The following is a 115,343-nucleotide window of genomic DNA, read 5'->3' as shown; positions in this document are numbered from 1 at the left end:
AGGTGATCAGGCGGAGTTCGGGGCGGTTCACCGGCCCGTACGCCCGGTCGGTGGGGAACTCCGTCTTGGTCACGTCCTCCGTCCGGTCGACGGTGAAGGTCGTGGTGACGCCGGTCGGGGACGCGACCTCGATCTGGTCGCCGGCCCGCAGCGCGCGCAGGCGGTAGAACACGGCCGGCCCGCTGGTCGAGTCGTAGTGGCCGACGAGGACGGACGGGCCGAGAGCTCCCGGCGCCGGGCCCTTGTCGTACCAGCCGACGTCCTGCCACTTCTTCGGGACCTCCAGGGTGCCGTCGGCGTTCAGGCCGAGCCGGACGATCGGTGCATCCAGCCCGATGACCGGGATCCGCAGCCGCGTCGGGTCGGTCACCACGACGGGCGGCAGTGACGGCACGGGGGTCGCACCGGAACCGCCGGGCACGGCCGGAGCTCCCGTTTTGCCCGCCGCGGTGCCCAGGTCGCTGATGGCGACCCGCTCGGTGTCGGATGGCGGGTCGGAGCCGACGTCCGCCAGGCGGAACCCGCTTCCGACGATCAGCACCACGCCCGCCACCAGCAGGAGACGGGAGAACGTCATCCGTGCCGGCTGCGGTCCTGCCGTTCCACGTCTCACGGCGCTCTCCCGTCCTCCGGGCGGCTCCCGGCACGGCAGCCAGGAACTACGCAACGTGAGGTTATCGGCACGCTGAGGATGCGGGCTGTAATCGCTCGCGGCGGCGCGCGGGAGTGCGGGGGCGGGCTGGCCGCATCGACGCAGGGTGGGCGATGGGCTCACGGGGCGTGGCTCGGGTCATGTCCCGCAATGGAAGGCCACACTGTCCGCCGCTCGGCCGCTGTCCGCCCGGAGCTGTCGCACCACGCCGTCTCGCTGCGTCCCATCCGGACGACTCCTCGTTATGGTGTCACTCGCAGTGACCAAGCCATAACCATGCGTGAGAGAGGGGACCAGATGAAGAAGGGAATGGGACGGAGCGCCGCGCTTCTCGCCATGTCGAGCGCGGCCTCCGTCATCCTCACCTTCGGGCCGGGCCTGACGGCCGCGCACGCCGACCTCTTCGATGACAAGGGTCGGTGTGACGACAGGAAGTCCGAGGACTGGTTCGGCGGCGACAAGGACGACAAGGACGGCGAGCACAGGGACGACAAGGACGACAAGGTCGCCCGGGCCGCCATCGACGACAAGGACAGGGTCGACGACAAGGACAGGGTCGACGACAAGGACAAGGTCGACGAGCGCAAGGACGACGACTGGTTCGCCGACAAGGACAAGGACAGGGACTGCCCGGTCGGTGGAGTCATCGCGGGCGGCGGCGTCGGCGTCGGCGTCGGTGGCGGTGGCGGTGCTCCGGCCGGTGGCGTCGGTGCTGGTGGCGGCGGCGTCGCCGGGGACAGCTCCCCGCTGCTGCCGATCGCAGGGGCCGGCCTCGGTGCCCTCCTGATCGGCGCGGGGATGCGTCGCCGCGGTCACGGATCCGTCTGATCGGTTCTCCCCCAGGGAAGAGCACGTGGGTCGGCCGGTGTGGGTCCCACACCGGCCGGTCTCGCGTGCGTCCTGGTGTCCCGGAGACCTGGTGTCCCGGACCTGGTGTCCCGGCGTGGGCGCCGGGTACGGTGCCCCGGCGGCCGTCGACGATCAGCGGTGCGGTAAAGTCGGGTGTCCCGGAAGTGCTTCTCCGCGGGTCTGGTTCCGGCCAGGCGCGGGCAGGTGCGGCGGGGGCGCACCGCACCCGGTGTCACACCGGGAGGCGGCCCGGCCCCGGCGGGACGCCGGATCTCCGGTAGGGTAATGTTGGGTAGTACGGGACGTGGCGCAGCTTGGTAGCGCACCAGACTGGGGGTCTGGGGGTCGCAGGTTCAAATCCTGTCGTCCCGACAGGAGGAAAGCCCTCTCTGCCATTCGTGGCAGCGGGGGCTTTTGCTTTTCCGTAGCATCGTTCACGGCTGCAGCGTTCCCGTGTTGTCGGGCCTGCGGTGGTGCGTCACCGCRTCGAAACCGTGGTCCCCGCTGCCGGAGTTCGTGGCCGGATCGCGCCCGACCAGCTCGGGTGTGCCAGTCGACCGCCCGGACATCCCGGACATCCCGAGTGTCCTGGGTCGGTCGGGCCAGGGATCCACCCGTTCGCTGGTCCATCCCGGGCTGCATCCCGGATGCTCCGGGGTGCCCCTGTGCGGCGCGGGTGACACTCCACCAAGGTTGGTGCGGGATGTGTGCGTTGCCCACGCATTCTGTTTCGGGCGCATTGCCGGGCTGCGGCGCGCCGGTGTTCCGGCGCCACCGCCCGGCGCTGCGCGGGACCGTTCGGCGATCGCCGTGGGCGGCCTCGGCGGCCCGGAGCAGCGCGATGCCGGCGGGCCCCGGGCCGGCTGAATTCCTATACCAGGCAGGCGTCGGTGCCGCCCCCCGGGGTGCATGGGCGATCGTCGGCGGCCGTGTGCCTGCGGGCTTGATTCGACGGAAAGTAAGCAGGCATTTCCACATGGTGATCACACCGCAGGGTGGGTGATTGTTGTGAGGGGGGTGATTGTCGGACATGTGCCGAAGTCCACTATCTTCAGCTTCGGCACCTGTGTGCAGAGCTATTCGAGAGTGCCGAGCACTGTCCGATGTATGTAAAGCGTCGAGCCGATGCGCCGTGTCCCGTCCCCGGCTCGACTTCCCCTCCGAGACAGGTGGGGCGGGACAAGGGCCGTCAGCGGTCCCGGTGGGCAGGTGGTCGCCCCCCGGTCGGCTGGATGACGGACCCGGTTCCACCGGCCAAGCCCCGGGCCGGCGGGACGGCGCGCTGCTGTATCCGGCAGCGTGTGTTGCAGGCGCCGGAGAGAGAAGGACACGCGTTGCCCCGTCGCGGAATTGCCTGGCTGCCCGAGGACTGGGACCAGTTCGTCAAGGGGCGGTCGCGCTCCTCGAACGTCCGATCCGGCACCGGCTCCCGGCGGGGTGCCTCCCACCCGCCGCGGCGGGCCGCGACGATCGCCGCGTTCACCACCGGAACGCTCGCCGCCTCCACCGCCGCGTTCGCCGCGACAGTGCCGTCCACCCCGGAGGCCCCGGCGTCCCTGGAGCCGGGCGCGACCCAGACCGCCTCCGTGCTCCCCGGTCAGGGCGGCGGCGCCGCCGACTCGCCGGAGGCGACGGCGGCGGCCGTGGCAGCACCGCTCGCGGGTGCCATCGCCGCCCCTGACCCGATCTTCACCCGGGTGGCGCTGTCCGCGGACAACTCCACCGTCGCGCCGAACGCGCCGGTCGTCCTCACCGTGCGGGCCCAGGAGGCCAGCGGTGCCCCGCTGGGCAACCAGCAGGTCCGCATCGTCGTGGTGAACGGGCCGAAGTGGCAGACGTCCACCGCGCTGACCACCGACGCAGGCGGCCAGGCCCAGGTCACCGCGCGCCTGTTGAGTACCACCACGATCACCGCGGTGTTCGACGGCACGAGCGCTCTGCGGCCCTCGGTGGCCAGCTCCGCCACGATCACCATCAAGGCGCCGGTGGCGCCGCGCCCGGCGATCAGCCAGGCGATCCCCTCGGTGATCCCGGGTAGCTCCATCGGGGAGAAGGCTGTCTACCTGGCCTCGCTGCAGAAGGGCAAGCCGTACGTGTGGGGTGCGGAGGGGCCCTACTCGTTCGACTGCTCGGGCCTGGTGCAGTACGTCTTCAAGCAGCTCGGGCGCTCGCTGCCACGTACGGCGCAGGGGCAGTACAACGTGTCGACGCACGTCCCGCAGTCCGGGAAGCGGCCCGGCGACCTGATCTTCTACGGCACCGAGGGCAACATCTACCACGTGGGCATCTACGCCGGGAACGGCTACATGTGGGCCGCGCCGCAGACCGGCGGCGTCGTCTCGCTGCGCCCCATCTACAGCTCCACCTACAAGGTCGGCCGCATCATGTGACCGGCGGCGGCCCGCTGCCGCCGCCTCCGCGGTGCCCGTCCTGCCCGGCACACGATGACCCTGCCTGCGCTTATCCGCTAGCGTCTGGGGGACGACCCGCGTCCGCCAGGTCGGCGCGCGAGCCGCTGGGGACTGCCAGCCCTGTGGCGCCTGCCGGCGCCAGCGGCTGTCACGGCTGTCCGCGCGTGGCCGGGTCGGGGAGGAGGCACTCGGCGTGACGGCGGCTACGCAGGCCTCCGACCGGATCTGGACCATTCCGAACCTGCTGTCCGGCCTGCGCCTGCTGGGCGTCCCGCTGTTCCTGTGGCTGGCCCTCGGGCCGGAGGCGGACGGCGCCGCCCTCGGGGTGCTCGCGTTCGCCGGGGTCAGCGACTACCTGGACGGCAAGCTCGCCCGGGTCCTGAACCAGACCAGCCGCCTCGGGGTGGTGCTCGACCCGCTGGCGGACCGGCTCTACATCCTCGCGACGATCATCGCGCTTACTCTGCGTGACATCGTCCCGCTGTGGTTCGCGCTGGTGCTCGTCGCCCGGGACGCCGTCCTGCTGGGGCTGGTGCCGATCCTGCGCCGCCTCCACGTCGGCACCACGCTGCCCGTGCACTATCTGGGCAAGGCGGCCACCTTCAACCTGCTGTACGCCTTCCCGCTGCTGCTGCTGTCCGCCGGCGACTCCTGGCTGGCGACGGCAGCCCGTCCTGTCGGGTGGGCGTTCGCCATCTGGGGTACCGCCCTGTACTGGTGGTCCGGTCTCCTGTACTTCGAACAGGCCCGCCGGCTGGCCGTGGAACAGCGCGCCCGGCCACCCGCCTCCGGATCAGCCGGATCGGCCGGATCAGCCGGATCAGCCGGATCAGCCGGATCAGCCGGATCAGCCGGATCGGCCGGATCAGCCGGATCGGCCGGATCAGCCGGATCGGCCGGGCCGGCCTCCGGACCGGTGCCCGGGAAGATCGGGAGGTAAGCCTTGAGAGCCGTCGTCATGGCGGGCGGCGAGGGCACCCGGCTGCGGCCGCTGACCGCGAACCTGCCGAAGCCGCTGCTGCCCGTCGTCAACCGCCCGATCATGGAGCATGTCCTGCGGCTGCTCAAGCGGCACGGGTTCGACGAGACCGTCGTGACGGTCCAGTTCCTGGCCGCCATGATCCGGAACTACTTCGGGTCGGGCGACGAGCTGGGCATGCACCTGTCGTACGCCACGGAGACCACCCCGCTGGGCACCGCGGGCAGTGTGAAGAACGCCGAGGACGCGCTGCGGCACGAGCGGTTCCTGGTGATCAGCGGTGACGCGCTGACCGACATCGACCTCACCGCGCTCGTCGCCTACCACCGGGCCCGCGGGGCGCTGGTCACCGTCGCGCTGCGGTCGGTGCCCGACCCGCTGGAGTTCGGCATCGTCATCGCCGGCGAGGACGGGCGGATCTCCCGCTTCCTGGAGAAGCCGACCTGGGGGCAGGTGTTCTCCGACACGGTGAACACCGGCATCTACGTGATGGAGCCCGAGGTGCTCGCGCACGTCCCGGCCGGGGAGGCCGTCGACTGGTCCGGCGACGTCTTCCCCCGTCTGGTCGCCGCCGGTGCCCCGGTCTACGGCTACGTCGCCGGCGGCTACTGGGAGGACGTCGGCACCATCACCAGCTTCCAGCGGGCGCAGGCGGACGTCCTGAACCGGCAGGTGGACGTCGAGATCGGCGGGTTCGAGGTGTCCCCGGGCGTGTGGATCGGCGAGGACGCGGACGTCCATCCCGACGCCATCCTCAAGGGGCCGCTGGTCGTCGGGGACTACAGCAAGGTCGAGGCCGGCGCCGAGCTGCGGGAGTTCACCGTGCTCGGCAGCAACGTCGTCGTGAAGCGGGGGGCGTTCCTGCACCGTGCGGTCGTCCAGGACAACGCGCTGATCGGCCCGCGGGCGAACCTGCGCGGCTGCGTGATCGGCAAGAGCACCGACGTGCTGCGCGCCGCGCGCATCGAGGAGGGTGCGGTCATCGGGGACGAGTGCGTCATCCAGGAGGAGGCGTTCGTCTCGCACGACGTGAAGGTCTACCCCTTCAAGACGATCGAGGCCGGGGCCGTCGTCAACACCAGCGTGATCTGGGAGTCGCGGGGGCAGCGCTCGCTGTTCGGGCCGCGCGGGGTATCAGGCCTGGTCAACGCCGAGATCACCCCGGAGCTGGTGGTGCGCCTGGCCAGCGCCTACGCCACCACCCTGAAAAAGGGCACCACGGTCACCACGGCTCGCGACGGCTCGCGTGCCGCCCGCGCTCTCAAACGGGCCGTGATCAGCGCGCTCACCGCGGGCGCGATCAACGTGCGGGACCTGGAGGTCGCCCCGCTGCCGGTGGCGCGCTTCGACGTGCGGACCTCCGACGCCGCCGGCGGCATCATGCTGCGCTCCAAGCCCGGCGACGCGGAGCGCATCGACATCGTCTTCCTCGACGCGGACGGCCATGACCTCTCCCCGGCCGCGCAGCGCAAGCTCGACCGGGTCTTCACCCGCCAGGAGTTCCGCCGCGCGTTCCCCGGCGAGATCGGCGACCTGCGCTTCCCCGCCCGCACGGCCGACGTCTACACCCAGGATCTGCTCGACCGGGTCGACACCAGCGGCCTGGCCGAGGCCGACCTCAAGGTGGTCGTCGACCCGTCCGGGGGAGCGGCGTCGCTGCTGCTTCCCACTCTGCTCGGCCGGCTCGGGGTGGACGTGCTGACCGTCAACGGCCGCCTGGACGAGACCTACCCCGAACCCGGCGCCGCCCAGGAACGCCGGGCCCTGGACCGCCTGGGCGCGCTGGTGGCCAGCTCACGGGCAGCCTTCGGGGTGCGCTTCGACCACATCGGTGAGCGGATCACCATCGTCGACGAGCGCGGCGACCTGATCAGTGACGAGCGGGCGCTGCTGGTCATGCTCGACCTCGTCGCCGCGGAGAACCGCGGATCGACGGTCGCCGTCCCGGTCGCGACCACCCGGGTCGCCGACCAGGTCAGCCGGTTCCACGGGCTGACGCTGCGGCGTATCCCGATGTCCGGCGCCGGGCTTTCCAAGATCGTGGAGAACGAGCGGGTGGTGTTCGCCGCGGACGGGCGGGGCGGCTTCGTCGTCCCCGAGTTCGCGCCGGTGATCGACGGGCTGGCCGTGTTCGTCCGCCTCGTCGCGCTGGTCGCACGCACCCGCCTCACCCTCAGCGCGATCGACGCCCGGATCCCGCCGGTCGCCATGGTCCGAACCTCGGTGCCCACCCCCTGGGCCGAGAAGGGCATGGTCATGCGGCGCGTCGTCGAATCGGTCGACAGCGGCTCCGGGGCGCGGGTGGACACCACGGACGGGGTCCGCATCGTCAGCCTCGACGGCTCCTGGGTGCTCGTGCTGCCCGACCCGTCCGAGGCCGTCACCCATCTGTGGGCCGAGGCGGCCGACCTGGACGACGCCGAGGCCCTCATCCGCCGGTGGAGCGCTGTGGTGGCCACGGCGCCGCCGGTGGACGCCCCCACCGGCCAGGCCTGACCGGTGGTGACCGCGTTGCCGGCCGACGCCCCCGACGGTCGGACCTGAGCGGCGCGGACCTGAGCGGCGCGGACACGGGCGTGAACGTCCCGCCCAGGTCCGGGGCAGGAGCACGCCCCGACCGGCGCGGCACGGGGGRAACCCCCGGCCTTCAGGCCGGAGAGGACGTCAAGATGCCAGGTGTGCACGTACGGACACGGACACGGACCCACCCGCCGGCACCGTCCCCCGCGCCGCCGGTCGAGGACCGGCTGGTGACCCGCGGACAGCCGCGGCCGCCGTCGACCCCTGATCCGCCGGAGCCGACCCGCGGGCAGGATGCCTCGCCTCTCGGGCAGGTGACCGCGACGGCGCTCGACCCCGCCTACGCGCGCGTGGCCGACCGGGCGGCCGACCGGCCGGCCGCGTGGGGGCCGGCCTCTCACCGGAGTGTGCCGCGCCGTCTGCTTCTCCCCCTCGTGCTGCTGCTCATGGGCCTGCTCACAGCGGTGACGCTGCAGGCGGCAGCGCAGTCGGCGCCAGCCCGGGAGCGACTGCGGGACCGGCTGGGCGCCGTCTACGAAACCCGGTCGGAGCAGCGGGACGACCTCGCCGGTGGGGTGCGCGAGCAACGTTCCGTCACCGCCGACATGCTCACCCGACGGCGCCTGGCGGATGAGACCTGGGCCGCCGCGACGGAGCAGATCGGCACTCTTGCGGCCCCGGCCGGGCTGGCGCCGGCCCGGGGTCCGGGGGTCCGGGTGACGCTGGTCGATCCGCCGACCGGCCCGGCGTCCGATGCGGGGAACCCGCGCCCGCTCGCGCAGGGCCCGAACAGCCGGCTCGCCGACCACGACCTGGCCGACATGGTGAACCTGCTGTGGAGCGTGGGGGCCGAGGCGGTCGCGGTCAACGGGGTCCGGCTCACCGCACTGAGCGCGGTCCGGGCCGCCGGCGACGCGATCCTGGTCGGCCTGAGCCCGGTCGAGGCCCCCTACGTGATCGAGGCGATCGGTGCCCCTGGCACGATCGTGGCCCGAGTGGCCTCCGCGTCGGTCACCGTCCGGTTGCGCACCCGGGTGGGCGCTCCGCCGGACGCGGTCACCGTCGCGCGGCTCGACGAGGTGACGGTCCCGGCGGCGCCGGGCACCGACCTCCGATACGCCCGAGGGAGTGGATCATGACCCGTGAAGGCGCGATCACCGGACTGCTGGCACTCGTCGTCGGCGTCGTCGCCGGGCTGCTGGCCGCCCCGCGGCCGCCCGCCTGGCTCGACCCGTACCTCCCGGTGGCGGTGATGGCCGCGGTCGACGCGGCGGTCGGCGGGCTGCGAGCCGCGTTGGAGCGGGTCTTCTCCGACCGGGTCTTCGTGGTGTCCTTCCTGTCGGACGTCGCCCTCGCGGTCGCCCTGGTCGCACTGGGCGACGGCCTCGGGGTCGGTGGCGCGATGTCGACGGCAGTGGTCGTCGTTCTCGGGATCAGGATCTTCACCAACGCGAGCGCGGTCCGACGATCGCTGCTGAAGTCTTGACAGCCAACCACGAGGTCGCCGTCGGCGACGGCGCGGAGGGAGCAGCGCCTGTCGCGGAGGCGACTGTCGGCAACGCGACGCAGAGCGGCGGCGGTCTGGCGGGTCCGGCGTTGCGGATCGTCAGTGTCCTGCTGCTCGCGGGGCTGGGATTCGGTCTGGCCGTGATGGTCAGATCCGCCGACCCGGCCGACCGTCTCGGCAGGCTGCGACCGGACGAGCTCGCCGCCGAACTGGAGAACCTCTCCGTCGACGGGCAGCGCCTGCAGGACGAGGCCGGCGGCCTGCGTGCGACCCAGTCGGCGATCGCGGACGGCGCGCGCGGCGACGCCGACATCGACCGGGCCCGACAGGAGGCCGACGCACTCGCCGTGCTGGCCGGGACCAGCCCGGCGACCGGCCCGGGCGTCACCCTGACGATCAACGACCCGCGGGGCACCGTCGAGGCGTGGATCCTCGTGGACGCGCTGCAGGAGCTGCGGGACGCCGGGGCCGAGGCCATCGAGCTGTCGGGCGTGCGGGTGGTGGCCTCGACCTACATCGTCGACGCGCCGGGCGGGGGCATGACCGTCGACGGCGGCCAGGTCGCCGCGCCGTATGTCATGCGGGCCATCGGGGATGCGCATACGCTCGCGCAGGCGATGCGGATTCCTGGCGGGGTGCTCGATACGGTAGCTACCCGGGACGGCGCGCAGGCCGAGGTCGCGAACTCCGAGCGGATCGAGATCAGGGCCCTGCGCACCGTACCGAGCCCTCGTTTCGCCCGTCCTGCGGACTGATCGACAGCCCCGTGCGGACGGGTCGGGGGCGTCGGGCCGTCGGCGGGCCGACGTGTCCGCGACAGGCCGGTGCCGGTGTCCGGTACCAGTGCAGCACCACGACCGCAGGAGGCGATTGCGCTGTATCCCGAGGACCTGAAGTACACCCGCGAGCACGAGTGGGCCCGGGCCGAGGGGACCACGGTGCGGGTCGGTATCACCGCGTATGCCCAGGGGGCACTCGGTGACATCGTCTTCGTCTCGCTGCCGGAGGTCGGGGCGCCGGTCGCGGCCGGCGAGCCGTGTGGCGAGGTGGAGTCGACCAAGAGCGTCTCCGACATCTACGCCCCCGTCTCGGGCACGGTCGCGGCGCGCAACGAGGCCCTCGTCGCGGCGCCGGAGCTGGTGAACTCCGATCCGTACGGCGAGGGCTGGCTGGTCGAGGTGACTGTCGCCGAACCATCCGTGCTCGACGGGCTGCTGGACGCCACCCAGTACGGCGAGTATGTCAAGGAGCAGTAGCACACCGCGATGACCGGCTGGCGGCGGGAGGTCTCGGCGGGCCAGGCCTCGGCGGGCCACGCCGAGGCCACGTCTGACCGTTTCTGGGGCTGCGAGGCGGGCTCCGGTGCCCGTCCGGGGGCGGGGTGACGGTCGGCTGTCCGTCACCCGAAAATCTCCCTGCCGGACGATCCGTGTACGGACTGTGGTTGCCGGAGCATTCTTGGTGACGTGCAGTGTGCGTGGCTGTCGCACTTCAGGGTGGAGTGCAGGTTTGTCTGTTATGTCGTCGGGCGCTCCGTGTCAAGGCGGGGATGCTCGCCGCGTGCGTCCGGTGACGCCACGCCGAACAATCGCCCGCCGCACCCTTTTCACGACGGTGCTCCTGATGCACTAGCCTCGGAGTGCGCCGTGACGGCCGCGGCCGCGGATGCTGCCGCGTTCGGTCGTCTGCGTGGGGTGATGTCCCGGATGCGTCGGGTCAACCCCTGTCGGGCACCATTCCCGCTGCCGTGAGGGCGGCGGACCGAGCGGCCGGCCACCCGCATGCGGGCGTCCGGCAGGAAGCGGACGAGACTGTGTTCTGCACGAGGTGCGGCCAGCAGAACCCGTCCGACGCGCTGTACTGCGCGCGGTGCGGGTCGCCTCTGGTGCGTCCGGGCGAGCCCGTGGCGCCGGAGCGCCCCGCGGAGCAGACCTCCACGCTGAATCTCGCCGCCGCGCTCTCCGGGATCGAGGGCGACCACGTCGACGAGTCGACCGAGCGTGACGCCGTCGCCGCGGTCGACGCGCTGCCGCCCGGGTCGGCGCTGCTGGTGGTCAAGCGCGGCCCGAACGCGGGCAGCCGGTTCCTGCTGGACGCTGATCTCACCACGGTAGGTCGCCATCCGGAGAGCGACATCTTCCTCGACGACGTGACCGTCTCGCGGCGGCATGCAGAGTTCCACCGCTCGCCGTACACCAAGGGCTTCTCCGTCCGCGATGTCGGCAGCCTCAACGGCACCTACCTGAACCGCGAGCGGATCGACTCGGCCGAGCTCACCGGCGGGGACGAGGTCCAGATCGGAAAGTTTCGCCTCGTCTTCCTGACGGGGGCGACCTATGGGGGGGTCGGAGCACGGTGAACGGGGCCACGGGGCGGTGAGCGGCGGTAGCGGCGCCGCGGCGGAGTCGATGYGGCCGGCCGCTTCCGCGGGTGACGCCCGGTCGGCCGCCGGCCGGCGGGGCACGCCCGCGCGGGCGGGGGACGCCGCGAAGACGCTGAACATCGGCGAGGTGCTGGACCGGCTGCGCGCCGAGTATCCCGACATCACCCTGTCGAAGATCCGGTATCTCGAGTCGGAGGGGCTCGTCGAGCCGGCCCGCACGAGCGCCAACTACCGCAAGTACTCGCTGGATGACGTCCTGCGGCTGCGGCACGTCCTGCACGCGCAGCGGGAGCGCTATCTCCCGCTGCGGGTGATCAAGGAGGAGCTCGCCGCGCTGGACCGGGGGGAGACCCAGCTGCCGAGGACGGGTCCCCGGGCGGTGCCGGACCGGCCGGCGGGGCGTGGCCTGGACTCGCTGCTGGGGGCCGAGCGGATCCGGATCTCCCGCCGGGAGCTGCTGGCCGCGAGTGGGCTGGACGACGACGTGCTGGCGGAGCTGGAGAGCAACGGGCTCGTCGGGCCGATCGCGGGCGGCGGGTACTACGATGCCGACGCGCTGCTGGTGGCCCGTACCGTGGCCCTGCTGGCGGCCCACGGGGTCCAGGTCCGGCACCTGCGGGCGGCCCGGGCCGCGGCCGACCGTGAGGCCGGTCTCATCGAGGCGGCGGTGGCCCCGCTGCGGTCGGGGCGCCTCGGTGAGTCCGACGGCCGGGCCGCGGAGACCGTCGACGAGCTCGCCACGCTGCTGGTGCGCATGCACGCAGCGCTGCTGCGTACCCGGCTTGCCGCCGTTCGCTCGGGGTAGTGCACGGGTATCCACTACCCAAATGGTGCGATCATCCACGGAAAGTGAGAACCGACGGGCACGCTGACGCGGGGCGGTAGCGGGGATACTGTCTCCTCGTGGGGTTTTCTGGCTCCGGTCACAGCGTTCCGCCCTGCCCCACCTGCGCTAGGAGGTAGATCGGTGCATCGGCTGGACATCGTCGGCGTGCGTGTCGAGCTTCCGTCGAAGCAGCCGATCGTCCTGCTCAAGGAGGTGGGCGGGGAACGGTACCTGCCGATCTGGATCGGGGCGGTCGAGGCTACGGCGATCGCCTTTGCCCAGGAGGGCATCACGACCGCCCGGCCGATGACGCATGACCTGATGAGGGACGTGCTGCGGGCCCTRCAGACGGAGCTGACCCAGGTCACCATCACCGACCTGCAGGACGGCGTCTTCTTCSCGACCCTGGTGTTCGGCAACGGCGTGGAGGTCTCGGCCCGTCCCTCGGACGCGATCGCGCTGGCCATGCGGATGGGTGCGCCCGTGTACGGCGTGGAGGCGGTGCTCGCCGAGGCCGGCATCACTGTCCCCGAGGAGCAGGAGCAGGAACAGGAGAGCGAGCTGGAGAAGTTCCGGGAGTTCCTGGACACCATCTCGCCGGAGGACTTCAACACGCCGGGTTCGTGATCCGGGGGCCGGTGCCGGGGGCGGTGCCACGCTCTCCGGCGCAGCGGGCCCGCGTACCACGTAGGCGGCGCCGCGGGGCCGGGTCGGCAGGTCTGGCATGACCGACCCGGAGGCATGGGCGTGGCTGTGGGCCCGACACGCCGTCCGACCTGAGGCGATTCGTCCGGGTGAAACCGGACTCGACCAGCTGTCACCAGCATGTCCGCTGGACTACGGACACGCCGCCTTGGATCATTGAAGGGGCGATGCCCTGACCCTTACGGTCGGGCGAACCATCGCCGGGCCTGGCGGGGAGCAGGGGCTGTCCACCGCGGCGGGGGCGGTCGCGGTCGTGTCGCAGTGCTGCGGCGGCGCGTCCGTGGTGATGGGGTGGCGGTGGTGGTGCGACGGCGGTGATGTGTGCGACGTYGTCGGCGGGCGGGCCGTGAGGCTCCCGGACTGTCCGGAGGATGGGACTGGTGAAGAGTGGCACCTCGATGGGGGCAGCCGCGCGGGTGGCGCCGGACGATGAGGATCAGCACTGGGAGGATGACGAGCGGGCGACCATGATCGAGCAGGGTCAGCTCTTCGGAGACGAGATCCCGCAGCCGCCGGGCGACGACGTCGGCTACCGGGGGCCGACCGCCTGTGCCGCCGCCGGCATCACCTACCGCCAGCTCGACTACTGGGCCCGCACCGGCCTGGTGGTCCCGAGCGTGCGGGGGGCCAGCGGGTCCGGGAGCCAGCGGCTTTACTCCTTCCGTGACGTGCTGGTCCTGCGGGTCGTCCGCAAGCTGCTCGAAGCCGGCGTGTCGCTGCAGAACATCCGGGCCGCGGTGGAGCACCTGCGTACGCGTGGGGTGGCCGACCTGGCGCACCTGACGCTGATCAGTGACGGCTCGACGGTCTACGAGTGCACTTCGGACGACGAGGTCATCGATCTGGTCCGGGGCGGCCAGGGCGTCTTCGCGATCGCGGTCGGGCGGGCCCTGGAGGACATGCGCGGCCAGCTCGCCGAGCTGCCCTGCGAGCGGCCCGGCCAGYCGCCCGCGGCCCACCCGGGAGACGAGCTGGCGCACCGCCGGCGGCGCCGCAGCTCCGCCTGAGAGGGCCCGGCGGCTCGGCCTGAGCGGGCTCGGCCGCCGGCCGCCGCCCAGGCGGCGGCCGGCGGCGAAAAACCGTTGGGGATCTGTCGGTGCGCTGTCGTACTGTGCGCGGGTGACCGATCAGACAGCGATCCTCGTCGAGGGCCTCCGCAAGAGCTACGGCCGGCACACGGCACTGGCCGGGCTCGACCTGAGCGTCCGCGCGGGCAGCGTCCACGGTGTCCTCGGCCCCAACGGCGCGGGTAAGACGACCGCGGTCCGCATCCTGTCGACCCTGCTCTCGGCCGACGGCGGGCGGGCGGAGGTCCTGGGGGTGGACGTGCTGCGCCATCCGGACAGGGTGCGCCCGCGCATCGGCCTGACCGGCCAGTACGCCGCGGTCGACGAGAGGCTGACCGGTCAGGAGAACCTGGAGATGTTCGGCCGGCTCTACCGGCTGCCGTCGCGGGTCGCCCGGGCCAGGGCAGCCGAGCTGCTGGAGCGCTTCGCTCTCACCGAGGCCGCCGGCCGGCAGGCGAAGACCTACTCGGGCGGTATGCGCCGGCGCCTCGACCTCGCGGCGAGCCTGATCATGGCCCCGGCGGTGCTCTTTCTCGACGAGCCGACCACGGGGCTGGACCCGCGCAGCCGCCAGGAGATGTGGCGGGTGATCGCCGACCTCGTCCGCGAGGGCACCACGGTGCTCCTCACCACCCAGTACCTGGAGGAGGCCGACCACCTCGCCGACCGGGTCTCCGTCATCGACGGGGGCCGGGTCATCGCCGAGGGCACGACCGACGACCTCAAGCGCCAGATCGGCGGTGACCGGCTGGAGATCGTCCTCGCCGAGGGCGACGACACGGCGGCGGCCGCGGAGGTACTCACCCGGCTCGGCAGCGGCACGGCCACCGTCTCCGTCGAGGACTGGCGGGTGAGTGCGCCGGTCGCCGGCGCCTCGGTGCTCGCCGAGGTGGTGCGCTCCTTCGACGAGCTGGGCCTGACCATCGTGGACGTCGGGCTGCACCGGCCGTCCCTCGACGACGTGTTCATGACCCTGACGGGCCAGGGCGCGACCTCCGGCGATGTCGGCTCCACGGCCGGGGTGCCGGCCGGGGCCGCGCCCGAGGGGTCCGGTCCGGGAAGGAAGGGGCCACCCGCCCCGCCCGGTCAGCGGTCCGGTGGCGACGAGCAGGATCTGGTGAAGGCATGAGCGCTCTCGACCTGACCCCGGTGGCCGGCCGCGGCCGCCTGTTCTGGCAGGTGGCCGACGCCTGGGTGATGTGCCGGCGCAACCTGATCCAGACCTGGCGGGTGCCCGAGCTGCTGGTGTTCGCCACCATCCAGCCGATTCTGTTCGTCCTGCTGTTCACCTACGTGTTCGGCGGCGCGATCAACGTCGGCCCGGGGGTGGACTACGTCGACTTCCTCATGCCCGGCGTCTTCGTGCAGACGGTGGTCTTCGGCGCGATGCTCACCGGCATCGGCCTCGCCAACGACCGGGAGGCCGGGCTGGTCGACCGGTTCCGCTCGCTGCCGATGAGCCGTTCGGCGCTGCTCACCGGCCGCACCCTGACGGACCTGGTCCGCAACGCCTTCATCATGCTGGTCATGCTGCTGGTCGGCCTGGCGGTCGGCTTCCGGTTCGGTGACACCAACGTCCTCGCCGTCCTGGCCGGGTTCGGCCTGATGCTCGCCTTCGCCTACGCCTTCTCCTGGGTCTCGGCGGTGGTCGGGATGTCGGTGAGCGGCGTGGAGGCCGCCCAGTCGGGCGGGATGATCTGGGTCTTCCCGCTCGTGTTCGCGAGTTCCGCGTTCGCCCCGGTCGGTTCCATGCCTGGCTGGCTGCAGGCGTTCGCGAAGTACCAGCCGGTCACCACCACGGTCGACGCGGTGCGTGCCCTGTTCCTGGGCGGGCCGGTCGCCGAGGACCTGCTGGTCTCCCTCGCCTGGTGCGTGGGGATCCTCGCGGTCGCCGGTCCGCTCGCCGTACGCGCCTACCGTCGGGGCACCGCCCGCTGATCCACCGGCGGGCCGGGTCAGGTGCGCCCCTCCTCGTTCTGGGCGTTGCCCAGTGTGGGCTCGTAGGCGAGCCAGTCCGCGCGCAGGACGGGCCATCCGTCGGCGCGCAGCAGCTCCACGACCGCCGGGTCGTCGTCGACCACGACGGCGACCCGGCGGCGCGCTCCCATCCGGCGCAGCTCCGAGCGCTTGAAGATCCGCGCTGGCTGGCGGTCGTCGTCCGGGCGCATCCGCACCTCGCCGACGGGCAGGCCCTGCTCCCGCAGCCAGCGCACCGTCGCGGGGCGGGAGCGCTCCGGGCGCCCGGTCAGCCAGATCACATCGTGGTCGCGGGCGAGCGTGCGGACCAGCTCGACCCCCTCGGCCAGTGGCGGGTCGATGTCGGCGGCGGCGAAGAACGCATCCCAGTCGCCCGGGTGGACCCGCAGGAACCGCAGCCGGTGCCGGACGTCGGCCACCACCCCGTCGACGTCGATGACGGCCAGCGGCCGCTCGCCCGGCTCAGCGGCGGCCGCCGCGCCCGGGTCGGCCGTGCCGGGGAGCCTCGGTGCGTCGACCGGTGCGTCGACCGGTGCATCGGCCGGTTTGTCGGCCGGTGCGTCGACCGGCTCCCGGGGGCCAGCCAGCCCGTCCGGCGCCGTTCCCGGCTCCGTCGCCGGCCCCGAGCCCAGGTCGGACATGCGCCCCGGATCCGCCACTTCTGCGCCTCCCGTACGGCATTCGCCTCGATGGTCCTCCGCGGGGCCATTGAACACGCGCGACACCCTGGATACGGCGGCGGTCTCCCGACGGGCATCCGGTACGTTCCAGTTCGCCGCGGGTGTTCGGCGTGGATATCGGCCGGAGCGCCCGGGGACATCCCCGTGGTCGCCTGTGCCGCCTGCGGTGAAACGCCCCGATGCGACGGAACGGTAGCTAGCGTGGTGTTCCGGTGACCGGTCGCGGGTACGGGGTGCGCGTGCCGTGATCGTTGGCCGTGATGGGTGGGTTGTCGCGAGGAGGTCGTGGTGTCGGGCACACGGCGAGCGCGCCTGCTCGTCTCCGGCATCTCGGAGAGCCTGGAGGCGGCGCTCGCGCTGGCCGACCGGCTCGACGAGCAGGCGGGCCGGATCGAGACCGGCGAGGTGCCGCTCGCGGCCCCCCGCATCATCGACGCGGAGGAGACCGACCAGGCCGCTGATCTCGTCGGGGATGTGGAGGGCGTCGGCCTGGCCCTGAGCGAGGCGGGCGCGCTCGCCCGCCGGCAGGCCCCGGCGTTCGCCGGCGCCGGCTGGGAGGCGCCCGCGTGGGCGAACGCACCCTCCGACGGCTCTGCAGACCCCCCGATCGGGCCAGACGGGCGTCCCGGGCTGTGGCGGGTCGGGCGCATTCTGGTGCCGCCGGTGGGGCGTGGGGGCGTCCCGGTGGAGGTACCGCTGGCGCTTCCCCTGCTCGACGCGGGGAACCTCCAGATCGAGACCACCCGGGCGCGGCGCGGTGAGGCGGTGGGCCTCGTCCGCAGTCTGCTCACCCGGATCCTCGCGAGTGCCCCTCCGGGCGCGGTGCGGGTGACGGTCTACGACCCGCACGAGCTGGGTGCCGGGCTGGCCGCCTTCGCCCCGCTGCGCCTGCGCGGCGTGGTCGGGCCGACGCTGACCAGCCGGGCGCGCCTCGAACTCGCCCTCGCCGAGCTGTCCGGTGAGGTCGGCCGGATCACGGTCGACCGCCTCGCCGGCCGTTTCGACTCCCTGCGTGAGCGGGAGGACGCCGGCCTGCCCCGCTCGGAGCCGTGGCGGCTGCTCGTCCTGCTGGGCTGGCCATCGCTGCCGGACGAGGCCGCCCGTGCCCTCGACGCGGTGGCCTCGCAGGGCCCGTCCTGCGGCGTCCACGTCATCGCGGTGATCGAGCCCGGCGCGGGTGCGGGCGGCGCAGGCACCGGGGGCGGCGCCGGCGGTCCTGGAGCCATCGGTGCCGGCGGATGGGCCGGTACGGAGACGGCCGGGGGAGCAGCGGGAGCCGGCGGCGGCTGGGGCGCCGGCGGTGGGGCCGGGCGCGTCTGGGGCGTGCTGCCCCGCGCGGAGACCATCACCGCGGCGGAGCTGCTCGGCGTGGCGGCGGACCCCGTCGCCGGCAGCACGGCACCAGCGAGCTGGCGGACGTCCATGTCGGGCACGCTCGGCTGTGTGCTCGACGACCCGCCGCCACCGCCGCTCGTCTCGGCGGTCACGAACCGGGTCGCCGCCGGGGTGGCGCGGGCCGCGGCCAGTGCTCCGGACCTGGGCGGCCTGCTGCCCGCGGGCCTGTGGGAGTACGAGAGCTCCGCGGGGATCTCCGTCCCGGTGGCGCACGGCGCCGACGGGCCGGTCGTGCTGACCTTCGACGACGACACCGTGCACGGCCTCGTCGGTGGCCAGGCCGGCGCGGGCAAGTCGACCCTGCTGCTCGACATCGTCTACGGGCTGGCCGCCCGCTACGGGCCGGACCAGCTTCGCTTCCACCTCCTCGACTTCAAGGAGGGCCTGGAGTTCGCCCAGTTCGCCCAGCGGCCGGGGGACCCCTTCTTCCTGCCGCAGGCGGACACCGTCGGCATCGAGAGCGACCGCGAGTTCGGTGTGGCCGTGCTGCGCGCGGCCCGGGACGAGATGCAGCGGCGCTCCGTGACGATGCGCGCGGTCGGCGCGCGGGACCTGCGCGGGCTGCGCGCCGCGGACCGCAGTTCCGCCTGGCCGCGGATCATGATCGTGATCGACGAGTTCCAGGTCATGCTCACCCCGCTCGACACGGTCGCCCGGGAGGCCGTCTCGCTGCTGGAGGTGCTGGCACGGCAGGGCCGGGCCTACGGCATCCACCTGCTGCTGGCCAGCCAGACCCTGTCCGGTATCGACGCGCTGGACGCGACGGCCGGCAAGCGCGGATCGATCTTCGGTCAGTTCGCGCTGCGGGTCGCGCTGCGGACATCCATCTCGGAGTCGCGGGTGCTGCTGTCGACGGCGAACGAGGCCGCGGGTGCACTGTCCGGGGTCGGCGAGGCGATCGTGAACCGGCGCAACGGCCATCCGATCGGCAACGAGCACGTCCGGGTCGCCTACCCCGACCCCCGGGTGGTCGCCGGGCTGCGGGACCAGGTCAGCGCGCTGGTCAGCCGGGCCGTTCCGGCGATGCGCCCGCCGCGGGTGTTCGTCGGGCACGCACCGGCGGTCCTCGCCGACAACCCGGCGTTCCAGGCGCTGGCCGGCTGGCCGGTCCCGGCGTCCGGCGATCCCGGGGCGCACGGAGCCGTCGGCCTGCGCGGCGCGCCCGACGAGTTCGGTGCCGCCGGCGGGCACGAGGTGCCCGGGGCCGCGGGAGATCCGCTCGCGTTCGTCGGCGTGCCGCTGGACCTGGCGCCGCCGGCGGTCGGGGTGCGCCTCGCCCGGCTGCCGGGGCGGCACCTGGCGGTGCTCGGCCCGCTGCGGCGGGAGGCCGTCGGCATGCTGCAGGCGGCCGCGGTGTCCGTGGGGGCGCAGACGGCCGGCGGCGGCCTCGCCGTGGACGTCGTCGCCGCCGACCCCGCCACCGTGTCCGCGGCCGAGGCGATGGCCGAGGCGCTGCGCCTCGCCGGTCATCCCACCTACGTCACGGACGTCACCGGCCTGCGTGCTGTGCTGGCGTCGGCCGCGGCGGAGATCCGCGCACGGGAGGAGGCGGCGCTCGCCGGGCAGGCCGGTGCCGCCACGGCGATGCGCCTCGTTGTCGTCTTCGCGGTGGACGCGGGACGGGCCGGGCTGGAGGCCCGGGACGAGGCGTCCCGCCGGTCAGGGCTCGACGACCTGCGGACGGTGACCCGCCGCGGCCCGGCGGTCGGTGTGCATCTGCTCGGCTGGTGGCGCGCCCCGTCCCGACTCGTGGACGATCTCGGTCCCGGCCACCGGGACGACATCGCGGCCTGGGTGGCCACCGGCCTGCCCGGGGGGGACCTGTTCGGCCTGGCGGGGCACCGGCCGGTGACGGCCGGGACGACGCCGAACCGGGCTGTGCTGTTCGACCGGCACGTCCAGGCCGATCCGCGCACGGTGGTCCCGTTCGCACCACTCGCCGCCGGATCGGCTGCCGACAATGGTGTGGCGGTCTGAGGCCGCATGGCGGGAGGACAACGACATGAGGGCGGTGGCGTGACGGCCGATGGCCGGTGGAAGGACGGCCTGCTGGCCGAGTCGGATCCACGGGCCGGGGAGTCGTCCGGTGCCGGTCTCGCCGAGCTGCCGGGTGGGCCGGTCAGCACCGGGTCGATGGTCACCGGGTCGATGGCTGCCGGGCAGGCGCAGGCGCAGGGGCAGGCCGGCGGGTACGGGCCGCCGGCGGGGGCGTTCGGGGCTGCCGAGCACCCGATGGTCGCCGCGAACCGGTACCGGGAGCTCATGGGGACGTCCGACGCGATGCAGGCCCAGCTCGCCGAGCGGCTGAGCGCGCGGCAGGAGAGCGCCGACGTCGTCGCCCGGCGGCATCGGGCGGCGGCGGAGGACATCCGGTCCCGGGTCGCCACCGTGTGGTCGCAGGTCGGCGGCGCGCTGGCGCCGCACGGTCTCGACGGGCTGGACCAGCTGCGTCCCCGCGACGGCGGCGAACCTGACGTCGAGGCGGTCTACCAGCGGTACGCCGGTGACCTGGACGGCCTGAACCGCGGCCGGGTGGGCCGTTCCGCCGTCGCCCTGCCCGGGGAGACGGGCCGTGGCGGGAAGCGCTCCGGCGGGCCGGATCTGTCCGAGTCGGGCTCCGGCCGGAAGGTCCTGGGCCGGCAGGGCTCGGGTGCGGGACGCGGTGAGCGGACCGCCGCCGGGCCGCGGGGGCGGGACACCCGCCGCCGGGCCCCGGCGCCCGGCGGCGGCCTGGTCGGCCCCGACGGGCTGGTCGACCCGGAGCGGGCGAAGAAGCTCGCCTACCGGCTGTGCCTGGAGGTGATGACCCGGTCCGCGGAGCTGCGCGCGGTGAGCCGGGGCGGTACCTCGCTCTCGGGCGGGATCGTCACCGCCCTGGCCTGCGCGCTCGCCGCGGCTCTCACGGTGGCGGCCCGGGTGTTCATGGAGGCGCCCGCGCTGCCCTGCCTGGCCGCGGCCGGCGGGCTGGGTGCCGTCGCGGTGGTCGCCGGCGGGGAGTCGTCCGCCACGGCCGCCGTGCGGTCCGGACTGCTCGCGGCGGCGTCGGCGGCGGCGGCCGTACTGGCGACCTTCCGTTTTGTTCCGATCGAGCCGGCGGGGACAATCGGGTCACTGGCCTGCCTGGCGCTGGCCCTGCGGTTCGGGCTCGGCTTCGGTGCGGCCAGTGATTCCTCCCGATCCGCCGGTCAGGGAGGAACCGGGCGTCGCTGAGCTGCCGGGAACGGCATGCGGCGTCCGGACGACAGCGGCGGACGGGGCCTGGGCGCGGGCCGGTCATACCACCCGCGTCGCTGACGGAACGGAGTGCAGGTGGCAGGAACGATCGCCGACGTCAAGGCGCAGCTCGACGAGGCGTTCCGGCGCACGGAGGATGTGACCGGTCAGCTCGAGGGCGCCCTCAACATGATCGAGGAGGCTCAGGCGATGGTCGTCGCGGCCACCGACGGCAGCGAGCACCTCRCCATCGAGCAGCTCACCAGCGCACTCGTCGAGACGCGGGACAGCCTGGAGAACGCGCTGGCCGCGCTCGGCTCCGCCGTCCAGGAGGTCAAGGTCTACCGCGACGGTCTGTGAGCGGGGCCAGCGCGGGGTGGCGTGGAACACACCGTGTCGTCGGGCACATCCCGGGCGGGGCCGGAGCAGAGGCACCTCACTGCCCGCGCGCCCGCCCGGACGCTCCCGCGGATTGCCTGACCAGACGTACCAGCCGCGTACCGGTCCGGATCGCCCGGCGGGTGCGCAGGGAGTTCCCACACTGGTTGTGTGGAGGTGGTAACCGGCCGGGCTTCGGGGTAACAACCTTCCTGCCGCATGGCAACGCGGTGCATCCGGTAGCGAGGCTCACTACAGTCCGGATTGTCCCGTGCGCCCGGCGCCGACCGCCCGGCGGCTCCGGCCGGAAGCACGTCCCTGCGCCGGCCGTCTGCCTGTCGGCGCTGCCGGGCACCATGACGACCAGGAGGGCTCCTTCCGCCGTGTCGGACATCGACCTGCTCGATCTCCCACTGGTTCTGCTGTCCAACCGAGGTCCTGTCAGCTTCGATCGCGACACCGCCGGCCGAACCGTCACCCGCGGCGCCGGCGGCCTTGTGTCCGCACTGTCCGGTCTGGCCGAGCACCTGGATGACGCCGTCTGGGTCTGTGGCGCCGCGACCCCCGAGGATGCAGCCGTCGCCGGCGAGAACGACGGCGGCTCGATCCTCGTCCAGACCCAGCCGTCGCCACACGTGGTCGACGGGAAGCCAGACGGCCCGTCCATCCGGGTGCGGCTGGTGGTCACCGACCCGGCCGCCTACGCCGACTTCTACAGCGTCTGGTCCAACCCGATCCTCTGGTTCATCCAGCACGGCCTGTACGGGCGGTCACTGACGCCGGTGCTGACCCGCGCCGACCACGACGCGTTCGAGAACGGCTACGCGGCCGTCAACCGGGCCTACGCCGACGCCGTCGCGGACGAGGTCCGCTCCCGCGGCGGCAAGGCCCTGGTCCTGCTGCAGGACTACCACTTCTACCTGGTCGCCGAGCACGTCCGCGAACAGTGCCCGGACGTCGTCCTCACCCACTTCGTGCACATCCCGTGGCCCGGCCCGGACGAGTGGCGCATCCTGCCGGGTGACATCCGGGAGCGCCTTCTGCGTGGTCTTCTCGGCAGCGACGTCGTCGGCTTCCACACCCGCCGCTACGCCCGCAACTTCGTGCTGTGCGCCGGGGAGCTGCTCGGCCTGCCCATCAACCTCGACGAGCTGACCGTCCAGGTGAACGACCGGACGGTGCGTGCCCGCTACTACCCGATCTCCGTCGACCCGGCGGCGCTCGACGCCACCCTCGCCAGCGAGGAGGTGGCCGCCCACGTCGCGATGCTGCGTTACGTCTTCCTCGACGACGACCGCCAGCTCGTGCTGCGGGTCGATCGCACCGACCCGAGCAAGAACGTCGTCCGCGGCTTCCTGGCGTTCGGGACGCTGCTCGACCAGCACCCCGAACTGGTCGGAAAGGTGAGCTTTCTCGCGCTGCTGCAGCCGAGCCGGACGGATGTCCCCGAGTACGCCGACTACATCGCGCTGATCGGCGCCGTCGTCGCGGAGATCAACGCCAGGCACACCAAGGAGGGGCGGCAGCCCATCGACCTGCGGATGGTCGAGGACTTCGCGCTCGCCGTGGCGGCCTACTCCATCTGCGACGTCCTGATGGTCAACGCGATCGCCGACGGGATGAACCTGGTGGCCAAGGAGGTCGCGGTCGTCAACCGGCGCGGCGGGGTCCTGGCCCTGTCGGAGATGGCCGGCGCGCACGAGGAGCTGGGCGAGTTCGCGGTCACGCTGCATCCGTTCGACGTCCAGCAGATGGCCGACGCGCTGTACGCGGCGCTCGCGATGCCGATGGACGAGCGGCACCGCCGGCTGGCCGCTGCCGCCGAGCAGGTCCGCACGCACGACGTCCGCCGCTGGCTCGACGAGCAGCTGGCCGATCTGAGTCACCTGGCGGGTTTCTCCTGAGTCGTGCCCCGGCGGGTACGCTCGGCGGGAGGTCGGGTGTGGATGCCATGCCATGGTCGAGACAGGAGTGGACGTGTCGGATACCGGTCATGTGAAGGCCAACGCTGGGTCCTGGGCCGCGGTGTACATCCTCATCGCGGGTTTCGTCCTGGGGACCCTCGCGCTGATTCTCGGCTCTGTGCCGCTGTGGATCGGGACGGCCGTGGCGCTTGTCGTCGGTACCGGCCTGGGCGTGGCCTCCAGGATCATGGAGCAGGCCTACTAGGCCGCCAGGCGACTGTTCCGGCTGGTACGGCCAGGTCTGCTCCGCGGCCTGGCCCGTCGGTCGCTTCGTGCCCCGTGCCACCGGCGCGGGGCACGTCCCCTGTCACGCCCTGCCACGCCACGGGTGACGCCGAGCGCCGCCGGGCGGGTGGCCTGGCGGCCAGGTGCCGGTGATCAGGCGTCGGTCGCCTGTTCCGGCGTGCCCGCGGCCTCCCGCAGCAGGCGCGGGGTGACGAAGTCGGCCAACCGGGTGGTGGCCGGTCCCAGCTCGCTCCAGCGCGGCACCGAAAGATCGTGGACGGACAGCGCCGCCGTCGGGAACGTCGGCACCCGGTGCCGCTCGGACGGGTTCAGCAGGCCCACCACGAGCGTGTGCAGGCCCGGGTTGTGGCCGACGAGCAGCACGGAGGGCACGCCGTCGTCGATCTGGCGCAGCCGCGCCAGCAGGTCGTTCGCCTCAGCCAGGTAGAGCTGGTCCTCCACGAGGACGGGGACGCCGCTCGGCAGCGCGTGCGCGAGATGCGCGACCGTCTGGCGGGTACGGGTCGCGGCGGAGCAGAGCACCAGGTCGGGCTCGATCCCGGAGGCCACGAGGTGGGCGGCGACCACCGTGATCTGGCGTCGGCCCTTCGGCGAGAGTGGCCGCTCCTCGTCCCGAAGGTCGGGCCCGGCGGGCGGGTCGGCCTGGGCGTGTCGGAGCACCAGCAGCCGGGGGATACGCCTCACCGCACCGGACACGTCGTCCTTCCCGCCCTTCGCACGTCGGGGTGTCGCCACACGCGTCGCGACGACTCGCAGACTGCCGACAGGGGGACGCCCTCGTCAATGCCCCTGGCCGCGCCACCACCGATCGGTGGTGGTGGCCGAGGAGTCGGGCATTTCGGTCGGTTCGGTGGAAGGCCTCAGGCGTGAACTCGGCGTCCGGCCCGCCTTGCGCCGGACGACCGCGGCCCGGCCACCCCTCGAAGGCGATGGCCGGGCCATGTGCGCGTGGTGCCCGGGTGTGATCCGGCGTCAGCTCGCGACGGAGATCGACAGCAGCACGCGGTCAGCCGCAGCGAGCGCGTCATCCGCGTTCAGCCGGCCGCGGGGGACCAGCGAGGCGCGCTGGTCCGATGTCAACCCGCCCCAGACGCCGTGCTCCTCCTGGCGGAAGATGGCGGTGGCCAGACACGCCCGCTGCACGGGACAGTCCGAACAGATCTTGCGCGCACGGGTCTCCGCGGCGGCCCGGGCCTTGGTGTTGCGGCCGTCCGGCGGGAAGAAGGCGTCGGGGTCGCCGTCGCGGCAGGCGGCATCCTGCCGCCAGTAGACGGGCCAACCCTCGCCGAACGGCTGCGGGGGCAGGTCGCGACCCGGAAGGACGGGTACCCCGGCGCTCATCGCACCCCTCCCGGGTGAACGGAGTCGGACGGCGACAGGGACATGGGTGCGGCGGGGCTACCGACCGGTAGCATGCCGGGCTCACTGGGCATACCGTCTCCTGCTGACGTTGCAAAGGCGGACAGGTGCGCTGCGGACAGGCAATGCCCGGCATCGCGCCGCACGCCGGGCGGGTGGGCCTACCAGCACAAGTCGAGAGCCCCCAGGTGTTTCGTCGCGGTGCGGCCGGGGGCTGCTGGCGCTCCGCTCGGAAACGATCCCGTCTCGTCTCGTTAACCGAGGAACGTAGACGTCTCTCGACCGGATAGCAAGGGTTCCGAAACGCCTACGTCCGGATCTCTCTCTGGTGGCCTGATCTGCCGCCCTGCGGGGTGGCAGACCTCACCCTCTCAGGTCAATGGCAACCATGTAACTGGTTTGGTCCGCCGTGTGCGCAAGGTCTCTCGAACCCGAAAAGATGCTGCTGTACAGGCCTTTTGTACAGAAAGCAAGATCTTTTTCGGGGGGTGGGGGAGGGGTGTGTCGGGCATTTGAGGTGCCTTGTTCGGGCAGTTCGGAGCGCCGAGGGAGCCTGGTTGCCGGCAGGTAAAGGCACGTCGAACCCCGGCGGGTGGACCAGGCCGGAGGTCCGCAAGGACCGAAATGTGCCGAGGACCACACGAGGGTCCGCGCCGCCTCCACCGTCCGCGGACGAGTCGCGGCGGGACGCCCAGGTCGCTCCGCGGGCTCAGTCCGGTGCTGTCGGCAGGCCGGCGGTGGGCAGGCCGGCGGCCGCCCAGGCGTGGAACCCGCCGATCACGTCGGTCGCGCCGGTGAGGCCCAGGTCGTGCAGTGCGGCCGCGGCGAGGCTGGAGGTGTAGCCCTCCGAGCAGATGATCACCGGGATGACGTGGTCGCCGGTTGCGAACGGTGCGCGGGCCTCGCTCGTCGGGTCAAGCCGCCATTCGAGCACATTGCGCTCGATGACCACCGCCGCCGGGATGCCCCCCTCGGCGGCCCGCTGCGCGGCCGGCCGGATGTCGATGAGGACCGCTCCGTCGGCCACGGCCGCGGCGGCCTGCTCGGGGGTCAGCCGGCGCAGCCGGGAGCGGGCCGCGGCGAGCAACGCGTCGATGCGGCTGCCGCTCATACCCCGGCGCCGGCGGTGAGCGCCTGGCCCAGGGCGACGGCCGGCGGCGTCGCGGGTACGGAGCGGCCCGGCTGCCGGTCGTCGGCCGGCCGGTAGCGCAGTGGGAGCTCCGGGGGCGAGTAGGCGTGGATCGTGGTGGCCGTGCCCGGCCCTCGGTTGACGACCCGGTGGACGTGGTCGGCGCCGAACCCGGGGTGCGATCCCGCGCGGTGGCGGCGGGTCCGGGTGACTGCCCAGTCCGGGCCGCACTCGTCCTCGTCCACGATGCCCTCGGCGACGGCGAGCGCGCCCAGCGCCCCGCCGTGGTCGTGGATCTCCGTCTGCTGGCCTGGATACCAACCGATGAGCCACACCTCGACCACACCGGACAGGACCAGCCGGATGTACCAGCGCTGCCGCGGGTCGTGCCGGACCAGGGGGCGCCAGGCGTACTCGGCCGCGGCGAGCCCGGCGACCAGTTCGCGCAGGTCGGGCAGGGACAGCTGACGGGTCTCGTCGGCGAGGAACCGCTCGGGCACGAGTGGGGAGACAGATGACGATGGTCGCATCGAGGAGATCGGCGAGACCGGGGGCTGGCCCGGGGTCTGCACGCCGCCCGCGGCGAGCGCCGGGACGCGGGCCGGTGGCGGAACCGGGGTCGAGGCGACCAGCGCGGGGTGGATCAGCGCGGGGTGGATCAGAGGCATCGAGGCTCCTTCAAACATCGCCACCACGGCGACGGACCACAGGAGGACACGGCGAGGGGGCATTCCGCGCGGTGGCGCCACCACATCGACGCCGGCAGGACGTTCCAGGCGGGGACGACGCCGTGAGGGCGGCGTGTGCGGGTCAAGGCGGCAGGCCGGCCCGCGGGCCGCCCGGCGACCGCGCTGGGGGCGATGGGAGCGAGACGCGACCACGGCGGCGACCCGTACCGTGGCGACATGCCTGATCGGGGCGGCCGGCGCACCGGGTGGGGTCAGGCCCTCACTGGCCGGTGCTGCTGGTCATCGCCCTGCAATGGCCTCGGCGTCCGTGCGACGCCACCCCTGGCCGCCTGGAGGCGCCGGTGGTGGCGGGGCCACGTCTGCCGTGACCGGGCCTGAGCATGGACGGGCCGGCCTGGACAGGCGCAACCCGCGAGCGGTCAGGCCCGGGTGATACAGGCCGCGGCGCAGACCCTGCTGAGGTCGGTCACGCGGTCGCTGTGCAGGAGGAAGCCAGGGACGGCCATGGGCGCACTCTACGCCAGCCCCGCCTGCTCCGTGGCACCGAGCAGTCCGCTCGGTACACCCGGCGGTGCCCCGAGACGTCGGGTGTCTGGTTATCGTCACCTGAGGTGTGTGGACGGGAGGTGCGAGATGGTCCAGACCGGTGCCGGGACCGATGCGCTCGCGGCCTCGGCCGCCGAAGCCGGCTGTCCCGGCGGCGCGCGCCGCCCGCCACGGCCCGCCACGCCTGCGCTGCCCGCTCCGCCGACGCCCCTGTCCTCGTCTTCGCCCGGTCCGCCGCCGTCACCCCCGTGGGCGTCCCCACCGGGGCCGCGTGTCGCGCGTGTCGCACCACGGCCGGTCGCTGCGCCTCCCGCGCCCGCGTCGACGCCCTCAGCGGCCGCTCCGGAGGTGTTCGCGGTGCAGCACCGCATGCGCGGCCTGCTCGAAGCCGTCGTCGACGTGGCGCGCGAGCTGAGCCTGCCCGTGACCCTGCGCCGCATCGCCGAGGCCGCTCGGTCGCTGGTGGACTGCGACCTCGGGGTACTCGGGGTGCTGGGCCCGGACGGCCACATCGCCGAGCTGATCGGCGGCGGCCCGGGGCAGGACGTCCCGGCCGACATCGTCCGGATGCCACTCGGCCGGGGGCTGATCGGCCGGGAACTGATCGGGCCGCCCGGCCGGGACGGGCACGCAGCTCGTCCCGGCACCGTCGTCGTGGCCGCCGACGTCCTCGGCTTCCCCACCGGCCCGCCGGGAGCCGGCGCGCCGGGCTTCGGCACGTTCCTGCGGGTGCCCATCGCCGTCCGCGGCGAGGCCTTCGGGAACCTGTACCTCGCCGGCAAACGCGGCTCCGAGTTCACTCAGGAGGACGAGGATCTCGTCCATGCGCTCGCCGCGGCGGTGGGGTTCGCCATCGAGAACGCGCGCCTCTACGAGACGACCAGGCGGCGTCAGGCATGGCTCACCGCGAGCGCCGAGATAACGACCGCGCTGCTGTCGGTGGCCGAGCCGGTCGAGGCGCTGCGACTGGTGGCGCGGCGGGCCCGGCAGATCACCTCCGCGCTGCTGGCCGGGATCGTCCTGCCGGTGGCTGCGCCGGGGGCGGCCACCGGCCCCGGCGGAACGCCCGTGGGGCCGGGCGCGGCCCCGCTGCCAGGCGGTCCGTTCCGCTCCATGGCGGGGCGGGATGCCCGCGGCCCTGCCGCAACGGAGCTGGAGGTCGCCGTCGTGGACGGCGCGGGCGCGGACCAGCTGCGCGGGCGGCTGCTGGCCGACCCGGCGGAGCTGCTGGACGTCATGCGGGCCGGTCGGGCCGTGATCATCCCGCCGGAGCGGGCGGACCCGGCCGCGCGGCGCCTGCTGGGCGAGGTCGTCGACGGTATCGCGATCGGCGCGGTGATGATCGTCCCGCTGCTGGCGGCGGGCCGGCCGCTCGGGATTCTGGTGCTCGCGGCGGCGCCGGGGGTGGTCGCGTTCGAGCATCTCGACCTGGAGATGGCCGCCGCGTTCGCCGGCCACGCCGCGCTCACCCTCGAGTTCGCCCGGGTACAGCGGGAGGGCGAGCGCCTCGCGGTGTTCGAGGAGCGCGACCGCATCGCCCGTGACCTGCACGACGTCGTGATCCAGCGCCTGTTCGCCACCGGTCTGCAGATCCAGGGCATGACCAGGGTGATCGACCCGGACGCCGCGGTGCGGCTCAACGCCGCGGTCCGCGAACTCGACCAGACGATTGCCGACATCCGGCAGACGATCTTCTCGCTGACCGCCGCCTCCGGGCCGGTCGACCTGCGGTCGGAGATCGCCGCGATCGCCGCGCAGGCGGAGCAGGCGCTGGCCATCCGCCCGACGGTCCGCATCGACGGTCCGGTCGACTGCGGGGTGCCGGCGGTGATCCACCCGCACCTGCTGGCCGCCGTCCGGGAGGCGCTGTCGAACATCGCGCGGCACGCCCGCGCCACGCGTATTCAGGTGCGGGTACGGGTCACCAACACCGACGTGTCGATGCAGGTGCGCGACAACGGCTGTGGCCCTGGCGGGGCATCCCGCAGCAGTGGCCTGGCGAACCTGCGGCGCCGGGCCCTCGACCTGGGCGGGCGGATGGAGTTCGGGCCCGGCGAGGGCGGGATCGGCACGACGGTGACCTGGCAGGTCCCGCTGGTCCAGCCGATCCCGACCCCGCGGGTGCTGCGGCCGCCCGCCGGGCCTGGACCAGACGCCGGTGAGCCGCCCGCCGAGCCGTGACCCGTGCTCGCGTCGGCCCCGGCTCCGGGGCCGGGGCCGGCCGTCAGGACGACAGTTTGGTCGCGAAGACCGCGGCCTGCGTCCGGCTCTCCATGCCCAGTTTGGACAGCATGCTCGACACGTAGTTCTTGACCGTCTTCTCCGCGAGGAACATCCGCGCGGCGATCTGGCGGTTGGTGAGACCCTCGGCGATCAGGGACAGGATGCGCCGCTCCTGGTCGGTGAGGCCGGCGAGCCGCTCGTCCTCGACCGGCCCCTCCCGCAGGCGGTAGAGCACCCGGGAGGTGACGGCCGGGTCGAGCAGGGACTGACCGGAGGCAACCTGGCGCACCGCGTCGACCAGGGCGTTGCCGCGGATCTGCTTGAGGACGTAGCCCGCCGCACCCGCCATGATCGCGGTGAACAGCGCGTCCTCGTCGTCGAAGGAGGTGAGGATCAGGCAGGCGATCCCGGGGTCGTGGGACCGGACGTGCCGGCACACCTCGATCCCGCTGCCCTCCTGCAGGCGAGCGTCCAGGACCGCGACGTCCGGGCACAGCATGATGATCTCGGAGATCGCCTCGTCGGCGCGGCCTGCCTCGCCCACGACGACGATGTCCTCCTCGTCGGAGAGCAACTCACGCAATCCCCGGCGCACCACCTCGTGGTCGTCGAGGAGGAACACCCGGATCGACCCGGCCCTGGACGACCGGACGGGCGTCGCGCCGGATTCGGAACTGCCCGTCGATACCTCTGCCACCGTTGACTCCGCCCGACCCCGCTGTCATGGAAGACCGTCGCTGTATGTCACGTGCAGAACGCAGATTATAACCCTCTCGAAGGGGTGCTTCGGTGGGTTCGGGCGTTGTGCGGGCAATGCGCCGCCGCTCCCCGCCGGGACGGTGACGGCCCCGCCGCATTCGGATCAGTTCCGCGTGATCCGGGTAGTCACCGGCGCCGTCCGCCGGCCCCCGGTGCCCGGCTGTAGAGCCAGGTGGTGCGCCCGGTGGAACATTGTCGTGGACAATCCCCTCCGCGGCACCGAGTGCCCGCAGCGCGGCGGGACGCGGACGCGGGCGGACGCGGGYGGGGACGCGGGCGGGGGCGCGGGCGGACGCGGGCGCAGGTGGTCAGCCGCGGTGGCGGGGTGGCTGCCGCAGGCTCATCCGCGGTGGCTCCCGCACCCAGCGCGCCTGCGGGGATCGGTGCGGTGCCGGCCCGGCCGCACGCAGGCGCTGGACGAACGGCGCGACCAGCACGGCGCCGAGCACGAAACCGACCACGTGCGCGCCGTAGGCGACGCTCCCGCCCTCCGCCACCCCGATGCCGGTGAAGTACATGTACTGGAGCGCGAACCAGAAACCGAGCACGATCCACGCCGGCAGCCAGAACGGGAGGAAGAACAGCACCGAGACCAGCCCGATGACCCGTGCCTTCGGGAACACCACCAGGTAGGCGCCGAGAACCCCGGCCACCGCACCGGACGCCCCGATGAGGGTGTCGGTCGTGCTGCCTTCGAACAGGGCGAACCCGTAGGCGGCCGTCACCCCGCAGACCAGGTAGAACAGCAGGTAGAGCAGCCGTCCCATACGGTCCTCGATGTTGTTGCCGAACACTCCGAGGAACAGCATGTTGCCGATGAGGTGCAGCCAGCTGCCGTGCAGGAACATCGAGGTGATCGCCGACAGGATCGGCGACTTGTCGAAACTCGGCGGCGACTCCTGCAGGCAGYCCACGCGGTTCTGCGCGTCCAGCGCCAGCCGGCCCGAGTTCGTCACCGGCAGCTGCTCGTTGGACAGCAGTTCCTTGGGGATCGCCCCCCATTCCTGGAAGAAGCGCTGCTGTTCGCAGACGTTCTGAGGCTGCGAGGTCTGCACTCCGGCGACCGAGCTGACCATCGGGGTGAGAAAGATGAAGACCACGACATTGATCGCGATCAGCAGCCAGGTGACGACCGGCCTGCGTCGCAGTGGATTGATGTCGTGAATCGGGATGACCACGTGGTCATCCTGCCGTAGTACGCCCGGCGTGGTCCGGCCTGCCCGCCGTATTCGCTCCCCGGCCGCTGTGCACAGACCTCCCAGCGACATCGTCGGCGCCGTGCGTCATCAGCGCCGCGTGGCCGCCCACTGGGTGACGGGCATCATCGGCCGCCAGCCGGCGAACCCGCCGATCGGCGCCGCGCGGGTCACCGCCAGGCGGGTCAGCTCCCCGCCGTACTCCGCGTGGCACCGGGCCAGCGTGGTCTCGGATTCGATCGTCACCGCGTTCGCGACGAGCCGCCCGCCGGGCCGCAGCGCCTCCCAGCAGCGCTCGACGGTGCCGGGTGCGGTCAGGCCGCCACCGACGAACACCGCGTCCGGCTCACCGGCCACCCCGGCCAGGTCGGCCAGGGCTGCCGGAGCCGCCGCCGTGACCACCCGCAGCGCGGGCACGCCGAGGGCCTCGGCGTTGCGGGCGATCCGGGCGGCGCGGTCGGCCCGCGGCTCCACCGCGACCGCCCGGCAGGCCGGGTGGGTGCGCATCCACTCGATCGAGACGCTGCCGCAGCCGGCGCCGACGTCCCACAGCAGCTCGCCGGGAGCCGGTGCCAGCAGCGCCAGCGTCACCGCGCGGACCTCCCGCTTGGTCAGCTGCCCGTCATGCTCGAACGCGTCGTCCGGGAGCCCCGGGACGCGGGGGAGATGCGGCGCGCCCGCCCCGCTGCTCAGGTGCAGCGCGACCAGGTTCAGATCGGCGACGCCGTCGTCGTCCTCGCCGCCGGCGGAGGCGGGAACGGGGCTCGCCAGCAGCGCCGCCCGAGTGTCCCGCCGGCGCTCCGCGGGACCACCCAGGTGCTCCAGCAGTGTCACCGCACTGTCGCCGAAGCCGCGGTCGGTGACCAGGCGGCACAGCGCGGCCGGCGTGCGGCGGTCGGCGCTCAGGACGAGCAGCCGACGGCCCGCCGTCAGCGCCGGGTGTACCGAGGCCAGGGGACGGCCGACCAGGCTGACGACCTCCGTGGCGTCCAGGGCCCAGCCGAGGCGCGCGCAGGCCAGCGAGACCGAGGACGGATGCGGCAGTACCCGGACCCGCTCCGCGCCCAGGACCCGCACAAGGGTGGTGCCGAGCCCGAAGAACATCGGGTCACCGCTCGCCAGCGCGCACAGCCGCGCACCCGCATGCTCCTCGACCACCCCCGCCACCGCCGGCGCCAGCGGGGACGGCCAGCGCACCCGGCGGGCCGCCACCTCGGGCGGCAACAGCCCCAGCTGCCGTGGCGCACCCAGCACGACCTCGGCGCGGAGGAGCTCTCCGCGCGAGGCCTGGGGCAGCCCGTCCCAGCCGTCGTCGCCGATTCCGACGACGGTGACGACCTGCCCGGCGCCCGGGCTCAGGAGGAGAACAGCATGCGGGTCAGACGCCCGTGCCCATGCCCGTAACCGTGGCCGTGACTGGGACCGTGGCCGTGCGAACCCCAGGCCGGCTGGTTGTAGTGACCGCCGGGCGGCGGCGGGGGAGGCGGCGGAGGGGCAGCCTGGGCCCACTGGCCCTCGAGGCGGGTGAGCGCCTCCAGCTCGCCGTAGTCGAGGAAGATGCCGCGGCAGTTGTCACACTGCTCGATCTGGACGCCGTTGCGGTTGTAGGTCCGCATCGCGCCGTGGCATTTGGGGCACACCATCGTCTGGTAGCTCACGGTGGCAGCGTACCGGGCGATCAGGGCGGGGTCAGGCTCCCGCGGCCAGCCGCCCGGCGCAGTCCAGGAAGGCACGGGCGCCCTCGTCGAGCGGCGTCCCGAACTGCGCGCGGTCGGTGAGCGCGCCCGCCGCGTACTGCACCGTCACTGCCCGTGCCGGCCCGTCCAGCGCGGCCCACGGGTCGCTGCCGGGGCCCAGGGCGATCCCGCCGGCGGCCAGGTAGGCGTCGAGGAAGCCGGCCCACACCTCCGGCGGCAACAGCCCGGCGGCGAACCAGGCCGCCGGGCGGGCGAGATCCCACGCGGGGTCGCCCCACCCGAGATCGTCGACGTCGATGATCCGCCAGCCCGCGTCCGTGGCGTCCGTGGCGGCGGCGCCGGGCCCGTCACCCGGCCGCGACGTCGGTGTGGCCTGCACGACCTGGCCGAGGTGCCAGTCTCCGTGGATCAGCGCCGGGCGGGCACCGGGCCGGGTCGGTGACTGCCCGAGCCACGGTGGCAGCGTCTCGTACGCGCGCTGGACGTCGGCGGCCAGGCGGTGGATCCCGTCTCCGGCCGGCACGGTGGCGAGCGCACCTGCCAGGCGGTCCAGGGATCGGTGCAGCCGGGCGCACACCGCGGCGGGCGGCACGCTCTCGGCGCCGGGTGAGGCGCCCGGGGCCGTGAGATCGGTCGTGTGCAGCCGGGCGAGCAGCTCGGCGGCGGCGGACCAGGGCGCGGCCTCGATCCGGCGCTCCACCTCGTCCGGACGCAGGGCCGTCGCGGCCGGCCAGGCGCTGACCAGGCGGCCGTCGACGGTCGCGAGCAGGCCGCCCAGCCCGCCGCGGATGCGCAGCGGCGGCAACAGCAGCGCGGCCAGCCGCCGGTCCCCGGCGAGGCGCAGCCGGGCGAGCAGTGGGCCCGGCTCCTCCTCGGCCAGGTGGGTCTTGACGACGATGTCGCCGTGGCGCACGACGAGCCGGCCCTTGCGGTCGGTGAGGACGTCACCGCCGGGCCGGGTGAGTTCGTCGAGGGTGATGTCCCCGCGCCGACCGGCGGTGCTGCCCGGACCGGCCTCGCCCGCCTCGCCCGTCTCCTCGTCGCCCGCCACCACCCCGCCGGTCACCGCCCCGCTCCTCCCGCTTCACCTGTCACACACCGCATTCTGCGCCGGTCCGGCAGCGGCGATCGGGCGGCTTTCGCCCATTCGCGTGATATCCGGTCACCGTGGGTGTCGCGGGAGCGGGCGGGGGACCGCGGGAGGCCCGGCGGCGGTGCCTGGCGGTGCCCGACCGTGGCCTGTCCGCCCAGGTGAGCCCGGCCGCGCACTACCGTCGGCTGATGCAGCCGCTGACACAGGCCGAGGCCGTGGCGCGGGCCGCGCTCGTCCGGGTCCGTTCCTACCGGGTTGACCTGGACCTGACCGGAACGCCGGACGGCCCACGGTTCGCCTCCACCACCACTGTGTCGTTCACCTGCCGCACCCCGGGCGCCGGCACGTTCGTCGACGTCCGGGCGGTCGCGCTGGAGGACGTCCAGCTGAACGGGCGGGGTGTCGACGTCGACCGGGCGCGCTGGCAGGGTGGCCGGCTGCCGCTGCACGGGCTCGAAGCCGAGAACACCCTCGTCGTGCGGGCGGTCATGGAGTGCACGAACACAGGTGAGGGGCTGCACCGCTTCACCGATACCGAGGACGGCGAGGTCTACCTCTACGCGCAGTCGTTCCTCGACGACGCCGCCCGGGTCTTCGCCTGCTTCGACCAGCCGGACATCAAGGCGCCGTTGCACCTGACGGTCCGCGCCCCCGAGGCCTGGGAGGTACGGGCCAACGGCGCGGGCACCCGGGTGGCGCCCGGGCGGTGGGAGTTCACCCCRACCGCCCCGCTCGCCACCTATGTGGTCTCCCTGGTCGCGGGGCCCTACCAGGTGTGGAGCCGCGAGCACGACGGCGTGCCGCTGGCCCTGCTCTGCCGCAGTTCCCTCGCTCCGTACCTGGAGGACCAGGCGCCGGAGATCTTCGAGCTCACCGCCGCCTGCCTGGACCACTACCACGCGCTGTTCGGCATCCGGTACCCGTTCGGGAAGTACGACCAGGCGTTCGTGCCGGAGTTCAACATGGGCGCGATGGAGAACCCCGGCCTGGTCGTCTTCCGCGACGAGCTGGTCTTCCGCTCGGCGGTGACCGAGGCCGAGCGCGAGCGCCGGGCCGTCGTGATCGCGCACGAGATGGCCCACATGTGGTTCGGCGACCTGGTGACCATGCGCTGGTGGGACGATCTGTGGCTCAACGAGTCCTTCGCCGAGTACATGGGCACCCGGGTCACGGCCGCGGCCACCCGTTTCACCCAGGCCTGGACGAGCTTCGCGGTCGGCCGCAAGAGCTGGGGCTACGCGGCCGACCAGCGCCCGTCCACCCACCCGGTGGCGCCGCTGGAGGTCCCGGACTCCGCGGCGGCCCTGCTGAACTTCGACGGCATCTCCTACGCGAAGGGCGCCTCCGCGCTGCGCCAGCTCGTCGAATGGGTGGGCGACGACGACTTCCTCGCCGGCCTGCGGGCCTACTTCGCCACCCACGCCTTCGGCAACGCCACCCTGGACGACCTGCTCGCGGCCCTGGCCCGGGCCAGCGGGAAGGACCTGTCGGGATGGGCCGAGGCGTGGCTGCGCCGCCCGCGGCTCGACACGCTGCGCCCGCAGGTGCGGCTCGACGACCGGGGCGCCTACGCGGCCGTGGAGATCGTGCGGACCGAACCGGTCGAGGCGCCCGCCGCGCGGCCGCACCGGGTCGGACTCGGCGTCTACGACTCCGCGCCGGGCGGCGGTGCGGTGACCCTGCGCCGCCGGGTCCTGGTCGACCTGGAGCCGGCCGCTCCCGGCGGGCGGACAGCGGTTCCGGAGCTCGTCGGCACCGCGGTCGGGCGGCTGCTGCTCGTCAACGACGGGGACCTGACCTACGCGAAGACCAGGTTCGGTCCCGGTGACCTGGAGCGCCTCGGCGAGGTGCTCCCCGACCTGGCGGATCCGCTCGCGCGGGCCGTCGTGTGGTCTGCCGCGGCCGACCTGACCCGGGACGCCGACTGGCCGGCGGGGGAGTACCTCGCGCTCGCGGTACGGGCGTTGCGCACCGAGCGCTCCGTCGCCGTCCTGGAGGACGTCCTGCACTTCACGGCCGGCACCGTCGTCGACTGCTACCTGCCGGCACGGGACCGCCGGGCCGCGCGGGAGGCCCTGGTGGACGCCTGCCGGTCGGTGATCGACAGCGTGGCCGGCCCCGGCCCTGGATCTGGCCCTGGGCCGGGCCCGGGCCAGGGCTGGCTGCTGGCTGCGGCACGTGGGCTGATCTCGTGCGCGCAGCAGCCGGAGGTGCCGCTGCTGCGCGACTGGCTGGACGGCCGCGGCGTGCCCGCCGGCCTGGTCGTCGACCCGGATCTGCGCTGGCGCCTGCTCGGCCGCCTGGTGGTCCTGGACGCCGCGGGTGAGGCGGAGATCGGGGCCGAGCTCGCTGGCGACCCGAGCACCCGCGGCGCCGAGCACGCGGCACGGATCCGCGCCGCCGTCGGTGACCCGGTGGCCAAGGCCCGGGCCTGGAAGACCGTCACCGAGGACCAGGTGAGTTCCGTGCGGCTGGTCGCCGCCACCGCGCTGGGTTTCTGGCAGCCCGGCCAGGACGACCTCACCGCCGCCTACGTCGAGCGGTACGTCGCCGACATGCCCCGGCTGGCGGCGGACCGCTCGCCGCACGCCGTCCGCCAGCTGGCGGCGGCGGCCTTTCCCCGCTACGCGGTCGCGGCCGGCACCGTCGCGGCCGTGGACCAGCTGCTCGGCCGCCCGGACGTCGGACCCGTGCTCGCGCGGGTGGTGGTCGACGCCGCCGACGACCTGCGCCGGGCGCTGGCCGCCCGCGAGCTGCACCAGGCGTCCCACCCGGGCGGGTGGCCGGAGCCGCCGCCTGCCGGGCCGAGCCCCGCCGATCCGGGCCCATCCGGCCCGAGTCCTGCCGGTGTGGAGCCGGTCAGCGGTTGACGAAGGTCGGAGCCCGCCGCTCGCCGAAGGCGGCACGGGCCTCGGCGTAGTCCTCGGTGGACTGCACGATCGCCATATGTGAGGCGATGAGGTCCAGGTTCGTCCGCAGGTCGAGATGCTGGGACTGGTAGACGGCCTTCTTGATCATGGCGCTGGAGATGGGTGACATCCCGGCGAGGCGGCGGGCGAAGGCGTACGTCTCGGCGAGCAGGGCCTCGTCGTCGTGGACCCGGTTGACCAGGCCGATGCGCTCCGCCTCGACGCCGTCCACCGTGTCACCGCTGAGCAGCAGCTCCAGGGCCTTCGCCGGTCCGACCAGGCGCGGGAGCAGGTAGGTGCCGCCGTCGCCGGGGACCAGGCCGATCCTGATGTAGCCCTCCGAGAGCCGCGCGGACCGGGCGGCGAAGCGCATGTCGCACATCAGCGCCATGTCGAGCCCGGCGCCGACCGCGACGCCGCTGATCGCCGCGATCAACGGTTTGCTGAGGTCCAGCGCCGCCCGGGCCACCTTGTGGACGCCCTCGGTGAGCATCCGCCGGCGGGCGATCGGGGTGGGCTCGATCCCGCTGAGCACAGCCAGGTCGATGCCGGAGCAGAAGGCGCCCCCGGCCCCGGTGACGACCACCACCCGCACCTGTGGGTCGGCCTCGGCGGTCCGCAGGGCGTCCGCCCATCGGTCGATCATGGTCAGGGTGAAGGCGTTCCGGACCTGCGGACGGTTGAGGGTGATCGTGGCGATCGCGTCCTCGACCGCGTAGATCAGCTCATCGGGTTCGGGCCCGTCCGGTGCGCCCGCGCCCGCCGGGGACGTGTTCTCGTCGCTCATGGCGTTGTCCTACCAGGCCGGCACCCGCACGGGCCGCCCGGCGTGGGGCACCTGGCACCAGGGCAGCCCACCGGCGCCGGGCGCGGCCGGGCGGCGGCCCGCCTGAGCGGGCCGCCGCCAGTGCGCGTCCGGGATCAGTGCCGTTCCCACCAGTGGTGGCGGTGGGAACGGGCGCCGGAACCGGCCCCGATCGGCTCGTCGCCGCGATGCTCCGGCCGGTGCTCCGCGGTGCGCTCTCCGTCGGTGGCACCGGGCGCGGGACGACCGCGTTCGGGACCGGTGGCCGGGCGTTCCCCTGACCGGTGCTTGCCGACCTCGTACCCGCCGTACCCGCTGTCGCCGTAGCCGCCGTCGGCGTAGCCGCCGGTGTCGTACCTGCCGGACTCGCGTCCGTCGATGTCGCGCCCGCCGACGTCACGCCGGCCGGTCTCGTACCCGCCGCGGTCGCGGCCGGCGGTGGCGCGCTGCTCGCCGTGCCCGTTGTGCGACCGCCGCGGCTCGTACGGGTGGGGCTCGTCCGGGTAGACCGACGCCTCGTCGTACCGGCCGCCGCTGACGGGCTCGCGACGGGACACATCCCGTCCGGCCTCGAGCGGCTCGCGCTCGGCGGCGCCGCGCCCGGCGCGCTCCGGATACTCGCGCTCCGGGTACTCGTGCTCGCGCTCCGGGTACTCGGCTCCAGCGGCGGCACCCGCACCAACGGCGGCACCGGCGCCAGCGGCCTCACCGGCGTGGGCGTGGCGGCGGTGGCCGCGGGCGTGCCGTCCGGCGGGCTCGGCCATACCGAGCCGGCGGTTGCGCGCGGCGGCCACGTCCCGCACCCCGACGACGCTGAGCCGGCCGAGCGCGCTGGAACCGAGGAAGAGGATCAGCGCGCCCAGCCCGTAGAAGAAGCTGATCAGAATCACGGCCTGGCGGAACTCGCCGCCCAGCGGCGTGCCGAGCGCCCCGGGGTTCCAGATCTCTGACAGCGGCGGCCCGACGATGAACCACACACCGGCCACCACCGCGATCGCCGCGCCGATCGCCGCCGTCGCGCGGTTGCCGCTGCCGAGCAGGATGAGGCCGGCCACGACCGCCGCGATGCCCGGCAGGAGCGAGAGCCAGAAGTGGATCGCCGTCCAGGTCCAGGCCTCGGTGGTGAAGCCGAAGTCGAAGTACGGCCCCACGAAGGGGATCAGCGCCCCCCAGATGCCCGCCGCCACGATCAGCAGCCCGCTCAGCGCGCCCCGCGTGCGCGGGACGTGCAGCATGTCGCGGCCGCGTGGCCGGTCAATTTCCGTTGTCTCCATGTTCGTTCCTCCCCGTCAGACCCGTCGGGGGCCTCGTCACGGTCCGCGGTCGGTCGGCGGCCCGATGGCCGACCGTGTGTGCGATCGCGCGGTGGTGACGTGGGACATCACGCCCGCCGGCCACAGCGCGAAGGTCGCCAGCGCCGCGGTGGCCGCAGCGAGGCCGAGCAGCAACCAGGCGTTGAGGATCATCCCGACCAGCGCGAGGACCAGGCCGACGACCACGACCGCGGTCAGCGACCAGATGAGCACCGGCCGGTGGTGCGCGACGTCGGTGTGTCGCGATGTGTCGGTGTGTCGCGATGTGCCGGTGTGTGYGGTCATCGGGCACCTCAGGTGGGTCGGCGGCCGCGACCTAGTGCGCGGACCGTTCCGTAACGGCCTACCCCGTCTGGGTCCCCAGCGACCCGTCACACCACCAAACGTGGAATGACCTCGGCTTTTGTCACTGCGACGGGCACGCTGCTCGGTAATCTGGCGTCCCATGGCCCGGCTCCTCGGTGCCCGGAGCCCAGGTGCGCCGGTTCGGCCCCGACCCGTCCGCGGGGCCTGCCTGGCGGTGCTGGCCGCGGCAGTTCTCGCCCCGGTCGGCACGGCGCTGCTGACTGTCCACGAGACCGCCCAGAACGCGGCGTTCTATCGTGGCGCGCTGGACGAGGCGCAGGTGCACGAACGGGTCAGTGACGAGGTCCTGACCGACCCGGTGCTGACCGACGTCACCGGGGACCTGCTGGCCGACCTGCCGGTCGACCCGGACCTGGTCGTCGACAACCTGCAGCTCGTCGTCCCGCCCGCGGCGCTGCGCGGGATGACCGACGGCGTCGCCGACAACGTCGCCGCCTACCTTGACGGCAGCCGGGCGGAGTTCGTCCTGGCGTTCGACCTGAGCCCCATCCTCGACAACATCGGCCGGCTGGCTTCGGTGTACCTGGCCGGGCAGGTGTCGGGTGCGCCCCGGTACCGCACCGAGGACGTCGCCGCGGCGCTGCGGGACGTCCTCGACGGTGTCGACCGGGTGAGCCAGGGGCGGCCGCCGGCGTCCGTCCCGGAGATCGATCTCACCGACGACCAGGTCACCTGGCTGGCCGACCTGCTGCTGAGCCGGGTGTCGGAGCCGCGCCGGTCGGCCGCGCGGGAGCAGGTGCTGGTCGCGCTGCGGTCCGGGGACCTGGGCGAGGCGCTGGCGGTCGTCGGACCGATGATCTTCTCGGGGGACGTCTCGGCCGTGGCCGACCTGCATGCCCGGCTGGCCGGCGGCACCGTGCTCGACCTCGGGCGTCCGCTGGCTGACGACCCCGGCGGCCCGGCCGGCGCCGCACTGCGTGCCATCCACACGGTGGGCGGGACGGGCACGCTCGTCCTGGCAGTGCTCTGCTTCGCGGTGCCCACCGCCGCGCTGGCCCTCGCCCTGCTCTGGCCGAGACCACCACCCGCGCCGGGTGGGGAGCGGATCGCCCGGGCGGTGCGGACGACGTCCGCCGCGCTCGTCGCTGCCGGGCTGGGCTCGCTCGCCGTCGGCCTCGGCGTGACAGCCGTCGCCGGGGACCCGCTGTCCGCGCTGCGCGGCCCGGCGTCGCCACTGCCGCCGGCCGGGCAGCGGCTGGCCGCCGACGTGGGCCGCGTGCTCCTCGACAATGTCCGGTCGATCTGGATCGACATGGCGATGGTGCCGCTCGCCGTCGGCATCACGCTCGGCACGGCCGCGGCCGCCCTGCCTCGCCTCTACCGGGCGCGGGGACGGGGCCGGCGCGTGCTGGCGGTGGCCACCACCGCCGCGGTGTTCGTCGCGGGGTCGTGGGCGGTGGTGCCGGGCCGGGCCGGCACCGGCACCGCGTTCTGCAACGGCGGTACCGACCTGTGCGCCCGGGCGTACCCGGACGTCCTCTACCCGACCACCCACAACGGCATGGCGTCGGTACGGGCGGGTTTCCTCGGCGCCGTGCAGGACCCGGACCTGGTAGGCCAGCTCGACAGCGGGATCCGGGCGCTGATGATCGACGTCCACCACTGGACGACACCGGCCGAGGTCGAGTCGTTCCTGGCCGGTCTGCGGCCGCGGGCCCGCGCGGCCCTCGCTCCCTTCGCCACCGGCGCCAGCTCCGAGCGGCCCGGGCTCTGGCTCTGCCACGGCATCTGCCAGCTCGGTGCGACGGCGCTGGACGACGCACTGACCGGTGTCGCCGGCTGGCTGGCGCGCAACCCGGCCGAGGTCATCACCCTGATCCTGCAGGACGGGGTGCCACCCCAGCCGGTCATGGCGGTGTTCCGGAAAGTCGGGCTCGGCCGGTACCTGGCCCGCCCCCCGGCCGCGGGGCAGCCGTGGCCGACCCTCGGCCAGATGATCGACCGCGGCCGGCGCCTGGTGGTGTTCGCCGAGAACGGCGACGTGCCCGGCACCTGGTACCRCAACTTCTTCCGAGCGAACGCCGACACCCCGTTCGACGTGCGGATCCCCGGCGGGTTCACCTGCCGGGTGGGGCGAGGGGCAGCCCGGCCCGGCATGCTGCTGATCAACCACTGGCTCACCGACCATGCCGCCACCCGCGCGGACGCGGCGCTGGTGAACACCGTGTCCTCGCTGTCCGCGCACGCCGAGCAGTGCGCCGCCCGTGGGCTGCGGCCCACCTTCCTCGCAGTCAACTTCGCCACGGTCGGCGATCTCGTCCCGACGGTCGCCGCCTACAACCGCCGCCCGCTCCGCTGACTCCCGGGGTCACGGCCCACGGCTGCGGCCACGGCCACGGCTGTGGATGCCTGCCTGCCCGGCAGGACATTCGGGCCAGGGGGGAACGGAGGCGACATCGCCGCGGGCCCCCGGCGTCGGCACCGTTCAGGGCCGTCGCCGCCGGGGGAGATACGGGGCTATGGAACCGCGGCGGCACCTGCCCTTCCGCATCCTGGGCCCGCTTGAGGTGAACGCGGCCGACGGCAGCTCCGTGCCGATCCCGCAGCCGAAGAAACGGCGCCTGCTCTCCCTGCTGCTCCTGGCACGCGGCCGGTGGACCGGCACCGAGCAGATCCGCGCGGTGCTGTGGGACGCCGATCCACCTCCCTCGGCCATCGGGAACATCAAGACGTACGTCTCCGACCTGCGCCAGGTCCTGCCGGCGGGGGAGACGGCCGGGCTCAGCCGGATCCAGGGCCGGGCGGGGGCCTACCGGCTCAACGCAGCCGCGACCGAGGTCGATGTCTGGCTGTTCGAGGATCTCGCCCGCCGCGGGCAGGACGCCCGGTGGGGCGGCGACGACAGCCGTGCGATCGGCCTGCTCGGCGACGCCCTGGCGGTGTGGCGCGGTGAGCCGTACGAGGAGCTCCCCGAGGAGGTCGTCCATGCCGAGGCGGCCCGGCTGTGCGAGCTGCGCGCCGTGGTCCACGAGGATCTCGCCGACGCCCTGCTCGACCGCGGCCAGTACGACCGGGTCCTGCCCATGCTGCGGGCGCTGACGCTCGAGTACCCGCTGCGCGAGCGGGTGTGGGGCCAGTACCTCGTCGCCGCGAGCTGCTCCGGGCATCGAGCCGACGCGCTCGCGGCCTACCGCACCGCCTACCACCTGCTGTCCCGGGAACTCGGGGTCGAGCCGAGCGTCGAGCTGCGGCGGATCCACGCCCAGGTGCTCGCCGGGGAGCCGGCCGCGGCCGCCGCACCGCGCCCGGGCAGAACCGCTGTCGGACGATCCGCCGGCGCCGGGCGATCCGCCGGCGCCGGACGAGAGGAGGGGTCCTGACATGTCGACGCAGTTGCGCGAGAACGTCGTCCGCACCCGGACCGAATACGGCGCCGTTCTGCTGGACGAGCGGACCGGCCGGTACTTCACGCTCAACCCCAGTGCCGACCTCGCGGTCGGAGTGCTCGCGCAGGGTGGCACGGCCGAGCAGGCGGCCCAGGCCGTGACCGAGGCCTACGACGTGGACGACGCGACGGCCCTCGCCGACGTCGAGCTGCTGCTGGGGAACCTGCGCACCGTCGGGCTGGCCCGGTGACGGGGCCTGGCCGGCTGACGGGGCCTGGCCGGAGGCGGGCGACCCGTGCGGTCGTCGCGCTGCCCGTCACCGTCGTCGCCCGCGGGCTGGTGAGGCTGCCCCCGGCACGGCTGCGGCAGGTGCTGGACGCGGCGGCGGCAGGTACCCGACCGGCCGGCTACCAGCAGACACTCGCCGCGATGGAGGCGGTGACCGCGGTGAGCCGCACCTGTCGCGACCCGTCGGGATGTCTGCCACGCGCGGTCGCGACAGCACTGCTCTGCCGCGTCTTGGGGAGGTGGCCGACATGGCGGACCGGGGTCCGCACCGCGGGTTCGTTCGCGGCGCACGCCTGGGTCGAGGCCGATGGGCTCGCGGTCGGCGAGTCGTTCCCGCCGGATGCCTACCAGCCGGTGATCACCGTCCGTTCCCGGCCGCGTCAGCGGGATGGGGAGCGGGACGCGGTGGGGTCCCGATGACGCCGGTCGCAGGCCCCGCCGGCTACGCGGGTTCGCCGCCGGCCCGTGGCGGCCCCCCGGCCGGCCCCCCGCCGCCGGGTTTCGACGGTCCGCCGCCTGGTTTCGGTGGACCGCCGTCCGGCCCTGGCGGTCCGCCGCCTGGCTTCGGGGGTCCGGCGGGGCCGGCCGGGCCGGGTCGCCCGGCCGGGCCCCGGCCGGGCCTCGGAGACCTGTGGCGGCTGCTGCGCGGCCACGGCCGCCTGATCACGTTCGCGACCGGGCTGACGGCGGTCGGCTCGCTCATCGGCCTGGCGCAGCCGCTGCTCGTCCGCGGGGTCATCGACGGCGCCAGCGCCGGGCACGTGCCCGGTGGCCTCATCGTCGTCCTCGTCGCGGTGTTCCTGCTGGAAGCCGCCATCGACACCTGGGGGCACTTCCTGCTGGAGCGGACGGGGCAGCGGGTCCTGCTCGGCCTGCGCCACCGGCTGATCGGCCACCTGCTGCGGCTGCGGATCCGGGTGTTCGACGAGGCGCGGATCGGCGATCTGCTCTCCCGCTCCAACGCGGACACGATGGTCGTGCGTGACGCGGTCGCCTACAGCCTCACCAGCGTGGTGACCAGCACCATCGGCGTCGTCGCGGCGATCGGGCTGATGGTGTGGCTCGATCCGCTGCTGTTCGGCCTGGTCGTGATCGCGGTGGTCCTCGCCGGTTCGGTCGTGCTGACGGCGCTGACCCGGGTCCGTTCCGTCTCCGAGCAGGGGCAGGCGAGCGTCGGGCGGATGTCCGCCGATCTGGAGCGGGCGCTGACCGCGATCCGCACCGTGCGGGCGAGCAACGCCGAGGAGCGGGAGTGCCAGCGCATCGGCGAGCACGCCGACGACGCCTACCGCGCCGGGCTGCGCATGGCCCGGCTGAGCGCGGTGATCGCGCCCGCCTCGCAGCTCGCCGTCCAGGGCTCGGTGCTGCTCGTGCTGCTCGCCGGCGGTGTCCTCGTCGCCCGCGGGACCACCTCGCTGGGTGACCTGGTCGCGTTCCTGCTGTACGCGACGTACCTGGTGATGCCGTTGTCGCAGCTCATCGAGTCGGCGCAGACGATCCAGCGCGGGCTGGGCGCACTGACCCGGGTGAACGTCGTCTTCACCATGCCCAGAGAGGACGCCGGTACCGGTCCGGATGCCGGTACCGCCTCGGYCGCGCCGGGCCCGAACCCCGGCCTGGTTTCTGTCGCAGAGCGGGATTCGGGCCTGGCCATGGCGTCCGGCTCCGGCCCTGGTACCGGCCCGGGCAGCGGGGTGCAGGAGGCATCGCAGGCCCCGGCGCTGGAGTTCCGGGATGTGTGGTTCTCCTACGGCCCGCGGCCCGTGCTGCGCGGGGTGTCGTTCGTCGTGCCGGCCCGTGGGCAGGTCGCGCTGGTCGGCCCGTCGGGGGCGGGGAAGTCGACCGTGCTCGGCCTCATCGAGCGCTTCTACGAACCGAACGCCGGGGAGATCCTGCTCGGCGGCGTCCCGCTGGGCCAGGTGGAGCGGGCCCGGACCCGTCGGCAGGTCAACCTCGTCGAACAGGACGCCCCGGTGCTCTGCGGCACCCTGCGCGACAACATTGTCTACGCCTGCCCGGACGCCACCGACGCCGACATCTCCGAGGTCGTCGAGGTCGCCCGGCTCGCCGGACTCGTGCGCCGGCTGCCCGCTGGGCTCGACACCGACGTGGGCGACCACGGGGTCATGCTCTCGGGCGGCGAGCGGCAGCGCGTCGCGGTGGCCCGTGCCCTGCTCGCGGCGCCCGGCCTGCTGCTGCTCGACGAGCCGACGTCCCAGATGGACGCGGTCAACGAGCGGGCGCTGACCCGGGTGATGGCGGACATCGCGGCCCGGCGGGCGCTGCTGGTCATCGCGCACCGCATCTCGACGGTGCGGGCGTCCGACCGGATCCTGGTGCTCGACGACGGGATCCTGGTCGCCGCCGGCCGCCACGAGGAGCTGCTGTCCAGTTCGGCGCACTATGCCCGGCTGGCCGCCGGCAGCCTCGACCGCACCGCCTGACCGTGCACCCGGGCAGGCGGTGCTACGGGCCCTGGCGGCGCAGTGTCCCGGCCGCCAGGGCGAGCGCGATGACCGTGCATCCGGCGACGACGAGGGCGTCCCGCACGACCGGCATCGACACACCCGGAGTGGTGCTGATGCGGCTGAGCGCGTCGACGACATAGGTCATCGGCAGCAGCATGCTGACGGTCTCCAGCACCGGGTTCATCTGGTCGTGTGGGACGAGGATGCCCGCGAGCAGGAACTGCGGCAGCAGCACGGGCGGCAGGAACTGCACCGCCTGGAACTCGGAGTTCGCGAAGGCGCTGGTGAGGAGGCCGAGAGCGGTGCCGAAGAGCGCGGCGAGCACGGCGAGCACGGCGAGCATCGGCAACGGTCCGGCGATGCGCAGGTTCAGCAGCGCCACGGCGGTGGTCGTCGTGATCGCGGCCTGGGCGACGGCGAGCAGGCCGAACGCGACGCCGTAGCCGGTGAGCAGGTCGCCCCGCCCGATCGGCGTCGTCAGCAGCCGTTCCAGCGTGCCGGACCGCCGTTCGCGCAGCATCGCCACCGACGTCAGAAAGAACATCGTCATCAGGGGAAACACCCCGAGCAGGCCCGCGCCGGCCCGGTCGAAGGCTGTCGGGTTGTTGGTGAAGATCGCCTGTAGCAGCACGAGCAGAGCCGGGGGCAGGGCGAGGACGAGGGCGATCGTGCGCGGGTCGCGGCGTATCTGACGGACCACCCGCAGCGCTGTCGCCGTCGTCCGGGGCAGGTTCAGCGGGAAGCGCCGACGCCGGCCGGGATCCTGGGCGGACGGCCGGTCCGCGGACCCGACCGCGCGTGCCGCCCCGCCGGCCCGTGCCGCCCTGGCGGGCCGGGCGCCGCCGGAACCCGGATCCGGGTCCGGCGGGTAGGGCTCGAAGCCCGAGCCCGGGTCGGAAGCCGGGTCGCAGTCGACATCCGGGTCGTCGCCGGGGCCCAGGGGATCCATGCCGGACGCCGGATCAGGCGACGGGTCGGGGTCGCCGTGGGCGTCGGGGCCCGGCGGCACGGGCACGAGGCGCGGCGGAGTGGAACGGGGGTCGACCAGTCGCAGGAAGGCCCGGTCGAGGTCGCGGGCGCCGGTGAGAGCGAGCAGGTTCGCGGGTGTCTCGTCCGCTATCAGTCGTCCCTCGTGCAGGAGCAGCAGGCGGTCGCAGCGGGACGCCTCGTCCATCACGTGTGAGCTGACCAGCAGGGTGAGCCCCCGGCGGGCCATCTGGTGGAAACCGTCCCACAGCTCGCGGCGCAGGACCGGGTCCAGGCCGACGGTCGGCTCGTCCAGCACGAGCAGCTCCCGGCCGCCGATGACCGCCGCCGCCAGGGAGACGCGGCCGCGCTGCCCGCCGGAGAGCCGGCCGACCTTGGTCCGCAGCTCCGGCGAAAGGCTTACCGCGGCCGCCGCCCGCTCCGCCCCGCGGATGATGTTCGCCGGGCTGGGTGTTCCCTCGGCGGCGAGCGCGGTGAAATAACGCAGGTTCTCCTCCACGGTCAGGTCGTCGTAGACGGAGGCCGCCTGGGTGGCGTAACCGACCTTCTGGTGCAGCTTCATCTCGCAGGCCTCCTGGCCGAGAACCAGGAGTTCCCCGCTTACTCCGCGCTGGATTCCCACGATCGCCCGCATCAGTGTGGTCTTTCCGCATCCGCTGGGCCCGATGAGGCCGGTCACGGTGCCCGGCTGGACCTCGAAGGACACGCCGTGCACGATTTCACGGCCATCCCGGCCGGCCCAGACCGTCCCGCGCCGTATGCGTACGTCGGTGGCTTTGACGGCCAGTGCGACGCCGGCATTCCGGGCGGGTCGGTCTGACGTTCTCGGTTCCGCCACGGGCCCCAGCCTAGCCGCATCGCCGTCCCACCGCGGCTGGTTACAATGGGTCGTATGGGCGAGGTCGGGGCGAGAATCGCGAAAGCCGTCACCCGTCACCGCGGGTCGGAGGAATGCGTGGTTCCAGCACTGGAAGAATGTGCGGAGAAGGCTTCCGAAATCGGCGTTAATGATGCCAGTGGTGCCCGGGGAGTCAGTTCTGGTGAGTCCGGCATCCTGCTCGTCGGGAAATCGGATCGGCCGGAGAAAAAGGGCCAGACCCGGTCGCCCGGTGCCCGCGCGAAACGGGTCAGGACGGATCCGTGGCGGCATTCCCGTGGCGGCCCCGAGAGTGCCGTGGTCATCGTCGAGTACGCCGACTTCGAATGTCCCTACTGCGCCCGGGCGGCCGGGATCCTGCATGAGCTGGTGGATGCGTCCGACGGTCAGGTCCGACACGTCTTCCGGCATTTTCCGGTCTTCAGCATGCATCCGTTCGCGCTGACCGCCGCGCTCGCGGCCGAGGTGGCGGGCGCGCACGGCCGGTTCTGGGAGATGCACGACCTGCTGTTCGCGAACCAGGACAGGCTGGCCGACAAGTACCTCATGGCCTTCGCTCGCGGCCTGGGTATCGACGCCGACCTCGTCGTCGGTGACCCGGCCCAGCCCTACGGCGACGCGGTGGAGGCCGACTACGCCGACGGCGCCGAGCAACGCGTCCAGGGCACCCCGACAATCTTCATCGACGGAGAGCGCTACCGCGGCCGTCTCGAGCTCGGCCCGCTGCGCACCGCGGTCGCCCGTGCCGGCGCGGCCCGGTCAACGGAGGACGGGGCTGACCGGCGGCGCCGGCGCATGCCATGGGCGCGGGGGTAGCGCCGGGATGGCCTCGTCGGTGCCGGGCGAGCACAGCGACCAGCGTTCGCCGACGTAGCGCAGCAGCAGCGTGCCCAGAACGGCGGCGATGAACGAACCGGCCAGAATGCCGATCTTGGCCTGTTCGGCGAGCACCTCGTCGGTGAACGCCAGCTCGGTCACGAACAGCGAGATCGTGAAGCCGATGCCGGCGAGCACGGCGGCGCCCGCCAGGTGGCCGTAGCGGACCCCGCCGGGCAGCGCGCCCAACCCGGTCCGAATGGCGATCATGGCCGTAGCGGTGATCCCGACGGCGTTGCCCACCAGCAGCGCCAGGGCCACTCCGATCGTCACCGGCGACGACGCGGCGTCCGAGAGAGTGTGGCTGTCGAGGTGCACCCCGGCGTTCGCCAGGCCGAACACCGGCACGATCACGTAGGCGCTGAGCGGGTGCAGGCTGTACTGCAGTCGCTCGCTGGTGGAGACCGTGGCCTTGGCCGCCGACACGGCGAGGGCGGCCCGCGAGGCCGTCGAGTCCTCCCGCAACGCCCGGACGTAGATCGGTACGTTGTCGATCTGCTCGCGCCGCGGTGGCGCCGAGGGCAGGATCAGCCCGATGATCACGCCGGCCAGCGTGCCGTGCACGCCCGAGGAGTAGACGGCCACCCAGAGCACGATCGCGGCCAGGACATAGGGCGTCAGGCGCCAGACGCCCATCCAGCGCATGAACATGATCACGCCCAGCAGTCCGGCGGCGACGCCGAGCCAGACGGTGTCGACATGATCGGTGTAGAACACCGCGACCACGGCGATGGCACCGATGTCGTCCACGATGGCCAGGGTCAGCAGGAACAGCCGCAGCCGGTCCGGGCAGCGCGGGCCGAACAGGGCGAGGATCCCGACGACGAACGCCGTGTCGGTCGACATCGGGATGCCCCAGCCGGCCGCCGCCGGGCCGGACGGGTTGAACAGCAGGTAGATCAGCGCCGGCAGGGCCAGGCCACCGACGGCGGCGAGCGCGGGGACGGCCACCGTCCGCCGGTCCCGCAGCTCACCCGCGGTGAACTCGCGGTTGATCTCCAGGCCGACCACGGCGAAGAAGATGGCCATCGCCCCGTCGTTGACCCAGTGGTGCACGGTCATCGACAGGCTCGCGTCGCCCACCCCGAGCGTGGCGGTGGTCTCCCACAGATCGTGGTAGCTGTCAGAGAACGGGCTGTTCGCCCAGACCAGCGCGACCACCGCCGCGACGACGAGCAGGACCGCGCCGCCCGCCTCGGTCGCGAGGAACTCCCGCACCGACGGCGCCACCTGTGGCAGCCGGACCCGCAGCTCGGGGCCGGGCCTGGTCGGAGTGGGAGCGGTCATGCGCCGGCCCGCCCGGTCGGCCCTGTTCCGGTCGGCCCTGGTCCGGCCGCCCTCGTTGCGGTCGGCCTTGTGCTGCGGGTCGGCCTCATCGTGTGCGTCGTCCTCCCCAGAGTGTCAGGCCCGGCGGACCTTCCAGATGCACTCGGACGGCCAGCGCCGCGCCCAGGCCTCCTCGGCGCTGTCGCGGTGCGAGCCGCCTGGCCCGCTCTCCGGCCGCGGCTCGACCAGATCCTCGACTATCAGACCGCTGTCGCGGAACAGCCGGATCCACGCACCGTACGGCAGGTTCGCGCTGACCAGGCCGTCGGTGTCGGAGATCAGGCGCAGCCCGAAGTAGTCGCCGACCAGCCGGTCACCGGCGGCCTCGGCGCCGTCCGGGATGCTGATCTCGTAGATCGGGCTGACATGACCGAACGCCAGCAGGCCGCCGGGCCGCAGGATTCGCGCTGCCTCCGGGATCGCCCGGTACGGATCGGCGAACGAGAACGCGCCGTGGTCGGCGAAGACGATGTCGAACGTGCCGTTCGCGAACGGCACGTCCTCCGCGCTGGCCTGGACCAGCGGGAAGTCCAGCCCGGTCTCGCGCTGCAGCGTGCGGCTGTGGTGCAGCTGACGCTCGGAGAGGTCCAGCCCGACCGGGCGCGCGCCGCGCCGGGCCAGGGCGGTCGACCACTGGCTGCCGCCGCACCCCATCTCCAGGACGTCCAGTCCCACGACATGCCCGAGGATGTTCAGGCGCGACTCCGGGATGCCCCACACACCCCAGGTGATGTCGCCGGTGAAGGCCTGCTCGCGGATCTGCGGGGCGTTGAACCGCTGGTAGTCGTCGGAGATCTCGTTCCACCGGGTGCGGTTGTTCCGCACGTGGGTGTCGTTGCCGATCATCCTTTCCTGCGCTCCTCATTGAACGTCGTCGCGGCCACGCAGGGTGGCACTGGCTGGTCCGGAGCGCGATGCCAGTGGCGGACGTCGGTACCCCTGGTACCGGCTGTCACATCCTCGACGTGGGCGTCCGCCAGGTGCGTGGCGGCCGCGCGGCATCCGCCGGGCTCCGTGACTGTATGAGATCCGACAAACGGTGGCCTCGGGGGGTGTCGCGGACGTACCGGACACAGCCGTCGTGCCCGGGCGTCAGCGTGCCGGGATGATCAGTGCTCTCGGACGGTCAGCCGGGTCCACGCGCCGACGAAGACCCGGTCCGCCTCGGCGAGGGGGACGGGTGCCTCGGCGTCCAGCCTGGTGAGGTGGTCGGCGTCCGGGCCGAGCCAGGTGCCGTTCGCCGAGCCGAGATCGGTCACTGTCACGGTCCCGTCGGCGTGGCGTTCGAGCCGGGCGTGCGTGCGGGAGACGCCGGGGTCGCGCGGCGGGAGTGACAGGTCGAGTGCCGGGGCCTGGCCGCGGGAGCGGCTACGGCGTCCGATGACCGCCCATGGGCCGGCCAGCTGGACGAGCCGGGCGGTGGCGCTGGCGGGGAACGCCACCGGATCGTGGTCCTGACCCCGGTCGAAGTAGGCCCGGTCCGGCACCAGCTCGACGGCCCAGCGCAGGCCCGGTGCACCCGCGGTGGACCCTGCACCAGCGGTGGGCCCTGTACCAGCGGTGGGCCCTGTACCGGCGGTGGGCCCTGCGTCCGAGGCGCCCGCTCCGGGCCCGAGGAGCGGCACCACGCCGACCGCGCGCGGTCCGATCCCGGTCAGTGTGTCGAAGCCGCAGGCCCGGCAGACCGGTTCGCCCGCCGGGCGCGGGAAGCCGCACCCCGCGCACGGCGCGGCACTCACCGCTGGGCAGGAGTGGTGAGCGTGGAGCCGGCGTCCAGGTCCATCTCGTCGAGGACGTCCACCTGGCGGCGCAGCCGCACCGACCCGGTGGCCGCGTCGTCGATGTCCACGATCTTCGCGAGCCGCGCCAGCGCCTCGCCGTTCGCCGTGTGCGCGGCGAGGCTGGCGGCCCGGCCGAGCAGGGTCACCGCGGTCTGCTCGTCGCCGACCCGGCGGGCGGCGAGCCCGTCCTGCACCGCGCGGGCCAGTTCCGCCTGGCCGGTGTAGTGGGCGACGACCCCRTCGATGCGGGTCGACAGCTCGACGTCGTCCGTCCACACCGCCCGCACCCGGGTGCGGGCGATCTCCTCGTCCCCGACCAGCAGGCTGACCCGGGCGGCGAGGCGCTCCTCCCCGACCTGCGCGGGCGGGACGTCCAGGCACAGGTGGTACTCGCGGGTCCCGGCGGCCCAGGCGCCGGTCGGGTAGTCGTGGCTCAGCGGGCTGGCCTGCGTCGCCCGTCCGGTGAGGTCGTCGATCTCGGGTGAGACCTGCCGCAGGAACCGGACCGCCGCGCCGCGCGGCGCCCACAGCCGCAGGCCCACCCGGTCGACGCCGCGCGCGAGGGCCCGCGCGATGATCGAGCGGAAGTCGTCCGCCATCGCGCCGGGCTCGCGCAGCAGGGCGACCTCGCCGAGCAGCCGGGACGCGACCCTGCGCAGCTGGGCGACCTTCCAGTCGGCGCCCACCCCGCGGCAGTCGCACTGGAAGTGGCCCTCGCAGGCGGCCAGCGCGGCATCGAGGACCTCCGCGGCCTCCTGGTTCTCCCCGTCGGTGAGCAGGAGCGCATGGTGGATGAGGTCGGGGCGGGTCGCCATCAGATCCCGGGCGAGGAGAAGCCATTCGCCGATGGCCGTCCCGCCGTGGGCACGCACGCGGGCGACCGCCTCGGCCGCCTCCTGGCGGGTCCGCGCGGACGCCTCGACGAGGGTCCGGCCGGTCGGGTAGACCACGGTCGCGGACGAGGTGCCCGCCACCACGGCGAAGGCGACCCCGTCGGGCAGCGCCTCGATCGCGGCCCGGGCGGCCCGCCGGGCCTCGACGATCTTCGTGCGCGGGTAGTCCATCGAGCCGGAGCAGTCCAGCAGGATCACCTCGGCGGCCCGCGGCCCGCCCGCGACCGGCCGGCCGGCCACGCCGGAGCCGAGGTCGGCAGCGCCACCGCCCGGACTGCCACCGGCTGGACTGCCACCGGCCGGTGTGCCGACGTCGTGCGCGGTGACAGTGATGACGGCGTGGACCTCGCCGGCTCCCGCCGCCAGGTACTCGTTCTGGCTCACCTCGAGGCTGAAGTCGACCATCAGGCGCTCCCCGGAATATCAATGACGATCACGGTCACGTTGTCGGCCCCGCCGGCGCGCAGAGCCACGTCCACCAGGTGCCGGGCGACGGTGATCGGCGTCGCGTCGGCTCCGGGCTCCGCGATGTGCGCCGCCAGCGCCGCGGCGGCCGAGGCGTAGTTCCACAGTCCGTCGCTGCACAGGACGACCCGGCCGGGTGGGTGCAGCCGCACGACTCTGGTCCGCGGGACGGGGGAGGGGCACRCACTGCCCAGCCAGCGGGTGATGGTGTGCGCGGCACGGCCCTGCTCCGCCAGCTCCGGCGGCAGCTGCCCGGCCCGGACGGCCTCCGCCGCGACGGTGTCGTCCTCGGTGAGCCGCCGCGTCCCCGCGTCGTCGACCAGGTAGGCGCGGCTGTCCCCGAGCCAGCCGACGACCAGCGTGTCGCCGACGACAACAGCTGCGACGAAGGTGCAGGCCGGGGTGAGGCCGAGCTCGGCCGCGCCGGCGATGGCCGCGGCCTGTGCCGCCCGGGCGGCGTCCCGCAGCGCGGTCGTCACCTCCTCCACCAGGCCGGGCCCGGGCCGCCACTGCTCCGCCCGCAGGGTGAGCAGTTCCGTCGCGGCCCGCGCCGCACCCGCCGCGGCCGGGCCCGAACCGGGAGCGGAGGACACCCCGTCGCAGACCACGCCGACGGCTCCCTGCCCGTCCGGGAGGAGGGCGAGGCCCATGCCGTCCTCGTTCGCCCGGTGGACCAGCCCGCGGTCCGTCGCGCCCGCGGCGAGCCCCAGATCGCGCTGCCGGGCGTCCGAGGCCCGGATGGGATGGGTGCCCGAGCGGGCCGCCGCATCCAGCCGCGTGCCGCACCGCTCGCAGTAACGGTCCCCCGGCAGCACCGGCCCGGCGCAGCGCCGGCAGCCGGCGACGACAGGCTGATCGGCGTCCTGACGGGCGGCGTCCTGGTGGGAACCCGCGTCCGGCGGGAGATCAGGGTCACCGGGCGGCGGCTCGGTGGCGCCGTCCTGCGCAGCGGGCGGGGTGCCGCCGGCGGGCCCGCTCATGTCAGCGTCCGGGGGCGCACGTCGTTGGCGAGGTCCACCAGCCGGTAGCGCTCGTCCGCCGAGTACGCCAGCCCGGTGATGTCGCAGTATCCGTCCTCGATGGTCCCTTCACACCCGGGCTCCGGGCAGGGGATGCCCTCGACTGTCACGGGCTGTCCTCCTTCGATGGCACGTCGCTCGGGGATGCCTGCCGTGCTGGCCCGCCTGCCGGCGCCGCGCCCTCGGGTGGCGGTGCGGGCAGCACGCCCAGCGCCGCGCTGAACGCGGCGACCAGGGCTTCGGCCGCGTCGAGGTCCACCGGGGTGGTGGACAGCGCGGTGGCGGCGCGGTCGTACAGGTCGCCGAGCGCCGCGGACTCGATCTGGCCGCGCTGGCCGGCCTTCGCGCGTAGCGCATCCAGCAGCCCGCGCAGCTCGTTCCGGCGCCGCAGCGGAGCCTGGTTCGTCGCGACGGTCTCGCCCGCGGCGGCGAGGGTCGCCTCCGCGACACGCGTCCAGGCTCGCAGGCCATGGGCCACCAGCCGCCACTCGCCGGCAGCGCCGGCGGCCCGGAGCCGGTCGAGCCAGGGGCGTAGGCCGCGGAGCGGGTCGTCGAACCAGCCGTCATCCAGGCGCACCAGGCCGGACCGGTCGCCGGTGAGCCGCTCCACCACCGTGCGGGCAGCGTGCTCGCCCGTGGCGGCGGTGGCCACCACACGCCCGAGGAGGTCCTCGGCGGCGGCGAGTCGTTCCTCAAGGGCGTCGAAGGTGTCGCGCAGGGCGGCCACCAGCTCCGCGACCTGGGCGGCGGACGTCTGGGCCGGTCGCAGGTCCGCCGGTGTGATCTCCAGCGGGTTGGCCGTCACGCCGGCGAACGCGGCCCGCAGATCTGCCTGGGCCGCGGCCAGTTCCGGCAGGTCGGGGACACCGAGCCGGGCGCAGGTGGCAACCGCCTCGGACACCGCGCGGGCGGCCTCGCCCAGCAGGTGGTGGTGCTCCGCCCGCGCGCGGGTCACCGCCGCGAGCTCCGCGCCGATCGCCCGGGCGACCTCGTCGACGTCGGCAGGCGCGGCGAGCGGCGTGACTGCGCCGAGGCCGGTCGGAGGGGGAGCGCCGAGGCCTGGCCAGGGGCCGTTCAGCAGCCGGTCGAGGCGGGCGGCCTGCCGCGCCCCGGGCCGCGGCGCCGTCCCGCGCAGCTCCTCGGCCCGGGTGAGCAGGGCGCTCAGCGCCCGGTGGCGTTCCCACAGCCAGTTCATTCCGGTCCGGGCCAGTGCGGCGCGCTCCGCGGTGCGCCCGCGCAGCCCGGTGCCGTCCCCGAGAACCTGCTCGGCTGCCGCGTCCAGGTCGAGAAGCGTCGCGGACAGCGCCGCCGCCGTCGACCGCAGCCGGGCCAGCGCCGCGTCGGCGGTATGCCGCGCGGCAGCGTGGAGCGGCGCGGGATCCGCCGGCGATGCCTGCCCCGGGGACGGGCGCGCGAACAGGTGCGGGTGCGCCTGGAACAGGTCGTCGTCGGGTGCGGGAAGGTGCCGGGCGCACATCGGCGTCAGTCCCGGTAGCGCGGAACCGGAATGACCGGGTCGATGCCCGTCAGCCAGTTCCGGGCCAGCCCACGCCAGGTGCCGTCCGCGAGGGCACGCTCGAGGACCCCGTTGACGAAGCGGGTCAGCTCCGGATGATCCCGGCTCACCGTGAGGGCGTCCGGTTCGCTGTCGAAACGCGGCCCGACGATCGCGACCCGCGGATCCTGGGCGGCGAGACCGGACAGGACGGCCTCCGCGGGCGAGATCCCGTCGACAGCGCCGGCTGGTACCAGCGGGTCGCCGCGGCGTGGCCGCAGTCGATGTCGCGCGCGTCGGCGGCGGCGGCGGCGAGGCGGTCGACCGCGGGCAGGATCGTCGTCCTCATCAGCTCGCGGCCTGGTGCAGGTAGGCCCCGCCGACGACGTTGCCGATCCGGTTGTTGGCCCGGGCCCGTTCGAGCAGGCCGGTGTAGCCCGGCAGCTGGGCGGTCAGCACGCTCAGCGTTGCCGGGCCCCCGGCGGGAAGCGTGCCTGCGGTGCTCATAGCTGTTGATCTTCCCCTGCGTTGTCGCGGGGGAGAAGTGCCCCGGGATGTCGGTTGGCCGTCACCGCCATCACGAATTCTGTCGGAGGCGGGAGCCACACTGGCGGGCGTCGGGATGGCGACAGCAGACGGTACCGGCGATCAGGGCAGGTCAGCCGGGCGGTCTCAGGGGAGTGAGGGTGTGCGATGAGCGAGGTTCTTTCGGACCCGCGGGCTGATGAGCCCGCCACCGGCGCGGCCGCGGCCGAGGCCGCGAGCCTGCTGGAGCCCTTCCGTCGGGAACTGACCGGTTACTGCTACCGGATGCTCGGCTCGCCGTTCGACGCGCAGGACGCGGTGCAGGAGACGATGATCCGTGCCTGGCGCGGCCTCGACCGGTTCGAGGGGCGCTCGGCGCTGCGGTCGTGGCTCTACCGCATCGCGACCAACGTGTGCCTGACGATGCTCAGCGCCGGCCAGCGCCGGGCCCGCCCGATGGATCTGGCCGGCCCGTCCACCGCCCAGACCGCGCTGCGCGCCCCGCTGCCGGAGACGGCCTGGATCGTGCCCGCGCCGGACGGGCAGGTCCTCGCCAGCGGCACCGACACCACCGACCCGGCCGACCTGGCCGACCGCCGCGAGACGGTGCGGCTCGCCTTCGTCGCCGCGCTGCAGCACCTGCCGGCGCGCCAGCGCGCGGTCCTGATCCTGCGGGAGGTGTTCGGCTGGTCGGCGAGCGAGACCGCGCAACTGCTGGACTCGTCGGTCGCCTCGGTCAACAGCGCGCTGCAGCGGGCGCGGGCCACGATCGCCTCCGCCGGGATCTCCGAGGCGGAGCCACTGCGCCCCGCCGACGACACACAGCGCGCCCTGCTCGCCCGCTACGTCGACGCCTTCGAGCGGTACGACATCGAGTCGCTGGTGGCGCTGCTGCACGAGGAGGTGACGATGTCCATGCCTCCGCTGGACCTCTGGCTGCGCGGCCACGCCGACGTCCGCGGCTGGCTGCTCGGCACCGGTAGCGGCTGCGCGGGCTCGCGGCTCGTGGCGACCGTCGCGAACGGTCACCCGGCGTTCGGGCAGTACCGACCGAGCGCCACCGGTTCCGGCCACGACGCCTGGGGGCTGGTGGTGCTGGAGATCTCGGCCGGCCGAGTCGCCGGCATCAACACCTTCCTGGACGTCGAGCGGGTGTTTCCGCTGTTCGGCCTGCCCGGGCACCTACCGGGGTAGGCGGGCCGGCGCCCGCCCGCCTCTCGACCGGTCACGGCTGGCAGCCGCCCGGTGGGCCGTCGGCTGGTCGCCCGTCGAGCAGCTGGGTGAGTCCGGCCAGCCAGAGCAGCTCGTGCAGCGCCGGCGGGGCGACGACCCGCAGTGCCCGGCCGTGGCGACGGGCGAGGAGGGTCAGTCGGGCGACCGTCTCGACCAGGACGGCGTCCACCCCCTCGACGGCGGACGCGTCCAGGACGACAGGCGGGCTGGTGTGGTCACGGAGCAGTGCCTCCAGCCGTCCGCACAGCTCGGGCAGGGCCGCCCGGTGCAGCAGCGCGGGCAGCCTGAGCACGGAGCCGCCGCCGCCCGCGGCCGGGAGTGGCGGCGGGGCTGAGGTGTCGTCGGGCATGACCGGGCCTCCCGTCCGCGGGGGAGCAGATGGCTTGCCCACCGGCGCCACCTGTCCACAGACAGAGACCGCCGGGCCACCGGGAACTCATCGGCCCTCGGCCCTCGGCCCTCAGCCCTCAGCACCCAGCCCCAGTCCTCAGCCGCAGCGCCCTGCTCCCAGCCCGCCCGCGGCCGCCGAGCCGCACTGTGCATACGGGCTCAGGCGTCGAAGAGATCCTGTTCGAGGCCGGCGGTGAGCCAGTCCGCGTAGAACTCGCCGGTGACCTGCTCCAACAGGGCGATGTCCTCGACGAAGGAGGGCAGGATGGCGGCCCGCTGCGCGGGGGTGATCGTGGGCCGGCCACCCCGTTGGCGCTGCAGGGCCCGTAGCAGCGGTTTGTGGACCGTCGTCCGAACCCGGGGTGGGAAGTGGTGGCCGATCCGCCCGCCGGTGCGCAGCACGGCCCGCAGACCGGCGTTGACCAAGGTGTCGGCGACGTAAGGGGTCACGTTCTCGGACGGGACGGCGTCCAGCAGCCCGGTCTGCACGCCGAGGAAGTCGCACACCCGGTCCAGCGTCCGTACGGGGGAGTCCCGCAGGTCGCGGTAACGCAGCAGCAGGACCTGCTCGCGGCCGAACAGGGTGAGCAGGTGCTCCAGCTGACGCCCGTAGAGCCCCTGCCCGACGTAGTGCCAGAAGTGGGCCCAGCCGTCGGCGCGGCGGCGTTCCTCCAGCGCGCAGGCCCGGACGAAGTCGCGCTCGGGCTCCAGGCCCGCGGCCCACAGGTGCGTCCAGTTGGAATGGGCGCGGTCGACGGGGTTGCGCAGCATCACGATCAGCTTCGCCTTCGGGACGAGCCGGCGGATGCGGTTCTGCGCGTCCAGGTCATACAGATAGAACGGCGTCGCCTCTCCACACAGCGCCTCGGCGGGCGCGGGCGCGAACAGGGCCTCGTAGTCCGTGCGGCGCCAGACGTGCTCCTGGTAGGTCTGGGCGTCGCCGGGGCCGCCGCGGGCGGGCGGCGGCCCGTCGGACAGGAAGAACTTGGGCTCCTTCACCCGCGACAGGTACAGCTCGGGGTGGCGGCTGAGTGCGGCGTGCATGGCGGTGGTGCCGGCCTTGGGCACCCCGAGCACGAAGAAGTCGGGCAGGGACATCGGTCGTAACGCTCCCAGGGGCCGACGTGGCGGTGGCAGGCACCGCGGTGACCAGGCCGGAGCAGCATAAGTACTTTCTCGATCGGAAAACACCGAAAACACCGATCCCGTGGCGGACGACGCAGCGGGCCCGGCTCCGGCGAGCCGGCCACGTGGACCGGGCGGCTGGACCGGGCGGTGGGATGAGGGCGGGGCGCGGGGTCCGCGGCGTCCAACGGCGGTTGTCTACCGGCTAAGTAGGATGCGGCGCGTGGTGACGTACGAGACCGGCCAGACCGCCCCGGACATCCCTCTGCCAACCCAGGACCGCGCCGTGACGGTGGTGGCGCCGCCCGGTGACGGCCCGGGCTACTGGGCGGGAGCRCCGAGCGCCGTCCTCGCGGATGGCGTGTTCTACCTCGCCTACCGGCTGCGGCGTCCCGTCGGGCACGGCCGCGGGTACGCGGTGATGATCGCCAGTTCGGTCGACGGCGAACAGTTCACACCGCTCCAGCGGATCAACCGGGACGACTTCCCCGCGGAGTCGCTGGAGCGGCCGGCACTGGTGCGCACCCCGGACGGCCGCTGGCGGCTCTACGTGAGCTGCGCCACGCCTGGCAGCCCGCACTGGTGGGTCGACGTCCTGGAGGCGGACACCCCCGACGGGTTCGACCCGGCCACGCGGCGGACCGTCCTGCCCGGTGACCGGGCGACGGCGGTGAAGGACCCGGTCGTCGTCTGGCATGACGGGCAGTGGCATCTGTGGGCGTCCTGCCACCTGCTGGACGACCCCGCCGCGACCGACCGCATGGACAGCCGTTACGCGACCAGCCCCGACGGCATGTCCTGGACGTGGCGGGGCACCGCGCTCGCGCCGCGGGCCGGCGCCTGGGACGCCCGCGGCGTGCGCATCGCCTCGGTCGTCGTCGGCTCCGACGGCGGCACCTTCGCCTACTACGACGGCCGGGCCAACGCGGCGGAGAACTGGTCCGAGCGCACCGGTCTCGCGGTAGGCACCTTCGAACGGTTCGAACCGGTCGGGGACGGGCCGGCGGCGGTCTCGCCGCACGGCGGCGCGCTACGGTACGTCAGCGCGGTGGCACTCCCCGGCGGCGGCTACCGGCTCTACTACGAGCAGGCCCGCGCCGACGGGTCCCACGAGCTGCGCACCGAGGTGTACCCACCGCGCTGATCCAGCGCCGCGACCGACCGGGGGCCCGCCGCCGTGCCGTCAGCGCCAGCGTCGCCCGGCCCGACCACGCCCGCTGGGCCCAGCACCCCGCCTGGCGTCACCACGCCGGCCGGTCCGACGGCGCGTCAGCGGCTGGGGGACTGGCTGCTCGCCGGGTCCGAGCAGGCCCGCCGGCACAGCGGCCCGCACGCCCAGCCCGAACCCGAGCACCAGCGTCACCACTGGCTGCGGGTCATGTGCCTGACCGGAGTGGACTACTTCTCCACCCTCGGCTATCAGCCCGGTATCGCCCTGCTCGCGGCCGGCGCGCTGAGTCCCGTCGCGACCGCGGTGCTCGTCGTGGTGACCCTGTGCGGTGCCCTGCCGGTCTACCGCCGGGTGGCGGTGGAGAGTCCGCGCGGCGAGGGCTCGATCGCCATGCTCGAGAAGCACCTTTCCTGGTGGAAGGGAAAGCTCCTGGTCCTGGTGCTGCTCGGCTTCGCCTGCACCGACTTCCTGATCACGATCACGCTCTCGGCGGCGGACGCCTCCGCCCACCTCCTCGAGAACCCGTACGCACCGGACGTCTTCGCCGGCCACCATGTCGCGCTGACGCTCGTGCTGCTCGCGGCACTCGCCGCCGTGTTCCTGCGCGGGTTCACCGAGGCGGTGGGCATCGCGACCGTCCTGGTCGCGGTCTACCTCGTCCTGAGCCTGACCGTGATCTCGGTGTCGCTGGTCAAGGTCGTGAGCCATCCCTCCCTGCTCGGGGACTGGCACCGGCTGCTCGTCGCCGAGCACCCGAACCCGGCGGCGATGGTGGGCGTCGCGCTGATCGTCTTCCCGAAGCTCGCGCTCGGGCTCTCCGGCTTCGAGACGGGTGTGGCGGTGATGCCGCTGATCCGCGGCGCGCCCGGCGACACGGAGGACCGGCCCGCCGGGCGGATCCTCGGCGCCCGGCGGCTGCTCACCACGGCGGCGCTGATCATGGCGGTGCTGTTGCTCTCCAGCAGCCTCGCGACCGCCGTCCTGGTTCCGGAGCGGCTCGCCGAGCCGGGCGGCCCGGCGAACGGACGGGCGCTGGCCTACCTCGCCCACCAGGAGCTGGGCAACGTGTTCGGCACCGTCTACGACGTCAGTACGATCGCCATCCTGTGGTTCGCCGGGGCGTCGGCGATGGCCGGTCTGCTCAACCTGGTGCCGCGCTACCTGCCCCGGTACGGCATGGCACCGCACTGGGCCCGCGCGATCCGTCCGCTCGTTCTCGTGTTCACCGCGGTGGGGTTCGTGGTGACCATCGTCTTCGATGCCAGCGTGGACAAACAGGGAGGCGCCTACGCCACCGGTGTGCTGGTGCTGATCACCTCGGCATCGGTCGCGGTCACCCTCTCCGCGTCCCGCCGCAGTGACCGGCGGGCCACCGGAGTCTTCGGTGTGATCTCCGCGGTGTTCGTCTACACGACCGTCGCCAACATCATCGAGCGGCCGGACGGACTGATCATCGGGTCGATCTTCATCGTGACGATCCTGGTGGTGTCGTTCCTGTCCCGGGCCGTGAGGTCGTTCGAGCTGCGGGTGACCGGCGTCGAACTCGACCCGACGGCCGCCCGCTGGGTGGCGGAGGCGTCGCGGGCCGGGCCGCTGCACCTGGTCGCCAACGAGTTCGACACCGGTGACGCCGCCGAGTACGCGGACAAGGCCAGCAAGGCCCACGAGCAGCTGCATGTGCCGGGCGCCCAGCATCTGCTGTTCCTGGAGGTGGACGTCCTGGACTCGTCGGAGTTCGAGAGCGAACTCACCGTCCACGGCCGTCAGCGGCATGGGTACCGCATCCTGCGGCTGACCAGCGCCTCGGTACCGAACGCGATCGCGGCGCTGCTCCTGCACCTGCGGGACATGACGGGCGCTCGGCCGCACGTGTACTTCGAGTGGTCCGAGGGTAACCCGGTGCAGAACCTGGTCCGTTTCGTGTTCATCGGTGTCGGGGAGGTGGCCTTCACCACCCGCGAGATCCTGCGGGAGGCCGAGCCGGATCCGGAGCGCCGCCCGTTCGTGCACGTCGGCTGACCGCGATCCGTAACCTCGTGCATCGTGGCATCTGACGCGCACGATCCGAAGCGGTCACCGCCCGGGAGCGGCCACGGGTCCGGGAAGCACCACGGGTCCGGGAAGCACCACGGGTCCGGGACGCACCACGGGTCCGGCAGTGGCTGGCTGCGTCCCRCCGTCTTCGGCGCGATGGACGGACTGGTCAGCAACGTCGCGCTGATCAGCGGCTTCGCCGGCGGCGCCGCGGCGCCGCCGGCGGTGATCCTGGCCGGCCTCGCGGGCCTGGCCTCCGGCGCCTTCTCGATGGCGACCGGGGAGTACACCTCGGTCCGGTCCCAGAACGAGGCGATGCGGGCCCAGATCGAGGTCGAGCGCCGAGAACTCGAGCTGTACCCACAGGCCGAGCAGGCGGAGCTGGCGGCGTTCTTCCGTGGGCAGGGGGTGGAGGCGCGGACCGCCGACGCGGTGGCCCGGCAGCTGGGCCGCAGCCCCGACAGTGCGTTGCGGGCCCACGTCCAGAGCGAGCTGGGTCTCGACCCGGACGAGCTCCCGTCGCCGCTCGCCGCCGCCGTGGCGTCGTTCAGTGCGTTCGCGCTCGGGGCGCTGATCCCGGTGACGCCGTATCTGCTCGGGTTCGCCTCGTTCGCCGCAGCCGCGCTGCTCGCGGGCCTCGCGCTGTTCCTCCTGGGTGTCGCCGTCAGCCGGTTCACCGACCGATCGGCGCTCTACAGCGGTGCCCGCCAGCTCCTGCTGGGCTTCACGGCCGCCGCGGCCACCTACGGCGTCGGCGTGCTCGTCAACGCGTCCGTCGGCTGACCCCGGCCGGGTCGCCGGTCGGGCACGGACTGGCTTCGGACACGGACTGGCTGTGGAGAGAACAGGCTGTGGGGAGGACAGGCCTCACGCCTGATGGGCTGGCTGCGCAGGGACGGGTGCCGCGCCGGCTGATGCCCGGCCCGGCCACCCGTCCCGCGAGCTGTCAGGCGAAGGCCTGCTCCAGCTCGGTGCGCAGCACCCGGCGCAGCAGCTTGCCGTTCTCGTTGAACGGCAGCTCGGTGCGGAACTGGATGTGCTCCGGCGTGCGGCTGGAGCGCAGCTTGGCCCGCACGTGGCGCTGCAGCTCCTCCTCGGTCACGTCGCCCGTGACGACGACGGCCGCGACGACCTGCTCGCCCCAGTCCCGGTGCGGAATGCCGACGACCGCGGCCTCCTCGACAGCCGGATGGTCGATCAGGACGGCCTCGATCTCACCCGGCGACATGTTCTCGCCGCCGCGCACGATGACGTCGTCCAGCCGGCCGTGCACGTACAGGTAGCCGCCCGCGTCGAGGTGACCTTCGTCGCGGGTCGGGAACCAGCCGTCGTTCTCGATCCGGCCGATGCCGAGGTACTCGCCGGACACCTGCCCGCCGCGGACCCAGATCTCCCCGTGCTCACCGGTCGGCACCTCGACGCCGGCGGCGTCGCGGATCGAGACCTCCAGGCTGGGCAGCGGACGTCCGACGGAGCCGAGGCGCGCCCGCACCTCCGGGTCGTCACTGCTGATCGCGGCCTGGTGGTCGTCGGGGCCGAGCACGGCGATGGTGCTGGACGTCTCGGTGAGCCCGTAGGCGTTCACGAACCCGACGTGCGGCAGCATCGTCACGGCGCGTTCGATCACCGGCAGCGGCATCGGGCCACCGCCGTAGGAGATCGAGCGCAGCGAGGGCAGGCCCTGCCCGTCGGCCTCGATGACGTCGAGAATCCGGCCGAGCATGGTGGGCACGACCATCGCGTGGGTGACCGCCTCCGCCCGGACCAGGTCGACCCAGGCCCGCGGCTCGAAGCTCTCCAGCTGGACGATGCGACGCCCCGAGTAGGTGGACGAGCACGCGGCCGACACACCGGCGATGTGGTACGGCGGCACGCTGACGATCGCGACCTCGTCCTCGGCGGAGCCGGCGAACTCGACCGTGGTGATCACGTACTCGGTCAGGTTGCGGTGGCGCAGGACGGCCGCCTTCGGCTCGCCGGTGGTGCCGCTGGTGAACAGCAGCACGGCGATGTCCTCGGCGTCGCCGCCCCAGCCGTCCGCCTCCTTCGCCTCGGGATCCGCCCCGATGGCGAGCAGCTCGTCCCGGGTGATCAGATGGATGCCGTCGATCTCCCCGAGGCGCTCGGCGACGCCGGCCCCGACGACGACCGTCGCGGGGGCGGTGCGGGTGACGATCGCCCGCAGCTGCTCGTCCGCCAGCCGGTAGTTGATCGGCACGAACGGCTTGCCCGCGATCGCCGACCCGAACAGCGTCAGCGCCACGGCGGGGGAGTTCAGGTCGATCAGGCCGACACGGTCGCCGGGCAGGGTTTGCAGAGCGGCGCCGATCCGACGGGCCCGGTGCGCGAGCTCGGCAAAGGTGAGCCCGCCCACGCGGGGCCCGAGGGCGATGCGGTCGGCCAGGCCGTCCGCCGCCATCTCCAGCAGCATCCCGAGGTGCATGTGCGTTCCCGCCCGTCAGTCAGAGGAGGGGAGCGGCTTGGCGTCCTTCAGCGGCAGTGGCACCTCGCCGATCGACAGCGAGCCAGCACCACCCTTCGTGGCCAGCAGCTCCAGGCCCGACTCGGGGTCGGCGAACCGCTTCCCCAGCGGCGTGCCGCCGGAGAACGCCGGGTCGAGAGTCAGCCCGGCGGGAACCTCCGCGCCGACCTCCACCACCGGCTGCCCACCGCAGCGCAGGTCGATCGGGCCGGACGATGGCTTGACTATGATCACCTCGGTGTCGCACACCGTGGACTTGTAACGCGTACCCGGCTTGACCAGGGTGCTCACCCGTGTGACCTCCTCGATCGGGCGTCCCGCCGTGCACTGTGCGGGTGGTCCGTGCGTGGGACAGGCCAACAGGTTATGCGTGTTCTGTACATCACGCGCGATGTCGCTGCACGCGACAGCATGACCCCCCGGGGTGACTGACCTGGTCGAACAGCGGCGGTCGGACGGCGGCTACGACGGGGCCTGGCCCGCCGGGCCGGCCGCGGGCGTGGCGGGCGGGCGGAGCCGGGTGCGCTCGAGTGCCGTCGCGACCAGGTCGACGATCCCCGCGACGGGGCGGCCGCGGTCCATCCCGACCAGGGCTTCGGGCAGCTGCTCGACCAGCGCGAAGAACGCGATGCTCGCCACCTGCGAGTCGAGCGGGTGCGGCAACCGGCCGGCCCCGACGAGACCGCCGTACCCGGTGCGCAGCCGCTCGCCCACCGCGGCCCGGGCCGCCTCCAGCCGCGGATGCTGCGGCTGCTGGTCGAGCCAGATCCGGGTCACGCCGAGGTAACGCAACGCGAAGGTGACGACGTCGGTCAGCCAGCTTCGCAGCGCCAGCGGATCAGGAGTGGTGGCCGAACCGGCCCGGCACATCCGGTCGTCGAGTTCGGAGATCGTACGGAGTGCCTGGTCGCTCAGCGCGACCAGCAGGTCGAGTTTTTCGTCGAAATACTTGTAGAAGGTTCCACGGGCGTAGCCGGCGATCGAGACGACGTCATCCACCGAGCATTGGTGGTAACCCTTTTCGGTAAAGCACTCGACGCCCGCGTCGAGCAGTCGGCCGACCGTGGCGGAGGCACGGCTGCTGAGTGCCGCGAACCTGTCCTCGGGCGGCGGTGGGAGGACCGCGGGGCGAAGCGGTGCGGCCGGCGGCGCCGACCAGAGGCGTTCACCGGTGCTGGGCGGCCGCGGCGCCGGAATATCGCGCCCCAGCTGGGCGAAAACGGTCGGCGGGGTCTGCGGGAAAAGAAGGAGCTGGACGATCACGGCCAGGCTGTCGGTCAGCTGCTCCGCACCGATCACACCGGCGGCGCCGGCCCGGGGGGAAGAACCGCCCATGCCCGCGGCGCCGGCCGCGGAGCCAGGTGTGGTGCCGGCAGGGCCGCCGGCGCCGGCGTGGCCGCCAGACCGCCCGCTGCGCGCCGCCGGGCCGGCGTGCCTCGCGTAGTTACAGGCGTTCACCAGCGTCGTCAGCATGACGGCCGCATCCGCGGGGTCGATGCCAGACACCCCGGAGGAGGCCAGCCGGCGGGCGATCCGCTCGTGGTAGTCGGCCAGGAAGCGGCTGGCCATGTCCGGGATGGACGTGCCGGGAGAGCTGATGTTCGCCCACTGGACGAACATCGTGGCGTACTTGTCGTAGACCCAGGCCCACTCGCCGAGCCACCAGTGCAGATTGTCGAACCCGAGCTCGGTGGGTTCCAGCGGKCCGATCCGGCGGACCACCCGCATGAGCGCGGTTCCGCATTCCTGGAGCAGCTCGACGAAGATCTGCTCCTTGCTCTCGAAATACTGATAGAGCGTGGCACGGGACACACCGGCAGCTGTGGCGATGTCATCCACCGACGTGCCGTGGAAGCCCTGGGTCTCGAATAGCGCCAGTGCCGTCTCCACGACGCGTGCGCGTGTGCGTGAACCGCGCGTCCCGACCACCGGACTGGTCGGCCCGTAGCTCGCTCGTCGAAGGATCTCGTTCTCGGACATCCATGTCAGAGTATGCGAACAGGCGGCGTCGCATTCACTTCCGCGCGGCCGGGTGCTCACGTCCGCCGGAAAGTGGAATTGGTCGTGTGCGGACGCAGGCGCGGATGGCCGGGGTGYGGGCAGACGGGTGGTGGGCCCGGAGTCCAGGTGCGCTACGAAATGTCGCCGCCGTGACCGTTGGAGCCCTGCGCATGACCCGGTCCGGAGCCGGTTCCGGCGTCCGGTCCGAGACCCGAGCCGCGGCCCGCGCCGACGCCCGCGGBGGCCGGTGCGGTGGCTCGGGTGACCCCGGTCTCCTCCCACGACCCGGCCCGGCGGGCTGTCACGAAGTAACCCTCGACCGGCAGCGCGGCGGAGATCGACCGGTCCAGGCCGGCGGCGATCCGGGTGAACGGGGTCTCCCGCCCGCGCCAGCCGTGCGCGCCCAGCCATGCGGGTGACTCYCCTTCGAGCCCGCCCTTCCACAGGTCGGCGAACTGGCCCATCGGGGAGCTCCGCCGGATCTGGTCGAGCATGCCCCCCGGCAGGTTCCTCGCGTCCTCCAGCGCGAACCGGCTGGACGGCGCGGAGAGGTCGGTGATCTCGGCCAGCAGCCGCTCGGCCTGGTCCTCCGCCAGATACGCGAGGATGCCCTCCGCCAACCATGCGGTCGGCTCGGTGGGACGAAAGCCAGCCCGGAGCAGCCGGTCGACCCAGTCCTCGGTCAGGTCGGCGGGGACGGCATGGCGCTCGCACCGGGGTCGGACTCCGGTCCCGGCAAGCACCCGCTCCTTGAAGGACATCATGGTCGGCTGGTCCAGCTCGAACAGCCGTGTCCCGGCCGGCCAGGGCAACCGGAAGGCACGGCTGTCGAGGCCGGCCGCCAGGATCACCACCTGCCGGCAGCCCGCGGCGGCCGCGGCGGTCAGCTCGTCGTCGAAGAAGCGGGTGCGGACGATCATGTAGGTGCTCATGGTCTCGACCAGGTCGGCGGCCCCGTCGGCCTCGTCAGCCCGCGCGGCGCCGGGGATGGGTACCGCGTCGCCGGCGGCGTCCACGAAGGACCGCGCGAGCCAGTCGTCGAACAGGCGGTCCGGCTGGCAGCTCGCCTCGGCCCTGATCCAGGCCGTCGCGAGCGCTGTCTGGCCCACGCCCTGAGGAACCTCGTCCATGTACTGAAGGTCCATGTACCGAAAGTAGTCGCATGTTCTCGGATGGTGGTGGCGCCTGGTGGCTTCGTCCCGGACATGCGCTTTGTCGTCCCGGGCTCCCGCCCGCAACGATGCGGCCGGCCGGCCGGGCAGCGGCCATCCGGCCCCGCACCGGACCGCCGGACGGCGGATCGGGCGCCGGCCGCACGAACCACCCGAACACGGCGACCGACACTGCCCGCGCCGGGCGGCCCGCGCCTACGGTGGCCCCGTACCCACGCAGAGCCGTCCCCGCGCGCCACCCGGCGGGCGGGCTGCGGACCGCACGACCACGGACCACACGACCACGGACCACACGACCACGGAGGCCGTCATGACGCGGACCGACGCCCCTGCCCCGGCGCCCACCGACCTGGGCGGCATCCCGGGGCAGGACATCCCGCGCGACCACGCCGGCTTCGGCGTCCTCACCTTCGACATCTGCCTGCGGCTTGTCGGCGGGGAGCGGATCGGCCGGGTCGCCTTCTCCGCCGACGGCGAGGTCCTCGTGCTGCCCGTGAACTTCATCGTGGACGGGAACACCATCGCGTTCCGTTCCCGGGTGGGCTCGAAGCTGTCCGCGGCGACCAACCACAGCACCGTCGCCTTCGAGGTGGACGGGTACGACCCCACCGTCCGTGTCGGCTGGAGCGTGCTGATGAACGGCTACGCCGAGGCGGTCCGCGACGACGCCGAGATCGCGCGGCTGGAGGCATCCGGCCTGGCTCCGTGGGCGGCGAATCTCGAGCGGCCGACCTGGGTCCGCATCCACTGGGACTCGGTCTCCGGCCGGACGACGACCCCCGGCCCCTCCACCGGGAGCCGCTGAGCCGCCGGCTTCAGACGGTGCTGACGCTGCCGTCCGGGGACTGCCCGATGTGCCGGCAGGTCGTGATGCCCTGCTGGTAGCCGAGGGAGAACGACTGCGCGCGCTGCGCCGGGGTGCCGTGGGCGTCCGGTGCCGACGAGCCCTCCTGGTCGAACCAGCCGCCGCGGGTGTCGCCGAGGCTGTAGAACAGCATCGAGCCGTTCACCGCCTCGTTCGAGGTGAGCCGGCCGGCGTCGACGGCGTACCGGGCCTGGCTGCCCGCGTGGCAGTCGGCCTGGTTCTCCTCGGCGCGGGACACCGGCCCAAGCGTCCCGCTGAGCTTGTCCGCGCGGTGGCCCAGCTCATGCATGATCACGAACGCAGGGTAGGACGGCCCACCGGTCTGGGAGAGCTGGGCCATGAAGTCCATGCTGTAGGCCACGGTGTCGTCCAGCGTGCAGTACAGGGCGTTGTCGGCGAAGACCCGCGGATCGTCGACGCCCTCGGCGCAGGCGATCGCCGGGATCTCGCCGTTGCGGTAGGGGACGTAGTGCGGCTGGCTCCAGGACGTCCCGAGCTGGCCGCGCCAGTAGCCGTTGACCGAACCCGGGCAGTCCGCCGGCTCGGTGATCAGCGTGGTGACGTCCTCGTTGGACTCGATCCGACCCCCGCACGCCGTACCCGGGGTCTGCGCCTGCGCCACCGCACCCGTCCCCGGCGGGAGGCCCGTCCAGCTCGCAAACAGAAGGATGAACAGGGCGAATACGGCCACAAAGGCCCTTCTGGCGCGCACGACGGTCACCGTAAAGGCCGAAGTGCGGCTTTTGTTGGCCCCGATGGCCTTTGTGGATAACCGAAACCGGGGGCATGGCCTTTCCGGGCCTGCTCGCCCGCTCGCACAGTTCCRGTTCGGCCAGGTAATCGCCCTGTGTCGGGGCGGCGCCACCCGTCACGGCGCAGGATGTGACGGTCATCCCGCGTCCCCGCGCGGCGGCACCGACGGGTCACCCATCGGGCCCTCCACCCTGGGCCGGCTGGTGTACCCGGGTGCACTCCGGCGGCCGCGTGCCCCACGGTGGTCCGTCGCGTAGGTGTCCACGTGCTCCTGGGGCGAGTGCAACGCGATGACGCGCATCACCTCGTCCGTGACCGCCTGGACGACGGCCCGCTGCCGCGCGGAGGGCGGGCCCGCAGCCTCCAGTCCGTCCGGCCCCAGTCCGTCCGGCCCCAGTCCGTCCGGCCCCAGCGCGCCGCGGTGGCGAGAGACGTCCAGCGGTGCGCAGACGGTGATGTGAACCTGCCCGCGCCGCCAGCGGCGGCTGCCGCGCGGGCTCACCTGCGCGCTGCCCGTGATCACCACTGGGACAACCGGGGCGCCGGTGGCGAGCGCGACCCGGGCCACCCCGGTGCGACCGCGGTAGAGCCGTCCGTCCGGGGAGCGGGTCCCCTCCGGGAAGACGCCCCACACCCCACCGGCCCGCAGCACCCGCACGCCCGCGGTGAGCGCCGCCGTCGCCGCGGCACCGCCGGACCGGTCGACGGGCACCTGCCCGGCGGCGGTGAACATCCACGCGACCAGCCGGCCGCGGAGCCCTCGCCCGGTGAAGTACTCCCGTTTCGCGAGAAACGAGATCTTTCGGGGGGACGAGCCGGACCAGGAGAAAAGAATCTGACACCGCCAGGTGGTTACTGGCCAGAATGACCGGCCCACGGCGCGGGATGTGTTCCGCGCCGGAGACCGTCGGACGGGCCAGCAGCCCGAGAAGCGTGCCGATGAACAGCATTCTGAACAGCCAGTACCACATGCCGGCTCCGTGGATCGGTGAGGTGGACGGACAGGCGGCCGGGCGGGTGCTGAGCCCGTCATCGCCGGCCCCGACTCGACCGGCGTCACCTTCGGCGGCAGCGTGGCCGCGGACCGGGCGGTGCGCGTCGGGATCGTGTACGTCCGCTTCGCACGCGCGCGGCCCGGCATGTTCGAGCTGATGTTCCGGCACGACCTCCTGGTCGGCTCCGGGGAGAACCTTCGCTCCCGCAGCCTGCCGATGGTCGAGCGCTGGACGGTCCTCGTCGCCGCGGTGCTCGCCGAGCGCAGTGCCGGCCAGCCCACGGAGGGCCCGGCCGCTGGGTGGTCTCGTCGTGGCCGGTCTGGGGATGGGTGGCCCGCCGCCGACCAGCTCGGAGCGGGCCCGCCGGCAGGCTCTGCTCGCCTGGACGCACCTGCACGGCATCGCCGTCCTCGCGGCCCGGCACAGCCTGGACCTGGTCACCGGATCATCCGATCCCACGGACATGGTCGTCGAGGCGCTCGGCGCCCACCTGTTCGCGGGCCCGGGGTCGGAGGCCATCGGGTGGTGACCCGGCAGCCGTAGCCGGCGGGCCGATGGGCGAGGATGACGGGATTCCCGCCGCTGCCGCCGGGGCGCGGCGCCCGGCGCGTCCGCCGGTTCAGGCACTGGCGGGAATCAGTCGGACAGTCCAAGCCCCGCGGAGACAACGTGCACCGTCCCGAATCCGGCCCGCCCCCCGGCTCCGCGTCCGTGGATGCGCCGCCCGCCGGGTCGCGGCCTGCCGATTCGCGGCCCGGCGGGCCACCGTCCGCCGGGCCACCGTCCGCCGGGCCACCGTCCGCCGGTTCGCCTCCGGGGCGGGGACGTCCCGCCGCGCAGGGCCCGGCCGGACGCCCACCGTTCCAGCTGGCCGTGCTCGAGGCGGTCCTGGAACGGGTCACCTTCGCCAACGAGGAGACCGGGTACACCGTCGCCCGGGTCGACACCGGGCGCGGCGGCGAGCTGCTCACCGTGGTCGGAGCGCTGCTCGGCGCCCAGCCAGGGGAGTCGTTGCGGATGCGCGGGCGGTGGGGTTCGCACCCGCAGTACGGCCGCCAGTTCCAGGTCGAGGACTACACCACCGTCCTGCCGGCGAGCATCCAGGGGATCCAGCGCTACCTGGGCTCCGGGCTGGTCAAGGGGATCGGGCCGCGTTTCGCCGAGCGGATCGTCGACCACTTCGGCACCGACGCGCTGGACGTCATCGAGAGCACGCCGGAGCGGCTGATCGAGGTGCCGGGCCTGGGCCCGAAACGCACGAAGGCGATCGCGGCCGCCTGGGAGGAGCAGAAGGCCATCAAGGAGGTCATGCTGTTCCTCCAGGGTGTGGGGGTCTCCACCTCGTTGGCCGTCAAGATCTACAAGAAGTACGGGGATGCCTCGATCGGCGTCGTGCGCACCGAGCCGTACCGGCTGGCCGCGGACGTGTGGGGCATCGGCTTCCGCACCGCGGACACGATCGCGCAGGCCGTCGGCATCCCGCACGACAGCCCGCAGCGGATCAAGGCCGGTCTGCTGTTCACCCTGTCCGAGGCGACCGACGGCGGCCACTGCTACCTGCCGGAGAACCGCCTCATCAGTGACGCCGTGCGCATCCTGGGCGTCGACACCGGCGCGGTGATCGAGAGCCTGGCCGAACTGGTCGTCGAGGAGGGGGTGACCCGGGAGGAGGTTCCCGGCGAGGACCCGGAACAGCCCGTCACAGCCGTCTATCTGGTGCCGTTCCACCGGGCCGAGGTCTCGGTGGCGGCGCAGCTCCTGCGGCTGCTGCGGGCTGGCACCGACCGCCTCGGCGCGTTCGCCACCGTCGACTGGGAGCGGGCGCTGGACTGGCTGCGCGGACGCACCGGTGCCGAGCTGGCCGAGGCCCAGCGCGCCGCGGTCACCCTCGCGCTCACCTCCCGGGTGGCCGTCCTGACCGGCGGTCCGGGCTGCGGGAAGAGCTTCACCGTCCGCTCCGTCGTCGAGCTCGCCCGCGCGCGGGGGGCGAAGGTCGTGCTCACCGCCCCGACCGGACGGGCCGCCAAGCGGCTCGCCGAGCTCACGGGGCACGAGGCGTCCACCGTGCACCGGCTGCTGGAGCTGCGTCCCGGCGGCGACGCCGCCTTCGACCGCGACCGGCCCCTCGACGCTGATCTCATCGTGGTGGACGAGGCGTCCATGGTCGACCTGCTGCTGGCAAACAAGCTGATCAAGGCGGTCGCGCCCGGCGCGCACCTGCTGCTTGTCGGAGATGTCGACCAGCTCCCGTCGGTCGGCGCCGGGCAGGTGCTCCGTGACCTGCTCGCGCCGGGCACCCCCATCCCGCACGTCCGGCTGACCCAGGTGTTCCGCCAGGCCAGTGAGTCGGGCGTGGTCACCAACGCGCACCGGATCAACCGCGGCGACCAGCCGCTGGTCCGCGGGCTCGACGACTTCTTCCTCTTCACCGCCGAGGACGCCGAGGAGGCCGCCCGCCTCACCGCCGACGTGGTGGCCCGGCGCATTCCGGCGAAGTTCGGCCTGGACCCGCGGCGTGACATCCAGGTCCTCGCCCCGATGCACCGCGGCCCGGCGGGCGCGGGCGCGCTCAACACCGCGTTGCAGGAGGCGCTCACCCCGAGCCGGCCCGGCCGGCCCGAGCGCAGGTTCGGCGGGCGGGTGTTCCGGGTCGGCGACAAGGTCACCCAGGTCCGCAACAACTACGACAAGGGCGCGAACGGCGTCTTCAACGGGACCCTCGGCGTCGTCACCGCGCTCGACGACGAGAACCAGACACTCACCGTGCGCACGGACGAGGACGAGGACGTCGACTACGCCTTCACCGAGCTGGACGAACTGGTCCACGCCTACGCGGTGACGATCCACCGCTCGCAGGGCAGCGAGTACCCGGCCGTGGTGATCCCGCTGACCACCAGCGCCTGGATGATGCTGCAGCGCAATCTGCTGTACACGGCGGTCACCCGGGCGAAGAAGCTGGTCGTACTGGTGGGGTCGCGGCGTGCGATCGGCCAGGCGGTCCGCTCGGCCGGGCATGGCCAGCGGCACACCGCCCTCGCCCACCGTCTCCACGCCGCCGCCGGCGGCTGACCGTCCGGCCGCTCCCGGGCAGTGCCGGTCGCTCCCGGTCGCTCCCGGCATTGCCGGACCTCAGTGCTGTTCCGCCCGCCCGCGCGCCCGTCCGCGTACCCTGCGCGCAGGGGCCGATGGTGTCGGGGCACGGTGGAGAGGCGGCGGGCAGCGCGGTGACAAACGGAGCAGAGGCCGCCGGAAGCGGTGTCACACCCGAGCGCCGGGTGGCCACGCCACCGCTGCGTGACCTGTTCGGCGAGGTGCTGCGCAGGGTGCGGCGCCAGCAGGGCCGCACCCTGCGGGAGGTCGCCGCGGCCGCCCAGGTGTCGATGCCCTATCTCTCGGAGGTGGAGCGCGGGCGCAAGGAGGCCTCCTCGGAGGTGCTCGCGGCGATCTGCCGCGCGCTGGGTATCCGGGTGGTCGACCTGCTGGCGGCGGCGATGAGCGAGCTGGTGCGGTATGAGCCGCTGCCGGCGCGGCACACCGTGCCGGCCGGCCCCGACCGGATTCGGCCCGACAGCGTCCTGCCCAACGGTGTCCTGGTCGTGGTCTCCGGAACGCACCCGACCGCACCCGCGGCAGGAGCCGTTGTCGCCGCCCACGAGATCGTCGCGGGCCCGGAGCAGCGGGGTCCGGTCGCCGCCGTGGGTGGGGCCCGGGTGATACGGCCGGCCGGCCGGTACGAGGCGCGTGCGGCCACGGGCCGGCAGGTGATCCACCTGGGCGCCGGCCGCCTGCGGCGCGGCCCGGCCGTGCTCCGGCACGCGGTCCGGCCGGGGCCAGGGCGCCCGGCCCATGTGCGCGCCCACACGCGCCCCCGCGCGGGAACCCGCGGCTCAGGCGGTGCGTGGCACGGAACGTGGGGCGTGCCGATCTCGGTGTGAGGTGGTGGCCATCCGGCCGGCGCTGTCGATGACCTCGTCGACCAGGCCGTACTCCCGGGCCTGGTCAGCGGTGAACCAGCGGTCGCGGTCGGAGTCGGCCTCGACCCGTGCCACCGGCTGCCCGGAATGCGCCGAGATCAGCTTCTGGATCAGGTGCTTGGCGGCCAGCAGCTGCTCCGCCTGGATCGAGATGTCCGCGGTCGACCCGCCGATCCCCCCGGACGGTTGATGCATCAGCACCCTGGCGTGGGGCAGCGCGTACCGCTTGCCGGGCGCACCGCTGGTGAGCAGCACCTGCGCCATCGACCCGGCCATCCCCAGAGYGACGGTGGCGACGTCGTTCCCGATGTACTGCATCGTGTCGTAGATGGCCATGCCCGCGCTGACCGAGCCCCCCGGCGAGTTGATGTACAGAAAGATGTCGGCTGTCGGGTCGTCGGCGGCGAGGAGCAGGAGCTCGCCGCAGATGGCGTTGGCCATCGCGTCCTCGACCACCGCTCCGAGGAAGACGATGCGGTTCGCGAGCAGCCGCTGGAACACCTGGTCCTCGAACGGCGCGGACGCGGCGGCGGGTGCGTGCCCGGTGTGCTGGGTGTGCAGGGTGTGCAGGGTGTTCATGGCTGTGGTGACCTCCCGCCGGCCCGGCGGGGTCGGGGATCACGTGCAGGGGCCGGCGAGGCCAGCCTCGCCGAGAAGGCAGCCCGTGGGAGGGGATGTCTGCCCCCGGCAGATCTGCCCGTGGCAGACGGCACCTGGTACCTGTGCCGCCCGGCCTGGCACGGGGAGGTGGGCCAGGGCGGGCCCGTCAGATCAGAAGATGCCCGGATCGCCGTCGAAACGCAGCCGGGTCCGCGCGGTGTCGTCGTGCAGCATCACCATGAACGCCTCCGCGACGCGGACCTGCTCCTGCAGAGAGGCCAGCTTCTCCTCGGCGAGACTGACCCAGGTGGCGAGCCGCTCGCGCAGTTCCTCCCGGCGCTCGTGGGGGAGACCGTCCCGGTCGATCTCCTCACGGAGACCGACCAGCGCCCGCATCTCGTCGAGCGTGAATCCCAGGGGCTTCATCTTCTTGATGAGCAGGAAGCGCTCGAGTGCGTCGTCGTCGTAGAGCGGATAGCCGCCAGCGGCCTGCCCGACGGCCACGAGCAGACCGGCCTCCTCATAGAAACGGACCGTCCGCAGGGACAGCCCGACCAGGGTGGCGACCTCGCCGATCTCGTAGACGCCGCGGTGGGCTGAGGAAGGGGTGATGTTCCCTGTCGTGGACAATTCGACCCTTATGTCGGTATCGCGGGCAGATGACGGTGGGTGGGCGCGACCGCTGGCGGTACCGGATCCGGGTGGCGCGCTGCCGCCGGCGGGACCSGTCCCAGCATATTGCGGGCTCGCCGTGACCCGGCGACCCGGCGCCAGGCACGCCGCCCGTCCGGGCACGGTCCCATCGGCAGGGCCGCCCTGGTGCTCCGGTGGCTCGTCAGTGCTCCGGCAGCTCGTCGTGGCTCTCGCCCTGGACCGTTGTCTGTGATCTCTCGACGTCGTCGTGCAGACCGACGACGAAATCCTCCGCGACACCGGCCTGCTCGCGCAGGGTGGCAAGTTTCTGCTCGGCCAGAACGACCCAGGTACGGAGCCGCTCCCGCAGCTCGGCCCGCCGCTCGGATGCCAGCTGCGGGTCGATGAGCTCATCACGGACGGCCAGCAGCGAGCGCATCTCGTCGAGGGTGAAACCCAGCGGCTTCATTTTCCGGATGAGGAGCAGGCGGCTGACGGCGTCGTCGTCATACAGACGGAATCCGCCCGGGGTCCGGCCGGTCGGAACGAGAAGCCCGGCCTCCTCGTAGTAGCGCACCGTACGCAGCGACAATCCCACCCGCTCGGCAACCTCTCCGATCTGGAGAGTGTTGCGTCGGACCAGACTGGGAACGGATTCGTCCCTGCGCATCGTCGACAAAGCTACCCTTACGTCAGGGCCGGGAATCGCGGGCCGTGGCGCTGACCGGTGGCCGAGYGGGTGACTCCCGAGCACTCTACTTAGACCGTGTCATTGGTACGGAGCACTGTACGACGTCCCGGAGCCCGGCGAAAATCGGCCCGAGGCCTGATCTTCGCGGTCATCTCGGGCATGGCGGCGCTCGTACCGTACGCGTTCGCGTCGCGCCGCCCTGTCACCGTCACGGGTGCGGATCGCGTCCCGGGGGCTGCGTCACGTGATCTGACCAGATCTCCGCCCAGATCTCCGCGGCAGGTTCACCACCATGGCGGAGTGTTCTCCTGGTCTCCTGTGCCGCGTCGGGCGGATCCGCGCGCAGTACGACTGCGGGTGCGGGGGCGAGATGCCGAACCGCCCGGGTCACGCCACCGGCCGCGGCGGACACGTCCCGTCGAATCCACCGGCCTGCCCGGGTGGTCCGCCTCCCGGCAGCCCACGCGGTATCGGAAATACACGGACAACGTAAAGGTGTCGTAAATCGGACTGAGTGCCCCGGAGTTCTTCGACATACTTCCGCGACCGCCCTACAAGTGGCGAAGGAGGGTTCTCCGGGTCGCGCGAAAGCTTGCGATACCGCCCTGTTCCCCCGCGATGGCCCGGGTTGGGCGATGATCGGGGTGGCTGGTCCCGACGGCGGCGGCACGGAATCGGAGGCGGCGGCGCAATGAGCATCACCAACGAGGCGGTCGGGCAGGCACTGCGTTCCTGTCTGGCCCGTCACCCCGGTGACCACAGGCGGCTCGCGCCGCTGCTGCGGGCCGCCGACAGAGTCGCCGCCGGTTCCTCCCGGCTCACCTGGCGCAGGACACTGCCAGGCCACGTCACCTGCTCGATGGTGGCCGTCAACGGGGAGGGCCGGGTCCTGCAGATCCATCACCGGGCGTCCGGTCTGTGGCTGCAGCCCGGCGGCCATGTCGAGGACCGCGACCTCTCCCTGTTCGGCGCAGCCCTGCGGGAACTCGCCGAGGAGACCGGGATCGGCCGCCGTGGCGTCGACCCGGTCGTCCCCTACCCGGTGGACGTCGACATCCACTGGGTGGGCGCGCACCCGCACCGGCGTGAGCCACAGGACCACATGCACTATGACTTCCGTTTCGTGGTCACCATCCGCAGCAACGACCTGTCCGCCGGCACCGCCGCCGGCCGCCCCATCCCGGTGGGCCTCACCTCGCCGGACCCCACCACTTCGGTGGGCGGACGGCCAACCACATCCGGGGGAGCCGGCTCGGCCAGGCTGCGGACGGGGCTGGTGGCGCTCAGCGCCGGCGGGCCGGGCGGTGTTCCCGCCAGCAGGGTGGAACCGGCGCCGCACGCCGGCCCGGTCGGTGCCCGGAGCCACCGACCGGGCGGAGCCCACGACCTCCTCGTTCTCGCCGCCGACGAGGTCGCCGGTGCCCGTTGGGTGGAGGTCGCGGACCTCGACGAGCGCCTCGCCGAGCGGGTCGCCGCGGTGCTCGGCCGCCCCGGCAGCCCCGCGGGGCCCTGATCGCTCCGGGCTGCGCCGGCTGGTCCGAACGGGTGTAAGCGGCGGCACGGTCCGGGCCGAAAGCCCCTCATGCCCCCTGGGCCAGGCACGCTTCTTCTGGGCGCTCGTCGGCCTCGTCCCGGTTCGGGACGGGGCGCCGTGGAGATCTGGACGCCGGACATCGGACGTCCCGCCCCGGACGGCAGCGCCCCATGCCAGTCAGACCGGGGGGAGGCCGGCGGATGGAGATTCCGCGGAGGTTGGGGCCGTTCCTGCTGACCCGCCGCATCGGTACGGGCGGCATGGGGACGGTCTACTACGGGACCCAGGACGGTCCGGACGGTCCGCCGGCCGCGGTGAAGGTCATCCGGGCGGAGTTCGCCGATCATCCTGAGTTCCGCGCGCGTTTCCGGCGCGAGATCGAGGTCGTCCGCCGGGTGGCGGGCGCGTGCACGGCCCGCGTTCTGGCGGCGGACCCGGACGGTGATCCGCCCTATCTGGCCACCGAGTACCTCGCTGGTCCCAGCCTGGCCGAGTACGTGCGCGAGCACGGCCCGCTGGCCGGCGACGCGCTGCGTACGCTGGCGATGGGCCTGGCCGAGGCGCTGGTCGCGATCCACGAGGCCGGGGTCGTCCACCGTGACCTGAAGCCCTCCAACGTGCTCCTCACCCGCGACGGCCCGCGGGTCGTCGACTTCGGGATCGCGCAGGCCGCCGACACCATCTCGCTGACCGGCGCCGGATGTTCGGTCGGAAGCCCCGCCTACATGAGCCCCGAGCAGGTCAGCGGACGGTTCAGCGACCCGGCGATGGATGTCTTCGCCTGGGGCTGCACGGTCGCCTACGCGGCCACCGGCCGTTCTCCCTTCGGGGGCGGCTCGGCCGACGCGGTGCTGTTCCGCGTCCGGCACGACCCGGCGAACCTCGACGGGGTTCCCGGCCGGCTCTACGGGCTTCTCGCCCGGACGCTCACGAAGAACGCCCGGACCCGCCCGGGTATCCCTGCGGTGCTCCGCGAGGTCCTCGCGATGTCGGACGTCGGTGCGGCGGTCAGCAGCGACACCGAGGACACGGATCTCACGGCCCTGGTCAACCAGGTGATCGCGGAGGGCTGGCTGTCCACCGCGCATCTCGACCCCCGGATCCTCGACCTCGACGCACACGACCGGCCGCGGCTGCCGATCGTCCGTGCCCCGAGCCCGGCGCCGACACCCGTACCGGCGCCGACACCCGTACCGGCGCTGGTACCGGCGCCGGTGCCGGTGCCGGTACCAGCAGCACCGCCGGGACCGGCACCCGGGCGCAGGCCGGTGCACGCCGCGGAGTCCCCTGCCCCCAGCCCGCTGCCCGCACCGACGGTCCGCCCCGGCCGGACGACCCGGCCGGCCGCGGCGGCCCGCTCCGGCGCCGCCGGCTCGGCGACTCCGGCGAGCCGGTCGGCTTTCATGCCTCGGGCCGCTGCCGGGGAACCGGCCCGGTACGCGGTACCCCGGCAGCGCACGGAGGACCAGCACCTCGGCAGTGCCGACACCACGGATCCGGGCCAGCCCAGCGCACCTGGCGCACCGCGGGGAAGCGGCGCGCCTCGCGGGTCCGGCCGGACGCGCGGGGCCGGCGGCAGGTCGGGGAGCGCCGGCGGATCGGCTGGCGCCGGCAGCCGCCACGGCGCCTCCGGACGGCCGACCCGAGGTCTCGGCGTGCGTGGAACCGGCGGGACGAGCGGGCGTGTACGGACGGGGTCGTCCGCCGGGCGGGCTGAGCCCGGTGGCGCCCCCACCCGGGGGAGCCGCTCGGGTGGCGGGACCGGCTCGGCGACGTCCGTCGTGCCCCGCCTCACCCTGCCGGTGCCCACTCCGTCGGTGCCCACCGCGGCGGCGGACGCCCACGGGCCTGCCCGGCCCCGACATCGGCGGGCGGGCGGCGCCCATTCCCAGCGGGCCCATTCCCAGCGGGCCCACGCCCGGCGGCAGACAGCCCAGAGGCAGACAGCCCAGAGGGCGACCGTCGGCACGCCTGCCCGACCCGTGGCCAAGGCCGTCGTGGCGCCGGCAGGTCGGAAGGCTCCCCGGCGGGGGAGAGGAGCGCACCGAGGCTCCCGGCAGGTGCACCTCCCGATCGGGTGGATGGCAGTGGGACCCGGCACCCCACTGTGGATCATGATCGCGTGCCTCATGGTCATGCTCGTCGCTCTGGTCGCGGTGGCTGCTCGCTGAGGGCGGGCAGCGGTCATCTCCGCACAGCCCGCCCGTGGGGCGCCCGCTCACCGAGGTCGCGCCGGGGGGCCTCGGCCTCCCGCCGCCCCGCCACGGTGAGGCGGCCCGCACCGGTGCGGGCCGCCTCACCGTGGCGGCCCGCACGGGCCATCGCAACGCGCACGGCCGAGCTGCGGATCAGGGTCGTGTCCAACACCAGATCGTCGACCGGGACGGTGAGGCCCTCCTCGACCAGCACCGCCGCCGTCATGCTGTCACCGGTGCGCAGCACCTCCCGGAGCTGCTCGAGGATGCCGCGCAGCGTCGCGATCTGCTGGGCGCACGACGGTGTGCCGAGCGTCGGCAACCAGGCCGGCCACGGGTGGGCCGTCACCTCCTGGTCCGGCACACCGAGCTCCCGGGCGAGGGCGAGCTGCGAAATACGATCGGGGACTACCCCACGGTTCTCCCAGCGCCAGATCTTCTGACGCTGGGCCGCCATACTGGCGACACCGAGTTCACGCGCCCGGGCCGCGACGATACGCGCCACGGTTTCGTAGGACCAACCATGCAGCGAGCGAAGCCGGCGCAGGGGGTGAGCCGACTCGGAGACTGATTCCTGAAGAGGAAGCGGGTGGTCGGGCTGTATGACGAACATTCGTCCCACCTTTCGTGTGCGCCCCCGCCCTCCAATCCCTCGCCTGGTCCCGAAACCGCTCGGGCGTCGCCTGGCCGCGGCATCTCGGCCTGCACTCCTGACCGGACGACGTCGCCGTGACGCATCCGGGTGTTTCCCAACAGGTGCGGGATGCGCCTGGTCGTCCCCGACAACGACCGACGCTCGGCCGGTGGGGCCTCATGGGCACCACCGGCCAACCACCTGTCAGGCCCTGCCTCCCACCACCCGCGGGTTCGGAGGACCACCCGTGGACCGGGCCGTCCGTACGCGTGACGACGGGCACATAAACAACGGGAACACAATAGCATTACGGCCTGCCGCGGTCCGCTCGTTTCTCTCGCGTGGCACTCCGAGTCACTCCGGTCACACCAGGATCGCGCAGCCGCCGCACTGCACCCGGCCGCGGGGCGGCTTCCTGTCGGTGGTCTGCGTCATGATTCCCCGCTGTGAGTGCTGAGAATGCTGACCCCCTCGGCTCCGCCGCCAGGTTCACCCACCCGTACGCGGTCGTCGACGTCGAGACCACCGGTCTTTCCCCGACGCGAGACAGGGTGCTGTCCATAGCCGTGGTCCTGACCTCGCCGGACGGCATCGTCGAGGGCCGCTGGTCGACCCTCCTCGACCCCGGGTGCGATCCCGGGCCGGTGCATATCCACGGCCTCACCAGGCAGCGCCTGGCCGGCAGCCCCACCTTCGCCGCCGTCGTCGATGAACTGGCGGACCTGCTCGCCGGCCGGGTGCTGGTGGCCCACAACGCGGCGTTCGACTGGCGGATGCTCGCGGGGGAGGCACTGCGCATCGGGCGGACGCTGCCGGTCGAATGGCGGCTGTGCACCCTGACGCTCGCCAGCCGTCTCGGCCTGGAGCTGACGAGCCTGCGGCTGGCGGCACTGGCGGCCCACTGGGGGATCGCCCAGCGCCGCGCCCACGACGCCGAGGACGACGCCGAGGTGCTGGCCGCCCTGCTTCCACGCATTCTCGAGCGGGCCGGGGAGCAGTATCTGGAGCTGCCGCTGACACGGTGCGGCGTCGAGCGCGAGGGCATCGCCGTGTACCCCCCGCGCTACTCGGCGTCGGGCCGGCCGCCGCCGTGCCAGTACCACAACCCCGGCCCGCTGGCCCCTGGGGCGCCCCTGGTCCAGGGCATGCGGGTGGTCTTCACCGGTCCGACGACCACGGAGCGCGCCGCCCTTGCCGACCGTGCTGCCGCGGCCGGTCTGCAGGTGTCCGCGAACGTCAGCCGCCGGACGAGTGTGCTGGTGACGAATGTCCCGGACGGCGCCACCGAGAAGGCCCGGGCGGCTGCGCGCCTGGAGATTCCCGTCCGGGACGAGCGGGACTTCCTCGCGCTGCTGGAGGCGGTCGCCCCCGGAGATCCCGTCGCGGAGCTCGTCACCGTGTCGGCCGGGCCTCCTGCGAAAGCCGAGGCCGCCGGGCCGCCAGAGCCGGTGGGCCGACAGGAGTAGGCGCGCCGGTGGGAACGGCTGTGCCCGCCGGTCGGCGTGTGCACGCCCACCGGTCAGGGTGCCTGCCTGATCAGCGGCTCAGAAGCCGGGGTGGCCGGAGGTCCGCTGTCGGTCGGCAGTCCCGCTCAAGCAGGCCGAGCTGTGTGGTGGCCCACCGGGCTACGCCAACCAGGTCAAGGTCCTGCATCCAGCCGGTCCTGGGCGCCTCTCCGGTGGTCGAGGGCTGTCCGGTGGTCGAAGGCTGTCCGGTGGTCGAAGGCGGCATGGTGGCCGGTGTCTGTCCGCCGGGGTCGGTCGGCCGGGGGCTGGGACGGGTCTCGTCCGCGCCTCGCGGTGTCGCCTCGCAGAGTTCTCGCAGGTGGGGCTCGAGCTCGGTCAGCCCGCGTCGCAACAGCGCGACCGCGCCGCGGCAGTTCCCGCGCGCGGCATGCACCAGGCCGACCACGATCTGGGTGAGACCACGCCAGAGGCCACGCTCCGCGCTCGGCGCCGCTCGCCAGGCTGCCTCCAGCACCTCGTGGGCCTGAAAGTAGAGACCGTCGTCGAGGAGGTTCTGAGCAGTCCGCAGGACCGCCTGTGGGCTGTCCGGGAGATGCTCCGGCAACGGAGGGACGCCGACTGACCCATGCGGCAGCGGGCGGCCGAGACGGTCGCGGGGCCGCTGCTCCACCTCTCGCCGGGTTCGCTCCTCTCCGGCCAGCGGGGCAGCCTGCTCCGGCTGGTCACCGCGAGGCGGCGGATCCGTCATGCCATCAGAAGGGCGATCATCACAAGGACGAGCATCGCTGCCACGGCGATGCCGATCCGCACCGCCCGCGCACCTGGCCGCACCGTTGGGTCAGGCCCCGCCGGTTCGTGCCCGGCGCCGGGAGCGAACTGCACTGTGGCGAGGGCACCCGCCCGGCTGCCGGCGCCCGTTCGGGTCTGCGCGCCCGCGTCCCGCTCGGAGGCCTCGGTGCCCGGTGGGGTCCCCGCGGGCACAGCGCTCCCCGTGGCCTGCGTGGCGTGCTCCGTTGCCGGCCCCGTGTCGGCCGGTCGAGTGGCACCGGTGGGCGCCGCGTCTCCGGCGGGTGCCGCGTCTCCGGCGGGCGCAGCGTCTCCGGTGTGTGCAGTGCTTCGGATGGCCGGTGCGGTCCCGGCGGGCGCCGCGTCCGCGGCGGGAGCGCTCGTAACCGGCGGGACGGCCTCCGCGGGCAAGCTGGCGTCGGCTGGGGGTGTGTCCTCGCCTGGCGGTGCTGTGTCGGCTGGCGGTGTGCTCTTGCCTGGCGGCGTGGCGTCGGTGTCGGCGGGCGCGGAGGGCCCGGCAGCCGGAGCGGTCTCGGCGGGCGGCGCGTCCCCGGCGGACGGAGCGCCGCAGGGGAGCGGCGAGGCCGGCGTCCCGTGGTCGATCGGGGCGGGAACCGGATGCGTTGAGTCGTCCAGCACCAGCTCCAGGCCGTGGTCGGCGAGGACTGGACGGGTCGGGCGGGCCGGTGCCGGCCCGCCCGGCGCGGGATGGGGCCTGGCCGCGGCCGCGGCCGCGACCGCCTCGTCCAGGACGGCGGGGACGCCCGAGCGGGCGAGCCAACCGGGGCCGCGGGAGCGGGCCATGGCCTGGGCCATGGCGAGCGCGAACTCGCGCGCATCCGCCGGGCGGCGTGCCGGCTCCTTGGCGAGGGCGCGCTCGACGACCCGGGCGACCGGCTCCGGGACGCCGGTGAGCGGCCGTGGCGTGACGGTGAGATGGTGCCGGGCCCAGTGCTCGGCTGTCGGCGGCCGCACGTGGAACAGCGGGCGGCGGGCGAGCAGTTCGTAAAGCACCACGGCGAGCCCGTACAGATCGGTCGCAGGCCCCAGTTCGTCCAGGGTGAACTGTTCGGGCGCCATGTACCGAGGCGTCCCCCCGGGGGCGGGTCCGCGGCGTCCGGCGCCGGGGCCCTGGGCGTGCGCGATGCCGAAGTCGGTCAGCTTCGGCGTCCCGTCCGCGGTGAAGAGGATGTTGGACGGCTTGATGTCGCGGTGGAGGATGCCGTGGGCGTGCACGTGATCGAGCGCTGCGGCGGTGGCGAGACCGATCGCGCAGGCCGTCTCGGTGGAGACGCCGGCCGCGGCCCGGCTCTGCAGGCTGCCCCCGTCGAGCAGCTCCATGACGATCAGCGCGAGTTCTCCATGCACCAGGTGGTGGGAGACCTGCACGAGGTGCGGGTGGTCGAGCGCGGAGAGCAGCCGGGCCTCGGCCGCAGCATCGGGGCCGGCGGCCGCGACGGCMCTCGGGGCACCGGTGGCGCCGAACACGGCTCGTTCCTCGACGCCGAGCRCCATCGCCTTGACCGCGACCCGGCGGCCGGCGTCGTCGGTCGCGGCGAGGACCACGGCCGACCCGCCGCGGCCGAGCTCGGGCCCGAGGTCGTAGCCGGGCAGTGCCGCGGCAACCCGGGCACGATCGATGATCATTTCGGGCCCCGGGTCGCGGTGGCGGAGATCCCGATTTCGGGCGCATGTCGGGAAGCGTGGCAAGAGTGCATGGTCGCACCATTGTGGGTGTTCCGGTCCTCCCGCGGCGGGCTGGCAGCCCGCCGGACGGGCGGCGGTGTCACCAGCCCGCTCGGGCGGTGCGGCGCCCGGCGACACTGGACCCATGTCCGCCACTCTTGTCGCGTCCGATCTGACCGTGCTGCGCGGCGGCGCCGTCGTCCTGGCGGGGATCTCGCTCACTGTCGTGCCCGGTGACCGTCTCGGCGTGGTCGGGCCGAACGGGGTGGGYAAGTCGACCCTGTTGAGGGCGCTCGCCGGCCAGGTGTCGCCGGACAGCGGCCGGGTCGACCTCTCGCCGCCCACCGCTGCCGTCGGCCTGCTGCCCCAGGAGCCCGACCGCCGCCAGGACGAGACCCTCCGGCAGTACCTGGCCCGCCGGACCGGTGTGACGGCTGCCCAGGAATCCCTCGACCGGGCCACCGCGGACCTGTCCGACTCGGTCGCCGGCGCCGACGACCGCTACAACGATGCCCTGGAACGGTGGCTGGCGCTCGGCGCCGCGGACCTGGACCACCGGGCCGAGCAGATCGTCGCCGAGCTGGGCCTGCCCGCCGGGTCGCTGGACCGCCCGACCGCCGCCCTCTCCGGCGGCCAGGCGGCGCGTGGCTCGCTCGCGAGTGTCCTGCTCTCCCGCTTCGACATCACCCTGCTGGACGAGCCCACCAACGACCTCGACTTCGACGGCCTGGAGCGGCTGGAACAGTACGTCACGCAGATGCCGGGCGCACTCGTCGTCGTCAGCCACGACCGCGAGTTCCTGGACCGGACGATCGACGCGGTCGCCGAGATCGACCGGCACCAGCACTCCGTCACCCGGTACGCGGGCGGTTGGGACGCCTACCTGGAGGCCCGCGGGCTCGCCCGTCGGCAGGCCCGGGAGCGGTACGAGCGCTTCGCCGACCGCCGGGCCGACCTCGTCTCGCAGGTCCAACGCCAGCGCGAGCAGTCGGTCCGCGGAGCGGTGCGGGCGAAGCGGCGTGCACCGGACGCGGACCGCTCCGCCCGCGGTGCGCGCATCGAGGCGGCCACCAAGAGCGCTGGCCGGGTCCGCTCGCTGCAGACCCAGCTCGAGCGCCTGGAGAGCGGCGGGGAGGCGGTCGCAGAGCCGCGCAAGGAGTGGCAGCTGCGGATGTCCATCGCCACCGCCCCCCGCTCGGGCGATGTGGTGGCCACGCTGTCCGGAGCCGTCGTCGAGCGGCCGGGCTTCCGGCTCGGGCCGGTGGACCTCACCGTCGCCTGGGCCGACCGGGTGGTGATCACCGGCCCGAACGGGGCAGGCAAGAGCACGCTGCTGGCCGCGCTGCTCGGCCGCCAGCCGTTGACCGCGGGCCGGCACATGCTCGGTTCGGGGGTGCTCCTCGGCGAGATCGACCAGGCCCGGTCGCGCTTCCGGGGGGAGGCGACGGCGGCCACGGTCGCCGAGAAGGCCACCGGAGGCACGGCCGCCGACGTCCGCACGCTGTTCGCGAAGTTCGGGCTCGGGGCGGATCAGATGACGCGTCCCGCCGCGTCGCTGTCGCCCGGCGAGCGCACCCGGGCCGCGCTGGCCCTGCTGCAGGGCGCCGGGGTGAACTGCCTGGTGCTGGACGAGCCCACCAACCACCTGGACCTGCCCGCCATCGAACAGCTGGAGCAGGCCGTCGAGGGTTTCGAGGGGACCCTGCTGCTGGTCACCCACGACCGGCGCCTGCTCGAGGCCGTGCGGGTGACCCGCCGGCTCACCGTGGCGGACGGCGAGGTCCAGGAGAGCCCGGCCTGATCGGCGGTCAGGAGCCACGGCGGGGGGTATTTTCGGGCGGAGCGGGTGTCGGTGCCCCGAACCGGGGCGGGGCACGAGGGCGGAGCACGAGCGGCCCACCGCCGCGGAGGCGGGCCGGTGTCGGGAGGTCATCGCCATGAGCGGCGTGGAGCTGTTCGCGGTCGCCCTGGTCATGGCTCTCGGCCTCGTCGGAGTCCTGGTGCCCGTGCTTCCAGGCCTGCTGGTCGTCTGGGGCGCCGCGGTGTGGTGGACGATCGCGGATGGTGGCGGAGCCGCGCGCTGGCTGGTGCTCGCGGTCATCAGCGCGCTGTTCGTCGTCGGGTCGCTCGCCAAGTACGTGCTGCCGGGGCGCGCCGCCTCCGCCGCGGGGGCGCCGTTCGGAACGATGCTCGTCGGCGCGGTCTGCGCCGTGATCGGGTTCTTCGTCGTGCCCGTCGTCGGCCTGCTCGTCGGCGGCCTCGCCGGGATCTATCTGGCCGAACTCGCCCGCCTGCGCGACCCCGGTCAGGCCGCGGCGTCCACCTGGGCGGCGACGCTCGCCTTCGGCGTCGGGCTCCTGGTGGAGATCTGTGCGGGACTCGCGATGGTGCTGGCCTGGGGCGTCGGTGAGCTGATCACCTGACGCCGGGGAACGGAAACGTCGGCCTCCGCGGAACGGTGGCGACCTCCGGGGCGAGCCGGTCGCCACCTCATTCCGTTCCCCGGCCGGATTCAGCTGTGTGGAACCTGCCTGGTCAGCGGACTACCAGTTCCAGTCCCAGTCCCAGTCGTCCTTGCCCCGCTTGTCCTTCTCCCACTTGTCCTTGCCCCGCTTGTCCTTCTCCCACTTGTCCTTGTCCCAACGATCCTTCTCCCACTTGTCCTTTTCCCAGCGATCCTTATCCCACTTGTCGTCCTTCCACTCGTCCTTCTCCCACTTGTCGTCCTTCCAGCGGTCCTTGTCCCAGCGGTCTTTCTCCCACTTGTCCTTGCCGTACTGCTCGTGGTAGCCCTTGTCGTCCCAGAAGGCCTGCGCGGAAACCGCGCCCGGACCCAGGCCGAGAGCCGCGACGGTGGCACCCGTCGCAACAAGAACGAGAATTCTACGTGGTGCGGACTTTCCCATAGTTCCCCCATGGATCAAATTCCTGTGCGGCGGCCCCGCACCAGCAGGGGGCCTGCCACTCCGCATGCTCTGCCAAACAAAGAATCTTTGCGCGCGCGAGTTGGGGAACTTTGGGGCCGTGGCATTTCCCGATTTCCCTGGGGTGTGTGGGTGGCGGGCGCCCTCGGCGGAATTGGCGGGGGCTGTCGCCGGCTCCTGCAGGCGCGGCCCGTGGGGGCGACGGTCCGCCTGCGCCGCAGTACCGTTCGCCGTGGGCTCGCAGGAGTGCTCACCGGGGCAGCCGGGCCCTGCCGCGGCCTACCGGCGGGCGTGCTTGGCGGGCTGGCCCGTCCCGCTCCACCGCCCTGGTGTCCTGGCGGCGCACCTGGCCGGTGGTGGGCGTTCCGGAACCGCCTTCGAGCCCGTCCGGGACCCGTCGGACGGGCTTCGGCCCGACGGGGAGTGCCGTCTTTTTCGTCATGCTGGCGAAGAACCGCTGGAGTCGTCCGTAGCCGTGTGCCAGGTTCAGGTGGTAGTCAAGGTCGCCGGTGGTCGGGAAGACTGCGGCGCAGCCCAGGTCTCCGCGCGGGCATCGGTACACGGTCATTGCGGGTCCTCCTGCCGGTCGGTTCCTCCTACCAGGTGGCGTGCCGGGCCATCACGGATCGTTCACAGGCCGGAAACCGGTGCGGAACGCCTCGTGGCGACGCTACGTCCCTGCTCCGATGAACGCATGGCTGGAGGGGCAGACTGGAGTCATGGCAAACGCGTCCCTCGATCCCACTGACGTCCCTGCCGCCGCCGAGGACCGGCCGACGGCCGCCGCGGGGCGGGCGGCAAGCGCCGGCGCGGCGCTGACGGCCGAGTCCGAGGTGGTGGACCTGTGTCGGGATCTGCTCCGGTTCGAGTCCGTCAACCGGGGGAACGGCGACGGCCACGAGCGGCCGATCGCCGAGTTCGTGGCAGAGAAGCTGGCCGAGGTGGGCCTGGAGCCGGTTCTGCTCGAGTCCGCCCCGGGCCGCACGAGCGTCGTGACCCGGCTGGCGGGCTCGGATCCGTCCCGCTCACCGCTGCTGATCCACGGCCATCTGGACGTCGTCCCGGCTGACCCGACGGACTGGCGCGTGCACCCTTTCGCCGGTGAGGAGCTCGACGGCTGCCTGTGGGGGCGGGGCGCCATCGACATGAAGGACATGGACGCCATGACCCTCGCGGTCGTGCGTGACATGGCCCGCTCCGGCCGTCGTCCGCCGCGTGACCTCGTGGTGGCCTTCGTGGCGGATGAGGAGGCTGGGGGCACCCTCGGGGCGCGCTGGCTGGTCGACAACCACCCCGACCACTTCGCCGACTGCACAGAGGCGATCAGCGAGGTCGGCGGGTTCTCCTACACGGTCTCGGACGACCTGCGGCTCTACCTCATCGAGACGGCCGAGAAGGGCATCGCCTGGATGAAGCTGACCGTGGCCGGGCGGGCGGGCCACGGGTCGATGCTCAGCGAGGACAATGCCGTCACCAAGCTGTGCGAGGCGGTGGCCCGGCTGGGCCGCCACCAGTTCCCGATCGTGGTCACGCCCACGGTGCGGGTGTTCCTCGACTCGATCGGTGAGGCGCTGGGCATCGAGCTCGACGCGGGCGACATCGAGAGCACGATCGCGAAGCTCGGCCCGATCGCCCGCATGGTCGGCGCGACGATCCGCAACACGGTGAACCCGACCCAGCTGGCGGCCGGCCACAAGGTGAACGTGATTCCCGGGGAGGCCACGGCCTACGTGGACGGGCGCTACCTGCCCGGCCAGGAGGAGGAGTTCCTGCGCCAGGTCGACGAGCTTCTCGGGCCGGAGGTGCGGCGCGAGTGGGTGGTCAACGACCAGGCGCTGGAGACCGGGTTCGACGGGCCGCTGGTGGAGGCGATGGCCTCGGCGCTGCGGGCGGAGGACCCGGCGGCGCGCGCCGTCCCCTACATGCTCTCCGGCGGCACCGACGCGAAGTCGTTCTCCCGCCTCGGTATTCGCTGCTTCGGCTTCTCGCCGCTGCTGCTGCCGCCCGACCTCGATTTCGCCGGGATGTTCCACGGCGTCGACGAGCGGGTGCCCGTCGACGCCCTGCGGTTCGGTGTCCGCGTGCTGGACCGCTTCCTCGCCTCGTCCTGACCGGAACCTGACCGCCGCTGCGGGGGCAGGGCGGGGGGGTGAGCCCGGACGGCAGCAGGCCCGGCCCCGGGGCACTCGGCTCCGGGGCCGGGCCTGCTGGACGGATCCGTCCGGCCCGCGCCCGTGGTCAGGCGGTGCCGGTGGAGGCGGCTCCTCCGGACGACGTGCCGTCCGGAGTGAGACGAGGCGCGTCCGCGCCTGCCTTCCGGGCCGTGGGGACGGCCCCCGGCTGCGCTGCCGGGCGGGTCACCGCGGACGGGCCGCGGGAGGCCCAGTCGTCGGGCAGGGTCGGCATGAAGCCTTCCCCGAGGCGCTGGAGCGCCGACCGGGCGAAGATCTGCTGCTGGGTGACGGTCCGCTCCGAGCGGCCGCGGCCGATGAAGCTCACCGTCCAGTGCAGCAGGGTCGTCACCCGGTGCTTGAACCCGATGATGTAGACGAGGTGCACGGCGAGCCACATCAGCCAGGCCAGGAACCCGCTGAGCTGCACGCCCTTGATGCTGGCCACCGCGCTGAAGCGCGAGATGGTGGCCATGCTGCCCTTGTCCTTGTACTCGAAGTTGCGCATCGGCGGGCCGCCGCGCAACCGGGTGGCGATCGTCTTCGAGGCGTACTTGCCGCCCTGGATGGCGACCTGGGCCACACCAGGAAGCCGATCGAGGGTGGCCATGTCCCCGACGACGAACACCTCGGGGTGACCGGGCAGGGTCAGGTCCGGCTGCACCTGGATCCGGCCGGCCCGGTCCAGGACCGCGCCGGACTGCTCGGCGAGCTGCTTGCCGAGCGGGCTGGCGGCGACGCCGGCAGCCCAGATCTTGCAGACGGACTCGATTCGACGCCGGGTGCCGTCGGAGTCCTCGACGTCGATGCCGCGGGAGTCGACGTTGACGACCCGGGCGCCGAGCTGGATCTCGACGCCGATCTTCTCCAGCTTCGCGGTGGCCTTGGCGGCCAGCTTCTCCCCGAACGTGCCGAGTACGGTCGGCGCGGCGTCGAGAAGGATGATCCGGGCCTTGGTGGTGTCGATCTGCCGGAAGTCGTGGCGCAGCGTCCGGTGCGCCATCTCGGCGATCTGGCCGRCCATCTCCACGCCGGTCGGGCCGGCGCCGACCACCACGAAGGTCATGTAGCGCGCGGCGTCGGCCGGGTCGGGCGAGGTCTCGGCCACCTCGAAGGCACCGAAGATCCGCCCGCGCAGCTCCAGCGCGTCGTCGATGCTCTTCATGCCCGGGGCGTGCTCGGCGAAGTGGTCGTTCCCGAAATAGGATTGACCGGCGCCGGCCGCGACAATAAGGCTGTCGTACKGCTGCACGTCCGTACGCCCCAGCAGATTGGACGTCACGGTCTTCGCGGCGAGGTCGATACCGACGACCTCACCGAGAATGGTCCTCACGTTCTGCTGGCGACGCAGCACCTCGCGGGTGGCAGGGGCGATCTCCCCCTCGGAAAGGATGCCTGTCGCGACCTGGTAAAGCAGTGGCTGGAACAGGTGATGTGTGGTCTTAGCGACGACAGTCACCTCGACGGGCTCGCGGCGCAGCGCCTGGGCGGCGAACAGCCCGCCGAAACCCGAGCCGATGATCACGACCCGATGCTTTTGGTGCCTGTCGCTCGTAGCGGTCACAATCGCTCCCCACATGCCGATGGGTGTCTGACGGAGTGGTTCACGGTCCGTCCGCCTCACCATCTTCCGCCGCGTAGCGGAAGGGAGATCGTGGCGATACTCACGTCACGGGACGCCGCTGTCACGCAGGCGGGCGGCACCCCGGACGGGACGTGTTGTGCCCATCGGAACCGAGGCAGCGTGCCGCCACTGCCGGGCAGCCGCGGCCGGCGGGCGGCCGGAGGCGACCGGGCGAACTCAGGTGGGCAGATACCCGGGAAGGCCGCCCGGTCGGCGCCGCCGGCGTAGCACCACTCGGCGGGTCCCATCGGGGTAGATCCGGGAGCGGTCGAGCTCCCAGTCGCCGAACTCGGCGTGCAGAGTGAGGATCGCGACCGCGGTCCGCCGGTCGGTACCCGGGGGCATGGTCAGCTTCTGGTACTCGAGATCCCTGTCCGCCAAGACGCGTGCACCTCCCGCTGCGCCGGGCCCGGTGCGCCGGCGGTCCTCCCGCGCGCGGACGTCCGCACCGGCGCCCGCGGATCGGTGCCGCGGTCCCGGTGGGCCTGTGAACGCCGGGTGTCCTGAGGGGAAACCTTGGCGTAGCGGCCGATCGTGCACAAGAGTGTGGCCGCATCGCGGCCAGAAAACGTCGGGAAGCCGCGGGTCAACCGGCCGCGGGTCAGCAGGCAGCGCCAGGGGACATGCCGGGGGGCATGTCAGGGGACGTAGGACAGCGTGAACGCCAGCGTGGCATAGACGGTCATCGCCGCCGCCGAAACCGTGATCACCAGATTCCACACCTCGCGGCGAGCTGTGGCCGTGGCGGCCACCAGCAGGAACGGGAAGGCGCCATACAGGTAGCGCTCGGACGAATCGAGATTGCTGCCGGTCACCACGGCCGCGAACACCAGCCCGGACCACACGGCATACGACACCGGYAGGGTACGGACCATCACCACCAGGGCCGCCACGGCGAGCAGCAGCCAGGGAACGTGCAGGGCCGTGCCGAGCTCGCCGGCCGTCGCTCCGCGGGCCGCGTCGACGATGGTCGCGAGCGGATTGCCCGTGCTGCCGTGCCGGGCCGCGTCCCGTTGCATGGTGAGCGGTGCGAGCCCATCCCCGTACGCCGAGGCGGACCACATCAGATACACACCGGCGCCGACGATCGGGGCGATGACCGCAGCGAACCGGCCGAGCATCTCCCGGCCGGTCGGCCCACCGGCCGCCACGGGACGGACCAGCGGCCCGGGCGCCCCCGCAGCCCCGAGCCGACCAGCCAGTGGCAGACGCAGCCCCCGGGCCGCCTCGATCGCCACCGGGACGGCCAGCAACAGGCCCAGCGGCCGACACAGGCCGCCGAGCAGCCCGGCGGCGGCCGCGATCTCCCAGCGGTGGGTGCGTGCCCCGAGGACCGCGGCGGCGGCGAGCAGCCCGGCCAGCGCCTCCGCGTAACCCATCACCAGGACGAAGGCGGGCGGTGCCAGTGCGGAGATCCAGATCAGCCGCTGGATCGCGTCCTCGCCGAAACCCTCCGTACGCGCCACGCCCACCAGCGCCAGCGCGAACCCGAGCGCCAGCACGTTGACCAGCGCCACCAGCACCGCGCCGCTGTGACCGCCCAGCCCCGGCAGGACCGTGAACACCCGGACCAGCAGGGGCAGCAGCGGGAAGAAGCGGCGGCTCTCGTCCCCGGACGCCTCGTACCCGTGCTCGGCGATGGTGAGGTACCAGCCGGCGTCCCAGCCGAGCAGGCCCGTCGTCTCCAGCCCGACCGCGTTGCCCTCCCGGACGCTGTCGGCGAGGAAACGGGTCAGGCCCAGCGCGGCTCCGACCACCACCCGGGCGGCGATCCAGGCGACCAGGATCTCCCGGAAGTACCAGCGCCGAGCCCAGGCACCCGCCGCCGCCGCGGCTCCGCGTTCGAGGGCGGGATCAGGAGTGGAGGCGCCGCTGGCATGCCGGCCGGCCCTCCCTCGTCCCGCGCCGGCGACCGGTGTTCCGCCCGCCGCGGGAAGGAGCGCGCTGGCAGGTGCCGGACGGGGGACCGGGGCTGCCGCGCGTTCCGGTGGCGCCGTGCCGTCCGGCGCGTGCTGCTCTGGCGCACCCGGCGCCGGTGCGTCCGAGACCGCCGCCCCGGCGCCCCCGTGCGGCGTCGGCGTCGGTTGCGGCGGGGCGGGCCGGCGTCGGTCCGGGTACGCGGGCCGAGCGGTCTCGAACCAGGAACCTCCCCCGGCAGCGCCCGGTGGTCCGGGCTCGGTCACGACGCTCGGAAGCGCAGCAGGGCGTAGTTCTCGTAGACCCGCGTCGGCAGGCCCTGTTCCATCACCTCGTCGGCGTTCGGGCGCCGCTCCTGCAGGGTCGCCCGGACCTGGGTGCACAACTCCTCGTAGGTCCGGTAGGCACCCGAGCCGGCCATGAACACCGTGTTGGTCCCCGCCTCGGCCAGTGCCCGCTCCGCGAACGCGACCCCGTTCGCGCTCTCGTTCCGTTCCTCGTAGTCGACCCAGTTCACCCGGTCCGGCCCGGCGTAGGTCGGCACCACGTAAACCTTGAGCCAGGACGGGACGGTGCGCGCGAGCCCGGGTCCGAGCTGGTCCGGGCACACCAGCAGGATGTCCCCGGGGCTGGCCAGCCGGGTGAGGACGGCCGCGGCCTCGCCGGCCTGGGAACGCTCCCGTCGGACGTCGCTCGTGCCGGCGACAACACCGGCCAGCGCCGCTATGGCGAGCACACCGTGGAACACCCGCCGGTCCGCCAGCATGGTCGCGCCGAGCCCGACCACCAGCAGGAACGGGACGAAGGCCGTCGCGGTGTAGCGGTCGGCCCAGGCGTTGCCCACGGCCTTGCCGGCGGCGACGGCGACGATCAGCGTCCCGGTGGCGAGGAGGAACAGGGTGCGCCCCGGCTCGAGCCCCTTCAGGTCGAGCAGGAGGAACCGGCCGCCGAGCGGACGCCCGGCGATGCCCGCGGCGACCAGGCCGGTGATCAGGAACAGCAGCAGACGGCCTAGGGTGGTCGGCCCGCCGGCCCACTGGCCGTAGGCGTGGCTGACGGCCGCGAAGGTCGCCGGCTCACCCCAGGGGGTGCCGGTGTGCGCGAGCTGGGAGAAGAAGTTCGGCAGCCAGGGCGCGAACACCAGGCCGCCGGCGACGATCCCGATGATCCCCGCCAACGGCCCGCGCGGGGACCAGGGTGGCACCATCCGTCCGGGGGCGTCCACCGTGTCGGCGAGGACCTCGGCCGGGTGCCGGCCGCCAGCCCACTGGTCGGCGGTCTCCGCCAGCCCCGCGGCCGGCGCGCCGTTGGGCGCCACCGGGGTGACGGCCGTCGCCGCGGGGCGCGGGGCGCGGACCGAGCCCGGCCGGTGCCCGCCACGCGCGCGCCCGCCGGGGCGGGTGGAGCGCGCGTCGCGCACCGCTCGCGCCGCCGCGAGCCGCCGCCGCAGGAAGACCAGGCCGATCAGCCACGCGCCGACGGTGACCAGCAGGTAGAGGCACCAGTAGTGGGTGAGCGCGAGGCAGCCGGAGCAGATGGCCAGCGCGGCGATGTTCTTCGCGCGCGGCTCCCGCAGCACCCGCTCCAGGGCCAGACCGCCGAGCGTGGTGAGCAGCACGATGAGGCTGTACATCCGCGTTTCGGTGCCGAAGTACAGCGCGAACGGCGAGGTCAGGTAGAACACCACCGCGACCTTCGCCGCCCGCTGCCCGACCAGCCGGCGGCCGAGGTAGTACAGCGGCACCGCCGAGCCGAGGTTGATCACCGCGGACATGGCCCGCACCGCTCCCGTGCCGTCCCCGAGAACGGACGTCCACAGGTGCAGGAGGATGTAGTAGAGGGGTGGCGAGCCGTCCTCCAGCAGCCCGTCCCACATGGTCGGGCCGGTCCCGGAGAGGGGGAGGCGGGCGATCGCCACGCTCTGCGCCTCGTCCAGCCAGAGCGGCTGGCGGGCGACGAAACGCACCACCACCGCCGCGGTGATGATCAGTACGAGTGCGGCCCGGAAGATCCGCTCCTCGCGGCCGGGCCGCGCACCGGCCCTGTCGACCGGCTCGGGCGTGTTTTCCGCCGGCCGCACCGCGACGTCGGTCACGGTCTGTCCCTTCGGTGCCAGGGGCCGCGGGGCGAACCGGCCGTTCCGCGCAGGGCGGCCGGCCGGCCCGCGCTCGCGGGCACATTGCTGCAGGAGAACGTCGACGCGCTCAGGATGACGCGCCCAGTCGCGCACCGGCCACGCCGGGTGCGCGGAACACATCCGGATCCCACCTCACCGGAGGTGGGATCACAACCGCGTGCCCGCGGTCTAGGCGCGCTTCGTGGAGGAAACCTCGTGGTAATCCTCCTCGACGTTCACCTCCCAGACGTCGTGGGACTTGCCGTCGATGATGTTCTCGACCGTGAGCATCGCGGTCAGCATCGAGTGGTCCTGGTTGTTGTAGCGGTGCATGCCGTTACGGCCCACGGGGTGGACGTTCGGCGTGTTGTCCTCGAGCCACCCGCGGATGATGTCGACGTTCTTCTTGTAGTCCATGTCGTAGTACGGGTAGGCCTTGGGCATCCGCACGACGTAACCGGCCTCGACCTTGGCCGAGCCGACCAGACCGAGCTTCGCCAGCTCCCGGGTGCCGAGGGCGATCAGGTCCTCGTCCGAGGAGTTCCACATCTCGTCACCCTCGAAGACGAAGTACTCGAGCCCGAGGCAGGTCTTGCCGTCCTTCACCAGGAACGGCGACCAGGAGGCGAAGTTCTGGATGCGGCCGACCTTCACGTCCGGAGCGTGGATGTAGATCCAGTTGTCCGGGAATCCGGCGGACTCGGGCACGACCAGCGCCACGGTCAGGAAGTCGCGGTACTTGAGCGCGTTCGCGGCGGCGAGAACACGCGGCGGGACCGGCGGGTCCATCACACGCACCAGCGACGAGAACGACATCGACGAGATGAAGTGGTCGCCGGTGTACTGGTACTCGGTGCCGAGGTCGCTGCGGGACGACTCGGGCGCCCCGGCGCCGGGCCCGTAGCCGCCCGTGACCACCGTGGTGACGCCGGTGGCACGCCCGTTCTCGTGGTGGATCTTGCGGACCTTCTCCTCGAAGACGATCCGCCCGCCCTGCTTGGTGATCTTGTCGGCGGCGGTCTCCCACATCATTCCCGGCCCGAACTTCGGGTACTGGAACTCCTCGATGAGGGAGGTGATCTCCTTCTGGTTCCGCTTCGGCAGCACCGCGTTGAGGATGGCGTTGCTCATGGAGAGGCTCTTGATCCGCTGGGCGGCCCAGTCGGACGGCATCTCGCTGACCTGCACGCCCCACAGCTTCTCGGTGTAGGTCTTGAAGAAGGTGCGGTAGAGCCGCCAGCCGAAGCGGGCGACCAGCCAGCTCTCGTAGTCCGACTGGTCCTTGGGCGGGCGCACCCGGGCCGCCGCGTACGAGCCGATGCAGCGGGCCGCCTCGAGAACACCGAGGTTGCCCAGCGCGTTGCCGGCCTTCAGGGGGTAGTCGAAGAACTTCCCCTTGTAGTAAATACGGCTGGATCGCGGCCGGAGCAGGAAGTCCTCATCCGGCAGGATCTCGTGCCACAGCTTTTCGACCTCGGGGACCTTGGTAAAGAAGCGGTGGCCGCCGATGTCGAACCGCCAGCCGTCCCRCTGGGCCGTACGGCTGATTCCACCGACTACCGAGTCACCCTCGATAATCGTCACGGGGATCTCCCGCTTCATCAGTTCCCAGCCGGCGGACAGACCGGCCGGCCCGGCTCCGATGACGACTACCTCTGGCTTTTCGGTCACTGTGCCGGACCTCTCCTCAACGACATCGTCCGTGGTCAGTAGGGGCAGGCCTGCGGCATGTTTCACGCCCGCGGCTGACGGAACCCCTCCCGGTGCCGGAACCTTCGCATCCGGCCTCCGGGGCAGTCTCGCATGGTTGTTACCGTCGCTTCACCGGACCCCCCGGCGCCGGGCCACCGCAGCGGTTCCCAGGCGTGCGCAGCGAGCGGGAGGACCGTGACCCGGCACGGGCCCGGTAAGGTCGGTGACCCGCCGACGCGGGGCGCTCTGGGATCGTGCGGACATGTCCCGCGCTCTGCCCGACCCCCGCGAGCCGCCGGCGGCCGAGCCGACCCGCCGATCCGTCCGTTCCGGCGCGGCCGGCGGTGACGCGCCGCGTGGCACCACACCCGCACCACCTGACGCCGCACCCGCACTGCCTGGCACCGCACGGCGTGGCGGCGCGCCTCGACGACTGCGGGCCGATCTGCTCCTGCTGGGCTGGTGCGGGACCGCGGTGGGGATCAGTCTGTCCGACGGGCGGTACAGCCCGCTGGCCCTTGCCGCGGTGCTGTTCGGAGCCGCCGCCGTCACCGCCGCCCTCGGCTGGCCCGCCGAGCGCCGGGGCCGTTGGGCGGGCCCGTCCGTGGCGGTGAGCGGCCGCGTGGCGGTCGCGTTGTCTGTTCTCGTGGTCGCGGTCGGCCCGACCGTGCGGCACCCGCGGTACTACGCCACCGGCCCGGCGGCACTCGCCGCCGACGTCCTCGCAGCCTTCGCCGGCGCCCTGGCGGCCGCGGCCCTCCTCGGGCCGCTCCTGCGCCGCGCGCGCCCGGGGGGGACCGACCGTCTCGGCCGCTGGCTCGGCGACTCCTGGGCGGGGGACGGCGTGTTCCGGGGAGTGCTCGGGCTCGCCACCGCCGCCGGGGTGGCCACGGTCATCGCCGCGCCGCGACCGCGGATCGATGTGTTCCACCTGCTGCAGGTGTCGACCTCCGGCCTCGCCCGGGGCGAGAACATGTACCGCCAGCAGTGGGGCCCGGACCGGGCCACCTACACCGCCGGTGGCCTGTTCGACGTCTACCCCTACCTGCCCGGGACCTCGCTGCTGCTCGCCCCGTTCCGGTGGGTCTTCGGAGACGTTCGCTATGGCCTGCTGCTGGCGCTGGTCCTGGCGGCCGTCGCGGCACGTGCTGTCGTCGCGGGCCGCCCAGCCGGCGAGGCCCACGGTGGCGCCGTACCCGCACCCGCCACCGCCGCACCCGGCGGTGGCGAGCCCGCGGGTGACGGCGAGCCCGCAGGATGGCCGTCGTGGCTCCTGGCCGTCGCGCCCGTGCTCCCGCTGCTGGTCATCGTGTTCCCGGAGTCGATGTACGCCCTCCAGCAGTCGTGGACGGAACCGCTCCTCGTGCTCCTGCTGGCGGGGACTGTCTGGGCGGTCGTGACCGGGCGCACCCGGCTGGCCGTGGTGGCCTTCGCGCTCGCGCTGGCCAGCAAGCAGCACGTGGCCCTCGTGCTCCCGCTGGCCGCCTGCTGGCCGGCGTTCGGGCCGCGCCGGGCGCTCTGTGCGGCCGGCCTCGGGCTGGCAGCCGTCCTGCCCTGGCTGGTCGCCTCCCCACAGGACTTCTTCGACGACGCCGTGCGCACGAATCTCGACTACCAGGTGCTGGACCACTCGCTCTCCGTCCCCGGCTGGGCCCACCACTTCGGGATCACCCTCGGATTCGGGGTGACCGCGGTCGTGCTGGCCCTCAGCTACCTGCTGGCCTGGCGGGCCCGTGGCGGAGCCGCCGGCTTCTGCGCGGGCTCCGCCCTGGTGCTGCTGGCCCTGGACCTGATGAACAAACAGACCTTCTTCAACCACTACACGCTGCCGATGGCGCTGCTGGTGCTGGCGGTGTGCGCTGCGGCGGGCGATCAGCGCAGCGTCGAGAACCGTTCCAGGGACGCACCCTCGTAGAGGTTGCGCTTCTCCACCTGGAGTGCGCGGTCGCGCAGGGCCGCGAGCTGGTCGGAGAGCACGGCGCAGGCGCCCTCGAGGAAGCGGTACCCGTCCGCGCGGACGAGGAGGACGGCATGGTCCGGCCCGGCGAGCTCGTTGACCTCGGCGGCGAAGGCGGTGCCGTTCGCACGCTTCATCCGGTCGGCGTAGTCGACCCAGTCGACGAGCGCCGGGCCGGCCTCGTCCGCGTAGACGATCTCTCGCACGTCGATGTCCCCCCGGCGCACGATCGCCCGGTGCACCGCCGGACCCAGCTGGTCCGGGCAGTAGGCGACGACGTCGCCCGGGCGGGCGATCCGCGCTATCCGGTCGGCGATCTCGCCGGCCTGCGTTCGTTCGGTGCGGGCGAGCTGGTACCCGCCCAGCAGACCGCTGACCGAGGCGGCCACGAGCACCGCCGCGAACGCCCGGTGCACGGGCACCTGTGCGATCCCCAGCGACGCCAGCAGCAGGCAGGCAGGCAGCGCGATGCCGGTGTACCGCTCGGCGTAGGCGCTGCCGCCGAACATGTTGACGAAGTAGGCCAGCAGCAGCGGCACCAGCCAGATCGCGGCCAGGAACCGCCCGGGGGACCGGCCGGAGATCTTGACGTGCAGCTCGCGGCCCAGCGGCCTGGCCGTGAGCCCGATCAGGGCGCCCCCGAGGAGGATGATGCCCAGCAGGGCCCCGGTCGACTGCGGCCCGGCCCAGTCGAAGACGGTGTCGAGCAGCACCTGTGCCTGCACCCGGGGCGCCCAGGGCGTGCCGGTGTGCAGCATCTGGAACAGGAACACCGGCATCCAGGGTGCGAACAGCACCGCGGAGGCCGCCATCGCCCCGAACGCCCGCAGCGCCGGGCGCTGGTAGGTCCGCCGCCGCCGCGCCTGCACGAGCAGGAACGCGGCGACGGTGAACACCAGCAGGAACGTCCAGTAGTGCGTGTAGACCAGTGCGGCCGTCGCGAGGGTCAGCAGGGCGAGGCGGGGCAGGCTCGAGCGGTCAAGCGCCCGCACGATGGCGAACCCGAACACCAGGACCAGCAGGACGACGAGCGAGTACATCCGCGTCTCGCTGCCGTACCGGATCGCGTACGGCGAGCAGGCGAACAGCAACAGCGCCGCGAGACCGACCCGGTGCTCGGTGGTCGGCCCGCCGTTGCCGAGCGAGGTCGCGGCGCGGCCCACGAAACGGCCGGCGAGCCAGGCCAGCGGGAGCGTGGCCAGGGAGAGCACACCCGACAGCGACCGGACGGCGATGTCCCCGTCGCCGAACAGGGTGATCCACCCGTGTAGGAGCAGGTAGTAAAGGGGCGGTGACCCGTCGTGGCGCAGCGACTGCAGCAGGTCCGGTACGGAACGTGAGGCGATGCCGACCGTCAGCGACTCGTCCAGCCACAGATGGCTCGGTGTGGCGAACCGCAGCACGGCGCCGATCGCGACAGCCARCAGCGTCCCTGCGAGGAACAGCTGCGGCGCCGCGGTGACGGCCCAGCGCCACCCGCGCGTTCCGCCGACCGCCAGGCGATGCTTCCACGTGRCCGCCTGCGGGCGCTCAGCCTCCCCGGACGGCTCCGCCGGAGTCGGTTGCTCCGGCGCGGCCGGTCCCACTGCCTCGGGGCCGTCCGCGGGAGCGGGGGCGGGGGCCTGGTGGACCGGCACGATCTGCTCAGCCGGGCCCGCCCGCTCGATCGGGACCTGTTCGGCGGCCAGTGGACCGCGGGCCCGAGGCGCCGGCGCCGGCATGGCGACCTGCTCGACCAGCGACGTCGGGTCACCGGACGGATCCGGCGACGCGTCCTGGCGGGGCCGCCTCGGTACGTCCGACAGATCCGGCGAATCCGGTCGAGCTGTCAGATCCGGCACGTCCGGCGGCGTGCGTGGCATCGGTGCCCGTGCCCCCGCGGGTTCGGCGCCGCCGGGCTGGGTCGCCCGTGGCACCCGCGGGGGAGTGCCCGGGTCCTCCGGTGCCGAGGACGGTTCCCCGACCTGACCGGCTGGCAGGTCGTCTGCGCTCACCACCCGAACGCTACCCATGCGCACGGCATGCGATCTTGCCACGGGGCGGTGTACGGAGCGTCAGTCGTCTCATCATCGTCCTGTCACGTGCTGGCGGGAGCCGGGGCGGCCGCTGCGGTGAGCCCGTCGGCCAGCTCACCGCCGTGGCTCCCGGCCGCACCGATCTCGTCCTCGTCGTCGATGTCGTCGGCCAGACCGAACGGGTCCGCGGAGCCGCCGGCGAGCAGCGCCGGCAGCAGGGTCATCCGGCGCCGCCCGCCCGCGTCGCGAACGGCCGCGCGCAGCGCCGGGCCGTTCACCGACACGACGGAGAGGTGGCTGCGCGCCCGGGTGATCGCTGTGTAGATCAGCGGCCGGTTCAGCATCCGCCCGGCTTCCGGCGGGAAGACGCCGACCACGGCGGCCCATTCGCTGCCCTGGGCGCGGTGGACCGTCACGGCCCAGCCGTGTCGGAGATCGACGACACCGTGGGACGGGATGTCCAGCTCGCCACCGGGGAAGGCCACCCGCAGCCCGCCACGCTCGCCCAGTGCGACGACGACGCCGATCTCGCCGTTGGCGAATCCCAGGTCGAGATGGTTCGCCGTGGCCACGACCCGGTCGCCGACGTCGAAGCCGGAGACCTCGCCGGGACCGGGGTTGAGCGTCCGCTTCAGCGCGGTGTTCAGCGCGGTCGTCCCCGCCGGCCCGCCGTGCACCGGCGTGACGACCTGGACCTCGGCCGACGGGATGCCCAGCGCGCGCGGAATCGAGTCGCTGACGAGCTGGACCACCCGGTGGGCGGCCTCGCCCGAGGAACGTGCGGGCACGACGACCACCTCGCGGCCCGGGCCCGGCGGCGGGGGCGGCAGCTCACCGTGGCGGACCGCCGCGGCCATCGTCGCGATCGCGCCGCCGTCCGCCTGCCGGTAGAGCCGGGTCAGCTCCGTCACCGGGACGGTCTCGGACTCCAGCAGATCGGCGAGCAACTGGCCGGGGCCGATACTGGGTAGCTGGGCGGGATCGCCGACCAGCAGCAGATGGGTGCCGTCGGCGCACGCGTCCAGCAGGGCGGCACCGAGCTCGGCGTCGAGCATGGACGTCTCGTCGACGACAACGAGGTCGGCGTCGAGCGGGTTGTGCTCGTCCCGGTTGAAACCTCCGCCGCGGCCCTGAGCGCCCAGCAGGCGGTGCAGGGTGCTCGCCGGCGCACCGCACAGCTCCTCGAGCCGCTTGGCGGCCCGCCCGGTCGGGGCGGCGAGTGCCACCTCCACACCGGCAGCCTCGGCGAGTCGGACGACCGCGGCGACCGTCCGGCTCTTGCCCGTGCCCGGGCCGCCGGTCAGCACGCTGACGCCGACCTCCAGTGCGGTGCGCGCGGCCAGGAGCTGGACCTCGTCCAGGCCGGCGATGGCCCGGTCCGCCTCGGCGCCGGGGTCGGCGGCATCCCCGTCCGCCGCGTCTCCGCCACCCGCCGAGCGGCCGGGGCGGTCGAGGCCGCTCGGTGCGTCATCCCCCGACCGGGCGCCGTCCTCGGGCTCGGCGTCACCGACGTCGGTGTCATCTGTGTCGTCGTCGAACATCGACATGGTCGCCGGCGGAGGCGGAGGCGGCGGCGCGGCCACGGGCCCGGCTCCGCCACCGCCGTCCCGGCCATCGCCACCGTCGCGGCGGGCCCGCCGCGACGGCCCGTCCGCGCCGGGTCGCAGCGGCTCCGCGGTCGCGAGGAGGCGTTCCACGCCGTCGGCGATCGCCTGCTCGGCCATCGCGTACCGCTCCAGGGCGACGCGGTCGTCGACCTGCACCGCGCGGCCGGTGTCGAGAGCGGCGGTCAGCGCCTCCGCCGGGCCGGCGACTCCTTCGCGGGCTGTGGCGCGGGTCACGTCCTCCACCGGCGCGGCGGTGTCGCCCGCGCGGCTCGCCGCGCGGGCGAGCAGGTGGGTGACGACCGCTGGACCGCGCCGCGGGTCACCGCGGTCGAGCCCGAAGTGGCGGGCGAAGCGGTCGGCGTCGCCGAGCTCGGCCGTGCCGCCGTCGAGCAGGGACCACGGGTCGGCGCGCAGCGCCTCGGCTGCCTGCGGACCGAGGGCGTCGGTAAGCCCGCGGGCCAGCCGCGCCGGCATCCGGGCCGCGACGAGGAGCTCCACCGCCGCGTAGGCCGGCTCCGCCGCGCGGAAGCTGTCAAGCAGGCGGCGGGCGCGCGGCCCGGACACTCCGGGCACGGCCGACAGCCGGGCGAGGTCCACCTGCTCACGGCGTTCGATACCCGCCTCGCCGAGCCGGCCGGCGGTCGTCCGCCCCAGCCCGGGCCACAGCCCCGCGTCGCAGAACGCCGCGAAGACTGCCGCGCCATCGGGTGCCGCGCCCCGGTCTCCGGGCACGGAGGCGGGTGCATGCGGGATGTCGACGGCATCTTCGGGCATGGCCGAAGCGTAACGACGCCTCCGACAGTCCCGGGTGCGCCCGCTCGGTAGCGTGGTGCGGTGGGTGGTCCCCGGGTGGTCTGATCACGCGCCGTCACCTCGGTGCGTGGACGCCCTCACGGGCATGTCCGACCTGGTCAGCATGCCAGTCCGGCTTTCGTCGGCCGGGCGTGACGGCCGGCGAGGACGGCCCGGGTGTCCGACTGTGTCGCCTGGTGGGCGCCCGCCCGCCCCGTCTGCTGTGCATGGGTGAAGGGAAGTCTGGGTTGACCACCGTCCTGCTGGTGCGACACGGTCTCACCGAGGTCACCGGCAAGATCCTGCTCGGCTGGACTCCGGGAGTCGGCCTCGACGACCGGGGCCGTGCGCAGGCCTCGGCGCTGGCCGAACGCCTCGCCGGGATCCCGCTGGCCGCGATCGTGTCCAGTCCRCTCGACCGCTGCCACCAGACCGCCCAGGCGATCGCGGGCCGCCGGCCGGAGGGCCCCGCGGCCCCGGGTGGCACCCAGGCCGTCGTCACCGACGACCGGGTCGGCGAGTGCCACTACGGCGACTGGACGGGCAAGGAGCTCGTCGCCCTGGCCAGGGAACCGCTGTGGAAGGTCGTGCAGAGCCAGCCGAGCGCGGTGACCTTCCCCGGCGGGGAGGCACTGCGTGACACCCAGGCCCGCGGGGTGACCGCGGTGCGCGAGTGGAACGAGCGGCTCGGCCCCGACGCGACCTGGTTGCTGTGCTCGCACGGCGATGTGATCCGCACCGTGGTCGCCGACGCGCTGGGCATGCACCTCGACATGTACCACCGGATCACGGTCGACCCCTGCTCGCTGACGGTGGTGCGGTACGGCGACCACCGCCCGTTCGTCCGGCGGATCAACGACATCGGCGGGTCCGTGGCCGACCTGCTGCCGGCTCCGCCACCGCCCGGCGGCACGGGCGGTGGCGGTGACGGCGGCACGGGCGGGGATGGCGGCGCCGGTGGGGCCGGCGGGAACGGTGGGGCCGGTACCGGCCGGGCCCCGAGCGAGGACGAGATCGTCGGCGGCGGCGCCGGTGTCGTGCCGGTGACGGGGGCCGCATCGGGCGGCCCCGTTTCACCCGTGCCGTCCGCGACGTCCAGACTGGAGGCGTGAGCCTGTCCTCGGCCGGTCCCGACCCAGGAAGCAACGATCCGCCCGGTCCGCTCGACCCGCTCGACGGGGGCGGGCTCGGCGCCGCCGAGGCGCTGGAGCTGCTCCGCTGCGGCGAGCTGGAGATCTCCGGGCGGCTGGTGGACGCGAGCAACGCGACCCTGCTGTGCGAGATCCACGCGGGCGGTTCCGAGGCACGCTGCGTCTACAAGCCGGTGCGCGGCGAACGGGCGCTGTGGGACTTCCCGGACGGCACGCTGGCCGGCCGCGAGCTCGCCGCCTACGAGGTCTCCGAGGCGATGGAGCTTGGGATCGTGCCGCCCACCGTCCTGCGGCCGGGCCCGTTCGGCGAGGGCATGGTCCAGCTCTGGATCGATGTCGACACGACCGTGGACCTCGTCGAACTCACCCGGTCGGACGATCCGCGACTGCGGCGCATCGCGTTGTTCGACGCGGTCATCAACAACGCCGACCGCAAGGGCGGCCACCTGCTGCCCGCGCCGTCCGGGCGGGTCTACGGCATCGACCACGGTGTGACGTTCCACACCGATGACAAGCTGCGCACACTGCTGTGGACGTGGCGGGGCGAGCGGCTCACCAACGCGGAGACCGCACTGCTCCGTGGTCTGAGTGGATCCCTCGAGGCGGGCCTCGGCGAGCGGCTGGCGCCGCTGCTCACCACCGCGGAGATCTCCGCCGTCCGCGCCCGCGTCGAGCGTCTGCTGAGGCGGCGCCGCTTCCCGATGCCCTCAGCCGACTGGCCCGCCATCCCCTGGCCGCCGTTCTAGGGCTGTGACCGGCCCGGACGCAGCTCCGTGACACACCGGACGCCTCCGGGTCGCCTCAGGTCGTGGTGGCGGCCCGGCCGGACCCGCCTTGGCCCCRCTTCCCACGGACCTCCCCACCCGTCCGAACCCGTCCGGCTCCGCCGGCTCGCCCCGACTGCGCGGGCTGCCCAGGCTGCGCAGCTTGTCCCGCAGCCGCCAGTGCCCCGGTTACCCTGACACGCATGGACGCGTGGCCCTCTCCCCAGCTGCCCCGGCTTCCCGGACAGGGTCGCGACCTTCGCGTTCTCGACACCGCCCATGGCGAGGTGCGGCCGCTGGCACTCGGGCCGACGGTCCGGCTCTACGTCTGCGGGATCACCCCCTACGACGCCACCCACCTGGGGCACGCCTTCACCTACCTGACGTTCGACCTGCTGCAGCGCACGGTCCGTGATGCTGGGCGCACCGTGCGATATGTGCAGAACGTCACGGATGTCGATGACCCACTGCTCGAACGCGCCGAGCGCGACGGGGTCGACTGGCAGGACCTCGCCCGCCGCGAGATCGAGCTGTACCGCGCCGACATGACCGCACTGCGCATCCTCCCGCCGGACCACTACGTCGGCGTCGTCGAGGCCGTGCCGCTCATCGTCGACATGGTCGCCCAGCTGGTCGAGCGCGGCGCCGCCTATCCGGTACAGGGCGACCTGTACTTCTCCGTCGCTGCCGCGAAGGACTTCGGCCAGGTCGCCGGCCTGGATGCCGCTCAGATGCTGACCGCCTGCGCCGAGCGCGGCGGTGACCCCGACCGGCCGGGCAAGAAGGACCCGCTGGACCCGCTGCTGTGGCGCGCGGAACGGGCCGGTGAGCCGTCCTGGCCGTCGCCGTTCGGGCCGGGCCGGCCGGGCTGGCACGTCGAGTGCTCCGCCATCGCCCGGCACTACCTCGGCGCGACCATCGACGTCCAGGGCGGCGGCAGCGACCTCGCGTTCCCGCACCACGAGTGCAGCGCCGCGCACGCCGAGGTCGCGAACGGCGCCTGGCCGTTCGCGCGCGCCTACGTGCACGCCGCCATGGTCGGGCTGGACGGGCACAAGATGTCGAAGTCCAGGGGCAATCTGGAGTTCGTCTCGCGGCTGCTGGCGAACGGGGTGCAGCCGGCCGCGATCCGGCTGGCACTGCTGCGCCACCATCACACCGAGGAATGGGAGTGGACACCGGGCGCCCTGCCCGCGGCCGAGCAGGCCCTGGAGCGATGGCGGGCCGCCGCGGCGCTGCCCCCCGCGTCCACGCCGGACACGCGGCCCGTGCTCGCCGACGTCCGGGCCCGGCTCGCGGACGGGCTCGACGCTCCGGGCGCTGCCGCCGCCGTCGACGCCTGGGCGGCTGCCGCGCTCGCGGCGGATGGCGCGGCGGGCAGTGGGAGCGCTGGCGGTACGGCTGTGCCGGAACAGGTGACCGTCCGCGATATCGTCGATGCGTTGCTCGGCATTGATCTTGGTTCTGTTCTACCGAGAGGAACCTAGCCGATGGGGGCGCACCACCGCCGGGACGAGCCCGGCGCCGCCATGGAACGGCCGGCCTTCGACCAGGTTGCCCAGGGGTACGACCCCCGCCAGGTCGACGACTACCTCGGCGTCCTGTGGCGGTATGCGAGCGAGGTGACGTCCCGGATGGCGGCGGCGGAGTCCGCGCTGCGTCACGAACGTGACCGCCGTGAGGCGGAGGCACGGCTCGCCGGGGGAGCGTCCGCCCAGGCCGGTGGGCGGATCGGCCTCATGCTGGAGATCGCCCAGCGCGAGGCCGACGACATCATCGCCGGCGCACGGCAGATCGCGCAGTCCGCGCTGGAGGAGGCGGTGGCCGAGGCCGGCGCCAACCACCCGATCGTGCGTGAGGCCCGGGAGCAGGCGGAGAAGCTGCTCCTCGACGCGGTCGAGGAGAGCCGCCGGCTCGCCCTGACCCGGCACGAGGACGTCGAGACGGAGATCGCCCGCGGGACGCACTCACTGGAGGCGCTGCGCCGCCAGCAGGGTGAGATCGTCGGAGCTGTCCTGCGGCTGCGCCGGCTCCTCGGCGAGGACGAGATCGACCGCGCCGTGACGGACCTCGTCCGAGCCGGGCTGACACCCGCCGGACTCGACGACGCTGGCTCCCCGGGCACCTCAGGCGGCATCCCCACCGCGGCACCCGGTCCTGGTACTTCCGGCGCCGGTGTGCCAGGTGCCAGTGCGCCCCGTGCTGGTACGCCGCGCACCGGAGCGTCGGGCCTGGGCCCTCAGGGTGCCGGTCCGCAGCATTCGGGTCCGCAGCCGTCGGGCCGGCAGCAGTCCGGTCCGCCGAGCTCCGGCCCGGAGGATCCCGGTGCGCAGGGTCCCGGTGCGCCTTCGGCTGGCTACAGCGCCGCCGGCCGGGCGGATGCGGCGGACGACGGCTGGCGGGCTGACGGATTCGCGGCCAGCGGCGTGCGGGCCGCGGCCGCGGGCACGCGCGCAGCCGGCGCCGCGGCTGACACGAACCGGCGCGGACCGGGCCGGCACCGCCAGCAGCGCGACGTCCCCGACGCCGAGCCGTACCCGGCGGCGGAGCCCTACCCGGCGGCGGAGGTGGCTGACGGGTACGTGCCGGCGGGCACGGCCAGCGCCGGCGCCCCCGCGGGGTCCGTGCACGTGCCGCGCATGACCGCCACGGGCTACCGCTCGCCCCGCGAGGACGACATCCTCGACGCGGAGATCGTGGAGGACTGACGTTCGCCGCGGTGACCGCCGCCCGCCGCGGCGGTCACTCGCCGCGGCGGCGCAGGTAACGCTCGAACTCCCGGGCGATGGCGTCGCCGCTGGCCTCCGGCAGTGCCGTCTCCGGCTCGCGGGACTCCAGCGAGCGGACGTACTCGGCGACCTCGGTGTCGCCGGCGGCGAGCTCGTCGACCTGCCGCTCCCAGGCCTTCGCCTTGTCCGGCAGCTCACCCAGCGGGATCTCCATGTCGAGAAGGTCCTCGACCCGGCGCAGCAGCGCGAGGGTGGCTTTCGGGCACGGCGGGTTCGCCACGTAGTGCGGTACCGCCGCCCAGAACGACACCGAGGCCAGCTCCGCGCGGGAGCAGGCGTCCGCGAACACACCGACGATGCCGGTCGGCCCCTCGTAGCGGGACGCCTCCAGCCCCAGCCGGGCAGCGGTGGCCGGGTCCCCGGCGGTGCCGCTGATCGGCACGGGTCGCGTGTGCGGCGAGTCGGCGAGCAACGCGCCAAGCGTGATGACCATGTCACTGCCCAGGGCGTGCACAGCCTCGATGAGCTCGTCGGTGAAGCCGCGCCAGCGCATGTTCGGCTCCAGCCCGCGGATGAGCACCAGGTCGGAGTCCGACTTCGCCGGCCGGGCGACCGACAGCCGCGTCGTCGGCCAGGCGATCTTGCGTGAGGCGCCGTCGGTCCCGCTGACCGTCGGGCGGTTGACCTGGAAGTCGTAGTAGTCGTCGGGGTCGATCGCACCGATCACCCGAGCGCCGAAGACGTTCTCCAGGTGCTCCACGGCTGCCGACGATGCGTCGGCGGCGTCGTTCCACCCCTCGAAGGCGGCCACGACGACCGGCGACCGTAGCTGGCCGACGCCGGAGAACTCGATCACCTACCACCTCCTGCCGCCTCGTGGCGGCCCCCAGCCCCCGTGTCAGGGCAACGGTACGTCCTCGCCGAATGCGCGAACGTCTGCCGTCCAGTCTGCCGCGTGATCGCAACCTCCGCCTCAAGGGCAGGAACAACCCTGGCCCCGTGACCTGTCTACCGGGCCTGGTCGCTCCGTGACGTCGGTGTCCCGTCGGAGAGGTTATGCCGGGCAGGACCCCCACGGGTGATGTCGGGTATGTGCAGCCTGCCATCAACCCCCCCGGGCGGCCCGGCCCGGACGGCGTCCTGCGCACCGCCGGCAGCGCCGGCAGTACCGCCCGGTACCCTGCCAGAGTGCGCCCGATCCGGCCCCGGCGCCGGTCACGCAGCTGCGGCCGGTCGGCTCCCTCCGGAGGAGGACATCGGCGTGAGTGACCTGCCGGCGGCGGTCCTGTTCGACATGGACGGGCTGCTCGTCGACACCGAACCGCTGTGGACGATCGCGGAGCACGAGGCCGCCGCCCGGCTGGGCCGGGAGTTCACCCCGGCGATGAAGGAAGCCATGATCGGGCACGGTATCGACACCGCCGTCCCGATCATGGTGGCCATGCTGGGCTGCCCCGCGTCGGAGGAGCCCGCCGTCGCCGACTTCCTGGTCCGCCGCTCCGCGGAGCTGTTCCGGGAGCCGGGAGCGATCGTGCCGCAGCCCGGCGCGGCTGAGCTGCTGGCCGTGGTCGCCGCTGCCGGAGTGCCGACCGCGCTGGTCTCGTCGTCCTACCGGGCGCTCGTCGACCCGGTCGTCGCCGTGCTCGGCGCCCGGCACTTCACCGTGACCGTCGCCGGTGACGAGGTGCCACGCCGCAAGCCCTACCCGGACCCGTACCTGGCGGCGGCCCGTCTGCTCGGCGTCGACCCGGCGGCCTGCGTCGTGCTCGAGGACAGCCTCACGGGGGCGGCGGCTGGCATGGCGGCCGGCTGTGTGACGGTCCTGGTGCCGTCGATGCCGCTGCCGGCCGGGGGCGGGAGCACCGCCGCCGGCGGGCCGGTGAGCCACGCGCGGGTCGCCAGCCTGCACGACGTCGACCTGGGGATGCTCGCGGCGCTGATCCACCACCGCGACGCCACACTGCCGGGGGGAACGTCCGGCTAGGGCCGAACCCTGTCGGGCACGGCACCAGGCCCGCCGGTCAGGTGGTGGCGATCGCGCGCAGGATGTCCATCCGCGCGGCGCGGCGGGCTGGGAAGACCGCGGCGAGCACGCCCAGCACCGCGCCGACGATCATGACGGCGATGATGGTCCGGACGGGATAGGCGAAGGTCGTCACGCCCTGGCTCTCGAGCGCCCCGGTGAGCGCCCAGCCGAAGAAGCTGCCGACCAGCACGCCCATCACCGCACCGAAGACCGCGATGATGACGGACTCCACGATGACCATCAGCCGCATCTGCGGCCGGGTCATCCCGACCGCCCGCAGCATGCCGATCTCCTTGGTCCGTTCGATCACCGAGAGAGCCAGGGTGTTCACGATGCCGAACAGGGCGATCACCACGGCCAGTGCCAGCAGGACGTAGACGAACCCGAGGAACTGGTCGACCTGCTTCTCCTGCTCGGCGACGAACTCCGTCTGGTCGAGCACCTGGATGTTGCCGAACGGCTCCGTCACCTTGTCGATCTCCGCGCGCACCGCGGCGGGGTCGGCCCCCTCGGCCATCGTGACCATCACGAACAGGTCGAGGTTGTTGCTGGAGTGCTTCTGGTACTCGCTGGTCGCGATGATCGCGGGCCCGGCGATCGGGCTCTCCTCGTAGGTGCCGACGAGCGTCAGGTCCTTCGGCCCGTCCGCGAACGTGACCGGCACCGGCGCACCGACCTGCAGGCCCTGCTCCTCGGCGGTCGTCTCGTCGATCAGGACCGAGCCCTCGCCCAGCGCACGGATGTCACCGGCGACCTGCCTGATGGCCAGCGCCTGCAGGAGGCCGGCCGGATCGCCGGCCAGGACGGAGCTGTTCTCCGTCCCGATCTTGATCGGGCTGCCGCGCACCCCGGTGGAGGTGGCCACGCCGGGCGCCCCCTTCAGACCCGCGGCGACCTCCGGGCTGAAGCTGGCGAAGCTCGCCTGGCTCACGTAGAAGTCGGCACCCAGGCTGCTCGACACCGTCTCGCGCACGGACTGCTTGATCGACTGCCCGAGCACGGCGAACGCGCTCACCAGGGCAAGGCCGATCATCAGCGCCGAGGCGGTGGACGCGGTCCGCCGCGGATTGCGAATGGCGTTCTCCTGCCCGAGCCGGCCGGTGGTTCCGAACACGGCGCGCAGCGGGACGCCGACCACCCGGCTGACCGGCGGGGCGAAGAGCGGCGACAGAGTGGCGATGCCGAGGAAGACGAAGGCCGCCCCGGCGCCGACCGCGCTGGCGTTCGGTGTCTCCCCCCGGGCGAGTCCGCCCACCACGAGGAGCGCGCCGAGTGCTGTCAGCACGCCGCCACCGATCGCCCGGGTGCGCAGCGAGCGGCTGGGCAGCACGTAGGTCTCCCGCATCGCGGCCACCGGTGGTACCGAGGCCGCCTTACGAGCGGGGATGAACGCGGCCAGGCCGGTGACGAGCAGACCGATCGCGTAGGCGATGATGATCGTCCGGGCCTGGAACACCAGGCTGCCGGAGGGCAGTGCGACTCCGAAGGCCCCCACGGCCGCGCGCAGCCCCACCGCCAGGAGCGCTCCGAGCAGCAGCCCGAGGGTGGCGCCGACGAAGCCGACGATCATTGCCTCGAGCTGGACGGAGAGCTGCACCTGGACCCGGCTGGCGCCGATCGCGCGCAGCAGCGCCAGCTCGCGGACGCGCTGCGCGACCAGCATCGTGAACGTGTTGAAGATGATGAACGCGCCGACGAACATCGCGATGCCGGYGAAGACCAGCAGAAAGGTGGAGAAGCCCCCCACCGCGTCCTGCACCACGTTGGCGCTCTCCTCGGAGAGCTCCACGCCGGTGATCGCCTCGACGTCGGTCGGGAGGACGGCCGCCACCCGGTTCCGCAGCTCCTCCTGGGTCAGCGATCCGGCGGCCGCGAGACTGATCGAGCTGAACTGGTCGGGTGCACCCATCAGCCGCTGGGCGGTCGGGGTGTCGAACAGGGTGACGACGGCGCCGCCCATGGAGTCCTGGCCGCCGATCCGGAAGGAGCCGACGAGGGTGAACTCCTCGGGCTCGGCAGCTGTCTGGACGGACAGCCGCTGCCCGAGCGTCAGGTGGTGCTTGTCGACGGTCGCCTTGTCGACGGCGATCTCCTGACCGGTCGGCGCCCGGCCCTGCACGATCTCCTCGGAGCTGGTCGGGGAGTCACCGGTCCAGTTCGTCCCGATGCTCGGCGGGCCGCCGCCGCCCAGTGCCTCGTCCGACGCCGGGTCGATGAGGTCGGCCTGGCCACGGACCACACCAGTCGCCGCCGCGACACCGTCCACACCGGTCAGGGTCGGGATCAGCGAGGCCGGGACGGGTAGCCGATCCGCCTGGCCACCGGTACCGACGGCGTTGACCTTCCGCACCGAGACGCTGACGTTCTTGTTGATGTCCGCGAAGAGGGTGTCGAAGGTGCGGTTGAGCGTGTCGGTGAGGACCAGGGTGCCGGTGACGAAACTGACACCGACCACGACCGCGAGGGCCGACAGCATGAGCCGGATCTTGCGGGCCAGCAGGCTCCGCAGTGTGGCGCGCAGCATCCGTCAGGCCCACTCGCCCCGATGGAGGTGACCGGTCTCGCCGCCGTGGCCGGGTCCCTGCCCACCGCGACCGGACCCCTGCCCGTGGTCGCGGTAGGCATGGGCCTGCGGGACGTCCTGCGGGTGGCCCCCGACCGGGTAGCCGCCGGTGGCGTAGCCCTCGTGCTCGCCGTACTCGGGGGCATAGCCCGCGGGCGCGTACCCGCCGTGGTCGGCGTACTCCTCCTCACCTCCATAACCCGCTCGGCCGGTGTAGTCCGGGGCCTGGGCGCCGCGGGGGTTCCTGGGCCGGGAGGGCACTGGCTCGTAGTCGTCGTCCTCGTAGTCGTCCTCGGCGTCGTGGTGGTCATGCTCGGCGTCGGCCTCCCCGCGGGCCAGTGCGTCGAGGTTCTTCATCCGGTCGAGCACCGCATCCGGAGTCGGGTCGGCCATCGCGTCCACGAGGCGGCCATCCGCCAGGAAGATCACCTCGTCGGAGTACGACGCGGCTGTCGGGTCGTGGGTGACCATCACGATGGTCTGGCCCAGCTCCCGCACCGAGTCGCGCAGGAACGACAGCACCTCCGCGCCCGAACGGGAGTCGAGGTTCCCGGTCGGTTCGTCGGCGAAGATGATCTCTGGGCGGGTGACCAGCGCGCGGGCGCAGGCGACCCGCTGCTGCTGGCCTCCGGAGAGCTCGGGTGGCCGGTGCGCCAGCCGCTTCTCCAGCCCCACGGCGTCGACGACCATCCGCATCCACTTCTTGTCCGGCCGGCGGCCCGCGATGTCGAGTGGCAGCGTGATGTTCTCCGCCGCGGTGAGTGTGGGCAGCAGGTTGAACTGCTGGAAGATGAAGCCGATCCGGTCCCGGCGCAGCTGCGTGAGCTGCCGGTCGCCCAGCCGGGAGAGGTCGACGTCGCCGATGAAGACCCGGCCGGTGGTCACCGGGTCCAGCCCGGCGAGACAGTGCATGAGCGTCGACTTTCCCGAGCCGGACGGGCCCATGATCGCCGTGAACCGGCCGTAGGGGAAGGTCAGGTCGATGCCGCGCAGCGCTGTGACCGCGGTGGCGCCCGACCCGTAGACCTTGGTCAGCCTGGATGCGCGTGCGGCGGACCCACGCCTGCGGGCGGCACCGCCACGGGGCTCGTGGTGGTCCGATGCGGGGCGTCGGGCCATGTCGTTCCTCCCAGTCGCGAACAATGTCACCAGCCGGCGGGTGTGTCCCACGGAGTCCGGGGCCGGAGGTTCCGAAGGGACAACGCGGAGGACACGATCAACATCCTTCCGCCCGACATGTTCGCTGCTGACGGTAACCGGCGATACCGGACGGGGCGCCGCCGGATCTTCCGGCCGCGTGTCCAGCTGTCCGCGTCGCCCGGGGGCGCCTGGCCGGACCACTGTCCCAAAGTGCTTGCTGGCCCCCGAACGGGTGCCCTCGTCCCATGCCCGGGGCTTCCGCCGGGACCCGTGCGGCGGCCCTGGGCGGACGGGTCCCGGCACCCGACCGGCCGTCGCGGCCCGGCCCCGCTATCCGTCCGCCTCGCAGACGGTCGGGGCCGTGTCGTCCACCGGCACCTCGGCCCGGGCCTCCGGCAGCGGCGGGGGCGTTCCACCGAAGGCCGGGCAGCGCGACTTGTGGTCGCACCAGTCGCACAGCCGGCTGGGCCTCGCCCGCCAGTCACCGGTCCGGTGCGCGCGGGCGATGGCGGCCCACAGCGCCTCGATGCGGCGCTCGGTCGCCCGCAGCTCGGCCTCCTCGGGCGCGGCCCGCAGCCAGGTGCGATCGCCCAGGTAGTACAGCCGCAGCTCCCGCGGCACGACGCCGCGGGTGCGCCACAGGACAAGGGCGTAGAACCGCATCTGGAACATCGCCGCGCCCTCGAAGGCCGGGCCGGGTGACCGCCCCGTCTTGTAGTCGATGACCCGCAGCGCCGTGCCCTGCGGCGTCTCGGCCTCGTCGAGACGGTCGACGTAGCCGCGCAGCCGCAGGCCGGACTCCAGGACGTGCTCGACATACAGCTCCCGGGCGGCGGGAGCGAGGCGCCTCGGGTCCTCGAGCGAGAAGTAGCCGGTGAGCAGGTCGCGGGCGCTCTCCAGCCAGGCGCTGCGTGCCCCGTCGTCGTCGAACAGGCCCCCGAGCGCCGGATCGCGGGTCAGCAGGTCCGCCCAGACGGGCTCCACCAGGTCGGCCGCGGCCGGCTGCGTGCGCTCCAAGGCCGGGAGGTCGAACAGCCGGTCCAACACGGCGTGCACCACCGTCCCGCGGGTCGCGGCCTCGCTCGGTGGCTCGGGCAGCCGGTCGACGACCCGGAAGCGGTAACGCAACGGGCAGGTGACGAAGTCGGCCGCCCGGGACGGGGACAGCGAGGCCACGACCTGCGTCCCCTGGGGCTGCGCCACGACCGGGCCCTCATGCCAGCCGCGCCCACCGCCGACCGGCCCGGAGTGCCCCCCACCGGCCGGAGCGGGCACCGCCCGCGCCTCGGACGTCGTGCCCGGCGGCGGTGTCTCCCGGGCCGGCTCCGTCCCGGCCGACGTCGTGCTGGTTGGTGCTGTGCTGGCCGGGGTGGTGCTGGCCGGGCCCGTGTCCGCCGGGTCCGTGCCGCCCGGGTCCGCGGGAAGCGGGGAGGTGGAGGCGGCGGTGGCTGGCAGCGTGCTCATGGCCCAGACCCTAGAACCCACTACCGACAGGACGGCGATGCCGGGTAATCCCGGGCAGGGGCGCCATCCGCGACAGACACAGCGCCGGATGGTCCGTAGCATCTACACC

General features: G+C 73.4%; 97 protein-coding genes, 1 tRNA gene and 1 pseudogene (1 of these 99 only partly in view). 48 read left to right on the top strand and 51 right to left on the bottom strand.

Going from position 1 to position 115,343, the window contains the following annotated elements; genetic code table 11:
• A protein-coding gene (locus CC117_RS10960) for a class F sortase (RefSeq protein ID WP_241830002.1) crosses the window boundary here: on the bottom strand, nucleotides 1–613 show its 5' portion. It extends 293 nt beyond the left edge of the window; 613 of the gene's 906 nt are visible here — the first part of the coding sequence; the start codon lies at nucleotides 611–613; its stop codon lies off the left edge, out of view.
• A gap of 336 nt (nucleotides 614–949) precedes the next feature.
• On the opposite strand from CC117_RS10960, the gene CC117_RS10955 reads away from it, so the two are divergent.
• The 15 genes from CC117_RS10955 to CC117_RS10885 all read left to right on the top strand — a co-directional run bounded on the left by CC117_RS10955 (nucleotide 950) and on the right by CC117_RS10885 (nucleotide 15,837).
• Nucleotides 950–1,480, top strand: a complete 531-nt coding sequence (locus CC117_RS10955; protein WP_071083607.1) for a hypothetical protein — start codon at nucleotides 950–952, stop codon at nucleotides 1,478–1,480.
• Nucleotides 1,481–1,799: 319 nt separating this feature from the next.
• Nucleotides 1,800–1,873: transfer RNA gene (locus tag CC117_RS10950), tRNA-Pro, on the top strand.
• A gap of 962 nt (nucleotides 1,874–2,835) precedes the next feature.
• Nucleotides 2,836–3,891, top strand: a complete 1,056-nt coding sequence (locus tag CC117_RS10945) for a C40 family peptidase (protein WP_071083606.1) — start codon at nucleotides 2,836–2,838, stop codon at nucleotides 3,889–3,891.
• A gap of 214 nt (nucleotides 3,892–4,105) precedes the next feature.
• The gene (locus CC117_RS10940; protein WP_071083605.1) at nucleotides 4,106–4,852 is read left to right on the top strand and encodes a CDP-alcohol phosphatidyltransferase family protein; all 747 of its coding nucleotides are present in this window, start codon (nucleotides 4,106–4,108) and stop codon (nucleotides 4,850–4,852) included.
• Between the two features lie 18 nt (nucleotides 4,853–4,870).
• Nucleotides 4,871–7,387: a mannose-1-phosphate guanyltransferase gene (locus tag CC117_RS10935; RefSeq protein WP_071083604.1), complete on the top strand. Its 2,517-nt coding sequence runs from the start codon at nucleotides 4,871–4,873 to the stop codon at nucleotides 7,385–7,387.
• A 254-nt stretch (nucleotides 7,388–7,641) separates the two neighbouring features.
• Entirely contained in the window at nucleotides 7,642–8,550 is a 909-nt protein-coding gene (locus CC117_RS10930; protein WP_241830001.1) for a DUF881 domain-containing protein, read from the top strand.
• Nucleotides 8,547–8,897 (top strand): small basic family protein, encoded by a 351-nt coding sequence (locus CC117_RS10925; protein ID WP_071083603.1) that lies wholly within the window; start codon nucleotides 8,547–8,549, stop codon nucleotides 8,895–8,897. Before CC117_RS10930 ends, CC117_RS10925 begins: the two co-directional genes overlap by 4 nt.
• Nucleotides 8,894–9,673, top strand: a complete 780-nt coding sequence (locus tag CC117_RS10920; RefSeq protein ID WP_084131907.1) for a DUF881 domain-containing protein — start codon at nucleotides 8,894–8,896, stop codon at nucleotides 9,671–9,673. Before CC117_RS10925 ends, CC117_RS10920 begins: the two co-directional genes overlap by 4 nt.
• 120 nt (nucleotides 9,674–9,793) lie before the next feature.
• A complete protein-coding gene (gene gcvH, locus CC117_RS10915; protein WP_071083647.1) occupies nucleotides 9,794–10,174 on the top strand; it encodes a glycine cleavage system protein GcvH in 381 nt (126 codons plus the stop codon).
• A gap of 557 nt (nucleotides 10,175–10,731) precedes the next feature.
• Nucleotides 10,732–11,277: an FHA domain-containing protein gene (locus CC117_RS10910; RefSeq protein ID WP_018635126.1), complete on the top strand. Its 546-nt coding sequence runs from the start codon at nucleotides 10,732–10,734 to the stop codon at nucleotides 11,275–11,277.
• A 16-nt stretch (nucleotides 11,278–11,293) separates the two neighbouring features.
• Nucleotides 11,294–12,106: a transcriptional regulator FtsR gene (gene ftsR, locus CC117_RS10905; protein ID WP_071083646.1), complete on the top strand. Its 813-nt coding sequence runs from the start codon at nucleotides 11,294–11,296 to the stop codon at nucleotides 12,104–12,106.
• Nucleotides 12,107–12,268: 162 nt separating this feature from the next.
• On the top strand, nucleotides 12,269–12,754 hold the full coding sequence (locus tag CC117_RS10900; protein ID WP_071083602.1) for a bifunctional nuclease family protein: 486 nt from the start codon (nucleotides 12,269–12,271) through the stop codon (nucleotides 12,752–12,754).
• A 458-nt stretch (nucleotides 12,755–13,212) separates the two neighbouring features.
• On the top strand, nucleotides 13,213–13,839 hold the full coding sequence (locus CC117_RS10895) for a MerR family transcriptional regulator (protein ID WP_071083645.1): 627 nt from the start codon (nucleotides 13,213–13,215) through the stop codon (nucleotides 13,837–13,839).
• 112 nt (nucleotides 13,840–13,951) lie between these two features.
• Nucleotides 13,952–15,028 (top strand): ATP-binding cassette domain-containing protein, encoded by a 1,077-nt coding sequence (locus tag CC117_RS10890; RefSeq protein ID WP_071083601.1) that lies wholly within the window; start codon nucleotides 13,952–13,954, stop codon nucleotides 15,026–15,028.
• On the top strand, nucleotides 15,025–15,837 hold the full coding sequence (locus CC117_RS10885) for an ABC transporter permease (protein ID WP_071083600.1): 813 nt from the start codon (nucleotides 15,025–15,027) through the stop codon (nucleotides 15,835–15,837). The genes CC117_RS10890 and CC117_RS10885 overlap by 4 nt, the downstream gene beginning before the upstream one ends.
• Before the next feature lie 17 nt (nucleotides 15,838–15,854).
• Here CC117_RS10885 and CC117_RS10880 read toward each other — a convergent pair whose 3' ends face one another.
• Nucleotides 15,855–16,322, bottom strand: a complete 468-nt coding sequence (locus CC117_RS10880) for a phosphatase domain-containing protein (RefSeq protein ID WP_071083644.1) — start codon at nucleotides 16,320–16,322, stop codon at nucleotides 15,855–15,857.
• 522 nt (nucleotides 16,323–16,844) lie between these two features.
• Between CC117_RS10880 and CC117_RS39920 the strand changes: the two genes are divergently transcribed.
• The 5 genes from CC117_RS39920 (at nucleotide 16,845) to CC117_RS10855 (ending at nucleotide 23,711) form a co-directional block, all read left to right on the top strand.
• A complete protein-coding gene (locus CC117_RS39920; protein WP_071083599.1) occupies nucleotides 16,845–19,928 on the top strand; it encodes an FtsK/SpoIIIE domain-containing protein in 3,084 nt (1,027 codons plus the stop codon).
• Nucleotides 19,929–19,967: 39 nt separating this feature from the next.
• A complete protein-coding gene (locus CC117_RS10870; protein ID WP_071083598.1) occupies nucleotides 19,968–21,161 on the top strand; it encodes a hypothetical protein in 1,194 nt (397 codons plus the stop codon).
• Between the two features lie 99 nt (nucleotides 21,162–21,260).
• A complete protein-coding gene (locus tag CC117_RS10865) occupies nucleotides 21,261–21,524 on the top strand; it encodes a hypothetical protein (RefSeq protein WP_071083643.1) in 264 nt (87 codons plus the stop codon).
• A gap of 401 nt (nucleotides 21,525–21,925) precedes the next feature.
• Nucleotides 21,926–23,446, top strand: coding sequence for an alpha,alpha-trehalose-phosphate synthase (UDP-forming) (locus CC117_RS10860; protein WP_071083597.1), 1,521 nt, complete (start codon nucleotides 21,926–21,928; stop codon nucleotides 23,444–23,446).
• 52 nt (nucleotides 23,447–23,498) lie between these two features.
• The gene (locus CC117_RS10855) at nucleotides 23,499–23,711 is read left to right on the top strand and encodes a hypothetical protein (RefSeq protein ID WP_071083596.1); all 213 of its coding nucleotides are present in this window, start codon (nucleotides 23,499–23,501) and stop codon (nucleotides 23,709–23,711) included.
• A gap of 173 nt (nucleotides 23,712–23,884) precedes the next feature.
• Here CC117_RS10855 and CC117_RS10850 read toward each other — a convergent pair whose 3' ends face one another.
• The 4 genes from CC117_RS10850 to CC117_RS10835 all read right to left on the bottom strand — a co-directional run bounded on the left by CC117_RS10850 (nucleotide 23,885) and on the right by CC117_RS10835 (nucleotide 26,908).
• Nucleotides 23,885–24,436 carry a SixA phosphatase family protein gene (locus CC117_RS10850; protein ID WP_071083642.1) on the bottom strand — a complete coding sequence of 184 codons (552 nt, stop codon included), beginning with the start codon at nucleotides 24,434–24,436 and terminating at the stop codon, nucleotides 23,885–23,887.
• A 288-nt stretch (nucleotides 24,437–24,724) separates the two neighbouring features.
• On the bottom strand, nucleotides 24,725–25,093 hold the full coding sequence (locus CC117_RS10845; protein WP_018635137.1) for a WhiB family transcriptional regulator: 369 nt from the start codon (nucleotides 25,091–25,093) through the stop codon (nucleotides 24,725–24,727).
• A 727-nt stretch (nucleotides 25,094–25,820) separates the two neighbouring features.
• Nucleotides 25,821–26,222 (bottom strand): rhodanese-like domain-containing protein, encoded by a 402-nt coding sequence (locus CC117_RS10840; protein ID WP_198541804.1) that lies wholly within the window; start codon nucleotides 26,220–26,222, stop codon nucleotides 25,821–25,823.
• Nucleotides 26,219–26,908, bottom strand: a complete 690-nt coding sequence (locus tag CC117_RS10835; protein WP_407673505.1) for a cysteine dioxygenase — start codon at nucleotides 26,906–26,908, stop codon at nucleotides 26,219–26,221. The genes CC117_RS10840 and CC117_RS10835 overlap by 4 nt, the downstream gene beginning before the upstream one ends.
• Nucleotides 26,909–27,562: 654 nt before the next feature.
• On the opposite strand from CC117_RS10835, the gene CC117_RS10830 reads away from it, so the two are divergent.
• Nucleotides 27,563–29,656: a GAF domain-containing sensor histidine kinase gene (locus CC117_RS10830; protein WP_071083594.1), complete on the top strand. Its 2,094-nt coding sequence runs from the start codon at nucleotides 27,563–27,565 to the stop codon at nucleotides 29,654–29,656.
• 43 nt (nucleotides 29,657–29,699) lie between these two features.
• Here CC117_RS10830 and CC117_RS10825 read toward each other — a convergent pair whose 3' ends face one another.
• From CC117_RS10825 to CC117_RS10805, 5 genes are all read right to left on the bottom strand, one after another.
• The gene (locus tag CC117_RS10825) at nucleotides 29,700–30,395 is read right to left on the bottom strand and encodes a response regulator (protein ID WP_071083593.1); all 696 of its coding nucleotides are present in this window, start codon (nucleotides 30,393–30,395) and stop codon (nucleotides 29,700–29,702) included.
• 370 nt (nucleotides 30,396–30,765) lie between these two features.
• Nucleotides 30,766–31,635, bottom strand: a complete 870-nt coding sequence (locus tag CC117_RS10820; protein WP_071083592.1) for a rhomboid family intramembrane serine protease — start codon at nucleotides 31,633–31,635, stop codon at nucleotides 30,766–30,768.
• A 108-nt stretch (nucleotides 31,636–31,743) separates the two neighbouring features.
• Nucleotides 31,744–33,012: a precorrin-6y C5,15-methyltransferase (decarboxylating) subunit CbiE gene (cbiE, locus tag CC117_RS10815; protein WP_071083640.1), complete on the bottom strand. Its 1,269-nt coding sequence runs from the start codon at nucleotides 33,010–33,012 to the stop codon at nucleotides 31,744–31,746.
• The gene (locus tag CC117_RS10810) at nucleotides 33,009–33,296 is read right to left on the bottom strand and encodes a TFIIB-type zinc ribbon-containing protein (RefSeq protein ID WP_071083639.1); all 288 of its coding nucleotides are present in this window, start codon (nucleotides 33,294–33,296) and stop codon (nucleotides 33,009–33,011) included. Before CC117_RS10810 ends, cbiE begins: the two co-directional genes overlap by 4 nt.
• A 46-nt stretch (nucleotides 33,297–33,342) precedes the next feature.
• Complete coding sequence (locus CC117_RS10805; RefSeq protein ID WP_241830000.1) at nucleotides 33,343–34,416, bottom strand: phosphotransferase family protein; 1,074 nt, start codon at nucleotides 34,414–34,416, stop codon at nucleotides 33,343–33,345.
• 215 nt (nucleotides 34,417–34,631) lie between these two features.
• On the opposite strand from CC117_RS10805, the gene pepN reads away from it, so the two are divergent.
• Entirely contained in the window at nucleotides 34,632–37,313 is a 2,682-nt protein-coding gene (gene pepN / locus CC117_RS10800) for an aminopeptidase N (RefSeq protein ID WP_071083637.1), read from the top strand.
• On the opposite strand, the gene CC117_RS10795 is transcribed toward pepN, so the two are convergent.
• The 3 genes from CC117_RS10795 to CC117_RS10785 all read right to left on the bottom strand — a co-directional run bounded on the left by CC117_RS10795 (nucleotide 37,303) and on the right by CC117_RS10785 (nucleotide 39,755).
• Nucleotides 37,303–38,139, bottom strand: coding sequence for an enoyl-CoA hydratase/isomerase family protein (locus CC117_RS10795; RefSeq protein ID WP_071083591.1), 837 nt, complete (start codon nucleotides 38,137–38,139; stop codon nucleotides 37,303–37,305). The two genes, pepN and CC117_RS10795, sit on opposite strands and share 11 nt — an antisense overlap.
• A 134-nt stretch (nucleotides 38,140–38,273) precedes the next feature.
• Nucleotides 38,274–39,431, bottom strand: coding sequence for an MFS transporter (locus CC117_RS10790; protein ID WP_241829999.1), 1,158 nt, complete (start codon nucleotides 39,429–39,431; stop codon nucleotides 38,274–38,276).
• A gap of 36 nt (nucleotides 39,432–39,467) precedes the next feature.
• Complete coding sequence (locus tag CC117_RS10785) at nucleotides 39,468–39,755, bottom strand: hypothetical protein (RefSeq protein ID WP_071083589.1); 288 nt, start codon at nucleotides 39,753–39,755, stop codon at nucleotides 39,468–39,470.
• Nucleotides 39,756–39,915: 160 nt separating this feature from the next.
• On the opposite strand from CC117_RS10785, the gene CC117_RS10780 reads away from it, so the two are divergent.
• The 5 genes from CC117_RS10780 to CC117_RS10760 all read left to right on the top strand — a co-directional run bounded on the left by CC117_RS10780 (nucleotide 39,916) and on the right by CC117_RS10760 (nucleotide 45,894).
• Nucleotides 39,916–42,135 (top strand): PI-PLC domain-containing protein, encoded by a 2,220-nt coding sequence (locus tag CC117_RS10780; RefSeq protein WP_241829998.1) that lies wholly within the window; start codon nucleotides 39,916–39,918, stop codon nucleotides 42,133–42,135.
• Between the two features lie 160 nt (nucleotides 42,136–42,295).
• Nucleotides 42,296–43,156, top strand: a complete 861-nt coding sequence (locus tag CC117_RS10775; protein WP_071083587.1) for an AfsR/SARP family transcriptional regulator — start codon at nucleotides 42,296–42,298, stop codon at nucleotides 43,154–43,156.
• Between the two features lies 1 nt (nucleotide 43,157).
• On the top strand, nucleotides 43,158–43,412 hold the full coding sequence (locus CC117_RS10770; RefSeq protein WP_071083586.1) for a lasso peptide biosynthesis PqqD family chaperone: 255 nt from the start codon (nucleotides 43,158–43,160) through the stop codon (nucleotides 43,410–43,412).
• Nucleotides 43,409–43,870 carry a lasso peptide biosynthesis B2 protein gene (locus CC117_RS10765; RefSeq protein ID WP_116287754.1) on the top strand — a complete coding sequence of 154 codons (462 nt, stop codon included), beginning with the start codon at nucleotides 43,409–43,411 and terminating at the stop codon, nucleotides 43,868–43,870. The genes CC117_RS10770 and CC117_RS10765 overlap by 4 nt, the downstream gene beginning before the upstream one ends.
• Entirely contained in the window at nucleotides 43,867–45,894 is a 2,028-nt protein-coding gene (locus CC117_RS10760; protein WP_071083585.1) for an ABC transporter ATP-binding protein, read from the top strand. Before CC117_RS10765 ends, CC117_RS10760 begins: the two co-directional genes overlap by 4 nt.
• A gap of 22 nt (nucleotides 45,895–45,916) precedes the next feature.
• On the opposite strand, the gene CC117_RS10755 is transcribed toward CC117_RS10760, so the two are convergent.
• On the bottom strand, nucleotides 45,917–47,743 hold the full coding sequence (locus CC117_RS10755) for an ABC transporter ATP-binding protein/permease (RefSeq protein ID WP_071083584.1): 1,827 nt from the start codon (nucleotides 47,741–47,743) through the stop codon (nucleotides 45,917–45,919).
• A 216-nt stretch (nucleotides 47,744–47,959) separates the two neighbouring features.
• On the opposite strand from CC117_RS10755, the gene CC117_RS10750 reads away from it, so the two are divergent.
• The gene (locus tag CC117_RS10750) at nucleotides 47,960–48,598 is read left to right on the top strand and encodes a DsbA family protein (RefSeq protein WP_084131919.1); all 639 of its coding nucleotides are present in this window, start codon (nucleotides 47,960–47,962) and stop codon (nucleotides 48,596–48,598) included.
• Here CC117_RS10750 and nhaA read toward each other — a convergent pair.
• The 9 genes from nhaA to CC117_RS38875 all read right to left on the bottom strand — a co-directional run bounded on the left by nhaA (nucleotide 48,542) and on the right by CC117_RS38875 (nucleotide 56,144).
• Entirely contained in the window at nucleotides 48,542–49,945 is a 1,404-nt protein-coding gene (gene nhaA, locus CC117_RS10745; protein ID WP_071083582.1) for a Na+/H+ antiporter NhaA, read from the bottom strand. The genes CC117_RS10750 and nhaA overlap by 57 nt on opposite strands.
• A 114-nt stretch (nucleotides 49,946–50,059) precedes the next feature.
• Nucleotides 50,060–50,830 carry a class I SAM-dependent methyltransferase gene (locus tag CC117_RS10740; protein WP_071083581.1) on the bottom strand — a complete coding sequence of 257 codons (771 nt, stop codon included), beginning with the start codon at nucleotides 50,828–50,830 and terminating at the stop codon, nucleotides 50,060–50,062.
• Between the two features lie 263 nt (nucleotides 50,831–51,093).
• Nucleotides 51,094–51,609: an FHA domain-containing protein gene (locus CC117_RS10735; RefSeq protein ID WP_241829997.1), complete on the bottom strand. Its 516-nt coding sequence runs from the start codon at nucleotides 51,607–51,609 to the stop codon at nucleotides 51,094–51,096.
• Nucleotides 51,610–51,719: 110 nt separating this feature from the next.
• Nucleotides 51,720–53,063 (bottom strand): VWA domain-containing protein, encoded by a 1,344-nt coding sequence (locus CC117_RS10730; protein WP_071083579.1) that lies wholly within the window; start codon nucleotides 53,061–53,063, stop codon nucleotides 51,720–51,722.
• Nucleotides 53,063–54,103, bottom strand: a complete 1,041-nt coding sequence (locus CC117_RS10725) for a PP2C family protein-serine/threonine phosphatase (RefSeq protein ID WP_071083578.1) — start codon at nucleotides 54,101–54,103, stop codon at nucleotides 53,063–53,065. The genes CC117_RS10730 and CC117_RS10725 overlap by 1 nt, the downstream gene beginning before the upstream one ends.
• On the bottom strand, nucleotides 54,100–54,252 hold the full coding sequence (locus CC117_RS37395; RefSeq protein ID WP_157905395.1) for a tetratricopeptide repeat protein: 153 nt from the start codon (nucleotides 54,250–54,252) through the stop codon (nucleotides 54,100–54,102). The genes CC117_RS10725 and CC117_RS37395 overlap by 4 nt, the downstream gene beginning before the upstream one ends.
• A complete protein-coding gene (locus tag CC117_RS10720; protein WP_071083577.1) occupies nucleotides 54,249–55,619 on the bottom strand; it encodes a hypothetical protein in 1,371 nt (456 codons plus the stop codon). Before CC117_RS10720 ends, CC117_RS37395 begins: the two co-directional genes overlap by 4 nt.
• A 5-nt stretch (nucleotides 55,620–55,624) precedes the next feature.
• Entirely contained in the window at nucleotides 55,625–55,768 is a 144-nt protein-coding gene (locus CC117_RS40485) for a hypothetical protein (protein ID WP_407673502.1), read from the bottom strand.
• Nucleotides 55,769–55,985: 217 nt separating this feature from the next.
• Complete coding sequence (locus tag CC117_RS38875) at nucleotides 55,986–56,144, bottom strand: hypothetical protein (RefSeq protein ID WP_241829996.1); 159 nt, start codon at nucleotides 56,142–56,144, stop codon at nucleotides 55,986–55,988.
• 186 nt (nucleotides 56,145–56,330) lie between these two features.
• Here CC117_RS38875 and CC117_RS10715 point away from each other — a divergent pair, with 186 nt between their 5' ends.
• A complete protein-coding gene (locus CC117_RS10715; RefSeq protein ID WP_071083576.1) occupies nucleotides 56,331–57,356 on the top strand; it encodes a sigma-70 family RNA polymerase sigma factor in 1,026 nt (341 codons plus the stop codon).
• Between the two features lie 31 nt (nucleotides 57,357–57,387).
• Here the strand turns inward: CC117_RS10715 and CC117_RS10710 are convergent, their stop codons facing one another.
• Both CC117_RS10710 and CC117_RS10705 read right to left on the bottom strand, forming a co-directional pair.
• Nucleotides 57,388–57,744, bottom strand: a complete 357-nt coding sequence (locus CC117_RS10710; protein WP_071083575.1) for an STAS domain-containing protein — start codon at nucleotides 57,742–57,744, stop codon at nucleotides 57,388–57,390.
• 200 nt (nucleotides 57,745–57,944) lie between these two features.
• Nucleotides 57,945–58,883, bottom strand: a complete 939-nt coding sequence (locus tag CC117_RS10705) for a sulfotransferase family protein (protein WP_071083574.1) — start codon at nucleotides 58,881–58,883, stop codon at nucleotides 57,945–57,947.
• Between the two features lie 250 nt (nucleotides 58,884–59,133).
• Between CC117_RS10705 and CC117_RS10700 the strand changes: the two genes are divergently transcribed.
• From CC117_RS10700 to CC117_RS10690, 3 genes are all read left to right on the top strand, one after another.
• Nucleotides 59,134–60,054, top strand: a complete 921-nt coding sequence (locus tag CC117_RS10700) for a glycoside hydrolase family protein (RefSeq protein WP_116287752.1) — start codon at nucleotides 59,134–59,136, stop codon at nucleotides 60,052–60,054.
• Nucleotides 60,055–60,186: 132 nt separating this feature from the next.
• Complete coding sequence (locus tag CC117_RS10695; protein ID WP_071083635.1) at nucleotides 60,187–62,100, top strand: APC family permease; 1,914 nt, start codon at nucleotides 60,187–60,189, stop codon at nucleotides 62,098–62,100.
• Nucleotides 62,101–62,247: 147 nt separating this feature from the next.
• Nucleotides 62,248–62,898, top strand: a complete 651-nt coding sequence (locus tag CC117_RS10690) for a VIT1/CCC1 transporter family protein (protein WP_241830007.1) — start codon at nucleotides 62,248–62,250, stop codon at nucleotides 62,896–62,898.
• A gap of 163 nt (nucleotides 62,899–63,061) precedes the next feature.
• Here CC117_RS10690 and CC117_RS10685 read toward each other — a convergent pair whose 3' ends face one another.
• The 4 genes from CC117_RS10685 to CC117_RS10670 all read right to left on the bottom strand — a co-directional run bounded on the left by CC117_RS10685 (nucleotide 63,062) and on the right by CC117_RS10670 (nucleotide 67,728).
• The gene (locus tag CC117_RS10685) at nucleotides 63,062–64,558 is read right to left on the bottom strand and encodes a class I adenylate-forming enzyme family protein (protein ID WP_071083571.1); all 1,497 of its coding nucleotides are present in this window, start codon (nucleotides 64,556–64,558) and stop codon (nucleotides 63,062–63,064) included.
• A 15-nt stretch (nucleotides 64,559–64,573) separates the two neighbouring features.
• The gene (locus CC117_RS10680; RefSeq protein ID WP_071083570.1) at nucleotides 64,574–64,888 is read right to left on the bottom strand and encodes a hypothetical protein; all 315 of its coding nucleotides are present in this window, start codon (nucleotides 64,886–64,888) and stop codon (nucleotides 64,574–64,576) included.
• A 171-nt stretch (nucleotides 64,889–65,059) separates the two neighbouring features.
• On the bottom strand, nucleotides 65,060–66,487 hold the full coding sequence (locus CC117_RS10675) for a TetR/AcrR family transcriptional regulator (protein ID WP_116287760.1): 1,428 nt from the start codon (nucleotides 66,485–66,487) through the stop codon (nucleotides 65,060–65,062).
• A 242-nt stretch (nucleotides 66,488–66,729) separates the two neighbouring features.
• On the bottom strand, nucleotides 66,730–67,728 hold the full coding sequence (locus CC117_RS10670) for an SAM-dependent methyltransferase (protein WP_071083568.1): 999 nt from the start codon (nucleotides 67,726–67,728) through the stop codon (nucleotides 66,730–66,732).
• A 352-nt stretch (nucleotides 67,729–68,080) separates the two neighbouring features.
• On the opposite strand from CC117_RS10670, the gene CC117_RS10665 reads away from it, so the two are divergent.
• Nucleotides 68,081–68,575 carry a pyridoxamine 5'-phosphate oxidase family protein gene (locus CC117_RS10665; RefSeq protein WP_071083633.1) on the top strand — a complete coding sequence of 165 codons (495 nt, stop codon included), beginning with the start codon at nucleotides 68,081–68,083 and terminating at the stop codon, nucleotides 68,573–68,575.
• Between the two features lie 10 nt (nucleotides 68,576–68,585).
• On the opposite strand, the gene CC117_RS10660 is transcribed toward CC117_RS10665, so the two are convergent.
• Both CC117_RS10660 and CC117_RS10655 read right to left on the bottom strand, forming a co-directional pair.
• Nucleotides 68,586–69,347, bottom strand: coding sequence for a neutral zinc metallopeptidase (locus tag CC117_RS10660; RefSeq protein WP_241829995.1), 762 nt, complete (start codon nucleotides 69,345–69,347; stop codon nucleotides 68,586–68,588).
• Nucleotides 69,348–69,524: 177 nt separating this feature from the next.
• Nucleotides 69,525–70,359: pseudogene (locus tag CC117_RS10655) on the bottom strand (lysophospholipid acyltransferase family protein).
• 334 nt (nucleotides 70,360–70,693) lie between these two features.
• Between CC117_RS10655 and CC117_RS38005 the strand changes: the two are divergent.
• The 3 genes from CC117_RS38005 (at nucleotide 70,694) to CC117_RS40480 (ending at nucleotide 74,318) form a co-directional block, all read left to right on the top strand.
• Entirely contained in the window at nucleotides 70,694–70,912 is a 219-nt protein-coding gene (locus CC117_RS38005) for a hypothetical protein (protein ID WP_071083566.1), read from the top strand.
• A 344-nt stretch (nucleotides 70,913–71,256) separates the two neighbouring features.
• Nucleotides 71,257–73,452, top strand: a complete 2,196-nt coding sequence (recD2, locus tag CC117_RS10645; RefSeq protein WP_071083565.1) for an SF1B family DNA helicase RecD2 — start codon at nucleotides 71,257–71,259, stop codon at nucleotides 73,450–73,452.
• A 155-nt stretch (nucleotides 73,453–73,607) separates the two neighbouring features.
• Nucleotides 73,608–74,318, top strand: coding sequence for a helix-turn-helix domain-containing protein (locus CC117_RS40480; RefSeq protein WP_241829994.1), 711 nt, complete (start codon nucleotides 73,608–73,610; stop codon nucleotides 74,316–74,318).
• Here CC117_RS40480 and CC117_RS10635 read toward each other — a convergent pair.
• From CC117_RS10635 to CC117_RS10625, 3 genes are all read right to left on the bottom strand, one after another.
• Nucleotides 74,271–74,936 carry a ClpP family protease gene (locus tag CC117_RS10635; protein ID WP_241829993.1) on the bottom strand — a complete coding sequence of 222 codons (666 nt, stop codon included), beginning with the start codon at nucleotides 74,934–74,936 and terminating at the stop codon, nucleotides 74,271–74,273. The genes CC117_RS40480 and CC117_RS10635 overlap by 48 nt on opposite strands.
• Before the next feature lie 192 nt (nucleotides 74,937–75,128).
• On the bottom strand, nucleotides 75,129–75,587 hold the full coding sequence (locus tag CC117_RS10630) for a MerR family transcriptional regulator (protein WP_071083564.1): 459 nt from the start codon (nucleotides 75,585–75,587) through the stop codon (nucleotides 75,129–75,131).
• Nucleotides 75,588–75,792: 205 nt separating this feature from the next.
• The gene (locus tag CC117_RS10625; RefSeq protein ID WP_407673501.1) at nucleotides 75,793–76,269 is read right to left on the bottom strand and encodes a MerR family transcriptional regulator; all 477 of its coding nucleotides are present in this window, start codon (nucleotides 76,267–76,269) and stop codon (nucleotides 75,793–75,795) included.
• A gap of 703 nt (nucleotides 76,270–76,972) precedes the next feature.
• Here CC117_RS10625 and CC117_RS10620 point away from each other — a divergent pair.
• Nucleotides 76,973–77,794, top strand: coding sequence for an NUDIX hydrolase (locus CC117_RS10620; protein ID WP_071083562.1), 822 nt, complete (start codon nucleotides 76,973–76,975; stop codon nucleotides 77,792–77,794).
• Between the two features lie 221 nt (nucleotides 77,795–78,015).
• Entirely contained in the window at nucleotides 78,016–79,986 is a 1,971-nt protein-coding gene (locus CC117_RS34535) for a serine/threonine-protein kinase (protein WP_157905394.1), read from the top strand.
• Between the two features lie 13 nt (nucleotides 79,987–79,999).
• Here the strand turns inward: CC117_RS34535 and CC117_RS10610 are convergent, their stop codons facing one another.
• A complete protein-coding gene (locus CC117_RS10610) occupies nucleotides 80,000–80,623 on the bottom strand; it encodes a transcriptional regulator (RefSeq protein WP_071083561.1) in 624 nt (207 codons plus the stop codon).
• A gap of 467 nt (nucleotides 80,624–81,090) precedes the next feature.
• Here CC117_RS10610 and CC117_RS10605 point away from each other — a divergent pair, with 467 nt between their 5' ends.
• Nucleotides 81,091–82,110, top strand: coding sequence for a DEDDh family exonuclease (locus tag CC117_RS10605; RefSeq protein ID WP_071083560.1), 1,020 nt, complete (start codon nucleotides 81,091–81,093; stop codon nucleotides 82,108–82,110).
• Nucleotides 82,111–82,180: 70 nt separating this feature from the next.
• Here CC117_RS10605 and CC117_RS38865 read toward each other — a convergent pair whose 3' ends face one another.
• Both CC117_RS38865 and CC117_RS10595 read right to left on the bottom strand, forming a co-directional pair.
• Nucleotides 82,181–82,714, bottom strand: a complete 534-nt coding sequence (locus CC117_RS38865; RefSeq protein ID WP_241829992.1) for a DUF309 domain-containing protein — start codon at nucleotides 82,712–82,714, stop codon at nucleotides 82,181–82,183.
• 140 nt (nucleotides 82,715–82,854) lie between these two features.
• On the bottom strand, nucleotides 82,855–84,543 hold the full coding sequence (locus CC117_RS10595) for a serine/threonine-protein kinase (protein WP_071083559.1): 1,689 nt from the start codon (nucleotides 84,541–84,543) through the stop codon (nucleotides 82,855–82,857).
• Nucleotides 84,544–84,727: 184 nt separating this feature from the next.
• Here CC117_RS10595 and CC117_RS10590 point away from each other — a divergent pair, with 184 nt between their 5' ends.
• The gene (locus CC117_RS10590; RefSeq protein WP_071083558.1) at nucleotides 84,728–86,383 is read left to right on the top strand and encodes an ABC-F family ATP-binding cassette domain-containing protein; all 1,656 of its coding nucleotides are present in this window, start codon (nucleotides 84,728–84,730) and stop codon (nucleotides 86,381–86,383) included.
• Nucleotides 86,384–86,519: 136 nt separating this feature from the next.
• Nucleotides 86,520–87,005, top strand: coding sequence for a DUF456 domain-containing protein (locus CC117_RS10585; protein ID WP_071083557.1), 486 nt, complete (start codon nucleotides 86,520–86,522; stop codon nucleotides 87,003–87,005).
• Between the two features lie 120 nt (nucleotides 87,006–87,125).
• Here CC117_RS10585 and CC117_RS10580 read toward each other — a convergent pair whose 3' ends face one another.
• Nucleotides 87,126–87,488: a hypothetical protein gene (locus CC117_RS10580; protein ID WP_071083556.1), complete on the bottom strand. Its 363-nt coding sequence runs from the start codon at nucleotides 87,486–87,488 to the stop codon at nucleotides 87,126–87,128.
• A 268-nt stretch (nucleotides 87,489–87,756) separates the two neighbouring features.
• Nucleotides 87,757–88,074, bottom strand: a complete 318-nt coding sequence (locus CC117_RS10575; protein ID WP_071083555.1) for a hypothetical protein — start codon at nucleotides 88,072–88,074, stop codon at nucleotides 87,757–87,759.
• Between the two features lie 151 nt (nucleotides 88,075–88,225).
• Between CC117_RS10575 and CC117_RS10570 the strand changes: the two genes are divergently transcribed.
• On the top strand, nucleotides 88,226–89,617 hold the full coding sequence (locus CC117_RS10570) for a M20/M25/M40 family metallo-hydrolase (RefSeq protein WP_071083554.1): 1,392 nt from the start codon (nucleotides 88,226–88,228) through the stop codon (nucleotides 89,615–89,617).
• Between the two features lie 127 nt (nucleotides 89,618–89,744).
• Here the strand turns inward: CC117_RS10570 and CC117_RS10565 are convergent, their stop codons facing one another.
• From CC117_RS10565 to CC117_RS10545, 5 genes are all read right to left on the bottom strand, one after another.
• On the bottom strand, nucleotides 89,745–91,256 hold the full coding sequence (locus tag CC117_RS10565) for an NAD(P)/FAD-dependent oxidoreductase (RefSeq protein WP_071083553.1): 1,512 nt from the start codon (nucleotides 91,254–91,256) through the stop codon (nucleotides 89,745–89,747).
• Between the two features lie 222 nt (nucleotides 91,257–91,478).
• Nucleotides 91,479–91,682 carry a DUF5703 family protein gene (locus tag CC117_RS10560; RefSeq protein WP_071083552.1) on the bottom strand — a complete coding sequence of 68 codons (204 nt, stop codon included), beginning with the start codon at nucleotides 91,680–91,682 and terminating at the stop codon, nucleotides 91,479–91,481.
• A 257-nt stretch (nucleotides 91,683–91,939) separates the two neighbouring features.
• Nucleotides 91,940–93,484 (bottom strand): mannosyltransferase family protein, encoded by a 1,545-nt coding sequence (locus tag CC117_RS10555; protein ID WP_071083551.1) that lies wholly within the window; start codon nucleotides 93,482–93,484, stop codon nucleotides 91,940–91,942.
• On the bottom strand, nucleotides 93,481–95,313 hold the full coding sequence (locus CC117_RS10550) for a glycosyltransferase family 39 protein (protein WP_071083629.1): 1,833 nt from the start codon (nucleotides 95,311–95,313) through the stop codon (nucleotides 93,481–93,483). The genes CC117_RS10555 and CC117_RS10550 overlap by 4 nt, the downstream gene beginning before the upstream one ends.
• A gap of 210 nt (nucleotides 95,314–95,523) precedes the next feature.
• Entirely contained in the window at nucleotides 95,524–97,005 is a 1,482-nt protein-coding gene (locus CC117_RS10545; protein WP_071083550.1) for an NAD(P)/FAD-dependent oxidoreductase, read from the bottom strand.
• Between the two features lie 283 nt (nucleotides 97,006–97,288).
• Between CC117_RS10545 and CC117_RS10540 the strand changes: the two genes are divergently transcribed.
• Nucleotides 97,289–98,941, top strand: a complete 1,653-nt coding sequence (locus CC117_RS10540; protein WP_084131915.1) for a glycosyltransferase — start codon at nucleotides 97,289–97,291, stop codon at nucleotides 98,939–98,941.
• Here CC117_RS10540 and CC117_RS10535 read toward each other — a convergent pair.
• Together CC117_RS10535 and CC117_RS10530 are read right to left on the bottom strand one after the other, a co-directional pair.
• On the bottom strand, nucleotides 98,899–100,704 hold the full coding sequence (locus CC117_RS10535; RefSeq protein WP_071083627.1) for a glycosyltransferase family 39 protein: 1,806 nt from the start codon (nucleotides 100,702–100,704) through the stop codon (nucleotides 98,899–98,901). The two genes, CC117_RS10540 and CC117_RS10535, sit on opposite strands and share 43 nt — an antisense overlap.
• Before the next feature lie 356 nt (nucleotides 100,705–101,060).
• Complete coding sequence (locus tag CC117_RS10530) at nucleotides 101,061–103,379, bottom strand: AAA family ATPase (protein WP_071083549.1); 2,319 nt, start codon at nucleotides 103,377–103,379, stop codon at nucleotides 101,061–101,063.
• A 266-nt stretch (nucleotides 103,380–103,645) separates the two neighbouring features.
• On the opposite strand from CC117_RS10530, the gene CC117_RS10525 reads away from it, so the two are divergent.
• The 4 genes from CC117_RS10525 to CC117_RS10510 all read left to right on the top strand — a co-directional run bounded on the left by CC117_RS10525 (nucleotide 103,646) and on the right by CC117_RS10510 (nucleotide 108,020).
• Nucleotides 103,646–104,509 (top strand): histidine phosphatase family protein, encoded by an 864-nt coding sequence (locus tag CC117_RS10525; RefSeq protein ID WP_071083548.1) that lies wholly within the window; start codon nucleotides 103,646–103,648, stop codon nucleotides 104,507–104,509.
• A complete protein-coding gene (locus CC117_RS10520) occupies nucleotides 104,506–105,294 on the top strand; it encodes an SCO1664 family protein (RefSeq protein ID WP_071083547.1) in 789 nt (262 codons plus the stop codon). The genes CC117_RS10525 and CC117_RS10520 overlap by 4 nt, the downstream gene beginning before the upstream one ends.
• 221 nt (nucleotides 105,295–105,515) lie before the next feature.
• Complete coding sequence (mshC, locus tag CC117_RS10515; protein WP_071083546.1) at nucleotides 105,516–106,799, top strand: cysteine--1-D-myo-inosityl 2-amino-2-deoxy-alpha-D-glucopyranoside ligase; 1,284 nt, start codon at nucleotides 105,516–105,518, stop codon at nucleotides 106,797–106,799.
• Nucleotides 106,800–106,802: 3 nt separating this feature from the next.
• Nucleotides 106,803–108,020, top strand: coding sequence for a hypothetical protein (locus CC117_RS10510; protein WP_071083545.1), 1,218 nt, complete (start codon nucleotides 106,803–106,805; stop codon nucleotides 108,018–108,020).
• Between the two features lie 34 nt (nucleotides 108,021–108,054).
• Here CC117_RS10510 and CC117_RS10505 read toward each other — a convergent pair whose 3' ends face one another.
• Complete coding sequence (locus CC117_RS10505) at nucleotides 108,055–108,897, bottom strand: PAC2 family protein (protein WP_071083544.1); 843 nt, start codon at nucleotides 108,895–108,897, stop codon at nucleotides 108,055–108,057.
• A gap of 405 nt (nucleotides 108,898–109,302) precedes the next feature.
• On the opposite strand from CC117_RS10505, the gene CC117_RS10500 reads away from it, so the two are divergent.
• Nucleotides 109,303–110,025, top strand: a complete 723-nt coding sequence (locus tag CC117_RS10500) for an HAD family hydrolase (protein WP_071083543.1) — start codon at nucleotides 109,303–109,305, stop codon at nucleotides 110,023–110,025.
• Between the two features lie 37 nt (nucleotides 110,026–110,062).
• Here CC117_RS10500 and CC117_RS10495 read toward each other — a convergent pair whose 3' ends face one another.
• From CC117_RS10495 to CC117_RS10485, 3 genes are all read right to left on the bottom strand, one after another.
• Nucleotides 110,063–112,591 (bottom strand): ABC transporter permease, encoded by a 2,529-nt coding sequence (locus CC117_RS10495; protein ID WP_071083542.1) that lies wholly within the window; start codon nucleotides 112,589–112,591, stop codon nucleotides 110,063–110,065.
• 3 nt (nucleotides 112,592–112,594) lie between these two features.
• Complete coding sequence (locus CC117_RS10490; protein ID WP_071083541.1) at nucleotides 112,595–113,749, bottom strand: ABC transporter ATP-binding protein; 1,155 nt, start codon at nucleotides 113,747–113,749, stop codon at nucleotides 112,595–112,597.
• A 351-nt stretch (nucleotides 113,750–114,100) separates the two neighbouring features.
• On the bottom strand, nucleotides 114,101–115,234 hold the full coding sequence (locus tag CC117_RS10485) for a RecB family exonuclease (RefSeq protein WP_241829990.1): 1,134 nt from the start codon (nucleotides 115,232–115,234) through the stop codon (nucleotides 114,101–114,103).
• Between the last annotated feature and the right edge of the window lie 109 nt (nucleotides 115,235–115,343).

The organism is Parafrankia colletiae (genome assembly GCF_001854655.1).
GTDB lineage: Bacteria > Actinomycetota > Actinomycetes > Frankiales > Frankiaceae > Parafrankia > Parafrankia colletiae.
Note: the sequence above shows the minus strand (reverse complement) of the source record. Positions and strands in the feature narration are given on the sequence as shown.

Coding starts and splice junctions, on each gene's coding strand:
- CC117_RS10775 (WP_071083587.1), top strand. CDS start 42,296: ATGGAACCGCGGCGGCACCTGCCCTTCCGCATCCTGGGCCCGCTTGAG.
- CC117_RS10610 (WP_071083561.1), bottom strand. CDS start 80,623: ATGTTCGTCATACAGCCCGACCACCCGCTTCCTCTTCAGGAATCAGTC.
- CC117_RS10580 (WP_071083556.1), bottom strand. CDS start 87,488: ATGGGAAAGTCCGCACCACGTAGAATTCTCGTTCTTGTTGCGACGGGT.
- CC117_RS10840 (WP_198541804.1), bottom strand. CDS start 26,222: ATGAGCGGCAGCCGCATCGACGCGTTGCTCGCCGCGGCCCGCTCCCGG.
- mshC (WP_071083546.1), top strand. CDS start 105,516: ATGGACGCGTGGCCCTCTCCCCAGCTGCCCCGGCTTCCCGGACAGGGT.
- CC117_RS10620 (WP_071083562.1), top strand. CDS start 76,973: ATGAGCATCACCAACGAGGCGGTCGGGCAGGCACTGCGTTCCTGTCTG.
- CC117_RS10510 (WP_071083545.1), top strand. CDS start 106,803: ATGGGGGCGCACCACCGCCGGGACGAGCCCGGCGCCGCCATGGAACGG.
- CC117_RS10955 (WP_071083607.1), top strand. CDS start 950: ATGAAGAAGGGAATGGGACGGAGCGCCGCGCTTCTCGCCATGTCGAGC.
- CC117_RS10720 (WP_071083577.1), bottom strand. CDS start 55,619: ATGTGCGCCCGGCACCTTCCCGCACCCGACGACGACCTGTTCCAGGCG.
- CC117_RS10715 (WP_071083576.1), top strand. CDS start 56,331: ATGAGCGAGGTTCTTTCGGACCCGCGGGCTGATGAGCCCGCCACCGGC.
- CC117_RS34535 (WP_157905394.1), top strand. CDS start 78,016: ATGGAGATTCCGCGGAGGTTGGGGCCGTTCCTGCTGACCCGCCGCATC.
- CC117_RS10845 (WP_018635137.1), bottom strand. CDS start 25,093: ATGAGCGCCGGGGTACCCGTCCTTCCGGGTCGCGACCTGCCCCCGCAG.
- CC117_RS10790 (WP_241829999.1), bottom strand. CDS start 39,431: ATGGAGACAACGGAAATTGACCGGCCACGCGGCCGCGACATGCTGCAC.
- CC117_RS10530 (WP_071083549.1), bottom strand. CDS start 103,379: ATGCCCGAAGATGCCGTCGACATCCCGCATGCACCCGCCTCCGTGCCC.
- CC117_RS10810 (WP_071083639.1), bottom strand. CDS start 33,296: ATGGTGTGCCCCAAATGCCACGGCGCGATGCGGACCTACAACCGCAAC.
- CC117_RS10575 (WP_071083555.1), bottom strand. CDS start 88,074: ATGACCGTGTACCGATGCCCGCGCGGAGACCTGGGCTGCGCCGCAGTC.
- CC117_RS10485 (WP_241829990.1), bottom strand. CDS start 115,234: ATGAGCACGCTGCCAGCCACCGCCGCCTCCACCTCCCCGCTTCCCGCG.
- nhaA (WP_071083582.1), bottom strand. CDS start 49,945: ATGACCGCTCCCACTCCGACCAGGCCCGGCCCCGAGCTGCGGGTCCGG.
- CC117_RS10885 (WP_071083600.1), top strand. CDS start 15,025: ATGAGCGCTCTCGACCTGACCCCGGTGGCCGGCCGCGGCCGCCTGTTC.
- CC117_RS10490 (WP_071083541.1), bottom strand. CDS start 113,749: ATGGCCCGACGCCCCGCATCGGACCACCACGAGCCCCGTGGCGGTGCC.
- CC117_RS38875 (WP_241829996.1), bottom strand. CDS start 56,144: ATGAGCACCGCAGGCACGCTTCCCGCCGGGGGCCCGGCAACGCTGAGC.
- CC117_RS10585 (WP_071083557.1), top strand. CDS start 86,520: ATGAGCGGCGTGGAGCTGTTCGCGGTCGCCCTGGTCATGGCTCTCGGC.
- CC117_RS10710 (WP_071083575.1), bottom strand. CDS start 57,744: ATGCCCGACGACACCTCAGCCCCGCCGCCACTCCCGGCCGCGGGCGGC.
- CC117_RS10705 (WP_071083574.1), bottom strand. CDS start 58,883: ATGTCCCTGCCCGACTTCTTCGTGCTCGGGGTGCCCAAGGCCGGCACC.
- CC117_RS10835 (WP_407673505.1), bottom strand. CDS start 26,908: ATGCCTCTGATCCACCCCGCGCTGATCCACCCCGCGCTGGTCGCCTCG.
- CC117_RS10830 (WP_071083594.1), top strand. CDS start 27,563: ATGGTCCAGACCGGTGCCGGGACCGATGCGCTCGCGGCCTCGGCCGCC.
- CC117_RS10740 (WP_071083581.1), bottom strand. CDS start 50,830: ATGATCGGCAACGACACCCACGTGCGGAACAACCGCACCCGGTGGAAC.
- CC117_RS10570 (WP_071083554.1), top strand. CDS start 88,226: ATGGCAAACGCGTCCCTCGATCCCACTGACGTCCCTGCCGCCGCCGAG.
- CC117_RS10685 (WP_071083571.1), bottom strand. CDS start 64,558: ATGCACCTCGGGATGCTGCTGGAGATGGCGGCGGACGGCCTGGCCGAC.
- CC117_RS10540 (WP_084131915.1), top strand. CDS start 97,289: ATGTCCCGCGCTCTGCCCGACCCCCGCGAGCCGCCGGCGGCCGAGCCG.
- CC117_RS10795 (WP_071083591.1), bottom strand. CDS start 38,139: ATGAGCGACGAGAACACGTCCCCGGCGGGCGCGGGCGCACCGGACGGG.
- CC117_RS10925 (WP_071083603.1), top strand. CDS start 8,547: ATGACCCGTGAAGGCGCGATCACCGGACTGCTGGCACTCGTCGTCGGC.
- CC117_RS10770 (WP_071083586.1), top strand. CDS start 43,158: ATGTCGACGCAGTTGCGCGAGAACGTCGTCCGCACCCGGACCGAATAC.
- CC117_RS10855 (WP_071083596.1), top strand. CDS start 23,499: ATGGTCGAGACAGGAGTGGACGTGTCGGATACCGGTCATGTGAAGGCC.
- CC117_RS10665 (WP_071083633.1), top strand. CDS start 68,081: ATGACGCGGACCGACGCCCCTGCCCCGGCGCCCACCGACCTGGGCGGC.
- CC117_RS10935 (WP_071083604.1), top strand. CDS start 4,871: ATGGCGGGCGGCGAGGGCACCCGGCTGCGGCCGCTGACCGCGAACCTG.